We start from the raw sequence: 115,343 nt of genomic DNA on the forward strand, positions 1-115,343 counted from the left end.
TTTCTCAAAACGTTTGGTTGTTCATTGATTTCCTTAAGCATGTAGTATGGGTAGATTCCCTTATCAGCTTCTGAAGGATCAGTATCAACGTAGAATGGCTTTCTTTCAACATGGTTTCCTTCACTGTCTTCAATATCAATTGAATCCGGCTTAACAGTTACCACTTCACCATCTTTTAATTCCAAGAAGTTATGGGTAACGTTGAGCATTGCAACTGAATCGGAACAAACGACATTAAAGCCATCTGCTAACCCAATCAAGAGCGGACTCTTATTCTTAGCAACGTACAACGTATCTGGTTGTTCACGATCCATTAATAAGAAGGCGTATGAAGCTCCATCCTTAAGTAAGGAAATGGTCTTTAAAAATGCGTCGCGAGTATCCATTCCTTCAGTTACTACGAAGTGGTCCACTAATTGAACAACTACTTCAGTATCGGTTTGACTAGTAAACTTAACATCTGAAAGGTATTCCTTCTTTAATTCCTTGTAGTTTTCGATTACTCCGTTGTGAACCAAGTAAAAACGGTCATCTTGTGAAAATTGTGGGTGCGCATTTTCAACGGTCACGCCACCATGAGTAGCCCAACGAGTATGCCCAATCCCAGTACTACCGTGAACATCTGGGGTAATGGCTGCTTTTAAATTTGAAATGGCACCCTTCCGCTTTACAAGATAGTCATGACCATCTTGGTCATTAACGTAGATTCCAGCAGAGTCATAACCTCTATATTCTAGTTTTTCAAGTCCATGAATGAGAAGTTTAACGGCATTATCATTACCAGTTACTCCAACAATTCCACACATATTTTAAGCCCCTTTTATTTTTGTTTTATTTTAAATTGGTATAGACAATAATTAAGTTCATATTTAATCGTTCAAGTAGATACTTTACAACAGTTTATAAAACATGTCAATAATTAAATTCTTAAATTGGTATACCTTAAATTAGAGGAAAATGGCAAAATTAAAAAGCCCCGATAAAGGACTTTTTAATTTTAAATTTAGCTTAGATTCCACATTCTTTTTTCACTACGTCCGCAATTTGTTCGGCATATTTTTGACAAATTTCCTGGGTTTTAGCCTCAACCATGACCCGCAACAGTGGTTCGGTTCCACTTGGTCTAACGAGCACCCGACCGTCACCATTCATCTCTTGTTCAACGTCGGTAATGGCTTTTTGAACGTCTGAATTTTCATTCGCAGCATTCTTATCTGCTACTTCAACGTTAATTAAACTTTGGGGATAGGTCTTCATTTCAGCCGCTAATTCGGATAACTTCTTGCCAGTTGCTTTCATTACGTGCAAAAGTTGTAAACTAGTGAGCATTCCATCACCAGTAGTATTAAAGTCCAAGAAAACAATGTGCCCAGACTGCTCGCCACCCAAGTTATCGCCACTGGCGTTCATTTCTTCGACCACGTAACGATCACCCACTTTGGTCTGCTTGCTGTGCATGCCATTGGCTTCCATTGCTTTATACATCCCTAGGTTACTCATTACGGTCGTAACGATCGTATCGTGCTTTAATCGACCATGTTCAGACATGTACTTACCACAAATAAACATGATCTTATCACCATTAACTAGGTTTCCCTCTTCATCAACGGCAATACAACGATCGCCATCTCCATCAAAGGCAAACCCAACTTCGGCGCCCTTTTCAACCACCATCTTTTGCAGTTGTTCTGGGTGCGTGGAACCAACATGATCATTAATGTTAATCCCATTTGGTTGGGTGGCCATCGTGTCAAATTCGACTCCGGCATCGGCATATAACCGGGATACCAAGTTACTAGTGGAACCATTTGCAGCGTCCACACAGATGTGCATTCCAGCAATATCATCAGAAACGGTTTGATTTAAGAAGCGAATGTATTTTTGTGCTCCTTCTGAGAAATCATCTTCAGTCCCTAATCCAGCTGCTGATGGCCGTGGTAATTCATCCTTATCAGCTTCAAGAATGGTTTCAATCTCTGATTCCATTTCATCAGAAAGTTTATAACCATCCGATCCAAAAAACTTAATTCCATTATATTCAGCGGGGTTATGCGATGCGGTAATCATGACCCCCGCATCTGCTTCTTGAGTCCGCACTAAGTAAGCCACCCCGGGAGTGGTAATTACCCCTAGCCGCAACACTTCAATTCCAGTGGATAGTAATCCAGCAATCAACGCTTCTTCTAGCATTTGACCAGAAATGCGGGTATCCCGAGCAACTAGCACTTGGGGGATCTTATTATCAGAATGCTTAGTTAGGATGAAACCACCCGCACGACCACACTTAAAGGCCAATTCAGGGCTTAAATCACGATTTGCAACTCCTCTAACTCCATCGGTTCCAAAATACTTCATTTTTATTCCTCATTTCCTACTTATCTTTAACTTTAACATTTACTTTGATTTTATCTGGATTAAAGCCACTAACCTTATTTAATGACTTATCCAGTGAGATCGTCTTAGTTTGATTGTCCGTAATCCGACTAACGTCCATATTAACGATAACATGTTTAATGCTATCAAGCTCGCTCGAAGTGCCAAATACCTTTACCTTTTTGGTACTTGAAGTCACTTCATAGGTCTTATTAGAGGACTTATTATCGAGCCGGTATTTAATTGGCAGCTCCTTAAAATTCCCACTACTGATTGGTAGGGATACATTCGTAGTGGCCGGAGTTAAGATTACGTTAACCGTTTTACCATCACGATCCAAGGCCTCTAAGACCGCTTGAGAATTAACGGTGCTATTGGTATTTTGTGAAAGGCTTAATTTAGCAATGACCCTTACCGCCTTATTAATCTCACTGGAAGCCCCGGTCGCCTTTACCCTATTATTGGAGGCAATTGCCTTTCCTGCATGATAACCAGATGCAATCATGTTTTTATCATAATTAACGCTAACTGGTAATGATACGGTTTGTCTAGGTTGAATATTAATCGTAATATATGCCGGGTTAATTTTATAGTTTAATTCTGAATTAAGCCCATCTTGGGATAGTTTTACCCGATGCTTACCCACCCCTAGTTTACTTAAATCAGCATAAATATGAAAGTTTTGAGTATTAGTAGTCGTGGTCACTAACGCAGTAGGCCCACTTAACGATACGTTCACCTTATCAGGGTAGCCGGTAACGAAGTATTTACTGCTATTTACGTTTAGCTGAAGATTAGCAGACACGCTGGCCTTCTTATTTGAAGCTAATTTAGTAATGTCACTATTATTATTGCTAGTGAAAGTTAGCTTATCTTGATTAGCATAGGCATACAGTAAAATGGCAAAAATAAATGAAAGAACGAGGTAGAAAAAGGTACTATTAAAGAATTTTTTCAAAACTAGTTCCCCCTTCCGTTTTTGCTGATGTTACTAAGCCAACTCCCAATTAGCGTAAAAATATTATGGTTAATTTGTTGCTTTTCAATTAATTGATCACGTAAAAATTTCATGTAATCCGTTTGGGTCATTCCCCGCAGTAATTCGTTATCCTTAGTAATCGAAACCTCACCAGTTTCTTCAGAGATAACAATGGTTAGCGCATCAGTCACTTCAGAAATCCCCACAGCAGCCCGGTGTCTGGTCCCCAATTCCTTTGGAATCATCGTACTTTGTGAAAGTGGTAAGTATGCGGCAGCGACTGCAATCCGATGATCTCTAATAATCACGGCCCCATCGTGTAACGGCGTATTTGGAATGAACGTGTTGATTAGTAGGGCCCCCGAAACATGGGCATCCAATTCAATTCCGGTCTCAATGTAATCTTCAAGCCCGGTCTCCATTTGAATGGTAATCAAAGCCCCAATTCGCCGCTTGGACATGTATTGGATGGCCTGGTCCAAACCTTCAATCATTTGCTCGGTTTCTTCATTTTGGTTTTTAGTATGCCATAATAACGAACCACGGCCTAGGTGCTCTAATCCCCGTCTGATTTCAGGTTGAAAAATGACAATGATGGCAATGAATCCCCAGTTAATTACCTGGTCGACCATCCAAGAAACGGTCCCTAGGCCTAGTAAAACACTTAGGATTTTAATTACCGCAATTACAATAATCCCCCTGAATAATTGAACTGCCTTCGTCCCACGTAATAGGATGATCAATTCATATGTAATAAACCATACTACTAAAATATCAATCAAACTACTAAAGTGGTTAAGAGTAAAAACATTACTCCAAAAGTTACTCATTATAAAACCTCCAAATATTAACACTGGGTTTATTATATCACGTTATCAATAACTTATTTTTAAACATCATTCTAAAGTTAAAGCATTTTTGTTAAAATTAAGTAAAATCAATTTAAGGGGGTCTCCCATTGCGCCTTTCCAAAAGCTGGCAAGTCCGAATTTTTTTCATTATCTGGTTCGTAATTACCGGATTCTTCGCTAAACAACCATTTAATTTTCTATTATTAAATACGTTTCTAGCATACATCCCCATCGAAATTAGCATCGATATTAATTATAAAATCATTAATGAAAGTTTTCTATACTGGCCAATTCTTATCATCTGGCTGTTATTTTATCCCAATGCACCATACGTTTTAACTGACTTATTCCACCTATCATTACTAAACCCATATGATAGTCTCACAGGGCTATTAAAATTATCCAATCCAATTTGGATCAACTTCATGCTATTAGTCATTAGTGCCATCGTTTGTACATTCGTGGGTGCATGGTCACTATCGATAACGGTCCAATCACTTATGAATAAATTAAAGTTAAAATCACAGATCATTAGATGGCTTTTGGTGCTCATTTTTACATTTGCTGCTTCGGTCGGTATTTTTGTAGGCCGGTTCCTAAGGCTACATACATTGTACCTATTTCTTAGTCCCCGCTTATTCATTACCCCGTTGATTAAGATGTGGACACCGCAAATGTTAACCTTTACCGCCATTATGATGGTGATTCAAATCTTTGTTTATTGGGTGATTATGATCAATCAAAAGAACATTACAAAATAAGCGTTCGCATTTTGCGAACGCTTATTTTAGTCATCATCTGATAACGGGCTCATCAGAACGTTTTCTAAGTAGTTAACGTGTTGTCTCAAGTCGTTTGATATCGACCAATCAATTTGCTTATCATCCAATAGCTGCTGAACCTCTAGTCGTTGCGCACCAAATCCCTTAACCTGTAAATTATCATATTGTTGGTCGTAATCATCGCGATCCAGACTAGTGGAATTAACCCGATTCATCCGATTCCGGTAGAATACAATGATGTGGTCGACCATTTGATTTTCGAATGAACTAGAATCAATGTCATCCCGATTTAAGTAGTTTTTGACCTCTTCGATTGCTGATTGACTCAAACCATTAATAATCATTGCCCAGTGGCGCTGCAAGCGTTCTCCCCGGTGCTTAGTTTTTGAACTGGAAAAGAAGAATTTTTTCAACCCAGACAATAGGGTATTAAAATCAGTGCGAACGGTTGAACGCGAACTCCGCATTCCCACGGAATCAAACATTGCAGCTTCCCGACGATTAATAATTTGGCTTACCGCAACGTATTCGTCACGCTTAATCTCGCCATCTTCATACATCCTAAGGGCCGCTTTCCGCTCACCACTAAAGGCAATCCGACGCAAAGCTAGCTCGTTATTAAAGCTAAAGTCGTTAATCCGATTGGAGTGGAGGGAGTGATTGAGCTTTCGTAACATTAATTGGTATTGAAAAATTAAGTCGAAAGCAGCCTGTTGGTTATGTTCATTTTGACTTTTATGAATTTCTTTAATGGCACTTTGAATCATTTTAGCCTGTGCTTCATCCTCAGTTAAGTATTGATCATATTCGATTACCTCTGCTTTGTTATCAGTTAGTAACGGAATCAGGATAATTGCACTTAACAGGCTAAGGATAATCACACTTGCAGCAATGAATAGCACTAACGGACGTTCGGGAAACGCCCTTCCCGCTGGGGTGGCCAATGGAATCGAAAGCACCCCGACCATCGTAACTGCCCCCCGTACACCAGAGAGTCCTGATAATATGGATACGCGCCAATTAACTTGGTGATAATCCCACCGGTTAGCAACTAATTGATACCCAGCAATCCATAGGGTCCGAATTAATAGTAGGACCGCCCAGGTCACAATTGCATAAAAAATGGGTTGCACCGTACCTAACTGAATGGTCTGAATGCTGCCCCCCATTGCTTCGGGTAATGAAAAGCCAAGCAATAAGAAGATAATTCCATTTAAAATGTAAATGATGACGTTCCAGGTCTTCTCAGTTACTAATTTTAATTCAGGATTAACGATTGAAGTTCGACGACTCATTAAGTGAAACGTAATTCCAGCGCTAACCACTGAAATCACCCCAGAAGCATGTAACCAGTCTTCACTAATAAAATAAATTACGAACGGGGTCAGAATATAGGCCACGGTTAGAAAAATAATATTTTGCATTCCATGGTCGTATAAATACCTACGCAGTTTAACTAGTAAGTACATCAAAAAGATTCCGGCAACCAATCCAACTACGCTAATGTAGAAGAAGTCCCCAATGGCGTGACTTAACATAAATTGCCCAGTAATGGCAGCTGCCAATGCATATTTGAAACAAATTAGCCCACTCGCATCGTTGATTAAACTCTCCCCACTAACCAGGTGGAGAATGCTACCGGGTAAATTCGACCGCTTTGCAATTGATTGGACCGCAACTGGATCGGTCGGCGAAAGAATCGCTGCAAGCGCAAAGGCCACTGCGAATGGCATCTCAGGAATCATCCAATTAATGATGATGCCACCAAATAACATTGTAATGACCACTAACGCAATTGCATTAATAAAAATCGGTAGCTTTAACTGCCAGAGTTCTCGTTTCGGAAACCGTTTCCCATCGTTGAATAATAGTGGCGCAATAAACAATAGCAAGAACCACTCGGTTTCAAAATTAATTTTGAAATTAGTAAAAACAGAAAGTAATAGTCCCAACCCAATTTGAATTAAACTACCTGGAATCATGGGGAGGTAGTGATTAATTACGGTTGACACCAATAGTAAAACAACTAATAGCATGATTAATTCAATAATCACCATTGCTCTCATCACCTCAATTCAATCGTTATTTGTCACCAATAATTCGCACTTCAGTTTCTAATTTAATCCCGCTATCGTGGAATACCACTTCTTGAACGTGGTGAATAACGTTGAGATAATCGGTAGCAGTGGCTCCGCCGACGTTTACGATAAAGCCGGCGTGTTTAGTAGAAACCTCAGCGCCACCAAAGCGGTATCCCTGTAACCCTGCATCATGAATTAATTTCCCAGCAAAATGATTTTTAGGGCGTTTAAAGACGCTTCCACATGATGGTAGTTCTAATGGCTGCTTAGATGAGCGCAGTGCATTAAAATGGTCCATTTTGGCTAAAATTTGTTTCTGATTACCCGGCATTAATTCAAATTCAACTGATACAACCGCATCATAGCCATTTTGAATGATACTATGGCGATAATCAAAATCTAACTCCGCATTCGTTAACGTCTTTACTTCACCATCAAAATCAACAACGGTAGCTGAATTAACCACATCCGCGGTTTGCCCACCATAGGCCCCAGCGTTCATATAGATTGCACCACCGACACTTCCCGGAATGCCAGCGGCAAACTCGAGTCCGGATAGGCCGTGTTGTTGTGCAGCAATCGCAACGTCGATCAGGGCCGCACCGGCATCAGCAATAATCCGGTTTCCATTAATTGTAATATGGGTCATATTACTTAAAATGACCGTTAACCCACGAATCCCCTTATCGCTCACGATTAAATTGCTAGCGTTTCCTAAAATGGTAATTGGTAAGCCATCCGCATTAGCTAACGTCAATAGCTGGCTTAATTGTTCCTGATTAGCAGGAAGTGCCAAGTAATCGGCTTTCCCACCGGTTTTGGTAAACGTATACTTAGAAAGTGGTTCGGCGGTTTTAATTTTTAAATCTTTAATGTTTGGATTAAAATTATTCATTATAATCGTCCTTTTTAAATCGATATATTATAATTTTAACATGAATTTAGGAATTGATTATGAAAAAGCATTAATTCAACAACTAGAAAGGAAAATAAATATGAACTTTGTAGCAATCGACTTTGAAACCGCTGCTAGCAAACGGGCATCCGCTTGTTCACTAGCATTGACGGTGGTTCGTAACAATGAGGTGGTAAACGAATTTTACACCCTGATCAATCCCGAGGTCCCCTTCTTTTGGCGAAACGTTAAGATTCATGGGATTCATGAAAAAGACGTTCTCGATGCGCCCACCTTTCCAGAAGTTTGGGAAAAAATTAAAATGTTTTTCACCCCTAATCAGTTAATCATTGCACATAACGCCCGGTTTGATAATAGCGTTCTTAAAAAAAGCTTAGAACGATACGGATTAACACAGCCAAAGTATCTGACTCTAGATACCCTTGCAGTGACCCGCCATTTATTTCCTAAATTAGCGAACCATAAACTAAACACGGTCTGTGACAGCCTGGGCATTGAATTAAACCACCACCACAATGCCCTCGATGATAGTCTAGCGTGTGCCAACATTTTAAGGGCGGAGCAACAACGATTCGGTGATGATTCAATCAAACCATTTATTACGGTCGTCAAATAAAATAGATGCTAACGTGATGGTCTAATCAATCACATTGGCATCTATTTTTTAGTTTAAGTCGTAAGTCATTTCAGTGGTAGCAGTTTCATTTCCCGGCACTGCGATGATGCGTCGCTTTAAATTATCAACAAACCCAAGGCGGTGGTAAACGTGAATTGCGGCTTGATTTTGATTTTCAACCGTTAACACCATCCGAGTTAGGTTACTGAATGAAGTCCCCCAGTTAAGGGCTTCATCTACCAATGCCGTCCCAATCCCGTTATTCCAAAATTGTTTAAGCACCGCTACTCCTAACTCCCCGTCCATTGAATCATGTAGTTGTTGGACGGTAACCACGCCAATAATTTCATCACTAAAGTGCGCCACTAAGATGACGTTGCTCCGGGTCTGGTTGATTAACATAATCTGGCGTTGCTCTTGTTCAATTGAAAGTTGGGCAAGCCCCGGATCAACCGTAAAGGTATCAGATTCCGTAGTGAGCTGCTTCATCAATTTTAAAATTGCTGGCGCATCGGTTCCCGTGGCTAACTCAATTGAAACTGATTCATCATTATTTGCCATTGTTATCAATACTTTCCTTTAGAATCGCTTCAAAGTGGGCCCCATGGGGCTCAAAAGTGAGGGTCCGCGAATGATCCCCCTGGTCATCATTACGCTTAAAAATAATGCGCAGGTAGTTATCAGGAAGTTCGTTGGCCACAAATTTAGACCACTCAACGACGTTGACCCCGTCACCATTAAAGTACTCATCCAGCCCTAATTCATCCCCGCTACCATCATCTAGGCGGTAAGCATCCATATGGTATAGCGGTAACCTGCCGTCTTGATACTCCCGAATAATGGTGAAGGTCGGACTTTTAACGTTACGCTTAATGCCGAGTCCCGCAGCTAATCCCTTGGTAAAGGTCGTTTTACCAGCTCCGAGGTCCCCATCCAATAAAATCAGGTCCTCTGGCTTGAGATATGGTGCAATTGCTTGCCCTAGCTGCATTGTTGCTTCAGGTTTATCAACAGTGATTGTTTTCAAATCGATTACCCCTTATCAATTATTCCATTGCTTGTAAGGCGTTGATAATGGCCACCTTATAGACATCTTCAGCGTTACAACCCCGTGATAGATCCGAAACCGGTTTATTCAATCCTTGTAGGATGGGTCCCAAGGCTTCAAACCCACCTAACCGTTGGGCGATTTTATAACCAATATTTCCGGATTGTAGTTCTGGGAATACAAATACGTTCGCCTTCCCTGCGACCTTAGAATCAGGTGCCTTTTTCTGTCCAACGGCTGGAACAAAGGCTGCGTCAAATTGTAATTCACCATCGACAGCTAGGTCGGGTTGTTTTTCATGCACAAGGGCGGTTGCTGATTGAACCTTCTTGACCATTGGCCCGCGAGCAGACCCCTTAGTCGAAAAGCTTAACATTGCAACCTTTGGATCAATGCCAAATTGCTTGGCAGTGGCGGCACTTTCAATTGCAACATCAGCCATTCCATCTGCATCTAATTCTAGATTAATTGCACAATCAGCAAAGACATAGCGTTGGTCGCCCTTCATCATGATGAAACAACCACTCACCAACTTAATCCCGGGCTTAGTCTTAATAATTTGAAGCGCTGGGCGGACCGTATCGCCGGTTGGGTGGGCAGCTCCCGAAACCATGCCGTCAGCCTTGTCTAAATAAACCATCATCGTCGCAAAGTAGTTAGGATCAGCTAACCATTGTTTGGCAGTGGCTTCATCGGTCTTTCCGTTCCGCCGCTCCACTAGTGCGGTCACGTATTCGGCGGCCTCATCTTCAGCAAGGTTTTGATAGTCGAAAATCGTAACGTTGTTCAATTCAATTCCAGCTTCAGCAGCTACTTGCTTAATTTCAGTGGGGTTGCCTAATAAAATCGGCTGAACCACTCCATCAGTAGCTAAGCGACTAGTGGCTTCAACGATTCGGATATCTGACCCCTCTGGAAATACGATGGTCTTCTTATGTTGGCTTACCTTTTGCTTTAAACTTTCAAATAAATCCATTCTTAATTGCCTCCATTAAATTGATTTTAAATCGTGCTGTGCTTCTTTAACATCAACATGCTCAGGAAGTTGCCAATCAATTGGCTGCTCCCCCATTGCTACTAATGCTTCATTGGTCTTTGAAAACGGTTTGGATCCAAAGAAGCCCCGGTTAGCAGACAGCGGACTCGGATGCGCAGATTCCAATACAATATTGGTTTTGGTATTAATCAACTTAACCTTATCACGTGCAGCGCGTCCCCATAGAATAAAGATCACCGGTTGCGGACGTTCAGAAAGCTTCTTGATTGCAGCATCGGTTAGTTGTTCCCAACCCTTGCCCTTGTGTGAAAAAGCGGCTCCGTTACGAACGGTTAGGACTGAGTTGAGGAGTAACACACCCTGCTTGGCCCATTTTTCCAAAAAGCCATGATCAACCGGTTTAATTCCTAAATCATTGTATAGTTCCTTATAAATATTACGAAGCGATGGCGGAATTGGGACCCCCGGCATTACTGAAAAACTGAGTCCCACCGCTTGGTTGGGTTCATGGTAAGGATCTTGTCCTAAAATCACGACCTTAACCTTACTAAACGGGGTCCAATTGAACGCTTCAAAAATTTGGTGCATATCCGGATGGATTTGATGGTGGTTATATTCATCAACTAAGAACCGGCGTAAATTTTGGTAGTATGCCTTCTCAAATTCTGGTTTTAAGACTTCCCACCAGTCATTATGAATAAATGGTTGCATTTATTTTCCCTCCCTAAGTTGATGTAACCACAAAAAGCGGTTCTCAAAATTTAAGAATCGCTTTTAATAGTGCTTTAAGACGCGGTCAATTTGACGATTCTGATCACGTTTCTTCAAAGTTTCTCGCTTATCGTATTCATGTTTCCCCTTCGCTACTCCAATTAAAACCTTTGCAAAGCCGTTTTTAATGTAGAGCTTTAAGGGGACGATGGTAATTCCCTTGGCCTTGGTATCATTCAATAACCGGGTAATTTCCTTTTTATGCAATAATAACTTTCTGGTCCGAAGGGGATCGTGGTTGAACTGATTACCTTCAGCATATTCACTAATGTGAACGTTTTCCAAGTATGCCTCATGATTTCTAATTCGCACGAAGCCATCCTTTAAGTTCACCCGGCGTTCACGGATGGACTTAATTTCAGTTCCCCTTAGCGAGATTCCCGCCTCCATCGTCCCTTCAATCGTATAGTCATGACGGGCTTTACGGTTTTGGGCCATCAAGTTATCATTATTTTGTGGTTTCTTTTTAGCCATGCATTTTCACCTCACCTTAAATTAATTAGTGGGAGCGGTGACTATTATTTTGGCTCCGGCCATTCCGTTGGTGATTAGAGCCCGAACTATGGTTTCGATTACCCCCACCATTATGATTGCGCCGATGATTATTTCCGTTACCATTTCTGCGGTTCCGATTGCCGTTACCACGCCCGTGACTTTGTTTTGGTAATAAGTCACTAGTGGGCGTTTTTTCAGGGTCAACAATGTCAAAGTCCACCGTACTTTGTGCTGGATCAGCACCAACGACCTTGACCCGTACGCTTTGGCCAATTTTATAAGTCCGCTTCGTCCGCCGACCCACTAGGGCAAGGAATTTTTCAACATATTCGTAGTAGTCATCCTTCATCCGGCTAATGTGAACCAACCCTTCAACCGTATTTGGTAGTTCAATGAACATCCCAAATTTAAGGACTGAACTAACGGTCGCATCGAATTCTTCTCCGATATGATCAGCCATGTATTCGGCCTTCTTCATTGAGTCGGTATCCCGTTCGGCATCAACAGAACGGCGTTCACACTTCGAAGAATGGTCAGCAATTTCTTCAAGGAGGCCACCACCGAACTTGGCCTTACTTTCCTTATTGATGCCATTATCTTCATAATAATGAATTAAGCGATGCACCGTCGTATCTGGATACCGCCGGATTGGCGAAGTAAAGTGGGTATAAAATTCAGCCCCCAATCCAAAGTGACCAAGTGATTGATCAGCATACCGGGCTTGCTTTAAGCTCCGTAGCATCATCACTGAAACCACCGCTTCTTCAGGCTTACCAGCGACTTTCTTCAAAACATTTTGTAACATCTTAGGTTTTAACTTAGCGGGATCACCCTTTACATTGATTCCAAATGCCGTTAGAAATTCAAAAAACTTCTTTACTCGTTCAGCATCTGGGGTTTCATGAACCCGGTAGATAAACGGAGCATGTTTTTCACTGTAATGTTGGGCAACGGTTTCATTCGCTGCCAACATGAATGATTCAATCATCTTTTCAGCAGTTCCACGAACCCGTAATTTAATGTCGGTTGGGTGCCCCTTTTCATCAACGATGATTTCTGCTTCACGGTCATCAAAGTCAATTGCACCACGTTGTTTTCTATGCTTGTGTAAAATCTTGTGTAATTCACCCATCGTTTCAAACATTGGCACTAATTCTGAATATTCTGCCATGGTTTTAGGATCCTTAGCTTCCAAAATTTGGTTAACGGCCGTGTAGGTCATCCGCGCCTTAGAACGCATGAAACTAGGGTGAATCCGGTGTTTAACCACGTTTCCAGCGGGAGTAATTTCCATTTCACAGCTCATACAAAGCCGAATCACACCCTCATTTAACGAACAAATCCCATTCGATAACCGCCGTGGTAACATTGGAATGACCCGATCAGTTAAGTAAACGGAAGTTCCCCGTTTATAAGCTTCTTCATCCAAAAGGCTCCCCGGTTTAACGTAGTGACTAACGTCTGCGATGTGGACTCCCAAGTGGAAGTTCCCATTTGGAAGCTTCCAGGCGGTAACAGCATCATCTAAATCCTTAGATGCTTCCCCATCAATCGTTACTAAATTCTGATCAGTAACGTCTTCACGACCATTCAGTTCCGAATCCAAAACATGGTCTGGAATTGCATCAGCTTCCTGTAATACATCCTCTGGGAATTGTGCTGGAATGTCATGAGCGTAAACAATCTGGAGAATATCAATTCCCGGATCGTCAACACTTCCAATCACCTGTTTAGCAATTCCAACCATTGCTTCTGGATGATCATCATTAGGAAACTCGGTAATTTCAGCGGTCACCACTTCACCGGCAGTGGGCTTTAGCCCGACTTCGGTCACGTAGAACTTGTAGTTCAGCAGTTTTTTATCCTTAAGGTGGATTTGACCATAGTAACCATTATCATCACCGGTTTGGACGAATTCACCCACTACCTGGGAATAATTATGTTCCAAAATGTTAGTTACTTTTCCCTGTGGTCCACGGTCAGAGCCCGGTTCTGCTGGTTTGATGATTTCGATTTCAACGGTATCACCATTCATGGCATGCAAAGTGTAGTCAGGGGCAATAAAGGCGTCTGATTCATTTTCATCAAAATCAACGAATCCAAAGCCCTTTTGATTAGCATGAAACGTTCCCTGTGGTTTTAGTGATTTAGGATTAACGGTAAACTTACCGGATTCGGTAACGAGCGCTTTTTCCTCCCGTTCAAGTCGAGCAAGCTCTTGGACGATTAACTTAAAGGCTTCTGAACCATGGTAACCCAATTCATCGGATAGTTCGCTAACCTCAAACGCAGTCTTTGCGTTTTGCTTTAAGACGGCTTCAATTTCGTCTTTTAATTTATTATCTTCCAAATTAATTTCCTCATTATTTATAGATTTAGATATCAATCGATTTTATTTCGTGTTTTAACTACTTTATATTTTAACATTATTTAATTTTAAAGTAATTCAATAACCATAATATATACAAAAAACCTTCCGCCGTAAAACAGAAGGTTTCGTAAATTAATGTGATGAAATCCAAACTAATGCAAATGCAGTCAAGAAGAATAAAGCCCCAAGAATCGTTGTTACACGTTGCATAAAGGCTTCGAATCCCCGTGGCTTTGATTTAGAGAATAAATCGTCAGCACCACCAGTAAGTGATGATAATGCATCGTTAGTTTTAGCAGGTTGCATTAGTACCGCAATAATAATCAAAATACTAATGATCCAAAATATCGTCATTAAAAAGTTATACAAAATAATGCCTCCTAGTTTTCTTCAAGGCTAAATATACTACCATGTATTTTAACATATCTAACGAGTGGTTGCCAATTCGGCCTCCAAATTAGCGCCGTTTTTGTAATAGGTTGGTCAGCATTTGACTATAAATTGGCTTGCCGTTCAACAAATCAACCACTGCGTAAGCGATTAGGGAGGTAACCGCCAGTGACATTAAATGGGTCACCGTTCCCACCATTTCAGTAATTAGCAAAATAGCCGTAAACGGCGACTTAGTGATGCATGCAAAGTAGGCTGCCATCGCAATAATAATCAAGTTAATTACCAAGTTTGCAGGAATCAAATGTAACCCCACTAAGCATTGCCCATAAAGCGCTCCTAAAATCGCCCCCAGGGTCAAAATCGGTAAAAAGATCCCCCCTGGTACTCCGGAACCATACGAAATTGCCGAAAAGCAAAACCGTACGAATAGATAAATTAATAATAACCAGATTCCGGGAACCGTTCTTGCAATTGCAAGGATCAATCCATTCCCACCCCCAAGGGTCTCAGGCAAAAAGTAGCCAATCGGAATGACCAGCAGTAACGGTAGCACCACTAAGTATTGATTTGGAATTCCTTTAAAGTAACGATAAAATTTAGCAAGGTTCAACGTTGTTTGTTGATAGATAATTCCAGCAATTCCCAACAGAATCCCTAGCAAAATTAAGCTCCAGTATTGATTAATTGGAAATGGATGATCATAAATAATGTGTAGCACTGGGGTTTGACCAAATAGCTCAGTCGAAACTAGATTGGCAGCAATTGATGCACCAAGGGTAGTTGGCCAAACCTTTAATGGAAATTCATGGTAAATTTCTTCCAATACAAATAGCGAACTGGCAATGGGCGCATTAAACGCCGCAGCTAATCCAGCAGCGGCACCAGCAGCAATCGCAACCCTTCTGGGACTGCCATTCAACCCCTGCATTTTAGCAATCCCCTGTGCGGTCGTGGACCCTAATTGAATCGAAGGCCCCTCACGGCCTAAGAAGAGCCCACTCCCAATTGCTAATACCCCACCGATAAATTTTTTCCAAAGGACCGGCCAAAACGGATAATCCAACCGATTGGCTAATTGACCCTCTACCTGTGGAATTCCGGAACCCTTGATATCCGGGGTCGCTTTAATCAAGCTCCCGACAATTAAAACAATCAATAAATTAATCGCGATGATTAACCCTAACCACCAATGGTTAGAATGTGCCAATTGATAAATGGATTTGACCCACGCTAAGTCGGTTTCGATCAACCAACGAAAAAGACTTACAACCGCTCCAACCGCTAGGCCAATCAACACTCCATCCCATAAATACGCAATTTGTCGCCAATTTATTTTTTGCATTTTGCTACTCCGCCCCCAAGTCATAATACTAATTATCTTAACACACAAAAAAAGCTTTGGAAGCAAGTTCCAAAGCTTTTTGGATAACCAGTAATTAGATTACTTGTTAACGATGTTTTCACGAGCTTGTTCGCTCAAGTTGTAGAATGAGTGGATTCCCTTGTATTGAGAAACCTTACCTAATTGGTCTTCAATTCTCATTAATTGGTTGTACTTAGCAATCCGTTCGCCACGGCTCATTGAACCAGTCTTAATTTGACCAGCGTTCAATGCAACAACTAAGTCTGAGATAGTAGTGTCTTCAGTTTCACCAGAACGGTGGGAAATGATGGCAGTGTATCCAGCTTCCTTAGCCATTTCAACGGCACGAACAGTTTCAGTTAAGGTTCCGATTTGGTTAAGCTTGATTAAGATTGAGTTAGCAACGCCCATCTTGATCCCCTTAGCTAGGTAGTCAGTGTTAGTAACGAATAAATCATCACCAACGATTTGAACCTTCTTACCTAAGCGACGGGTAGCCATTTGCCAGTCTTCCCATTCGTTTTCATCCAATGGATCTTCGATTGAAACGATTGGGTACTTGTCAACTAAGCTTTCAAGTAAAGTTACAAATTCGTCAGCTGAGTATGACTTACCGTCACCAACTAAGTTGTACTTCTTAGTCTTTGGATCGTAGAATTCTGATGAAGCACAGTCAAAGGCAATTGAAATGTCCTTACCTGGCTTGTAACCAGCCTTAGTAATTGCTTCTACTAAGATTTCAAATGGTTCTTCGTTGTTTTGTAAGTCAGGAGCAAATCCACCTTCATCACCAACGGCAGTGGAGTACCCACGGTCATTTAAGATGCTCTTTAAGTTATGGAAAGTTTCTGAACCCATCCGGATAGCTTCCTTAACACTCTTAGCACCAACGGGCATAATCATGAATTCTTGGAAGTCAACCTTGTTATTAGCATGCTTTCCACCATTGATAACGTTCATCATTGGAGTAGGAAGTAGGTGAGCGTTAAAACCACCAAAGTAGTTGTATAATGGAACGCCTAATTCGTCAGCAGCAGCACGAGCAGCAGCTAATGAAACTCCTAAAATAGCGTTAGCACCTAACTTACCCTTATTAGGAGTACCGTCAAGCTTGATCATAGCTTCGTCAATAGCTAATTGGTCAGTTACATCGTAACCAACAATTTCCTTTGCGATGATGTTGTTAACATTGTCAACAGCTTTAAGAACACCCTTACCCATGTAACGGTTCTTGTCGCCATCACGTAATTCAACAGCTTCATGTTCACCAGTTGAGGCACCAGATGGAACGATTCCACGGCCAAATGCACCGGCTTCAGTATATAATTCTACTTCAACAGTAGGGTTACCACGTGAGTCTAAGACTTCGCGAGCAAAAATATCGGAAATAATTGACATTGTATTCTCTCCTTAAGTGAAAGTTAATTGTCCATCGATCAAGATGGGTGATAATGTGAACAAATTTAGTAAAATGGACTCCATTTTACCGGGGATTATTCACCATCCCGTTGAAATTGAATAAATTCTAACTTTATTCATTGTCTATACTGTTATGATACCATTTTTTGATTTTTAAAACCAATAATTAATAGCTAATTATTCAAAAAATTAATAATGAATTAAGTTTAGGAATTCATCCGGGTCCAGGCTTGCACTACCAACTAACACGCCATCGATATCAGGCTTGGCCATTAACGCCTTAACGTTTTTGGGCGTGACACTGCCACCGTATAATACCCGCACCGTTTCAGCAACTTCTGGTGAGTAGATGCGACTGATGGTCTGACGAATCAATGCACATCCTTCCTCAGCCTCATCGGCACTAGCGGTAATCCCGGTCCCAATTGCCCACCGTGGCTCATAGGCAATCATCATCTTTAGGGCATCCGTACTGCTAACGTTTTTAAACGCAGCAATGACTTGACTAACCACCCAATGAACCCCATCATTGGTTTCAGTCCGCACCAACGTCTCATCACAACAAACAATCGGATTAATTTGATTTCGTAACAGTGCGTGGACCTTTTTGTTTACAATTGTTGGATCCTCGTCAAAGTAGTGCCGCCGTTCAGAATGACCAGCAATTGAATATTGAATCCCAATCTCAGCCAATGCCTTTGGACTCACTTCTCCAGTATAGGCACCGGTATCATGGTAATCGCAGTTCTCAGCCCCAATGATCACATCGCTTCCAACGGCATGTTTCAGTAGTGGCCATAGGTATAGCGGTGAAGCAGCAATCATTACTTGGGTCTCGCTAGGCTTGGGAATTTGATTTTTAATCGTTTCAATGTACGGAATGACTTGATCAGGCATCAAATACATCTTCCAGTTCGCCCCAATGAATGGGACTCTTTTTTGGGCACTCATTAATTAAATCCCCCTTATCAGGATATTGACACAACCGAGTGTCTTAGTGCATTTTTTAATTCTACTATAAATTAACGGATTATCTCAAATTACAACCATAATTTAAATAAAAATATGTAAAAAAACAGCCACACTATTAAAGTGTGGCTGTTTTTAAAGTGCACATTATTTGTCAGAAATTGCAGCAATTCCAGGAAGGGTCTTACCTTCAAGGTAAGTAAGTGAAGCACCCCCACCAGTAGAAACGTGGGTTAACTTATCAGCAATTCCTAATTGCTTAACGGCTGCAGTGGAGTCACCACCACCAACGATGGTAGTAGCATCCTTCAAGTTAGCTAAGAAATCACCAACTGCTAAGGTTCCCTTAGCAAAGTTACTCATTTCGAATACACCCATTGGGCCATTCCAAACAACGGTCTTAGCATCAGCAAGCACGTTTTCAAATTCTTGAATAGACTTAGGTCCAATGTCAAGCGCCATCATGCCATCAGGAATGTCACCTTCAACGATTTGAGTATTAGCATCATTCGCAAACTTATCAGCAACAACGTTGTCAACTGGTAATACTAGCTTGTCGCCAGCCTTATCAAGGATTTGCTTAGCTAAATCAATCTTATCCTTTTCAACTAATGAGCTTCCAATCTTAATGCCCTTAGCAGCGTAGAAAGTATAAGTCATTCCACCACCGATAATGACCTTATCAGCTTTATCTAATAAGTTATCGATTACGGTAATCTTGTCAGATACCTTAGCACCACCTAGGATGGCAACGAATGGACGCTTAGGATCATTAACGGCGTTTCCAAGGTACTTAATTTCCTTTTCCATTAAGAATCCAACGGCAGCTGGCTTACCAGCAGCTTCCATTGCCTTAGCAATTCCAACGTTGGAAGCGTGGGAACGGTGCGCAGTTCCGAATGCATCGTTTACGAATGCATCACCAAGTGAAGCCCAGTATTCACCAAGCTTTGGATCATTACCGGATTCGCGCTTAACGTTTTCGCCATTAACAACATCTTCGAAACGAGTGTTTTCAACTAGTAAAACATCGCCATCATTCATCTTGTTAATTGCATCTTCTAATTGAGGACCTTCAGTAGCAGGAACAAACGTTACGGGCTTGTTCAATAGGTTTGAAAGCCGTTCTGCAACTGGACGTAAGGAAAGTTCCTTCTTGTCGTCTTCGGACTTGATTCTGCCAAGGTGAGAGAAGATGATTGCCTTGCCACCGTGATCAACTACGTAGTTGATGGTAGGAAGTGCAGCAACGATTCGGTTATCATCGCCAATCACACCGTTCTTAATTGGAACGTTGAAATCAAGACGCATTAATACTTTTTTATCTTTTAAATCTAAATCAGAAACAGTTAATTTAGCCAATTTAGATACCTCCTAAATAAAGATTAACTTAACAATTTAATAATACAGCATTTAAGGGCTAATCACAAAGCAAACGACTAGCCAAGATTATAATAAAAAGGTGAAAGAGTAACCTCCTCCACCTTTCTTAGTTTTAACTATTTAATTAAAACTGCTTTTTATAGTTGAGCGAACTTCAATAAAGTACGAACCATGTTACAAGTGAAGCCCCATTCGTTATCGTACCAAGTCCAAACCTTAACTAATTGGTCATCACCAACAGTAGTTACATCAGTTTGGGAAGGATCAAATACTGATCCGTGAGTATCACCAATGATATCACTTGAAACGATAGGATCTTCAGCGTAACCAAATGCATCGTTACCTTCAGTGTGCTTCTTCATTGCTGAGTTAATGTCTTCAGCAGTAACCTTCTTGTCCAAGATTGCAGTTAATTCAGTTAATGAACCATCCACAACTGGAACCCGTTGAGCAACACCGTTTAATTTACCTTGTAATTCAGGAATAACTAAACCAAGCGCCTTAGCAGCACCAGTTGAATGAGGAATCGTATTTGCGCTAGCAGTACGGTTATTTCTCATCTTCTTACCTCTAGGACCATCTAAGATAGCTTGAGTAGAAGTAAAGGCATGGATAGTAGTCATAGTACCAACCTTGATTCCGAAGTCTTTGTTCAAGAAGTAAGCTGATGGTGCAATACTACTAGTAGTACATGAACCAGCAGAAACAATCTTGTCATCGGAGTCAAGAGTATCCAAGTTAACACCAGGAACAACAGTCTTAATTTGACCAGCAGGAGCTGAAATCAAGACACGCTTTGCGCCAGCGTCCAAGTGAGCTTGTGACTTTTCAGCAGAAGTGTAGAATCCAGTACATTCAAGAACATAGTCAACACCATTGTTCTTTACCCAAGGAATTTGTGAAGCATCCTTTTCGGCATATACAGGGTATTCCTTACCATCAACCACGATACCAGTGTCAGTTGAAGAAACCTTACCTGGGAACTTACCATGAGTTGAGTCATACTTTAATAAGTAAGCTAACATTGATGGAGTAGTTAAATCATTGATTGCTACAACTTCGATGTCGCTTGAGTTAAGTTCGTGGATCCGCTTGAAAGCTAAACGTCCAATGCGTCCAAAACCATTAATACCAATTTTTACAGTCATACTGAATTTTCCTCCTTTAGGAAATAATAAGATAAATATTATTTTAAAGCAGTACAACATTATATTACCACTTTTGGCTGCTAGTGTCAGCCCCGTTGCTCAATAAATATTGATAAACCGGGCAACAATCAGCGAAGCACCAAGTAATAATATTATCTTTAAATGCAGTATATCAAGCGCTTTCATAAAATGCAAAAGATAGCGCTCATTAATTAAAATTATCCTAACCCACTTGAAATTAGAGATGATTTAAGGTATAGTTTTATATTGTTTGATTGAGTAATAAATAGCTGCGCCTGTAGTGTAATGGATAGCACGTAAGATTCCGGTTCTTGAGATGAGGGTTCGATTCCCCCCAGGCGCATAAATGAAATAAACGCCCGTTATCATTTAATGCTCTAAGCATTAATGTAACGGGCGTTTTTATATATTTAATATTTGATTAAAAATAGCAATTAAAAACTTAGTCAGCCTTAGTCATTAACTTAGTCAGTATAATTTAAAATAATAGTCCGTGTATGGTGGTAATGTGAGGTTGCTCAATTCATTTTGAGTAGCCTTTTCACTTTGCATTGAGTGTCTAAACGCAAAATTACGTTATGATCTATTATCAGAATAGAAGGCCTACCTAAAATTAGGCATATCTCAATTAATATCAATATCACTGTTAATCAGACGCTCTCAGTTCTTAAGTTCATCCACTAAGTGATTAACTTGTTTAAAATTAAGCCTACTTCATTTAATAATACATAATATCGTAACGATTCACTAAGGTATTCAGCGCGTCCCTTACGATTATCAAGTTCTGATAAACCAAACTTGTTTTTTCTAAATAACCTACGTGCCAATTCTGAAAACGTAAATTTTCTTTCTATAAAAATAACCTGCGTATCTGTTTTAGGTACGCAGACTAAGATGTACCCAATTTTGAGGATATATCTTACTATCATTACTTTGATAGAATTGCATTATATTAGGGATTAAAGAATGCTACTTTAGCAGGATTGCCTTATATTTGGGCAAGCTAGAATCTACCAAAAAATGCTATTGATATGGTTCAGTATGATTTTTTTATGTATGGCTTTGTCATGTTTTGACAAGTTTTCACTAAACCAAAATACACCATATAATGCTGTTTTAGCGGGCTTTACCTAAATTAAGGAAAGCCAAATGCAGAAAGTAGATTTGCTATCTTAAATGGATACTGTTTTATTCAGCTTTCAGTAAATTACAGAAAGCGATATCAATACTATTTAGATACTAAAAAAGAGACTGCAATTAAGCAATCTCTTTCTTAATATATGCTTGTAGTGCCTTTGAAAGCACAAGCAAGCTTAACATCGATTTAAATAATGAGTGGCTATCTCACTATTCTGGGAAGAGAAATCTTCCTTTATGAAATCAATAATTATAATATATTAATCCGGTTAACATGTCAAAAATAGTGAATAGCAATAAATAGGTTTTAATATTAATAAAATAACTGATATAATAACAACCAGTGTCGCATCAAACCCTAATGGCTAAGGGAATAGACGCTAGAAAGGAGAAATTTTCCTTTTATGAAATCATTAGTTTATAAAATCTTAACTAAAATTGTTTTACCTGTAACTTACGCAGTTATAAGTGGGTTAATTCTTCATTTATTAATCAAATAGCAATAGTTAAGTAATAGGACACGAGCTGACTAATAATCATGCTTGTGTTTTTATTTTAATATATTGTTTATGATATTCAAGGAATAACGTTTCGTTACCCCTATAAGATGAGGCACTGTTTTAGGATTCCATAAATAGATGAGGTCGTACTTCACGATCCCACAAGGGTTCTAACAAAACGTTAAAAGTCCCCCCTGCTTAAAAAGATATGCTCAATTTTGGGCATATGCTTTACCCATCCCTATAAGAATGCTTCGTGGTGGTATGATTTGATAAATGTTCAAATATAAATGTTTTACTGTATTATAATTATTAATTTTGCAACCTTGCATTATTATTTTATCAACGATCAATTAATCAATTCCTTGCTATTAATCTATCTTATATAATTTAATAAGTGATGAGTTGTTACGTTTTTTTACTATAACTATTAACAGATGAATATTCAATATTTCTTAGCAATTCTAGCAATTATCACCCTATATTTTATCTATGAATAACGGGATGAGCGTTTAATGACTCATTAAATAATTGCTCAATAATAATCCCTCTAGGCCCATCTAACTGTTCTTTTGGAATTGTCATTAAACGGTTCTTTCATTGAATAAACTAGCTTATTCAATTGATTATTATTAAACTTAGTTACGTGGTTAATGTTCAAGTTAAAATGATTAGCAATCATCTTACTATTAGGGCGTTTACTGTAATCATCATAATAATAAATATAAGCTAGGATTTCACGCTCCTCTTTAGTTAAGTAGGATAACCTATAAAGAATGATTTAATCACTAGTGCTCCTATGATTAAATCATTTCAGGGTTTAGTCATAGCAACTCCTATCATTCAAGTTAGTAAACTAACTCAACTGACTATATTTGGTTTTATTAACCTTATATTTATTTAGTACTTCTTTATAACGCTTATTCGCTGCTTTTAATTTCTTATTAAGAGCAACCCTGGCCTTACTACTTTTAGATTTTTTAACTGCCCTTCTAGCTTCTTGAACTTGCTTTTTAGACCGCTCGACACTTTTTTGGGACTTTTGGTAGGCCCGTTTAATTAACTTAGCTTGTGATTTAGCAGAATTAGATTTACTTGTGTCCGTCACTGAAGATGCGCCGCTAGAGCTCGATGTGTTTAATGATGAATCACTATTTGTAGCATTAGAAGACACAGTGTTCATAGCATTAGAAGTGTTATCAGAAGAAGTGGTAGAACCCAATGATGGATTTAATTGTAATAACTGCCCAATCTCTGTCGATTTACTAGATATAACCCCTTGACTAACGAGATCACGAGTCATTCTTGAAATTCCTGAAGTTTCATAACTAAATGTATCACTAATCGTACTTGCACTATCATCAGCAAAACCAACAATCACCTTGTTATAAGAACTAACTGTATTGGACGCTGCACTTGAAAATGAAGCATTTGAAGACCTTGATGGATCGGCATCATATACTGAATCAGCATAAGATGCCATATCTGAAAGAGAATCATAAGCTGAATTCAAGGATGATTTAATTTGACTATTTTCACTCATCATAGAAGTTTCTGCTGCTGATACTTGAAAGAAATTAGATACAGCAGCCGAATATTCGGAAGCAGTGATTGATCTAGGAGTATCATCTTCATATGATTGATAAATAACAGACCCCAGCTCTTTATCTAAACTCTGATATTTAGAATAATTAGAATCGGCGACTGAACTATAAGCTGACGCTAAACTATCTACGGCATTAGATGCACCACCATAAACACTATTAGCATAATACTGTGGGTACGTAGTTTCATCATCATAATAATCGCCATTAGCCATACTACCCGGATTTGCAGATAATTGTGCATAAGTAGGCAAAGTACTATCTGCATGGGCAATTGGAGTTGTGTAAGAATTAATCTCATAATTAGATATCCCGTATCCAACCGTTACCAAAGTCGCAGTTGTGATCAAAGCAACCACCCATCTCTTACCTGACTTATATAGACGGTAATGTTCTTTATTAGTCTTATTACTCATAGTTATCTCCCCCAAGGTTATTAGTATGAACATAATAACACTAATTAAGATAATTCAATAATTTTATAGATAAAAAATAAATCCACAATTGATAATTAATTATAAATATAGTTCAATTTCAAAACCAAATGCAATTTATGGAATAACAAACAATTAACTATCCTTAGGTATGATTAGCATCCCTATTCTTAATCATAGTTAATATGTTTTATGCAGATTTAAATCTATACCGATTCTCAGGTACTTTGTTTTTCACTTTCTTACTTCACGGGCAAATGTTTTGACCTTCACTGACTATTAAGATAGAATTTAAATAGTTAAATTAAACAAACCAATATTAGGGGGACAATTATAATGAACTTAATCCCAACTGTTATTGAGCAATCCGCCAATGGCGAAAGAGCTTATGACATTTATTCTCGTTTATTAAAAGACCGGATCATTATGTTATCAGGTCCAATCGAAGATAACATGGCAAACTCAATCATTGCCCAATTATTATTCTTGGATGCCCAAGATTCTGACAAGGATATTTACCTATACATTAACTCACCAGGTGGTGTGATTACTTCTGGAATGGCAATCTACGATACGATGCAATTTGTTAAGTCAGATATTCAAGTCATCGTTATGGGAATGGCTGCTTCAATGGCCAGTGTGCTTGCTTCATCCGGTACTAAGGGGAAGCGATTTGCATTACCACACGCCCAAGTTATGATTCACCAACCATCTGGTGGTGCCCAAGGGAAACAAAGTGATATTGAAATCGCTGCCGAATCCATCTTGAGTGCTAGAAAGATGTTAAACAAGATTTTAGCTGCAAATTCCGGTCAAACGGTTGCTAAGGTTAATCGTGATACCGATCGTGATAACTACTTAACTGCTGATGAAGCTGTTAAATACGGATTACTTGATGGCATCATGACTAACAAGAGCGAACAAGACAAGGATTCTAAAAAATAATTAACCTTCTCATTATGTTGGTTAATCAATTTAAAATCAGTAGTCATTTAGCTGGCTACTGATTTTTTTGTCCATAAAAAGTGGGCTTAAAAAATAAGCCCGGCTTAATCATTGGTTTATCAGTCTTTTAAGCCAATTTGTAACCTTAAATAAGCCAACAATCTAACGTTAAACTTCCCTTGGAAACTACCATTTATTTAAGGGGTTTGATATGATGCCAATAATAAATTGCACAATTTACTATCTTAATCAAAACGGATCAATTTATTTCAAACTAATTCAATCTTTAGAACGGGGCGTTAATAATGGAAACCATAATCAATAAAATTACCTTAAATCTAAAAGTGTCGCGCACTATTATCAAATGGTGGTCAATTGTAGCGATTTTATTATTCATAATTGCTATGATGGTGGGGTTATTCAATTCTGACAATGTAAATCATTTGATTACATTTCCAACAGCAGATTCATTAATCACGGCAATGAAGAATGGCCTAAGAATAATAATTATTTACCTAATCCTTTCATTCATTCCAGTTTCATGGCCAACCAAAACGGTGTGTTTCATTAGCACCGCAATCGTTTTCAGTGGCATCGGTTCAATCATTGCGGGATTTTCATTCAACCATACCGTTAATGCTCTAGTTAGTATTATTTTCAATATCAACTACCTAATACTAGTTTATACAATTGCTACTATCTCAATTCAAACCATTAATAACGTTAAATACCAGTCAAATCATCACTACATCTTGAAGTGGTTTAATTCACTTAAGCATTCATTGGGCAGTACGTGGTGCCCATTGATCGTTACGATGGTAATCTATTTTATATTAATGGCAATTACTCCCATTCCAGTAACGCCATTTTAACGTAATAGTTAATACTATCCATCAACTCATTTTTCATTTGAGTTTTTTAAATGTGAATATAATCAAAACCCCATAATCAAGAACAATCGCTCTAAACAGGGCTCCAACGTAAGTAAAAGCGGCGATTTCAAATCCCATTCGAGATATCTTTTCTATTTGTAAAGCAAAAAAGAGTGCGGTTATCACAAATAAGAATATAAATGAAAATGGAAGTGTATTTTTGATTGTGATTTTATTATTCGAATGATAAACATATATGGAAAAAAATAAAATGATGGAAATGATTTCTAAAAAGAACACAAACCTTAAAAGGCCAGTAAATAGATTAAACAAATTAAGGCCCATGATCACTAAATTAAAATACCAGGCCATTAAAGCATAATTTAGCTTACTCCTTTTATTTTCCTTCCGTTTTTGATTATCTAAAATATCGTTTAGGTTAATATCATATAGTGCTGAAAGTTCATTAATTTTGTAGATATCAGGAATACTGCGATCATTTTCCCATCCAGATACTGTTTTGCGGGATACATGCATCTGATTAGCAACGTCACTTTGCGTTAAGTTAGCATTATTTCTTGCTTGTTTTAACTTGTGGCCTATTTTCATTTAAATCCCTCGCTTACAATTAAAATTAACATGATAAAAAGCTGATTTTGATATTGTTCAAAATCAGCTTTTATTAATTACTTATTTTCAACCATTGCAATCCGCTCTTCAGTTTGGACCCGTAGCTTTTCAGCAAAATCATTAATTTTTTTCAACCGGTGGTTAATCCCAGATTTAGAAATCGGCCCCCCTGGAATTAGTTCACCCAGTTCCTTTAGGGTCACTTCCTTATTTGCTAGTCGAATTTCGGCAACTTCACGTAGTTTATCAGGAAGTTGATCCAACCCCACCGTATCAGCAATGAAGTTAATACTAGCAATTTGACGGGTCGCAGCGTTAGCAACCTTATTCATGTTCGCATTTTCACAGTTGACCAACCGGTTGACTGAATTTCGCATGTCACGAACAATTCGAATATCCTCAAAGTGTAGCATTGAATTGGTGGCCCCAATCAATTGCAGGAAATCTGCAATCTTTTCGGCCCCTTTCAAATAGGTGATAAAGCCACTTCTACGCCCCGTAGTCTTAGCTTCTAGATGGTAACGATTCATCATCTGTGTAATCATTTCGTTATGATCTTCGTATAAAGAATAGATTTCCAAATGATACCGTGAGGTCTCCGGATTATTAACGGACCCTCCGGCCAAGAATGCACCACGTAAGTAGGAGCGCACCTGTGAATCACTTGCAAGTAATTCATCAGGGACGGTCTCTACTAATTCAAATTCATGTAAAATTCCTAAATCATCCAAAATATTCTTGGTATTAGTAGTAATACGGACTACATACACGTTATTCTTTTTTAACTTCATTCGTTTTCGAACGATTAAATTACTTTCGACATCGTAAAATTCAAGTAATAAACGATAGATCCGTCTAGCAATTGCCGGGTTTTCGGTTTGAACGTTTAAAATCAAATCATGGTTAACGATCGTAAGCGACCCGTTCATTCTAATCAATGCCATCAATTCAGATTTAGCGTTTTCTTGATGGACCTCAAGCGTCGTTAACTCCTTCTTGACCTGACTAGCATAGGACATTTTTAACCCTTCCTTCGTTATCAGTTACTTAGTTTCGATTAATTTAATGAGCTCATTCGCCACAGCATCTCCGTTATGGTAAGCACCATGGTCATGCAATTTCAAAAAATCAGATGCAATGACTCGACAGCGCTGATTAACTAATCCAGCTTGATCATGAGCAACTTGATGGGAGGTTTCATCAGCATTCCTTCGGATATAGTTATCAGGAACCCGTTTATTATTGACCATTACCACGTCAATAATATTTTGGCCAAAATGACGGTTTAAAACAGCAACGTGCCCTGAATCGGTCAGACCATTCGTTTCGCCATTTTGGGTCATAATATTACAAATATAAACAATTTCAGCACTGGTGTGTAGGATTGCATCATGGACTTCCGGAATCATTAAATTGGGTAGGATGCTGGTGAATAAACTTCCGGGGCCTAAAACAATTTGATCTGCATTTAAAATTGCGTCGACTACTGGTTGGGCAGCCTTAGGGGCCCCCTTTTGATCATCACGATTCACCCAGACCCGTTCAATCATTTTATCAGCATTGGTAATTTCTGATTCACCCGCTAGCTGCGTTCCATCAGTAAATTCAGCGTGCAGCGTAATTAAATCATCACTCGCTGGATAAATATGCCCCTGAACCCGTAAGATTCTGGCCAGATCCTGAACCGCTTGAAAGATGTTTCCCTTCATTTCAGAGAGGGCCGTGATCAATAGGTTCCCAATCGCGTGGCCAGCTAAAAACTTATCGCTACCCTTAAACCGGTATTGAAATAGATCCAAAAATTCTGGGTCAGCATCCGATAGTGCGACCATCACATTTCGGATATCACCAGGTGGTACCACATTAATGTAATTTCTGAGAATGCCGGATGACCCACCATCATCAGCAACCGTAACGATCGCAGTGATATCAACATCCTTACCCTTTAACGCCCTTAAGATGACCGGCACACCAGTTCCGCCACCAATTACAACGATCCGGGGTTGATGCGACCTAATTTGTGACATTATAGACCCTCCCTATTAATTATTATTAAATCTTTAGGTGAGTTCAAAAACTCACAAACATAAGTATAACATACCTGGTGTTTCTTTTTGATTTAAAACTTAAAAAAAGACGAACATTCGTCTTTTTTAGTCTTGCTTTAACTTTTGGGTCCGTCGCGTATCGGTATCTAAGACCGGCTTCAGGTATTGACCGGTGTAACTATCCTTAACCGCACAGACTGCTTCAGGGGTTCCGGTCGCAACGATTTGGCCACCACCGTCACCACCTTCTGGCCCTAAGTCAATTAGGTAATCAGCAGTCTTAATTACATCTAGGCTATGTTCAATGATCAACACCGTATTGCCCTTATCCACTAATTCATGCAGAATTTTTAATAAGCGACCGATGTCATCAGTATGCAATCCAATCGTTGGTTCATCTAAAATATAGAAGTTCTTGCCATCTGATTTCTTGTACAACTCAGCAGAAAGCTTCATTCGCTGAGCTTCCCCACCGGAAAGCGTAGTAGCAGATTGGCCTAATTTAACGTACCCTAGTCCAACTTCATTGATGGTCCTTAACTTGCGGGTAATCTTTGGAATGGCCTTAAAGAACTGAAGAGCTTCACTGACCGTCATGTCCAAAACATCAGCGATGTTCTTGCCTTTGTATTCGACTTCTAGCGTTTCAGCATTATACCGTTTGCCATGACAGACTTCACATGGCACGTACACATCCGGTAGAAAGTTCATTTCAATTTTTAAGATTCCATCCCCATGACAGGTCTCACAACGCCCGCCCTTAACGTTAAAGCTAAACCGGCCCTTCTTATACCCCCGTAACTTAGCTTCATTCGTTTCAGCGAAGAGGTCCCGAATATCATCGAACACCCCGGTATAGGTTGCCGGATTACTCCGTGGGGTGCGACCGATCGGGCTTTGATCAATGCTAATGATCTTTTCAATATTTTTATATCCACGGATGGACTTATACTTCCCGGGCCGGGTCGAGTTATGATTTAACTTCTGGGCTAGTGCCCGTTTTAAAATCGTATTAACTAGCGTTGACTTTCCAGAACCAGAAACCCCGGTCACGACCACAAATTCACCCAGTGGAAAACTAACCGTAACATCCTTTAGGTTATTTTCTTGCGCTCCAGTCACGGTAATTTGCTTTCCATTGCCAGTCCGACGGGTTAATGGAACTGGAATAAACTTTTTTCCAGAAAGGTACTGACCGGTCAGCGACTTCGGGTTCTTAGCCACCTGTTTGGGTGTCCCAGCCGCCATGATGCGACCCCCGTTTTGACCAGCCCCCGGTCCAATATCAACAATGTAATCAGCATCTTCCATTGTATCCTTATCATGTTCAACCACTACTAGGGTGTTGCCCAAGTCACGCATCGCTTGAAGTGATTTGATCAGCCGGTTATTATCCCGCTGGTGCAATCCAATCGAAGGTTCATCCAAGACGTAGAGGACTCCTGAAAGGTTCGAACCAATTTGAGTAGCTAACCGAATCCGTTGCGATTCACCACCGGAAAGGGTCCCAGCCGTTCTAGATAACGTTAGATAATCCAGCCCCACGTTCTTTAAGAACGTTAGGCGATCAATAATTTCCTTAATGATTGGTTTAGCAATCACTGCGTCTTGTTCACCAAATTCAAGGGTGCTAAAATAGTTCAATTCCTTTTGCACATCAATGCTAGCAACCTGACTAATATTTTGGTCGGCCACCTTAACACAAAGGGCTCGTTCATTTAGTCGATAGCCATGACAGGTTTGACAGGTCAATTCGGTCATATACTCACGCATTGTCTTACGGGTAAATTCACTATTAGTGTTATGATAACGGCGATCGATATTAGTAATTACCCCTTCAAATGGCATGTCGAGGTCCCGAGAACCCCCAAAATTACTTTCAAAGTTGAAGTGGAATTGCTTTTTTCCGGAACCATAAAGAACAAGATCCCGCTGCTTTTTAGGCAACTTATTAAATGGCGTATTCATATCAATCCCAAAATGCTCACAGGCCTGTTTTAACATGTTGGGATAGTATTCAGAACTAATCGGGTTCCATGGTGCCAGTGCTCCCTGTGCCAACGTCTTGGTACGGTCGGGAATCACAAGGTCAGTATCCACCTCTAGCTTAATTCCCAGCCCATCACATTCTGGACAGGCACCTAATGGTGAGTTAAATGAAAAGAGCCGTGGTTCGAGCTTGCCCACCGTAAAGCCACAGTATGGACATGAATAGTGTTCTGAAAAGACCATCTTATCACGTTTTCCCATAAAATCAGCAATTGCATAGCCATCACTAAGCCTTAGTGCGGCTTCTAATGAGTCTGATAGCCGTGACTTAATGCCATCCTTAATGATAATTCGGTCGATGACGACGTTAATCGTGTGGTGTTTATTCTTATCCAGTTCAATCGAATCATCTAGGTCCATGGTTTGCCCATCAACTTGGATGCGAATGTACCCCTCCCGTTTAATCTTTTTAAGTAAATCCTTGTGTTGGCCCCTTTTATCACGGACCACCGGTGCCAAAATTTGTAACCGAGTCCGGTCAGGGAGCTTCAACAATTCACCCATCATTTGATCTACAGATTGACTAGTAATCTTAGTACCATCATTGGGACAAATTGGGGTCCCGACCCGGGCCCATAATAATCTAAAGTAGTCATTAATTTCAGTAACGGTCCCGACGGTTGACCGGGGGTTATGGGAAGTCGTTTTTTGATCAATTGAAATGGCTGGACTAAGGCCTTCGATTGAATCAACATCTGGTTTATCCATTTGCCCCAAAAATTGGCGAGCGTATGATGATAAACTCTCAACATAGCGTCGCTGCCCCTCAGCATAGAGGGTATCAAAGGCCAACGAACTTTTTCCAGAGCCCGATAGACCAGTCATAACAGTTAATTTATTTTTAGGAATCGTGACGTCAACATCTTTTAAATTATGTTCACGAGCGCCTCGAATAATGATTTTATCGTTCAACAAAAATATAATCCCCCTAAACCTTTGCTTGCAGTTCAATAATCGTGTCACGAAGATTAGCAGCATGTTCAAAGTCCAAGCGCTTAGATGCGGCTTGCATTTCATCTTCCAGCCTTCCAATCATCGCCTGCTTATCCTTTTTACTCATCTTCTTAAAATCAGATTCAATCACTTTATCATTAGTAGCGGCATTTTCTTCCGCAACCTGATCACCACTAACTGAAATGACCGGTGAAATTTCCTTTTTGATCGTATGCGGAGTAATCCCATGCTCATGGTTATACTGCTCTTGAATCGCCCGCCGGCGTTTTGTTTCATCGATTGCCCGCTTCATTGAATCGGTCATCGCATCGGCATACATAATTACTTCCCCGTTTTCGTTCCGGGCTGCCCGACCAATCGTTTGAATCAATGAACGTTCATTCCGCAAAAAGCCTTCCTTATCGGCATCTAAAATGGCAACGAGTGAAACTTCCGGGACATCAATTCCCTCCCGTAACAGGTTAATGCCAATTAAAACATCAAATTTACCAGCTCGAAGGTCATGAATAATTTTAGTACGTTCCAACGTTTTAATATCACTGTGCAGGTAGCGAACCTTAATCCCCAGATCCTTAAGATAGTCGGTTAAATCCTCCGCCATTTTCTTAGTCAAAGTGGTCACAAAGGTCCGCTCATTGCGCTCAATGCGTTGGTTAATTTCACCCACTAAGTCGTCCATTTGTCCCATAATTGGCCGAACCTTAACGATGGGGTCTAATAAGCCAGTGGGTCGAATAATTTGTTGAACCACTTGATCAGCGTGGTCTAGTTCATAGGGACCAGGAGTTGCTGACATGTAGATCACCTGATTAATGTGCTGCTCAAATTCAGGCATCTTTAGGGGCCGGTTGTCCAAAGCACTTGGTAACCGGAAACCATATTCAATTAACCGTTCCTTACGAGCTTTATCTCCATTATACATCCCACCAATTTGTGGAATCGTTTGGTGTGACTCATCAATGACCATTAAAAAGTCCTTTGGGAAAAAGTCCATCAACGTGTAAGGTGGCTCACCCGGCTTCCGTCCATCCATGAACCGTGAGTAATTTTCAATTCCGTTGGTGTAGCCCATCTCACGCATCATTTCAATATCATACGTGGTCCGTTGCTTAAGTCGTTGTGCTTCTATTAGCTTCCCTTCCCCTTCCAGTTTCGCTAATTGGGTTTTTAATTCAGATTGAATTCCATCCAAGGCATGGTCCATAATCTGGTCATCAGCTAAAAAGTGTGTCGCTGGAAAAATCACAATTTTATCCTGGTCACTGATCACTTCACCGGTCAACGTATCCACTTCACGAATCCGATCAATCTCATCACCAAAAAACTCGATTCGATATGCGTACTTACTGCCGGAAGCCGGGAAGACTTCAACTACATCGCCACGAACTCTAAACCGGCCCCGCTGAAAATCAATATCATTTCGGTCAAATTGAATGTTCACTAACTCACGTAATAGCGTGTTGCGATCGATTTCTTGACCCACCTTCAATGGAATCGTATGGTCAAAGTACTCCTTAGGACTCCCGAGTCCAAAGATCGCGGACACTGACGCCACGACGATCACATCGTTACGTTCTAACAGTGCACTGGTGGCGGCGTGCCGAAGTTGGTCAATTTCATCGTTAATCGAGGAATCCTTTTCAATATAGGTATCACTAGATGGAACGTAGGCTTCTGGTTGATAGTAATCGTAATAACTAACGAAGTACTCAACCGCGTTATGCGGAAAGAACCGCTTTAACTCACTGTATAGTTGTCCTGCTAACGTTTTATTATGGGATAGCACTAATGTCGGCTTATTTGCATTTTTAATTACGTTCGAAATGGTGAACGTTTTTCCAGTCCCGGTGGCTCCTAACAGGACTTGTTCCTTATCGCCCTGTTTTAAACCATCAGTTAGCTCCTGGATGGCCTTTGGCTGATCACCAGTCGGTTGGTATTTTGAAACCAGGTCAAAGTGATTAGTGGTAACCCGCTTAATTTCTGCCATTGGTATTTCCCCCTTTAATTTCAACTATAATTGGTTATTAATTAATTTATATTTAATCGCAATAAAAAGTGGGGAAGTCAGCCTCCCCCACTTTTTATAATCATTCTAACACTGTTTCAGCCGTTGCAAAGAATAACGACTTACATATTTTGAATATAATGAAATGCATTTTGACCAGCAATCCCACCGTCGCCAACGGCAGTAACGACCTGTCTTAGCTCTTTTGCTCTTACATCACCAATGGCAAATACACCGGGCATTGAAGTTTCCATACGATCATTTGTCTTGATCCAGCCCTTATCATCGGTAATCTTCAAATCGGTAAATGCATCGGTAATCGGTAGGTTCCCAACGTAAATAAAGACCCCACTAGCAGGAATTTCGCCGGTAGCATTAGTTTGGTTATTGACGGTTTTAACCCCCGTTACCTTTGCGCCATCACCGGTAATTTCAGTCACATTGGTGTTCCAAACAAAGTTAATTTTATCATTTGCGAACGCTTGGTCTTGCAACACCTTTTGTGCACGCAGTTGGTCACGACGATGGACAATGGTTACCTTTGACACTAACTGGGCTAAATAAAGGGCCTCTTGAATTGCGGAATCACCACCACCTACAACGACGACCTCCTTGTTTTTAAAGAAGGCTCCATCACAGACGGCACAATAGGAAACCCCACGGCCACCGTATTCATCTTCACCCGGTGCACCCAATTTCTTATACTGAGAACCAGTTCCAATGATGACCGCCTTAGCTTCGTAATCACCGTTATCAGTATGAACGACCTTGGTTGCACCGTTATCTTCAATGGATTCAACGGTTCCGTACCCATACTTGGCACCAAAGTTAATTGAACCTTCGTACATATTTTTGGCTAAATCTGGACCTAAAATAGATTTGAATCCTGGGTAGTTTTCGATTTCCGCAGTATTATTCATCTGCCCACCGTAAATTCCCCGATCAATCATCAAGACTGATAAGTTAGCCCTGGAAGCGTACAAAGCACTAGTCATCCCACTAGGCCCGGCGCCAATTACAATCACATCATAACTTTCCATGAATTTAACACCCCTCACCTAAAATTATCAATGTTCATAGCTTACTATTAATAAACATGGTTGTCTAATAGTTTGTACTCAAACCATTATTTTTGATCTTCTTCAGTTAGTTTTTGACCTAATTGCTTAATGTACTCGCGCAAATCGGCCTTCACTTCAGGGTGTTCTAAGCCATATTCAATGTTGGTCTTTAGCCAACCGAATTTATTTCCAGTATCGTATCTGGAACCCACTAACTCATGTGCATAAACCTTATGGGTTTTGTTTAAGGTATCAATGGCATCCGTTAATTGAATTTCGCCACCCTTACCAGGCTTGGTATCAGCTAGGATATCAAAGATATTCGGGGTTAATAGGTACCGACCAATGATGGCAAGGTCACTAGGGGCATCCTTTGGATCTGGCTTTTCAACAAAGCTATCCACATCATATAGGCCGGGCTTAATTTCCTTCGTTGGTGCAATTACTCCGTACTTCGCAGTGTCTTCATGGGGCACCCGCATTACAGCTAGGGTGGATTCACCAGTGGCTTCATAACAATTGATCAATTGCTTCGTTAGTGGTTCATCAGCCTTTGCAATATCATCACCTAGCATAATCACAAATGGTTCATCGCCAACAAAACTCTTAGCCGTTGAAACAGCATCGCCCAATCCATCCGGATGGTTTTGGCGAATAAAGTAGATATTCATTCCATTCGTTTCTTGAACCGCCTTTAGCATCTTATCCTTATGCTTCCGGGCCAAGTTAGCTTCCAATTCTGGATTGGAATCAAAGTGATCTTCGATGTTGCGCTTATTCCGGCCGATGATAATTAAAATATCGGTAATTCCAGAAGCCTTTGCTTCTTCTACGATCAATTGAATGGTTGGGGTATCAACAACTGGTAACATTTCCTTTGGGACCGCCTTGGTTTCTGGTAAAAATCTCGTTCCTAATCCAGCAGCGGGGATAATTGCTTTTCTAATTTTTTTCATTTTGACAACTCCTAGTTAATAGATAGATTCGAATTAAGCTAATTCCGAACGACCCTCACGTTGCATTAATTGAGCAATCGATTCTTTGATATCAGCATTATCATACAATACATGGTAAATCGCAGAGGTAATTGGCATCTCAACCCCACGCTGCTTAGCTAATTCATAAGCCGCCCTGGTCGTAGCAACTCCCTCAATGACCATTCCCATGTTATCAACAACTGCTTGTAGTGATTTACCATGGCCGAGTTGGTTTCCAGCCCGCCAGTTTCTAGAATCGGAACTAGTGGCAGTTACGATTAAATCACCAACTCCGGATAATCCGATAAACGTTAACGGATTGGCACCAAATGAAGTTCCTAACCGTGAAATTTCGGCTAATCCTCTGGTAATCAAGGATGCTTTCGCATTATCACCGTAGCCGAGCCCCACTAATGCTCCGGCACCCAATGCAATGATGTTTTTAAGGGCGGCCCCAATTTCGACTCCAATCACGTCGTCATTGGTGTAGACCCGAAAGGTGGGGTTCATAAATAGTGATTGAATGTGTTCAGCATCTTGAATGTTTTCGCTGGCAGCGGTCACTAACGTGATGTCCCCCCGAGCAACATCCTCAGCCTGACTGGGGCCTGAAATTACGGAAATCGAATGACGGTTTGCTGGGTCGATCTCATCGGCTAGCACTTCCGACATCCGCTGATATGTTTTCTCTTCAATTCCCTTGCTGGCGTGAATTAAGTTGGGTTTAATCCCCAATTGCGCTAGTAATGGATTTACCTTTTTAGCTACCGAGCGGGTCACTTGGGCTGGGACTACGAATAATACATCATCGACGTCCGCTAAAGCAGCCCGCATATCTGAATAAGCAACTAATGAGTCTGAGAATGTAAAATCTTTTAAGTATTTTGAATTCGTGTGGTCCGTATTTAGCTCATCTACTTGAGCTGTTTTATAGGACCATAGTCTAACGTCGTGGCCATTTGTAGCTAAAATATTGGCTAACATGCTCCCCCAAGAGCCAGCCCCTAATACTGCAATCTTTTCTGTCATTGTTTAATACATCCTTTATTTTAATAGTTTTTTAGTGCCATCTAGATACCAACTAGCATCCGGAATGGTCCGTCTACGGTAGATCAATAATCCCAATGCAAAGCCAAACAACACGATCGATAACCATTGTGATACTCGAACACTCCCAATCATTAGGCTGTCGGTTCGCATCCCTTCCACAAAGAAGCGGCCAAATGAATACCACATGATATAACTTAGAAACACCTCGCCGCGTTTAAAGAAGTGGGGAACGTGGCGTAATGAAAATAACACTGCCACCCCTAAGAAACTCCATAGCGATTCATATAGAAATGTCGGTTGACGGTACAACCCACTAATGAACATCTGATTAATAATGAACTGTGGTAGGTGGAGGTGGTGGAGAAAGGCGAGGCTAGTTACCTGACCAAATGCCTCTTGGTTCATGAAGTTTCCCCACCGGCCAATTCCTTGACTTAGTAATACGGTCGGTGAAATAACATCTAGCATTAACCATACTGGAATTAATCGACTACGACAAAAGATAATGATTACAATAGCAGCACCAATTAGCGAACCGTAAATTGCAATTCCACCGTCCCAAATTTTAATAATTTCATTGAGATGGTTTTGATAGTACCCCCATTGAAAGATAACGTAGTACAGGCGGGCACTAATAATGGAAAATGGTAATGCCCATAATAACATGTCATAGATATCATCAGGCTTAATGCCCCGTTTTTTCCCCTCACGGACCGATAAAAAAACCGCTAGGATCACAGCACTGGCAATAAAAATGCCGTACCAATGAACCAGAATTGGTCCCAAATGAAACGCGATGGGGTTCAATGCTAATTTAATTTGAATTCATTCCCTTCGATTATTTCTGATCATCAGGACGATCATGAAGCGCATGCTCGTTGTCTGATTCAATTTGTTTTTCCTTAGAACGTTCTTTTGAATCACGGATTGAATTTTCCTTGATCAAGCTTTTTAAGTTTTCATCGAAGACCTTAGTAGCATCGTAACCCATCGAACGGGCTCTGAAATTCATCGCAGCGGATTCAATCAAGACGGCTAGATTCCGACCGATTTTGACCGGAATTTTAATTTTAGGAACATCAACGTCAAAAATCCGTTGAAAATCCTTGTTATCACCCAACCGGTCAAACGGAGTCTCCTTAGACCAATTTGACAGGTGGACGATCAAATCAACCTTAGTGTTACTGCGGACTGCCCCGGCACCAAAGAGGTTCATCGCATCGATAATCCCAATTCCACGAATCTCCAATAGATGCCTAAGAATGCGGGGGGCTTGCCCGATCAACGTCTGCTCATCTTGTTGGTAGACTTCTACTCGATCATCTGCAATCAAGCGATGCCCCCGCTTAATCAATTCAAGCGCGGTTTCACTCTTCCCCACTCCAGAATCACCAGTAATTAAAACCCCAAGCCCGTAAATATCGACTAATTCACCATGCAATGACATTCGTTCAGCTAACTTTGCTTCCAAGTAATTAGTCATGTTACTAAGTACCCGTGAAGTGGTTAACTTAGAACACAGCACTGGAATTTGCTTCTGTTCAGCAGCTTCCAGTAGTTCCTCGGGTGGGTCCAACTGGGTCGAAATCACAAAGGCCGGCGTCTCGGGTTGACACATCTTCTCCATCACGTCATACAGATCAAAGCTAGCCATTCCCTTTGCAAAGGAAGTTTCAGTAATGCCCAAAAGCTGGATTCGCTTTGCCGGATAGTAATTAAAATAGCCGGTCAATTCCAATCCAGGTCGTGAAATATCGCTGGTGGTAATTAAGCGGTCCAAATAGTCTTCACCATAGGCAACGCTCAAGTGAGTATTATCAACGAGGTCCTTAACGGTTACTCGTTCAGCCATTTTCATCCTCCCCAATCATAAAAACAAATTACACGTTAATTTTATCACGATATCACATTTCAATACACTTTGTTTTACTGATTTTGTCGTTGATAGTGATCAGCAAAAATGGCATTGCATAGCGATAGAATAATCGCTACCAACATTGCACTACCAAATGATGAAAAGTGAAAGCTTTCGTTGCCGACTAACCAGGAGGTCATTTCTAACATCAAGCCATTAATAACGATACTGAACAACCCCAGGGTCAAGATATTAATCGGCAATGATAAAACGGTAATGAACGGCTTAACCAGCGCATTCAAAATTGATAGCACTAACGCAGCACCGAGGGCGGCCGTGATACTAGCAACGTAAAAAATCCCTGAACTTTGTAAAAAACCGGCCACTGCAATAAACACCAGCATGTTCAATAATATTTGTTTCAAAAAATGCATGTCACTTCTCCCTACTTATGATCATCCTTTTCCTCAACGTCATGGAGGATTTTACGGCCGCGTGGCTTTGCACCCATCTCGGAATTATTTTCCTGGTGATCATAACCACTAAAGCGGTCGTTAGCACCGTAGTCACTGGGCATCAAAACCATTAATGCAAGGTAAATTAACACCGGTAGCATGGTATGGATAAATAGAATCGTTAATACTAAATACGCAATTCTTAAATAGCGAGCGTTAATGCCAAAGTAATCGGCAATCCCGCCCAATACACCGGTTAAAACACGATTTTGGTGTGATTTCATTAGTTTTTTCTTCGTTTTCATTGGAATGTTCCTTTCATTGTAAACTAGTTCAAACTAATATTATCACATTCAAAAAAAGTGTCTATCTTTAAGCATAGACACTAATAATATCTTTAACTTTCCTGTTTAAATAGCACTACTCCCAATTCGTGGGGAGCGTTACTAAAGATAGCAGTTTCGGTAATTGCTAATTGGCCCTGCCGATTTTCGACCTTTAGGCGACAGTAAGTCGATTGGGTCAACAACGCTTGGTAGAATTCATCTTCATTGGTCACCGCAATGTTATTAACCTCTAGGATAACATCCCCGATCGATAGGTTCATCTTGGCAGCCGGCGTCTTTGGTTCAATTCCAACCACACGCACCCCGTTGATTACCTCTGAGTACCAATCACCCTGGGCCTTGTCATGCGCCTTGGCGCGCATTAAAAGCCACCAATAAATAACCAATAAGCTTCCCAAGGCCGGAACGGCTACAATTGCAAAGAAGTAACTAGCTACGCTCAACAATATTCCAAATAAGGCTAGTTTTGCAAAGCGCCCCGCTAATTTCTTAAATACCACCCGGGGGGCTTGTTTAAAGATCGTCATCCGAAAGCTAAACAGGATTGGCGCGATCAAAAACGCATATGATTGGCCGTTCAAAACAAACACTGGCCAAAATTGAAATAGATTATGAATCCAGTCGCCCGGGATAAACAGGAAAAGGGGAATCACATTAATGCTTTTGAACGGATACCCAGCAATTCGAACTTGGCGTTCGTTCCGCTCAATAATGGGAACGTTAAACTTACCACCGTCCTTAGCAACCATGATTGCTAGCCCGAATAAAAAGAGGCTGGCCAATAAAACGTAGTTAAAGTTGGCCGGTGCAGATCCCCACATGCCATAGTTCTGCAACGTTTGAAAATGGAAGAACTGTTCAGCGTATTGATTGAGGTTCAAGAGGGCTACAATCACCGTGGAAATAATTACAATTTCAAATGAAAAGATGACGCCCGGGATAAATAATAAATTAACCAATAGTAATAATTGGTAAACTAGTAGCCACGTAATCGTCATGACCGGCCCCACGATAATTGTAACCAGTGATCCCAAAATCCCCAATATTAATAGATTGAGCCAAAATTGCCGGAGTTCAAAATGTTGCGAATAAATGGCGGTTCGAAAGGTATTTCTGGTCCCTTGAATTCGTTTTTTGGATAATAAGTACGTTCGGATTAACGCCACCCAAAATACAGGTTGTAAAATAAAAATCAGTAAAGCAAGCAATATTTGCATAATTACATTCGTCCTTTATCAATTAATCAGGATTCTTTTGACTTAATTTCCACTGGAGATAGGCATTAATGAATGGATCTAAATCACCATCCATCACCGCCTGGCCGTTACCAGTTTCATAGTTAGTCCGGTGATCCTTAACCATCGTGTATGGATGGAAGACATAGGAACGAATCTGCGAACCCCAACCAATATCCTTTTGTTCACCCTCGATTTGAGCCTTCTTGGCGGCCTTTTTTTCCTCTTCACGTTCATACAACTTAGATTTTAACATATTCATTGCAGTTTCACGATTTTGCAATTGAGATCGCTGGGCCTGACTGGAAACAACGATTCCAGTCGGTTCATGGGTAATCCGCACTGCCGATGAGGTCTTATTAACGTGTTGGCCCCCGGCCCCACTAGCCCTAAAATAGTCAATTCGTAAGTCAGCGGGATTAATTTCAATGTTTACACTATCATCTAGTTCTGGCATTACATCAACGGAAGCAAATGAAGTATGCCGCCGCCCTGCAGAATCAAATGGTGAAATCCGGACCAATCGATGGACCCCCTTTTCAGATTGCAACAGCCCGTAAGCATTGGTCCCAATCACCATAAAGGTAACCGTATCAATTCCAGCAACGTCGCCAGCCTGGTAGTTTAACACCGCTACTTTAAATTGGTGCTGTTCGGCCCATCTGGTATACATTCTAAATAGCATTGAACCCCAATCCTGAGATTCTGTGCCCCCGGCCCCCGGGTGAATTTCAACAATGGCATTATTATGATCGTACGGACCGGATAATAATAGGTTTAAGCGATAATCAGTTAATTGTGCCTCAACTTTGGTTAAATTATTTTCAAATTCGGCCATTAAATCTGGATCAGCTTCTTCTTCCAATAACTCTAAATTAACGGATAGCTCATCGGCAGCATCCGCTAAATTATTGAATCGGTCATATTTTTGCTTCATTTGATTAGTTTCATCAATTACTTTTTTAGCAGCTTGTTGATCATTCCAAAAATCTGGTTCAGCCATGCGATGCTCATTTAAATGAATCCCTTCATTCAATGCATCTAAGTCAAAGTGACCCCCTAAAGCCATTAATGGCTTTTTGAATTGTTTCAATTTTATTTTTTGCTTCACTTAATTCCATTTTAATTTTCCCCAATCATTTAAAAGCAAAAAGCGAAGGGACCAATACAGTCACTTCGCTTCTTCCTAAGAATTATCTTTCAAGGTTTTGTCTAATTTCAGCCTTCATAAATAATCTAGTGGTATCGTAATCGATATCAGCAATCATTTCTTCAAACATCCGGTAACCTTCCCGTTGGTATTCAACCAATGGGTTTAATTGTCCATAACCACGAAGTCCAATTGATTGTCTTAATTGATCCATTGCATCAATGTGATCAGTCCAGTGTGAATCGACCACCCTTAGGATTACAACCTTTTCGAACTCAAGCAACTGTGCAGGATCAGATAATTCTGATTGCTTTTCCTTGTAGTTTTCCTTAGCAATGTTATTTAAGTAATCCTTAATTTCATCAGCTGATTTATTCTCTAAATCAGAAATGCTAATTTTGTCAGGATTAATTAAGGTACTGATTGCAAAATCTAAAATGGTATCTAGATCCCAATTATCAGTACTTCCCTGGGTGTGCAAGTCTACCACGTGGTTAATGGTTCTTTCGAACATTGGTAGTAGGACCCACCCGAGTGACTTATCTTCTTCGATGATTTCATAACGCTCTTTATACATCACGTCACGTTGTTGTCTCATCACATCATCGTATTGAAGAACGTTCTTCCGTGAATCGTAGTTATTCCCTTCAACCCGCTTTTGAGCTGATTCAACCTGCTTCGAAATCATCCGACTCTTAATTGCGGCACTATCACCATCAATTTTAAGGTGTTGGAGGAGGTTCTTGATTCTATCAGAACCAAACCGACGCATTAAGTCATCTTCAAGGGAAAGGTAGAATTGAGAAACACCAGGGTCCCCTTGCCGACCAGAACGACCACGGAGTTGGTTATCGATCCGCCGCGATTCATGCCGTTCAGTCCCTAAAACAGCTAGGCCACCTAGTTTAACCACACCGGGCCCTAATTTAATATCAGTTCCCCGTCCGGCCATATTAGTGGCAATCGTAACGGCGCCCTTTTGACCAGCATTTTTAACGATTTCAGCTTCTTTGGCGTGGTTTTTAGCATTTAAGACCACGTGTTCAATTCCTTCTTCATCCAAGCGTTGGGAAAGGTATTCAGAAGTTTCAACGGCAACCGTCCCCACTAGAATTGGTTGGCCTGCATGGTGCAACTTCTTAATTCTTTGAATTACGGCTTCGAACTTAGACTTTAAATCAGGATATAAAACATCTGGTTCATCTAAACGGACAACTGGCTTGTTGGTTGGAATTGAGATAACTTCCATATTATAAATTTCACGGAATTCTTCAATTTCAGTCCGTGCCGTACCAGTCATTCCTGATAGTTTTTTATACATCCGGAAGAGGTTTTGGTAAGTGATGTTGGCCATCGTCTTACTTTCTTGTTGGATTTCAACGCCTTCCTTAGCTTCAATAGCTTGATGCAGACCATCTGAGAAACGCCGTCCTTCCATGATCCGTCCAGTAAATGAATCAACGATTTGAACGGAATCATCTTGCACCACGTAGTCCTTATCACGAAGCATAATGTAATTAGCACGTAATGCTTCATCGATATGGTGGGTCAATGCAGTATTTTCAGTATCAAATAGGTTCTTTAGATTAAAGAACTTATCAGCCTTTTTAATTCCTTGATCAGTCAAAGCGATGGTCTTACTTTCAAGATCGATTTTGTAATCAGTATCCTTATTCAAGGTCTTTGCAAACTGATCAGCTGAATTGTAAAGTTCAGATGATGCAGTCGCTTGTCCTGAAATAATCAATGGCGTTCTAGCTTCATCAATTAAGATGGAGTCCACTTCGTCGACTACGGCAAAATTAAGTGGCCGTTGAACCATGTCTTCCTTATAAACCACCATGTTATCACGAAGATAATCGAATCCAATTTCACCATTAGTGGAGTAGGTAATGTCAGCAGCATAGGCCTGGCGCTTTTCTTCTGGTGATTTTTCCGAAGAGTTAACCCCTACCGATAGGCCTAACCAATTATATAATTCACCCATTTCGGTAGCATCACGTTCGGAGAGGTATTCGTTAACGGTAATAACGTGGACCCCGTCTCCAGAAATAGCATTTAAATAAACTGGCATCGTACAAGTAAGGGTCTTCCCTTCACCAGTCTTCATTTCTGAAATATTCCCTTCATGCAAAACAATTCCACCCATGATTTGAACGTGGAATGGATTTAATCCTAAGACCCGTCGAGCTGCTTCTCTAGCCACTCCGAATGCTTCTGGCAATAACTCATCTAGGGTTTCACCATCTTGGTAGCGCTTCTGAAATTCAGGAGTTTTAGCTTGTAATTCTTCATCACTTAATTTGCGGTATTGCTTTGACCATTCACCGACTTGATCAGCAAGCTTGCTAAGTCTCTTGATCTCACGCTTATCGCTTTCTACCCATTTTTTTAAAATATTAGGCATTAAAAATCAATTTCCTTTCTTAAAATAAATCATCGTTTTTAAATAGGGAATTTTACCCCAATTATTCATTATCTTTATCTAGTCTATTCTAACATTTTCAACGTAAATTTAAAACGATAAACATAAAATCAATTTAATTAGCGTGCTAGAGTAAGCCCCTGGACTGATTTAGCCCCATTTTCAATTAGTAACCGGGCCGCAAATCGAATCGTGGTCCCGGTAGTATAAACATCATCAACGATCAAAACATCCCGTTGGGCAATCCTTCCAATTAACTTAGGATCAACTATGAACGGTTGTTCCATCGCTTTTCGTTGATCCCGCCCCCGTTGTGATTGATCAATGTTTTTTTGGTGGTTCTTAGTCAATAAACACTCAATCGTTTGCACCTGCAATAACCCTAGCGTTTGATTAAAGCCCCGCCGTTGTAGAGTTATTGGTGTTAATGGAATTGGGACGATGACGCGGCCACTGGCAGTTGCACTTTCACTTAGTTCCGCGGCAAATACGGTTCGTAATTGATAATCCCCCACAAACTTATAGCGGTGCATAAATTCCTTCATCGCCACATTGTACTGATACAGCGAGTGGTTAACAAATTGGAAGTCAGTCTTTGCTTGCCATTCTAAGCAGTCTTCACAATCCTCAGACTCAATTCCTAGTTTATTACAACTAGTACAGGTCGGTTGGTCAGCTAACCGATTAAAACGGTTCTGACACTTATTGCATATAACTGAATTAACGGACGGTGCTAAGCTCAATAGCCAACCAATTGTTACCTGATTTGATAAGTAATTTTGACATAGTAAGCACTTATTCATGATTTAACTTTTGCGCGCCCAACCGGTTCATATGCGCAATTTGGCGAACGGCTCCCGCAACGTTTTTGGCATTACTGTGGATAAAGAAATCCACATCGCCGAACGGACGATCAGCCTTACGACCGACCCGCCCAGCGATTTGGACTAATGCCGGCGTAGAGAAAATATCCTCATCGGCACCTAATACGATTACGTCGATTCCAGGAAACGTCACCCCGCGTTCCAAAATGGTGGTCGTTATTAAAAAGACCAGGTGCAACTCCCGCATGGCAGTAACCTTGGTTAAGCGGTGCGGGTCTTCAGAATGAACGGTCATGAACTGAGCTGTATCTGGTAACACTTTCGCTAAAACCTCAGCCACCGGTTTTAAGTCCCGAACATGGGGAACGAATAATAAGAAGCGCTGGTTTGTACGCACCTTCATCCGCACCAGGTCAATTAACCGGCGGGGCAGCTTGCCCTTCGTTAACTTCTCACGCCAATATGGCACGTACCGCCGCTTAATCTGCGGTAATAAGTGCCGGTGGAACCGTAACGGTAAGTAACTGATCGAAAGTTGCTTTTGCCTCACTAATTTCAATAAATCTGCACTGGGGGTCGCAGTCAAAAATAACCGCGCGCCATCTGGTTTGATTGCGTTATCGACCGCATAGTGAAGCCCTGCATCTTGAGCGTATGGAAACGAGTCGACCTCATCAATAATTAAAATATCGAATGCCCGATAAAAACGGAGCAGTTGGTGAGTTGTACAAATCGTTAGTTGCGAGTATTGATACTTTTCACTTTGGCGTCCGTGTAATAAAATCATAGGTGTAGTAGCAAATGCCTCTTTAATTCTGGGAAAGAGCTCAATGCACACGTCGACCCGTGGCGAAGCAATTGCAATCCGCAGTCGATTTTGTAGCGCCCATTTAATCCCGGGAAATAACATTTCCGTCTTGCCAGCCCCAGTTACCGCCCATAGTAAGTGGGCCTTGCGACGCTGAAAATGATCGATAATGGTATTAGAACACTGTAATTGATCGGTAGTCAATCGTCCTTGCCAGGTCAACGGATTATTTGGTGGTTCAAATTGATTGGGTTCGTTAGCGTAAGCTAAATCACAATTACTAACCATTCGCCCCAGGTTAATGCATTCTGGACAGTAAAAATGATTCCCGGGCAGGGCACTGCTTTGACAGTCAGTCCTCATTCCACAGCGTTGACACTCAATTTGCCCATTCAATTTTTTAATGGCTGGCCGTGTTTTCAGACCCGTAGCATCTAAAACGGCGGCATCAATCTCAAATGTGTTAATTTGACGCCCATAAAGTTCATTAATTTTCGTAATCATAATTTATCACCCATTCATTAAATACGCATAAAATATTCAAAGGAGCTTCTAAAATGGAAAAAGAACAAACTTATTTAACGGTTAAAACTAGTGGTTCAAATGAAATTGACATTAAGAAATCCCGGTTCATCGGTAGTGTGAAGCGGGTCAAGACCGAAGCTGAAGCAAAGGAATTCGTTGCCCAGATCATCGAGGAAAATAAATCAGCGACCCATAATTGTTTTGCATACATGGTGGGGCAAGATGATCACATCCAACGTAAGAGTGACAATGGTGAACCATCCGGAACCGCCGGGCTCCCGATTTTAGACGCCATCAAGCTCAAACAACTCCATGATGTTGCGGTCGTGGTTACGAGGTACTTTGGTGGAATTAAGCTAGGGGCCGGTGGATTGATTAGAGCTTATAGCAATGCGACAACCGAAGCAATCAATAAGGTGGGCGTCGTGGAACGAATCCTCCAAACGAAAATCAATATCGAAATTGAATATTCATTGTTGGAACAATTGAAGTACTTTTTAGAACAATCAGATATCTATATTGACGATATTCAATATGGTGCAGATGTTACCGTGGTGGTAGCAGTGCCAGCAGATCAAATTGAAGGGTTTAAAAAGCAGGTCATTGAGCTATTAAATGACCGTGCAAAAATTTCAACTGGTGATCAAGAATACTTTGAAGTGGATTACCATCAAGGTAAGGATCGTTACAAAAAAGGATCAATTGACCTCAAATAACGGGGGCGATTGATCCTTTTTTAATGATTACTTTTACTGGTGGTGTTCTTTACCACCCGCTTAATCCATTTTAAAAGCGGCTGCCGATTCTTGCCAACCAATCCAATGGACTCCACAAATAATTCGAGCCCAATTAAAGTGGCAATCGTGAGTAAAATACTACCCCATAGATTGGAAATCGGATAAAGGAGTGAGATGAACGAAAAAATCATTGCAATTCCATAAATCACTAACACGGTCTGGCGGTGGGTCAATCCCATCTGCATTAACCGATGGTGTAGATGGTGCTTATCGGCATGTGAAATGGGTTGGCGGTTCAATACCCGCCTTAAGATAGCATAAACGGTATCGGTAATCGGGACTCCTAGAATAATTACTGGAATAATCACGGTAATGAAGGTTGCATTTTTTAGTCCATTTAGTGAAAAGACTGAAATCATGAACCCGATAAATAACGAACCCGTATCGCCTAAATAAATGCGCGCTGGGAAAAAATTGTACGGTAAGAATCCAACACATGCAACGACCAGTGTAAAAATCATGATGGATACATATGTATTTCCAACGTTCAAGAAAAACATCCCAGTAATTCCCATTGTGGTGAGGGCAATAATTGCAACTCCGGTAGCTAATCCATCCAAGCCGTCAATTAAATTAACCGCATTCGTGATCGCTAAGATCCAGATCCAAGTAATTGGTAAACTTAACCACCCTAAATGAAATGAGCCCAATAGAGGTAACGTGATGATGGTCATTCTGACATGCGCAAAGAAGTAAACGAACAATGCTGCTAGGGTAATTCCTAAAACCTTTTGCTTGGGATTTAGAGTATAAATATCGTCTAATACTCCGGTAATGATAATTAGGATTTCACCACCTAATATCCCCCATAGTTGGGGGCCTGGAATTAAGTTGTGCATTAATCCGGCCGTTGCGAACGTATAGGAAGCAAAGATGGCTAGTCCCCCAAGGGTGGGCATCGGCACCTTATTGACCCGCCGCTTATTCGGATCATCTTCGGCGCCAACTTTAAACGCTAGTTTCCGAATGAACGGAGTTAAAACCGCCGAAAGTAACATGGTCGCGAATAAGCAAACGATTATCTTTAATTTCAATCCTGCACCTCCCTATTCAATAATTGTATAAATCCAATTATACAAATCCACCAATCTAAAAACAACCCAATCAAAAAGAGTTATCACAATTGTAATATGCAATAACTCCTAATTAAAAGTTTATCTAAGGTGGTAGTTATAGGTACTAACCACAATATTTTGACGCGAATTCAATGCCGCCCGCAAGCGTAACCCACTCTGGTTGTGTAGAATTTGCTGCCAGTAATGCTTAGGGACGAATTGGGGAACCAACACCGTGGTGGTGTTGCCCTCATATTCAGCCCGCTTCGCAATTACGTCACAGAACCGTAACGTTGGATTAACAATTGAACGGTACGAAGAATGAATGTCCACAAATCGGACGCCTGGAAAGGCCGTTTTAAAATCACTAGCCACCTTTTGTTCCTTTTTAGGATTCGAATCAAACGAAACGTGCATCGCAATAATGTCATCACTGATCGATTTAGCATATGAAATCGCATTGGTAGTCATTGCTGTGACATCACTAATCAAGACGATTACAGTGGCGCCACTAAACGTTTCTGGAATTGCTTCCGCTTCATGACTAACTTCTAATTGTTCACTGACCCGCTTATAGTGCTCATTGATTCGGTAGAACATTAAAATTAGCAGTGGCATCACAATGAAGTATGGCCAAACGTTCACAAAGTGAAGCAGCAATAAGAAGACCACTAGAATCGCTGAAATCAGGGCCCCGATAAAGTTAATCGTAGCCTTTAGAATCCAAGCTCCCTCACGATGCTTCCGCCAGTGTAAAATCATCCCCGACTGTGAAAGGGTAAACGGAATAAAGACCCCAATCGAATAAAGTGGCACCAAGAGGTTCGTTTCACCATTAAACATGATGATTAAAACGAACGCCCCGATTGCCAGTGAAATAATCCCATTAGAATACCCTAGCCGGTCCCCCTTATCCAGGTAAGCATGTGGCAAGAACTTGTCCCGAGCAAGGTTATAAGCAAGAATGGGGAACGCCGAAAACCCGGTGTTCGCAGCAACCGCCAGAATCATTGCCGTTGAAAGTTGTAAAACATAAAATAAAATGCCACCATGCCCAAAAATGCCGCTACCAATTTGAGAAAGCACGGTAACATGCGCATTGGGCTTAATGCCCATGTAGTAACTCAAAAACGTAATGCCACCAAAGAAGAACGCCAAAATCAAGGCCATGATGGCTAACGTATGTGAAGCCATTTTCTCCTTGGGTTGCTTAAAGTTAGGCACGGAGTTACTGATGGCTTCCACCCCGGTTAATGAAGATGATCCAGACGAAAAAGCCTTGAAGAATAACAACAACGTCATTCCCTGAACGGGCGTTCCGACCGCACTAGCAGCACTGTATGTAATGTGCCCAGTGGCAATGTTATAGCCACCCCAGATAATCATTATAAAGATCATCAAGATAAATAGATACACCGGAACCGTTAAAATGGATGCTGATTCGCGCATTCCACGTAGGTTTAATAACATAATCAAAACCACAATTAAACACGAAATTAGGACCCGGTAGTTATATAGTGCAGGAATGGCTGACGTGATTGCTTCGGTCCCGGAAGTAGTTGATACCGCAACGGTCAGCATGTAGTCAACTAGCAATGATCCGCCAGCGACTAATCCTGCCGTTCGACCCCAGTTATCACTAGCAACTAAATAGGCCCCTCCACCAGATGGATAGGCATAGATAATTTGTTGATAGGATAACGTAATGCAAATAATAACACTAATACCAATGCTGCAATCCAAATTTGGTAAACCAATGCTGCAACCGAAAGCGTCAGGAGCACCGCAGTGATCTGTTCGGTTCCGTAAGCAACGGATGAAAGCGCATCGGATGATAACAATGCCAATCCTTTGAATTTATTAAGGGATTGGCCACCCTCATCGGTTGATTTCAATGGCTTTCCAATTAATAATCGTTTTAAATAACGCCACATGAAAATGACCTCACTTTATTGATGTACTTGTTAAGAAAATGTAAAACTGTTTATGCAATTCTTAATTTTACTACATTTTGTTAAATATTTCATAACTATTTTAAGCAAACAAAAAGAGAACCGCTTAACAGCAGCCCTCTCAGTTAAAACATTATTAAATTACATCATTCCGCCCATACCTGGTTGTGGAGGTAATGGGTTATTATTTTCTTCCTTTGGTTCGTTTGCAACCACTGCTTCAGTCGTAAGCAATAGTGCTGAAACGGAAGCGGCATTTTGTAATGCTGAACGACTAACCTTGGTTGGGTCAATCACACCAGCCTTGATCATATCTTCGTAGGTCCCGTCAGCAGCGTTGTAACCAACCCCTGGCTTTTGATCTCTGAGGTGGTCAACGATTACGGAACCATCAACCCCTGCATTGTGAGCAATTTGTCTAACTGGTGCTTCAAGCGCCCGCCGAACAATTTGCACCCCGGTGTTTTCATCACCATCAGCCTTAATGGCATCAATATCCTTAAGAATATTAATGTAGGCAGTTCCACCACCGGGAACGTAACCTTCTTCAACGGCGGCCCGGGTAGCGTTCAATGCATCTTCAATTCTGTACTTACGTTCCTTTAATTCGGTTTCGGTAGCAGCACCGACCCGGACTACGGCAACTCCACCGGCTAATTTAGCAAGGCGTTCCTTTAACTTATCACGGTCAAAGTCAGAAGTCGTCTTTTCGATTTGCGTCTTAATTTCGCTGACCCGATCGGCAATCTGGTCCTTATCACCAGCACCTTGGACGATGGTCGTACTATCCTTAGTAACGTTAACCTTTGATGATTGACCTAATTGGTCTAACGTAGCATCCTTTAAGTTTAAGCCTAAGTCGTCAGTGATCAAAGTCGCCCCAGTCAAAGTAGCAATATCTTGTAATTGGTCCTTCCGACGATCACCAAAACCAGGGGCCTTAACAGCAACTACGTTAAAGGTTCCACGCATCTTGTTCAATACAAGCGTTGGCAATGCTTCTCCACCAATATCATCAGCAATGATTAATAGTGAACGTCCTTGTTCAACCACTGATTGAAGCACTGGTAAGATGTCTTGAATGTTATTAATCTTCTTATCAGTAATCAAAATGTATGGGTTATCCAAGTTAGCTTCCATCTTATCGTTATCGGTCACCATGTATTGTGACATGTAACCACGATCAAATTGCATTCCTTCAACAACATCAAGGCTAGTATCAACCCCACGGGAATCTTCAATCGTAATTACTCCATCGTTACCCACTTTTTCCATGGCATCGGCAATTAATGAACCGACTTGCTTGTTAGCGGATGAAATTGAAGCAATTTGTGCAATATCATTCTTGTTCTTTACTTCGTGTGACATCTTGTGTAATGCCTTAACAGCTACCTTAGTAGCTTCTTCAATTCCGCGACGGACGCCCACAGGATTAGCACCGGCGGTAACGTTCTTCAAGCCTTCGTTAACGATTGCCTGGGTTAAAACGGTGGCAGTCGTGGTCCCATCACCAGCAATATCGTTAGTCTTGGATGCAACTTCAGCAACTAATTTAGCACCCATATTTTCAAAATGGTCTGGTAATTCAATTGCCTTTGCAATCGTAACCCCATCGTTAGTAATGTTTGGGTTTCCGGCACCTTCTTCAAGAACCACATTGCGCCCCTTAGGTCCCAATGTCGTTTTAACCGTATCAGCTAGTTTATCTACTCCATTAAGCAATGATCTTCTAGCACTTTCTGAAAATTTAACTTCCTTAGCCATTTATTCTCACCTCATAAATTAGATTTTATTTTGAATGGTTTAATTTTAAATTAATTAGTCAATCACTGCGACTAAATCTTTATCATGCAAAACTAAGTAGGATTGTCCTTCATAGTCAACTGAAGTTCCTGAGTACTTATCAAATAAAACAGTGTCACCCTTTTTAACGGATGGTGCAACTTGCTTGCCGTTATCAAGAACTCGACCATCCCCAACAGCAACAACCTTCCCGGTTTGTGGCTTTTCCTTAGCATTACTTGCTAATACAATTCCACCGACTGTTTTTTCCTTTGCTTCCTCAACTTCAACGATGACACGATCACCTAATGGCTTTAACACATTAATCCCTCCAAGTTCATTTACAACTTTATTTTAGCACTTGATGTCCATCAGTGCTAATCACTGTCTTAAATATATCTGTTTTTAATTTTAATTGCAACCATTTTGACTGAATTAAAAAATGTGCACGTAAATTAACTTACATGCACATTCTAAATGGTTAACTTTGATGCGTCGATGATTTTGATTTAAAACTAGTATTCATTAAACTTACTTAATATAATGTTCAATAAAATAAATTAACGTCTGTAATTCATTCGTTAAATCCACGTTTTGGACCGTCACGTTTTCCGGCGTGGATAGTCTGACCTGCGTAAAATTAAGGAACCCTTCCGCTCCGGCTTTAATTGCATTATCACAAACTTCCTGCGCCACTTTAGATGGAACGGTCAAAATGACCACCTTAATTTGTTGATCACGCAGTTGTTGAATCATTTCTTCATATGAGTAGATCGGCACGCCATTTTGAATCGTATTGATCATGCGTTCCTTGGTATCAAAGGCTGCTGAAATTCTAACGTTGCTATCACGGTGAAAGTTAAAATTAAGCAGGGCCTGGCCAAAGTTACCAACCCCCACTAACGCTACGTTAGTTAAGCGGTCTTCGTTCAAAATGCGCTTGAAAAAGTTTAAAAGATTATCAACGTCATATCCGTAGCCCCGCTTGCCAAGCGCCCCAAAGTATGAAAAATCTCTGCGGATGGTTGCGGAATCGACTTGAATTGCATCCGCAAATTTATTTGAGGAAATTCGTTCAACTTTAGAATCATGTAGAATGGTAAGGTATCGATAGTAAATCGGTAATCGTTTTGCGGTTGCTCGTGGAATTTTATTTTCAGCCATAATTAACGTTCCTCCTGGCATTTGCATTCAAAAAAACATTTTACAGATTATTCTATCACAAAAAGTAACTTTGTGAAATATCAATCAATTATATCAGATTCATAATTTCATATTATTCACAAATTATGATAAAATTATCCATAAATTACCATAAAACAAAGGGGTGAGGACTTGCAAATATTACAAGTAAATAACGTTACCAAAAGATTTGACGGTGTGCCAATTTTCACAAATGTTAGTATGAATGTTGAAAATCACGCCCGAATTGGACTAGTGGGCCGCAACGGGGCTGGTAAATCAACTCTCGTTAAGATGATCATTGGGGAGGAAAGCGTTGATGCCGGCACCATTACCGAAAAAAACGGTTTAACCGTTGGCTACCTTTCACAAAACACCGGTCTCCATTCTGAGCAAAATGTTTGGGACGAAATGCTCAGCGTTTTCGCCGAGTTAATTAAAACCGAACGAAAAATGCACGCCCTCGAACAACAAATGAGCGATCAACAAGTGAATCAAGATCCAAATAAGCTCGCCGAAGTTACTAAGTCATACGATACCATGCAGGCTAATTTTACTGCTAACCATGGTTACAGCTATCAAGCTGAAATTAAGGCAGTCTTAAATGGATTCGGGTTTGGTGAAGAGTACTACGATCAACCAGTTAACTCACTATCAGGTGGTCAACAAACTCAATTAGCACTGGCTAAGTTGCTCCTTGAAAAACGGGACCTATTGATCCTAGATGAACCTACTAACCATTTAGATGTTGAGACCATTACCTGGCTTGAGGGGTATGTCCAAAATTACCCTGGGGCACTATTGATCATCTCCCATGACCGGTACTTTATGGACAAGCTAGTCAATGAAGTGTATGACCTAGATAATGGCTCGATGACCTACTACAAGGGTGACTACACTAGCTTTGTAAAACAAAAACAAGCTCGTTATGCAGAACGGCTCCATGCCTATGAAAAGCAACAAGCCGAAATTAAAAAAATGAAGGATTTTATCGACAAAAACATCGTGCGGGCTTCGACCACTAATCGGGCCCAAGCCCGCCGGAAACAACTAGCTAAAATGCACAAGCTAGAAAAGCCATTCGACAATAATAAGGTTGCTCAGTTCCGGTTTACCGCAGCAAAGCCTAGCGGAAACATTGTGCTTACGGTTCGTGACTTAGCGGTCGGCTACGATGGCAATGTGATTGCTAGTCCCATCAATATTGATGAAAAAAAGCACCAATCAATTGCGATCATCGGTCCCAACGGGGTTGGTAAATCGACGCTCCTTAAAACCATCCTAGGGCAACAGCCCAAATTAGCTGGTACGGTAACCTTCGGGACCGGTGTTACGATTGGTTACTACGATCAAAAGCAGGAGTCGTTACACAGTGATAAAACCGTCCTCAATGAAATTTGGGACGATTATCCCACCACATCAGAGGGGCGCATTCGGACCATTTTAGGTAGTTTTTTGTTTTCCGGAAACGACGTTGAAAAGGTCGTGGGGAACCTTTCCGGTGGTGAAAAAGCACGGTTAATGCTTACCAAGTTAGCAATGGACCATGATAACTTCTTAATGTTGGATGAACCCACTAACCACTTGGATATCGAAAGTCGGGAAGTATTAGAAACCGCCTTAAAGTTATTTGATGGGACGATTCTATTCGTTTCTCATGATCGGTACTTCATTAACCAGGTGGCTAGTGAAATCATCGAAATTACGCCCGATGGATCACAAAGATACCTTGGTAATTACGATTACTACGTGGAAAAGAAGGAGGATGAAATTGCCCAAGCAAAACACGATGCCGAACAACTGGCAGAGCAACATCCCGAACAAAATCAACCCGTTCAATCCAAAGGCCGGGTCGATTATCAACAAAGCAAACAAGACCAAAAGCGGGCCCGCAAGCTAAAACGGCAAATTAGTGATATTGAAGCCCAAATGGGAATGCTTAGTAAGCGGCATACTGAAATCGAGGACCAAATGGCTCACCTAGCATCAGCCCAAAAGATTGGTGAATTAAATGACCTTCAAACGGAACTCGAACAAATTAACCAACAAAACGAGGAACTATCAAATCAGTGGACTGAACTTAGTCTGGAATTGGAAACCCTTGAATCATAATTAAATTAAAAGCACTTTTGACTTGTTTATTACATTGAGCCAAAAGTGCTTTTAATTTTCAATCCCTACTTAATTACGTCCGGAGCCCAGTCAAATTCTAGGCTGGGGTCAGCATTTAAATCTAACCCAGCGAAGTGCCCTTCTTTGAACAATACATAGGCAGCAGCACCGATCATTGCAGCATTATCACCACATAGTTTACGGGGCGCCATTAATAATTCAGTCGCTGGTAGTTGATCAATCGCTGATTGCAATTGCTTTCTCAGCCCGTTATTAGCAGCCACACCACCGGCTAGGATCAATTGCTTAACTGGATAATGTTTGAGTGCCCGAAGCGTCTTATCAACTAATACGTCCACAACTGCACTTTGGAAACTAGTGGCCAAATCATCATGATTCAGCTTTGCCCCCACCTGTTCAGCATGGTGGTAAGTATTAATAAAGGCACTCTTTAGTCCACTAAAACTAAAATCATAGTTGGGGTCCTTATCCATTGCCCGTGGAAAATGAAATGTATCATGCCCCTTCGCAGCCATCGCATCAACGGTGGGGCCCGCAGGATAGTTAATTCCTAAGACCCGTCCGACCTTATCATAGGCTTCGCCAGCGGCATCATCACGAGTTTCACCAATAATTTCAAAGGTCCCTGCTTCAGGCATGTAAACTAATTCGGTGTGCCCACCAGAAACCACTAGCGCTAATGCTGGAAATGCAATGGGTTCCACAAACCGGGCAGCATAGATGTGTCCCGCCAAGTGATTGACCGGAATTAATGGTAAGTGGTGCGCCCAGGCAACCATCTTAGCTGCCGTGACCCCAATTAACAATGCCCCCACTAACCCCGGGCCATAAGTAACGGCCACTGCTGAAAGATCATCGTAGGTTACGTGTGCCTCTTGCATTGCGTCACGAATACAGATGGTAATTTCTTCAATGTGATGGCGACTGGCAACTTCTGGAACCACCCCACCAAAGCGCTTATGGCTTTTAATTTGAGTGGCAACTACGTTCGAGCAAATTTTAGCGCCATCCTCAATAATCGCAACGCTAGTTTCATCACAACTAGATTCGAATGCCATGATTAAATTTCGTTTCAAGATAATTCCCCCAGACTATAACCCATAATTATTAGGACGACTGTCCATTTCGCTGATGTCTAATGCCATATCAATGGCATCCTCTTGGTTATCAACGTAGTAGTTATTCTTAATTCCCGTCCGGTAAAAGCCTAAATCAGAATACAGGTGTTGAGCCCGGTAATTACTACTGCGCACCTCTAGTGTAATCTGATCATAATTAATGAGGCGCGCCTTTTTAATAATTACCGTCATTAAGTAATAAGCTAGCCCCCGGTGCTGAAATTCTTTTTGGACGGCCAAATTTGTAATGTGGCACTCTCGTTTAGTATCAAACATGGCACAACCAATAAACGCTACTAATTGGTCGTGGTACCTAATTACCAAGTACAAACGATCTTGTTCACGCTTTAATTCCTTTAACATGGTGGTGTAGTTCCAAGGGGTCTGTCCATCATAAACCGATTTTTCAATCTTTAATAACTCTGGAATATCCGTTACCATGGCCTTCCCAATAAAATACTTAGCATCCTTAATTTCAACGATATGGTTTTTAACCGCGATTTGTTGTTCACGAAAAACCTGATTACTTTTCAAGAATAAATTGTGGTACCATTTTCTAAATTTTTTCAACATATGAATTGGAATCCTCTTCTGGGTGTAGTTTTTGCCAATCAGCTTCGGCCTTGGTCAACCGGAGATAATTAGGGACGAACGTATCAATATCCTGGACTGGTGGCAGTGTTTGTCCAAACAATCCTAAATTAGCAGCTTGTGGTAAATTATTGAGATTCTGAACTAGTGTAAAGTTGCTTGGGAGCTGCGCTTTAAAGTGGTTTGCATCTGCAACCCCAATGATGGATTCATTTTGATAGTCGGCAAGCTTAGCTAGCCACCGTTCTAATGAAACGTGTTGGTCGGGAATGACCACCATGGGTTTCCCATCCTGAATCCGATAAAGTCCGGTAAACAGGTTTTGATTTCTAGCATCGAAAATGGGGTTAACTAACTGTCCCTCACGAGTGAAGTTCAGCGCTAACGTTTGCAAGCTCGAAACCCCGACTAGTTTGATTCCTAACGTAAATGCCAATACCTTTGCAGTGGCGGTGGCAATTCGAATCCCAGTGTATGAGCCGGGTCCATAGGCGACTACCACCCGGTCTAAGTCATCCGGTGCCAGCCCACAATCATCCATTAATTGATCAATAATGGGTAGGAGATACTGGGCATGTTTTTGGTGGATGGTCGTGGTGGTGGTGGCTAATATTTGTTGGTCCTCTAATACTGCAATGCTTAAGGGCCGATTAGAAGCATCCAATGCTAAAACCTTCATAAAATATTCTCCCTATTATCATTTATTTTAATTAATTTTATTATATCTGCTTGCAATCAAAAAAGCGAACTAGATATTAATCTACCTCGCCATCAGGTTGCCAAGTAAAGTTGGCGACTGCCGCTAAATTACCGTTATTATAAATTTCGTGCCTGGTCACCGTCTGATCATCGATGGTCAAACGTTCATACTTGCTTTCAATCGTGTTTCCATAGCGCACTTCATTATCGTACTTTAAATTAATGTGTGCAGGCTGATGGCTAATTAAAAAATCATATGGCAACAGGTCAATCATCCAATCTAAATAACGGGTATTATTAACGTGGATGTTAGTATCAATATCACTATACCGAATCCGGTATTCACGACTTGCGGTTACTTGCTCAATTTTCTTAGGTTTTTTAAACCGGGGGGTTAACCGGACTGCCTCTGAATGATATGGAGCCACAATTTCAGGCGGAATCGGTGCCAACCGCCGTTGTTCCACGTTCATGGCGACCCATAGACTCTTAATTGAGATGCATTGGTTACCAGCCTCATCGAGCACCCAGTATTCACGGAATGCAAAGAATTTATTGTAAGAGCTGGGCTGAGTCTGTAAAGTAATGTGCTCATCAGTCTTTGGGAGATGATCAATTTCTAAATCATATTGAATCACAACCCATGTTACCCCAAAGGATAGAATGAATTGATCAGTTAATCCTAAATCAATATTTTGATCTTCGGATACCAAAATAATCATATTCAATAACATGGGTAGTGTCACACGATTTTGATTATCAGTCTCATAATAGGTAATCCGGTGGTCTTCACTATATTTATTAGCGATGGCTCAGCCCTCCCTTTCAATATGGTGGTAAAGGTTATAAACTTCCTGCTTTTTAATCTGGTGAAGCTTCGCCACCCGCTTAATTGCGGAATTGGGCTTATCACCTTGATTAATAAAGTGTTCGACTTGCTCAGGCATCGAAAGCTTTAGCAATTCATCATCAGCAGTGGAATTGACAGTACTGGCATTCTGATTTCCCGCCACAATGATGACAAATTCCCCCATCACCCGATTATTTTCAGCCCAGTCCAACAGTTCGGCCAAGTTCCCCCGATGAAAATCTTCGTACCGTTTAGTAATCTCACGGCATAAAACCGTCTGCCGATTACTTCCTAACACTTTATTCATATTCTTAAGCGTTTTTTTCAACCGGTGCGGAGCTTCATATAAAATAATGGTTTCTTGATGTTGATTGATTGCTTCTAATTCAGCAATCTGGTCACTGGGTTTGCGGTTTAAAAAGCCGTAGAAGTAAAACGGCTGGGGACTTAACCCAGATGCGATTAGCCCGGTCAACCCAGCATTGGCACCGGGCAGTGGAACCACCGGAATATTCTCCTTAATACAAGCAACCACTAGTTCATGCCCCGGATCACTAATCGACGGCATCCCCGCATCACTAGCTTGGGCAATGTTCATTCCCGCTTGCAGCTTTTGAACTAGCTCTGGAATCCGTTCCATGGTGTTATGCTCATGAAAACTAATTTCCCTAGTATCAATTTCAAAGTGGTTTAATAACTTTTGGGTGTTGCGGGTATCCTCGGCAGCAATCAAATCCACTTCACGAAGGACTTTGACCGCCCTAAACGTCATATCGTCTAAATTACCAATCGGGGTCGGAACTAAATACAAGGTCCCGGTGGGCTGATTGGCAAAACTATGTTGAACTTGCAAATTAATCCCTAACTTTCTAATTTTCGATTGATAATTTCATCACAGAACATGCAGACCTCACCATTTTCACGGGGTTTACCGTAAAACTGGTTACAAACATGAAAACCGGAATCAAATAATTTTTCCAAGGTCTTTCGCGAATCATTACGCTTATGCGCCTTTTGTGCTGGCGCTTTTTGCCCGTGCGCTTCCTTGGTTTGTGATTCCAGTAATTCACGTAAGTGTTGATTTTCAATTTCTAACTCGGAATTTTTTTCTAAAACTTCATTCATTGCTTCACGCAAGTCTGAAAAACGGGCTACCATTAGCTTGGTTTGTGACTCCATGTTCTTCAACCCGTTGTATAATTCTTTATTATTCAATGTCCATTTCACCCTTATCAATTGTTATTCCAATTTCTCAAGCACCCGCAATGTCGTTGTTTCCAAAATGGTTTGAAAGTTTAAGTTAGCAGCTAACGCACCATTATTTTTCAGTACTAATTCAATGATTTCAAGTAATTGCATTTTCGGAATTTTAAATGCAATTTGGTGAATTTGATCCTTAATTTGTGGAAAACTTAACTCCGCATCAGCGACTGCATTAAATTTTACATCTAATACGTCCCGCCATACTTCAATTAGCATGTCGATCGTAATCGCTTTGGCAGCTTGATTATTAATTAATGGGACGATATCGGTCTGCACCATCGTAAATGCAACTGGACTGTGTTTATTAAGTTGTAAAAACCATTGACTAATGGCGGTTTGAAGCTTAGCGAACCAATCATTTTCAAACCATTCGTGCACCGTCTGGAGGTTATTAGTCAGCATTGTGATCAAATGAAAGTAATTCCGATCAATTCCCATTTGAGCTAATTCTTTACTAAATACAGCTGGTGCAATTGCTGGAAAATCAACCAGCTGGGTTCGTGAAACGATCGTTGGTAATACCAATGATTTATTGTTGGTTAATAAAAACGAAACCACGTTGCCAACTGGTTCTTCAATGAACTTTAGGAGACTATTGGCGGCTTCGGTCGTCATTTTATCAGCACCATTAATGATGAAGGCCTTTTGATTCCCCTCAACCGCACTCTTCGAAAATTCAGCCTTTAGCATCCGCACTTGGTCAATTTTAATGCTAGCACCATCCGGCTGGACGATTAAAACATCTGGATGTTGACGATTAGCAATCCGAATGCACTCATTACACTGTCCACAGGGACGGCCGTTAACTGGATGTTCACAAAACAACGCCATCGTTACCTGAAGGGCAACTGCTAACTTTCCGGACCCTGATTCACCATTAAATAAGTACGCATGCGTTAAATCATGGTTGGTAACGACCCGTGCAAAATGCTCAACCAGCTGTGGTTGCTTAAATTCAGCATCACTAACGACTGTTTTGGCAACTGATTGTTCAGTAGACATTAGAATTGGTAGAACTGATCCATTGGTAGGATCATTACCGTTGCGCCACCGACTTGAATCTTAACTGGGTATGAACCCTCGTTAGCACCACCATCTAAGTTTACGGGTGGCGTCATGTATTTCTTTCTAGTCCGTGAAATATTTTTGATAATGTCCAAGACCCGTTCGACCTTTTCATCTTCAATTCCAATCATATAGGTCGTATTTCCTGATTTTAAAAACCCTCCGGTCGTGGATAACTTAGTCGCCCGAATGTTATTTTTAATAAATGACTCTTGTAACTCGCTAGTGTCCTTGTCCTGAATCACTGCAATTAATAATTTCATTATCTATCACTCCTATTTAGGTAATTTCGTAAAATCGTCATTACTGATTCATAAACTTGTTCAACCGGTTGGGTGGCATCGACCCTCACCATCCGGTCCGGATATTTTTGCACTAATTGTTCATAGGTGTCATGAACCCGTTGGTGAAAAGCACGGGTCTCCACGTCCAATCGGTCAGTATCAGCAACGCTACGGTGCTCCGCAATTCGTTGTAATCCCACCGCAACTGGAACGTCAAAGTAAATTGTAAGCCCAGGCATTAGGCCATCGGTAGCAAATTGATTCATCTCATAAACCGCCTGGCATCCAATCTGCCGACCCCCACCCTGGTAGGCTAACGAGCTATCCAAATACCGATCACTCAATACCATTTTACCATCAGCTAGGGCTGGTAAAATGGTTTCCACTAGGTGTTGGCGACGTGCAGCAGCGTATAATAATGCTTCGGTCTTGGCATCCATTTCCCGATTATTCCGGTCTAAAATCACGTTTCTAATCATTTCAGAAATTCGATTGCCACCCGGTTCACGGGTTAAAATGCTAGGCTGTTCTGTAATCGTATCTAGCGTTTCAAAAACTCGCTTTAATACGGTGGTTTTCCCGGCACCATCGGAACCCTCAAACGTAATAAAATTATTATTCATTAGTTAACTATCCTTTTTATTTACTATCTATAATTGTACTGTATTCAATCATAGTTATCAAAATAAAAAAGAGTTAAAATCACCACCGTGATTTCAACTCCCTTAGCATTAATAATCAAATACCGATGATTGAATCCGATTATTATGCACTTTTCGGAATCTAGCTTCACGGTATAAATACAAGTACCTGCAACGGGCTAACTGGGTCTGAGCAATAATTTCATCGTCCACTTCTGAAATGGCATTTTGGGTTTCCTGTGCTCGTAACCAATCTGACTTAGCCTCATCAATTGAATCTAACAAATCTTGATCATATTGTAACTTACTTTTTTGAGCGGTATTCTTTCTCCCGAACATAAATAATATCTCCTAAATTTCAGTGCGGCCCTGAACAGCCTTGAACAAGGTCATTTCATCTGCATATTCAATATCACTACCAACGGATAAGCCATGGGCTAGTCGCGTTACCTTGATGCCAGCTGGTTTAATCAACTTGGACAGATACATTGCGGTAGCTTCCCCCTCAGGAGTGGCATTGGTGGCAATGATAACTTCATTCACCGCCTCATTGGCTTGCAAGCGCTTAATTAGAGAACGCACATTCAATTCATCTGGCCCCTTACCATCAATTGGGGATAAGACCCCACCTAAAACGTGGTAGAGACCATGGTAATCCTTCATTCGTTCCATTACCATGATGTCCTTAGGCTGTTCAACGACCAGAATTTTAGATTGGTCCCGCGTTGGATCCTGACAAATTTCACAGGGATCCTCATCGGTTAAATTACCGCAAATTGAACAGTAACGTAACTTATCCTTCGTTTCCGTCAACGCCTCAGCGAAATTTGCGATGTCGGTCTTATCCATATTCACCGTAAAGTAAGCCAACCGAACGGCAGTCTTCCGACCGATTCCTGGGAGGTGCATATAACTATCAATCAGCTTTGCAATTGGTTCTGGATACTGCATTTTAATTCCCTCTTTAATTACATTCCTGGCATGCCCTTAGTGTATTTACCAAGGGTACTTTGAGTGGCATCTTCGACCTTGCCAAGGGCTTCGTTTACAGCGGTCAATACTAGATCAGAAAGCATATCTGGATCATCTGGATCAATTGCCTCTGGCTTGATTTGCATGTCCGTCATTTTGCGATCACCGGTAAAGGTCACCTTAACCATATCATCTGGAGCGGTCCCAGTGAATTCTTGTTTATTTAATTCAGCTTGCTCTTCGCCCATTTGCTTTTGCATTTGCTTAACTTGCTTTAACATCTTGTTCATGTTCATTCCGTTCATCATATTATCAACATCCTTTTATTATTAATCATTTTTTACATCTAAAATGTCCTTACCAAATAACTCCTCAGCCTTTGTAACCACATCTGGTTCCGCACTAGCTTGTTCATGCACACCCTGATCATCAATCGGCAATGGTGGCTCGTCGCTATTATCATTACCAGCAGCATTCGAATGCTGCTTGGGTGCTGATGACTGTTCAGCTGAAGGAGCGGGCTGATTAGCATTGCCCCGCATTCGTTTGTGATTATAGTAATCCTTACGAATTTGTTGCCATTGTTCTTCCGGGACAAAGCTTAGATCAGGAGCATACCCAATGATGCGGTCAAACCCATTTCCAATCGCATCGATCAATGACCGATCGTTAACTGCCTTTTGGTAAAAAATATCATAACTAAATGATAACACAACCCCACTACTGCTGGCAGCAACTGGGTTCGCAATGTTCATCAATGACCTTTGAACCACATCTAAATTTTGAACCAATTCAGCCCAAGAACTCTTGATGCGGTTAAGATCTGAGCGGGTCGCATGATCCAAGATCGGGTAAATCTTTTCCAAATTAACGCGATGGCTTGGTGCCGATTGCTTTTTAACAGGTGCCGGCTGGGGGGTTGCTGACTGTTTAGGCGTCGATTGAGCTTGTGGTTTGGAATCAGTCGTTATAACGGATTGTTTCAGGGCGCTAAGTTGTTGTTTTAAGTCGTTGATTTCACCCGTAAGTTGTTCAATTTGTTTACTATCGGCAGCTGAACCCTCAACGCCGCCACGATTCAACGTGGCAATTTTAACCGTTAATACCTCCAGATAAACATCTGGATGGAGCGTGTAACGCATTTGTTGTTGAATGTCATTCAAAATTTCAATGATTTGATAGATTACATTGGCGTTTGCATCGGTCGCGATTTGCTTGAACTGGTCGTCAACGATGCCCAATTCTTGTTCCAAGACCATTTCAGGAGCTTGCTTATAAAGTAAGGTGTTTTGGTAATAACTAATCAAGTCCTCAATAAACTGATTGGCATCCTTACCAGCATCAACTATTTTGCGCACTGACACTAGGGCAGCTTTCACGTCTTGATGGGCCACTTCGCTAACGAATTCAGTCAAGAGCGAAGTGGTCACGCTTCCGGTAACTTGAAGTGCGTTTTCATAGGTTACTACATCATCCCCATACGACATGGTTTGATCCAAAATGCTAAGTGCATCCCGCATCCCACCTTCAGCAGCCCTAGCAATTACCCGCAGCGCTTTGTCATCGTACTTAACATCCTTTTGCTTTAGAATGTATTCCATTCGTTCCAGAATATCCTTGGGTTGAATTCGCTTAAAATCAAAGCGTTGGGTCCGTGAAATGATCGTGGCTGGTAACTTGTGGGGTTCGGTCGTAGCTAGAATAAAAATCACATTTGTGGGAGGTTCTTCCAATGTCTTTAACAATGCATTGAATGCCCCCGTTGATAGCATGTGCACTTCATCGATGATGTAGACCTTATAAGTCGCTTCGGTCGGTGCGTACTTCGCCTTATCGCGAATATCACGAATCTCATCGACCCCGTTATTGGAAGCCGCATCAATTTCGATTACATCATTGAGGGTGCCATTGGTAATCGCCTTACAAATGCTACATTCATTACATGGTTCCCCATCCTTTGCATTTGGACAGTTAACTGCCTTAGCAAAGATTTTAGCAGCTGATGTTTTCCCAGTTCCGCGGGGGCCTGCAAATAGGTAAGCATGACTAATTTGATTGGTAATAATGGTGTTCTTCAACGTTTCAGTAATTACCGGTTGGCCCACTAGATCAGCAAATCGTTGGGGTCGCCAGACCCGATATAATGCTTGATAACTCAATAGTTTTCCCCCTCATCATAGTCAAAAACAACGAACCTAATTCAATTTATTATAGCACGCGCAACTCCAATGCCACTCCGCCACTCTAAAAATTAATAATAAAATAAAAAAGCCCCCAGTCATAAACGACTAAGAGATTAATTGCTATGTACAAGAAGCACAGAACGTAGGAAACTTAGTGCTGCTTCCTCTCGGACCTGACACGGTTCGTTAGCACGTCCTTGCTCCAAGGCCTAACGGCAAATATTATCTTAACTTATTTTACCTAACTTGTCCAGAACGACGAGCTAGTTTTTTACGCTTGCGAGCAGCCTTGAAAAACGCCTTCATAATTGCCGCAGATTCATTAGCCAAAACCCCACCAGTCACGTTCACCTGGTGGTTAAAACGGGGGTCGTTCAAAACCTGATAGAGGCTATCGACCACGCCGCCCTTGGGGTTTGGGGACCCATAATATAGGTTTTTGATCCGTGAATTTAGGATTGCACCAGCACACATTAAGCATGGCTCAACGGTAACGTAGAGGTCACAATCCTCCAATCGCCAACTATTTAAAACGGCACAGGCCTCTTGGATCGCATAAATCTCCGCATGCCCAGTGGCATCTTCCGCTAGTTCACGTAGGTTATGACCGGTCCCAATTACCCGTCCGTCGTGAACGACCACGGCACCAATCGGAACTTCATGAATGGAATTGGCCGCCCGCGCCTGTATTAATGCCCGTTGCATAAAGGCTTCAATCCGTTGATCGTTCATTAGACGCATTCCTCCCTAGTGCTTGGTACTTTCCAAAATATAGTAACCCTTGTCGCGTTTAATGACCTTACAGTTACCAAACGTATTGGCCATTAATTTTTTAGCGGATGGCGCCCCCTGCTTTTTTTGAAGCACCACGGTCAACCGCCCTCCACTGATCAGGTGTTCTAATGCCCCGGTAATCATATTATCGACCACCGTTTTACCTGCTCGTACTGGTGGGTTAGTGATTACCGCAGCAAAGGTAGCGTCAATTGCCTGATAGCCATCGGAATTTTGAATCGTAACGTTAGCAATGTGGTTTTGCTGGGCGTTTTCCTTCGCCAAGCCGAGGGCCCGGTTATTCACATCGCTCATCAAGAAGTGTCGATCTGAATAGCGCTTTGCAAGGGCGAGGCCAATTGGGCCATATCCACAACCAAGGTCTAGGATGTCTCCATCCGGCAACTCAGCAATTTCAACGCTATTAATTAAAACGCGTGACCCATAATCCACCGTTCGTTTGGAAAAAACACCATTATCAGTAGCAAAGGTCAGCTGATTGCCCAATAATTCAAAATTCCAATTCTGTTTTGCGTGTTCAACATCGGGATTTGGTGTATAATAATATTCGGTCATTTTTATCATCCATTTCTATTTCATAATCTTAATTAGTTACCAAAATTAAATTAAAAATTGTTTCACGTATTATCACATGATACCACATCTAGTGTTACACGAATTTTGCAAACACTACTTGTGGTATTTTACGTTGAAATTATTCAACAAGGGTGTAGAATAAAATACATATTATTTACTAGTTCCTAGCAATTAGCTAGCTAATTGCTAGGATGCGAAAACAACTGGAGGCCGCGATTATGACACAAATTACTGTATTTTCAAAAAATAACTGCATGCAATGCAAAATGACCAAACGATTCCTGGAAGAACACGGTGTTGATTTTAAAGAAATTAATATCGATGAACAGCCAGAATACATTGACACTTTGAAAGAAGCGGGCTTTATGGCTACCCCAGTTATTAAGGCTGATGGAATCGAACCCTTTAGTGGCTTTAGACCCGATCAGTTAAACAAACTAGCGGTAATGGCATAAACTGCAATTATTCTACTGAAGTTGGCGATGTCTTTTAAAGACCTCGCCACTTTTATTTTAGCAAATTTTTAGAGAAAGCGTGGAGAAATAATGGGACTATCAGATTTAAAGGACGTTACCTATTACGACTTGAATAATGAAATCAACATCCCAGTTGATGGTCAAATCCAGTTGGATAAGGATAAGGAGGCCCTTGCTGCATTCCTAAGGGAAAACGTCGAACCAAACACTAAGCACTTTGCCTCACTGAAGGAACGCTACCAATACTTAATCGACAATGATTACCTGGAAAAAAAATTTATCAATAAGTATAACTTTAGCTTTATTGAAAAGGTATACGACTATCTTAAATCACAATCATTTCACTTTAAGACCTTTATGGCTGCGTATAAATTTTATGCTCAATACGCATTGAAGACCGACGATAATGAATACTACCTTGAAAACTTTATTGACCGTGCTGCCGTAAACGCCCTTTATTTCGCTGATGGTAATGAAGAACTCGCAATGAGCTTAGCCGATGAAATTATTAACCAACGCTATCAACCAGCGACCCCTAGTTTCTTGAATGCGGGGCGGAAACGCCGTGGTGAACTTGTTTCTTGTTTCCTAATTCAAACGACTGATGACATGAATACAATCGGTCGGACCATTAATTCTGCCCTTCAGCTTTCTCGAATCGGTGGTGGGGTTGGAATCAACCTCTCCAACCTACGAGCTGCTGGCGATCCCATCAAACACATTGAAGGGGCTGCTAGCGGGGTCGTTCCAGTAATGAAGTTATTAGAAGATAGCTTTTCATACTCCAACCAATTGGGGCAACGCCAAGGAGCCGGTGTGGTGTACCTAAGCCTCTTTCATCCCGATATCATTTCCTTCTTATCAGCCAAGAAGGAAAATGCCGATGAAAAGATTCGGGTAAAGACCCTTTCACTTGGGGTTACGGTTCCTGATAAGTTTTACGAACTAGTTAGAAACGATGATGATATGTATCTATTCAGTCCATATGATGTTGAAAGAATTTACGGAAAACCATTCTCATACGTTGACATCACTAAGGAATATGACAACATGGTTAACAATCCCGAAATTAAGAAGACTAAGATCAAAGCGCGGGAATTAGAAACTGAGATCAGTAAGCTCCAACAAGAATCTGGTTACCCATACATCATTAATATCGATACTGCCAACCGGGCAAACCCAATTGACGGTAAGATCGTAATGAGTAACCTCTGTTCAGAAATTATGCAGGTTCAAACGCCTTCCACGGTTAATAATAAGCAGGAATACGTTAAACTAGGGACCGATATTTCATGTAACTTAGGATCCACTAACATGGTCAACATGATGGCAGCACCTAATTTTGGGCACTCGATTGAATCAATGGTCAGAGCATTAACGTTCGTTACCGACCATTCCGATATTGACGTAGTTCCATCAATTCAAAGGGGCAACCACCTTGCCCACACCATTGGATTAGGGGCCATGGGCTTACACAGTTTTCTCGCTAAGAACCAAATTGAATACGGTTCTGATGAATCAATCGAATTTACCAGTGTCTACTTTATGCTCTTAAACTACTGGACATTAAAAGCCTCAAACCAAATTGCCAAGGAACGGAATCAAACTTTCCATCAATTTGAAAAGAGCCAATACGCAGACGGCAGTTACTTTGACAAATACGTTACGAAAGACTGGGGACCAAAATCAGAAAAGGTCAAGGCCCTCTTCGATGGGATTGAAGTGCCATCAACTAAGGACTGGGCGGAACTTAAAGCGGCAGTTATGAAGGATGGGCTTTACCACCAAAACCGTTTGGCAGTTGCTCCGAATGGATCAATTTCATACATTAATGATACAACTGCTAGTTTGCACCCCATCATTAGTCGAATTGAAGAGCGTTACGAATCTAAGATTGGTAAAATTTACTACCCCGCACCATACCTTTCCAATGACACCATTAAGTACTACAAGTCAGCTTATGATATTGATATGCGCAAAGTCATTGATGTGTACGCAGCTGCACAGGAGCATGTCGACCAAAGCCTTAGTTTGACCCTCTTCATGCGTTCAACAATTCCAGAAGGGCTCTATGAATGGAAGAATGGCCGTACTAATAAGATGTCGACGCGTGATTTGAACATCCTTCGTAACTACGCTTACTATAAGGGCATCAAGTCATTATACTACGTTCGGACCTTCACCGATGACCAACAAGAAGTTGGTGCAAGCCAATGTGAAAGTTGTGTTATTTAAGATTTTTTAACAGCTTATTGAGTAAATATCTAATATTAGTTATAGTATTAATATTAGATATCAAAAAGTAAGTTGAATATGAATGGAGAATCGCATGAAAAATTATAAAGCAATTAACTGGAATGCAATCAATGATGAAATTGATAAGGCGACTTGGGAAAAGTTGACCGAACAATTTTGGTTGGACACGCGGGTGCCACTATCAAATGATTTGCATGACTGGCGGAGCCTAGATGATGATCATAAATGGGTCGTTAGCCACGTCTTCGGGGGCTTAACACTGTTAGATACCCTTCAATCACAAGATGGAATGGCAGCCCTTCGAAAGGACGTTCGGACTCCTCATGAAACAGCCGTATTGAACAACATTCAGTTTATGGAATCGGTCCATGCCAAAAGTTATTCATCCATTTTTTCAACGTTAAACACGAATGAAGAAATCAAGGAAATTTTTGAGTGGAGCGACAGTGAAGAATTTCTACAAACTAAAACTAAGAAAATTTATACCCTCTATCATGATGATAGCAGTCCCCTTAAGAAGAAGATTTCTAGCGTCTTTTTGGAAACGTTCCTCTTCTACTCTGGCTTTTTCACGCCACTATGGTATTTAGGAAATAATAAGTTACCAAACGTCGCAGAAATCATTAAGTTAATTCTGCGTGATGAGTCCGTCCATGGGACCTACATTGGTTATAAATTTCAATTAGCATTCAACCAACTATCAGATGCTGAGCAGGAATCCATTAAGGGATGGATGTATGATTTTCTGTATGATTTATACGCAAACGAGGAAAAATACGTTCACACCCTTTATGATCAAGTTGGCTGGTCAGATGAGGTCTTGACATTCACCCGTTACAATGCAAATAAGGCATTAATGAACCTAGGCCAAGATCCACTCTTTCCAGATACTGCTGATGATGTGAATCCAATCGTAATGAACGGAATTTCCACCTCAACGGCTAACCACGACTTCTTCTCCCAAGTGGGGAACGGTTATCGATTAGGTCAAGTGGAGGCCATGAATAATGATGATTACAACATTGGTCGTCCTAAAAAATAAAAATATTTCCATTCTAAACCAGCGGTGAACTAATTCATCGCTGGTTTCGTTTTAAAAAAACAGTGCCGAAATCGAAAAATGATTTCAACACTGCTTTTTAATTACTTAGATGAAAATTGAGAAATTAACTTAAATGGCCCCCGTGGCTTATCTCCACCAATCCGTTCGTTCACAATCAATAGAATTTGGAGCATCGTAAAGATTAATGAACTCTTTCGGCGATAAACAATGTAACGTGGAACCCATACATTAACATATTTTTCCTTATACGAGCGTAAGCCCTGGAAACTATAGAATGATTGGCCATACTTATAAACCAAGTTAGCAATCTTTTCATCAATAAAACTAAACCGGGAGCGGCCCACATTAGATAGCGGGGCCATTCCTAAGTTAAAGTATTGGTACTTATTATCCAATGAATATTGGAATAAATTAATGAAAATCCCATCCATAATTCCTGATGGTGCATCATCACTGGAACGCATTAAATCAATTGAAGTAATGGCATGTTCACCCGTCGGCATAATGTTAGCAAATGCAACGACCTTCCCATCCTTGTCCTTCATAATTGCAATGGGAGCCTGATTTAAATAGTAAGCATCGAAGTAGCCCAATGAAAATCCCTTTTCAGAATTACCATTTAGCCACTGGTCAGAAATCGCCTTTAACTCCGCCATGAATGCATTATCAAACGGTGGATTAACAATTGAGAATTGATACCCTTCCCGTTCAAATTTATGCATCAAAGCCCGTTCACCACGGTGTTTCTTCCCCACCAACGTAAACTTACTTAGTTCAACCATTCCTTCTTCACCGGCCTTTGTAAAATCAAACCCCTTTTCATGAAGAATCATGGTAAACTTTTCACCCACTTCGTAGAAGACAAGTGATAGCCCAATTTGATCGGCATCGATCATAAATTGATCAATCGCATTGGAGAACTGCTCAGCATTCCCGACCGGTTCACCCATAATCACTAGTTTATTTGCCCGGCGCTTAAACATAAAAAAGACCTGGTCTTCATCATCAATAGTGTAGAAATAGATTTGTTTATCCCGAACAAATGCCAGGTGACTAACTTCATTACCACCATATTCATCAATCACATGGCGAACCCGCTCTGCATCAAACGGTTGGTCGAGCCAATTAGTTTCCTTTGAAGAGAAGTAGCGATAAATGATTACTAAAATCAATGAAGCCGCCAGTAACCCTAGAAAACCAGCAAACCAAACCTGTTGTGATGGGAAGAGGTAAGCATTCGGTTGTTTAAACAACCCCTTAAACGGGCCGTTATGGAAATTATGGTGGAAGTGGTTATAAATTCCCAGGAACGTATACGCCGTGAACGTGAACGCAAAAATAATTGTGTCCATAATGCGCTGGCCCCATGAATATGATAACCGTTTCCGGTACAATGATCCCTTTGAAAGCCAAAGTAGTAAAATCAAAATGATCGATAAAATCGACATATTAATGGGAAAACTTTCCTTCCAAAGGGTATTTGCGATCGCAATTAAGAGGACCACGACGGTGGGCCAAAACGAACGTTGAACCCGTGAACCGTAACCACGTGCCAGTCCAATTAAAATAAAGGCCACGATAATGGTAGTCAACTGATTTAAAAAGTAGAACGTATACGGTTCAAATGAAAGATAGAAACTGTTGACTAACACCACATTCGGTAATGTAATTGATAGTAACAACATAATTCCTGAAAAGTATAGAAAAATCGTCAAAATAATTTGAGCGGTTCTTTGGAATAACGTTTTAGGAATATCATCTAAAAATTCATTAATTCGCTTCCCGTAATCATGAATGAACAGGATTAAAGCAATGATGAATGGAACCACGTAATAAAAAATCCGGTAAAATGCTAGCCATACTAATACTTGGGGCTTATCAACGCCCAACATGATCAAACCAGTCGTGATGGTTACGTCAAAACCACCCAATCCACCGGGAGTCATTCCAATGACCCCCATGATATTCGCAATAATAAATAATGGGAAAACCGAAATCAAACTAATGTTAACATGCATCAATGATCCAATTATTAAGAACAATGCTGCACAACTACCCCATTCCAAGCAGGAACCTAGAATCAACGTTAATTCACGCTTAAGCGTTAAATCTTGAAAGAACGTTGAATTATTTAACCTAGTCACGATGAAGACAATTGGAAAGTAAAGTGCACCGGCAAATAAAAACGGCCAGTAATTAACCAGGGTCCCATCCGTATCAAATCCAAAAATCATGATTAGGGCAATCCAACAGTAAGTAGACAGTCCCGCTAATAGAAACATCGCAATTTTTGAAATGGCATACATAATTTGCTTCGGACTAGCGTCTTCATTGTAAAAGTTAGCCCGTAAACTAGCCCCAATCAGTCCACCGAATCCCAAAATATTAGTAAATGCATTGGTAATCCAACCGGTTTTTACAATGTATAACGGCTTAAACTTACCAGGTAGAAATTTAACAATTGTAAAATCGTAAACCAACATTGGTAACACCGCAATTAATCCTAATATTAACATCAATCCTAATGAAGTCGGTGATTGACTATCAAAGCTAGTCCTTACTTGATGACCATTCACTTCTGAAATAATCTTGGCAAATTCACGAAGTGAAAAAATCAATACTGAAAAAATAAACAGGGTTTTAATCACTTTAAGGTGTTTAACAAAGAAGTCGCTAGTTTTTTGATATAAAGATTTCAAAGGAAGTGCCCTCCGTATCTAAATCGATTCCAATAAAAAAACGCATGGCATCAATAATGCCACACGCTTTAAGCTTGATCCTAAAATTACTTAAGGGTAACAGTAGCACCAGCTGCTTCAAGTTGTTCCTTGAGCTTGTTAGCTTCTTCTTCTGAAGCGCCTTCTTTGATAACAGTAGGAGCGCCATCAACCATGTCTTTGGCTTCCTTCAAACCTGCACCAGTGATTTCACGAACAGCCTTGATAGCCTTGATCTTAGCACTACCACCTGAAGTTAATTCAACGTCAAATGAATCCTTAGCAGCACCGTCGCCACCAGCAGCACCTGCAGCTGCAACTGGAGCAGCAGCTGAAACACCAAATTCATCTTCGATTGCCTTAACTAGGTCGTTTAAATCAGTAATTGAAGCGTCTTTAATTTGTTCAATAATATTGTCTTTATCAAAAGCCATTTTATTTTCCTCCATTTTGGATAAATTTTAATTTTTAAGCGGCACTATCGTCGTCCTTGTCTGCAACAGCCTTAACAGCGTATGCAACGTTCCGTACAGGAGCTTGTAATACGTTAGCAAGCGTAGCAAGCAATTCATCACGACTTGGTAATGAAGCAAATTCCTCAATTTCATCTAATGAAGCAACCTTGTCTTCAATCATTCCACCCTTAAGGACAAGGGCATCGTTATTGTCAGCAAACTTCTTCAAGATCTTAGCAGGAGCAATTGGGTCTTCGTCAGAGAAGGCAACTGCAGTAGGTCCTACAAAAACATCGTTTAATTCTTCATAACCAGCTTTTTCAGCAGCACGTCTAACTACGTTGTTCTTAATAACGTGTAATGAAACACCAGCATCACGTAATTGCTTACGTAAATCGGTAACATCAGCAACGTCTAATCCACGATAGTTAACAACGACTGCAGTATTAGCATTCTGGAATAACTTAGTAAATTTTTCAACTTGTTCTTCCTTAGCAGCTAAAACATCTTTACGCATCTATTTTCACCTCCCAAAGTATTTGGGATTTAAATAAAAAAATCCCCACGCCTACCCAGACATAGAGAGAATTGATTTAATTCCTCGGCAGGATATTTAAGGCAAATGCCACCTGAGTCTTAGGTAGATTTATATAACAAGGTAACTATACCATATGGAATGGTTACCGTCAATATGAGGATTTTTTATTTTGATCCTAAATCAGTAACATTAGAATGAATCAACACTAACATTAACACCAGGGCCAAATGTTGAAGAAACTGAAATGTTCTTAATGTAAGTTCCACGCACTGAAGCAGGGCGGTTCTTAGCAATGATGTTTTCAACTTCCTTTAAGTTACCAACTAATTTATCAGCATCGAATGATACCTTTCCAACAAGAACGGCAACGTTACCATCACGATCAGTCCGGTAAGTAACTTGACCTGCTTTGGCATCGCTAACAGCTTTAGCAACGTCCATTGTAACAGTTCCAGTCTTAGGGTTTGGCATCAAACCTTTAGGTCCAAGTACCCGACCAAGACGACCAACTTGAGCCATCATGTCAGGAGTAGCAATTGCTACGTCAAAGTCTAACCAACCACCTTGGATTTTTTCAGCTAAATCAGCATCTCCAACAAAATCAGCACCGGCTTCTTTAGCAGCAGCAGCCTTGTCACCCTTAGCAAATACAACAACCGTTTGGTCCTTACCAGAACCATTTGGTAGCACCGTAGCACCACGTAGTTGTTGATCAGCTTGCTTAGTATCAACGTTTAAGTTAAATACAACTTCAACACTTGCGTCAAAGTTTGCGAAATCAATTTTTTTAACCAAGTTAACTGCATCTTCAACAGAATAAGCCTTTTCACGGTCTACTTGCTTAAGTGCATCTTGGTATTTTTTACCTCTATTACGAGCCATGTGTATTTTCCTCCTTGCAATTGTGGTTATAACGGATAAACCTCCCACTTGACACCCTAAAACAATTTAGAGTATCGGGGCCTACCCACAGTATGAATGAAATTACTTAACAGTGATCCCCATACTGCGTGCAGTACCTTCGACCATACGCATTGCGGCTTCTACATCAGCTGCGTTAAGATCTTTCATCTTAGTTTCGGCAATTTCCTTCACTTGATCCTTGGTAACTTCAGCTACCTTCTTAGTGTTAGGTTCACCGGAACCCTTTTGAATTCCAGCAGCTTTCTTTAATAGAACTGCGGCTGGTGGAGTCTTTGTGATGAATTCGAATGAACGATCATCAAAGACAGTAATAACAACTGGGATAATCATACCAGCTTGGTCTGCGGTACGGGCATTGAAGTCCTTAGTGAATCCCATGATGTTAATTCCAGCTTGACCCAAAGCAGGTCCAACTGGAGGAGCGGGTGTTGCTTTACCCGCAGGAATTTGTAATTTAACTACATTAGCTACTTTTTTAGCCACGAGACATACCTCCTTAAGTCCGTGTGTGGTAAATGGAGATCAAAATTTCTCCTCCCACTTTCAAACATATGCAAAAACATACAAAGGTTAATATAACACAAAATAGTTTTCGTTTCAAACTTTTATTCGACTGGTTTAACCTGTTTGAAATCTAGTTCGGCGCTAGTTTCACGACCAAACATATCAATATCAACCTTTAATTTTGCTTTTTCATTATCCATTTCAACAATTTTACCTGATAATCCAGAGAAGGCCCCATCAATAATGGTAACGGTATCGCCCACCTTAGCATCAATTTCCTTAGTTTCAGGAGTTTGATCCAAGCGGCTGAGAATTAATTCCACTTCTTCAGGCAGGAGTGGCGTTGGCTTACTACCTTGCCCATGAGAACCGATAAAACCAGTAACCCCAGGTGTATTTCGAACGATATACCAAGACTCATCAGTCATCACCATTTGAATTAGTACGTATCCAGGGAAGGTCTTATCCATCTTAATCTTATCTTTCCCATTTTTAACTTCGTGTTCTTCTTGCTCAGGAACAACAACTCTAAAAATATAGTTAGACATTCCCATTGATTCTTTCCGTGATTCGATGTTTGCTTTGACACGATTCTCATAACCAGAGTAAGTATGTAACACATACCATTGCTTTTCAGCTGATTCTACCATTCCGAATTGCTCCTTTTTTATTCATTCGACAATTGTTAAGAACATTATAGCATACTAACCGCTAAGAATTAATTATGCCAAAAAATTCCAAAATAAAAAAACCTCACGTCCGTAGGTTTTAGTATTTTATAACAGTTTTAGGAATACTTGAACTAAACTATCAACAACCGCAAAGAAGATTGCAAATAAAATCGTAACCCCTAAAACAGTTGAAGTATCTTCTCTTGTTTGTTTAGCGTTTGGCCAAAACACAATTTTCATTTCTTGAATGACACTTTTTAAAAAATTAATAAATCGCATAAGATCCTCCTACTAGCGCGTCTCTCGATGTAACGTATGCTTCCCACAATGCTTACAGAACTTTTTAACTTCTAATCGTTGCGTTCGGTTAGGGTTATCATCAGTAACATAGTTTCGCGATCCACAGACCGAACATGCTAATACTAACTTGTTTTTTGACATAGGAATCCTCCCTACGTAAACTCTTAAATACTAGCATGTTAACCCCGTCATAGTCAAACTTAGCTAGCCATTCATTTGTTTGCGATAATTATTAAATTTACGCTTACACCGTTCAAAAGCATTCACAACTTTATTTTCAGAACAATGATACTTAGTAGCAATTTCTTTTAAACTAGCATTTCGAAACGTCTCAATCAAAATTGACCGTTCTAAAAACGATAGACGACTTAAAATTAATTCAATTTGTTCATTTTGGAGGATTCGCTTCTCGGGACAAAACGAACTAAAATCAACGAGCGTATCAGAATAAAAGCTTTCAAATGCATCAAAAGAACTTAACATTTTGTCCGGCATCCGTTTTTGTGCATTTTTACGCCTAATTAAGTCAAAGAACCGGTTTTTTAATGCTTGCCGATAAAAGCTCCCAAAACTAACACCACGCTCACAATCGTATTGGTCGATAATTCGAACTAATACGATTAAAGCCTCTTGGTTCCAATCATCAATTTCCATCCCGTTGATAAAGTACTGCCGCCAAATTTTATTCACTACCGGACGATACTTAGAAAATAGAGCCTTAATTGCACTTTCATCTCCGGATTGAATGGCTTGAATTAATTGTGTTTCCTGATTGATATGATCATGATTAATAATGGTCACTTTCGACAACTCCTTTTGAAACTAATTTAGCAAATCAGTCTCATAGCAGCAAGCGAACAACTATTCTTAATAGATATACCAATTCTCAAATATTAATTAACTAATAACAACTTCTTAGCGTTTACGGTTCGAAAGCTCATCACGAAAGTGAGCTAATTTCTTTAACTGTTGATCAGAAAAGGGTAAGTTTCTCCCACTTCCCACGTTTTTATAACTATGCACGTGTAAATGAATTTCTCTTTTAGCTCGTTTGACATCCCGTAATAAGTCACGAGAAGTCTCACGGAGCGCCCCCGCAGAGAATACCGTCCACTGTTCAGCCTGATCACTTGTGACGACGATTACTTGGGTAAAGCGGGATTGCTTTTGCCGAGCAAGCGATTCGATATAGCTGTCGGCGGTTTCATCCTTTCCGGTCCAAACGACGTCCAAATTATAATGCTTGTCCTTTTTTGCCAGCCCCGGGACATACATCGCATCAAAAATTATTACCATATTAATTTTACGGTACTTCTTATATTCTGATAAAATGCGCAATAATTCATCCCGTGCCTCTGACATTCGATTCTCTAATTTTAACTGATTTAACTCTGGCCAACTGCCAATTACGTTATAGGCGTCGACCAATAATAACTGCTCTTTCATAATTAATTCAACCCCATCGTTTATGCTAATGGATTTCTAGAGTTGAAACATTGATACATTAATAGTCCGGCAGCCACACTAGCATTTAAACTTTGTAGTTCCCCCACCATTGGAATCGTCAACATCTCATCCACTTGCTTCTTTAATAGTGGTGAAATGCCCTTTCCTTCGTTTCCAATGATCAAAGCAACCGCTCCGTTTCCATTCCATTTACGGTAGTCAGTTCCATTAACATCGGTTCCAAAAACCCACACGTTTCGCTCTTTTAATTCCTTTACAGTCTGCACTAAGTTCGTAACCCGTGCAACTGGCACTCGTTCAATTGCACCGGCAGAGGTCTTAGCCACGGTCGAAGTGAGCCCAACCGCCCGGTGCTTTGGAATGATAATCCCAGAAACACCGGATGCATCTGCAGTTCTCATGATTGATCCTAAATTATGGGGATCTTCAATGCTGTCTAATATCATGAAGAACGGCGCCGTCCCCTTTTGCTGCGCATTTGCAAACAGGTCATCAAGCGTTGCATAGCGGTATGCAGCAATCGCAAGGATTACTCCCTGATGGTTTTGGTGGTCAGATAGCAAATCTAACTTCGCCTTTGGGACCATCGAAACAATCAAATGCCTTCCCTTAGCTAACTTTATAATTTCACTTACGACCGGTTCAGTTTTCTTAATCCCATCCTGTAAAAACACCTTGTTAATTTCCTGCTTACTTCTTAACGCCGCAACCGCAGGATGGCGGCCAATTACAAAATCATCATTACTTTTCATGAACTGTTCTCCCGTTATCAACTTGTTCAATACACCAGTTTGCAAGGAAATCAAGGCGACTGGACTGGTCACTTAATGATAAGTACCCCATCAACGCCTCAAATCCAGTGGAAATTCGATAAGTTACCACGCTAGTGTTTTTAGCATGCGTATAACTTTTCGCATTGCGCCCCCGTTTAAAGACTAATTCTTCCTCATCAGATAAAATTCCGTCAGTATGCATTAAATCAATCAATGCAGCCTGAGCCTTTGCAGACACGTATTTGGTTGCTACCTTCTGGAGCCGGTTTGGTTTGGTAATGCCAAGTGTCAATAGGTGCTTTCTGATGTATACCTCATACACTGCGTCCCCTAAATAAGCGAGAACAATTCCGTTTAACTGTTGATAATCAACGTCGTTTGCTGCCATTATGATTCCCTTCTAAAGCGCGTACCCTGGGCTGTATCTTCTAAGATAATTCCCTGGGCCTTCAGTGCTTCTCTAATTTGATCACTTTTTTCAAAATCATGATCCTTACGGGCTTGAATCCGTTCTTGGATTAATTCCTCAATCCGATGATCATCTAGTTTTTCAGCCTTTAAGCTAACCCCAAAAATGCCAGCCAACGTGGTCAGTCGTTGTAAAATCAACTTCACTGTATCACGAAATACGACTGGTCGTTCAGCATACACGTTCCCTAATTTGGCTAATTCATATACCTTTGCAATTCCATTTTGAGCGTTAAAGTCATCATCCATTGCATCTTGAAAATCAGCTTGAATCTGCCTAATTTCTTGATCGACCTTTGGATCGTTATAATCGTCTGCATCCTTTAGGCGGTAAGTTAGATTATTGTAAGCGGTTTGAATTTTCTTTAGGTTCGCAGCCGCCGTTTCTAAACTGGTGGCATTATAACTAATCGGTCTCCGGTATTGGGTGGTGGACATTAAGAACCGAATGACCTGTGGGTCAGTGGTTTTAACGAGGTCATGAACCATCACAAAGTTGCCCAATGATTTACTCATTTTTTCATTATCTTCACCCACGGTTACAAATCCATTGTGCATCCAATAATTTACAAATTGCTTGCCCGTTTTAGCCTGGCTTTGTGCCCGTTCATTTTCATGGTGGGGAAATTCTAAGTCAATCCCACCGCCATGGATATCAATGGTATCACCGAGATACTTTGTTGACATTACTGAACATTCAATGTGCCAACCGGGACGGCCCTTCCCCCATGGCGAATCCCAGGCAATTTCATCACCCTTTTGGGTCTTCCAAAGTGCAAAATCAATGGGATCTTCCTTTTGACTAGTCTCTTCGTCATTGACGTGTTCACTAGCCCCCGCTTCCAAGTCATCAATACTTTCATGGGCAAGTAGCCCGTAGGTATCAAACTTACGAGCGCGATAGTAGACGTTTCCATCCACTACGTAGGCGTAACCCTTATCGATCAATTCATTCACAAAATCAATAATTTCAGGAATGTTTTCCGTTGCACGTGGATTTTTAGTGGCTGGTTCGACGTTTAAGGCCTTAGTGTCCTCCTTAAATGCTGCAATAAATTTATCAGCTAATTGTGGAACCGTAATGCCCTCTTTTTTAGCTTCATTAATCATCTTATCATCAACATCAGTGAAGTTTGAGACGTAATTAACCTTGTAACCGCCGTACTCTAAGTATCTTCGAATCGTATCGAATGCAACCACACTACGGGCGTTTCCAATATGAATATAATTGTAGACTGTGGGTCCACAGACGTACATGTTCACTACTCCCGGATGAATTGGTTCAAATGATTCCTTCTTTTGAGTTAACGTATTGTAAATTTTTAGCACATCCTACACCCCAATCTAAATTGTTTAATAATGGTTTCATTTTAGCATAAACCCAACCCCAATTAACAACAAAAAAGGGTTCCTTAACGCTAAATTATCGTTAAGAAAGCCCCGTTTAAGTTAATCAATTTGTTTTAAGGTTTGGTCAATGTGTTCAAGTGCCTTTTCACGACCGATCAATTCAATTGATTCTGGTAGTTCTGGACCACTCATTTCATGGGTAACGGCAATTCGGATTGGCATCCATAATTTCCGGCCCTTAATCTTAGTATCCTTTTGAACTGCCTTAATGGTCCTTAGAATTTCAACCTTATCAAAGATTGGTAATTCCTTAGCACGCTTAGCAAATTCCTTTAGGACCACCGGTGCAGTGTCATTACTAATTTCTTCAAGTGCATCGCCAGTAATTTGGTCTGGTTCGTGGAAAAAGACATCTGCCATTTCATTAATTTGAGCCATGTAACTCATTTGTTGTTTATAGACGTTAATCAACTTCCGAGCCCATTCAACGGTCTTTGCATCAGGACTTTCAGGAAGGTTGCCCTTTGCAATCAATTGACGCAAAGCTAGGTCCATTACAACGTCTTCGTCACTGGATTTAACGTATTGGTTGTTAATCCATTCCAACTTCTTATTATCAAATTTAGCTGGTGATTTACTCAACCGAGTGTAATCATACATCTTGATAAATTGTTGTTTGGAAAAGATTTCGTCCTCACCAACTGGTGACCATCCCAATAGGGTAATAAAGTTAAACATTGCATCGGGAAGGTAGCCCAAATCCCGGTATTGTTCGATAAACTGGATGATGGATTCATCCCGCTTACTTAACTTTTTACCTGAGTCAGCACTAGTGATTAGACTCATGTGCCCAAACTTAGGCGCATCCCAACCAAAAGCATCGTAAATCATTAGTTGCTTAGGGGTGTTTGAAACGTGGTCATCACCTCTAAAGACGTGGCTAATTTCCATCAAATGATCATCGACCACCACTGCAAAATTGTAAGTAGGCATTCCATCCCGCTTAGCAATCACAAAGTCGCCACCAACACTGTCGGAATTAAATGATAATGGTCCCTTGACCATGTCATCCCATTTGTAATCATGGTTTTTAGGAACTCTAAATCTAATGACCGGCTTTAGACCCTTAGCCTTAGCATCAGCAACTGCTTGGCTAATCTCTTCATCGGTCATCCCCTCGAATTCATATTCGTAGTGGGGCATTACTCCACGAGCCTTTTGTTCTTCCCGATCAGCTGCTAATTCTTCTTCGGTCCGGTATGATTCGTAGGCCTTTCCTTCATCTAGCAGTTGTTGGATCAATGGTTCGTAGATTGCACGCCGTTCTGATTGACGGTACGGACCAAAATCGCCAGGATTATCAGGACCTTCATCCCAATCCAATCCTAACCACTTTAAGTTATTTAATTGGCTGCTTTCACCATCAGCAACGTTTCTTTTTGTATCAGTATCTTCAATTCTGATGATAAACTTACCCTTATTATGGCGGGCAAAAAGATAATTAAAAATTGCCGTTCTGGCATTTCCAATGTGTAAATGTCCAGTCGGACTTGGTGCGTATCTAACTCGAATCGAATTCTTAGCCAATGCTAATCCCCTCTTTTACTAAAATCGTAACTAATTATAACATATTCTTATTTGTTTGCCCGGTGATTACCTTAATTTTTCAATGCGATTGAAAGGGCTTCCCGCAAAGTAGCCACTCCAATTACCTGCATTCCAGTCGGCGGTGTCCAACCACTAAGGTTATTTTTCGGAATCAAGACCCGTTCAAATCCCAGCTTCTGGGCTTCTGCTACCCGTTGTTCGATTCTTGTGACCCGCCTAATTTCACCGGTCAACCCAATTTCACCAATGTAACATTCTGATGGACGGGTGCCCCGGTCCTTATAGCTGGAAGCGATGCTAACCGCCATTGCCAAATCGATTGCCGGTTCGTTTAACTTAACGCCCCCAGCTGCCTTTAGGTAGGCGTCTTGATTTTGGAGCATTAGACCAGCCCGTTTTTCAAGGACCGCCATAATTAATGAGACCCGGTTACGATCTAATCCAGATGCAGTTCGTTGGGCATTCCCAAATATCGACGGAGTAATTAAAGCCTGAATTTCTACTAAAATCGGTCGGGTCCCTTCCATCGAAACCACAATGGCCGAACCAGTGGCATCCTTTAGGCGTTCCTCCAAGAAAATTTCAGATGGATTCCGAACTTCCTTTAAGCCGCCCTCGCGCATTTCGAAGACTCCCAATTCATTGGTCGAGCCAAACCGATTCTTAACCGCCCGTAGTAGCCGGTATGAATGGTGCATATCTCCCTCAAAGTATAAAACCGTATCAACCATGTGTTCAAGCGTCTTAGGACCAGCCAATGTTCCGCCCTTAGTCACGTGCCCCACTAGGAAAATCGTGATGCCCTTTGACTTAGCGATATTCATTAAATCAGAAGTAATTCCGCGAACCTGGGCAACCGAACCAATTGCGGATTGAATTGCTGGCTCTTCAACCGTTTGAACCGAATCAATTACAACAAAGTCTGGTTTTAATTCCTCAATTGAGTGGCGAATTGCATCCATGTCGGTCTCAGGATAAATGTAGAGTTGATCGCTAGCCACGCCTAACCGATCAGCACGTAATTTAATTTGATTGGCACTTTCTTCACCGGAAACATACAACATTTTATGGCCCCGGTTACTTAGTTCTCCCGAAATTTGAAGTAGGAGCGTCGATTTCCCAATCCCAGGATCACCACCAATTAAAATCAATGATCCAGGAACCACTCCGCCCCCCAAAACGCGATTGAACTCTTCTGAATCGGTTTGGACCCGCATTTCAGTGTGCGCCTTAATTTGGCCCACCAACTCTGGCTTCGTGGAACTGCCGTTAAAGTCAGTCCGGGTCGGAGAGATTTTTTTAGCGGTACTAGTGGTCCCCCCCTGGGGTTTCACAATTTCTTCTACTAGTGTATTCCACTTCCCACAGTTAGGACAACGCCCCAAAAACCGTGGTGAAATATACCCACAGTTATCACAAACGTATTGGGTCTTTACTTTTGCCACATCATCAGCCCCCTTTACTTTCCAGAAGAACCAAAACCACCAGTGCGATGCTTAGTTTGGCTAAGGTCCTCATCATCAACCGCCAAAAAGGGCATAAAAATCCCCTGAGCAATCCGCTCCCCCTTTTTGATTTTACGGTCGGTAAGTCCAAAGTTAATCATCTGCACGAAAATTTCGCCTTCGTTATTAGGGTTACCGTAATAATCAGCGTCAATCACGCCAATTCCGTTCGGTAAGTACATCCCACGTTTGAGGGGGTTACTCGACCGATTCGCAATGATCAACACCTCATTTGCTTGCATGTAGGCCTTAATTCCAGTGGGAACTAAAAATGGCTTTAACGTTTTTTGGGCAGTCGCTAAATCAGCTTCTGAGACTTGTTTTTGGTTTCTGATCGCCCATAACACCTTTAAAAAATTAACCTTCCAAATCGATGGAAGCACAAAGTCTTCGGCACAAGCAAAGTCATACCCAGCGGCTTGCTTGGTAGCCCGAAATGGTAAGCTAAGTCCCTGATCCTGATATTTTGAAACAATTTTAAATCCTCGATTCATCCTTTTCACGTCCTTAAATTCTAATCATATTTAAAATTATACTATGTATTGATCATTTTAATTAGTCTTCTCTCTTTATTTACGAAAAAACTACTCAATTAATTAGATTTCACTAAAAATTTAAATTATTAACGATAAATATTAAATCTTGAATTGCTTATTCATTCAAATTTTGAGACAATTATTAATAATAAATAAATGTGTTGAATTTTAATTAGCTAACCAAATAGGACTAAGTTTGCAGTGCACTTATTAATTGCTAGAGGGGCAGAAAAAATGAACCAAGACGATTTAAAGAAGATAGTTGGGATTGAAGCTGTAAAATACATTCAAGATGGAATGACGGTGGGCCTTGGAACCGGATCAACAGTTAAGTACCTGGTCGAAGCATTAGGACAACGAATCAAGGATGAGCACTTAACCATCATTGGGGTCCCTACTTCTAATCGGACTGCACGCCGGGCCGAACAACTTGGCATTACGGTTAAGGACATTGATGAAGTTGACCATATTGATTTAACCATTGATGGTGCCGATCAAATTGATGAGCACTATCAGGGAATCAAGGGTGGTGGAATTGCGCACCTGCGTGAAAAAATCGTAGCGATTAACTCCCGTAAAAACATTTGGATTGTTGATGAATCAAAGTTAACCAAACAATTAGGGTCGTTTCCACTTCCGGTTGAGGTCATCCCGTACGGTAGTCAACAACTATTCAAAAAATTTAAAAAGCGTGGTTATAATCCTAAGTTTAGAATGGACGGAAACCGATTCATTTTGACCCACTCTAAAAACTATATTATTGATTTAGGATTAGGCAAAATGGGTGATCCACACAAGCTAGCTAAAAACCTAAAGGATATGACAGGTGTCGTTGAACATGGGTTATTCTTAGACCTAGTTAATACAATTATCGTGGGGCATGAAGATGGTCCCGAAATCATTCAAGCCCGATAATTTTAAATTTAGCAAAGCCCACGTGGTTTTGCTTTTTATTTAGACTTTGTTTGTTGTACAATACGATTAGTGTCTGATATAAAAACTAAGGAGTGAATTTAATGAGTAAGAGTATTAAGTTTGATGATATCAAAAATTACCAATCTGATTTAGATAAGCGCAGCGACGCAAAGCTCGTTGGCCGTGCTGTTTCACACCAAGGCGTAAATGCAGTTAGCGCAAACTACAGTTCCGAAATTGCAAACAAACCCGTTTTTTCAATTGAACTAGAAACTGGTGACGTTGCAAATCAAAAGCGCAGTGGCCGTTGTTGGACATTCGCTGCACTGAACACTTTACGGCACCGGGTCGCTAACGAATTTAACCTAAAGGGTAACTTCGAATTATCCCAAAACTACATTAACTTTTGGGACAAATTCGAAAAATCAAATTTCTTCTTAGAAAACATTCTAAATACTGCTAACAAAAAGCGGACTTCCAGAAAGGTAGCATTCCTACTTGCTACTCCCCAACAAGATGGTGGCCAATGGGACATGCTCTGTGCATTGGTTGAAAAATACGGAGTCGTTCCTCAATCAGCAATGGCTGAAACTTACAATAGTAATAACTCCGCTGATTTAAACAGCGTTTTGAACCTAAAGCTCAGACGGGACGCAGTTATCTTAAGAAACCTTGTTAACGACGGCGCTGACAAGGATAAGATTGCGGCTCAAAAGGATCAAATGTTAAATGAAATCTACAGAATCTTAGTTTATGCATTGGGCGAACCTGCTAAGCATTTTGATTTTGAATACCGTGATAAGGACAATAAATATCACATTGCAAAGGACCTTACTCCTAAGAAATTCTACGAAAAATATATTCAATTAGACCTCGAAGACTACGTTTCATTAATTAACTCCCCTACTGATGACAAGCCTTACAAGAAGACTTACACCGTTGAATTGTTAGGAAACGTGGTTGGTGGTCGTCAAGTTAAGCATTTAAACCTATCAATTGATGATTTTGAAAAACTAGCCATCAAGCAACTTAAGAATGGCGAAACCGTTTGGTTCGGTAGTGATGTTGGTCAAGCATCAGATCGTCAAAAGGGAATCATGGATGACAAGCTTTATTCCCGTGCTGAATTATTCGACACTGATCTTGACTTAACTAAGGCTGAACAATTGGACTACAGTGAAAGCATGATGGACCACGCAATGGTAATTACCGGAGTTGACATCGTTGATGGTAAACCCACTAAGTGGAAGGTCGAAAATAGTTGGGGCAACAAGGTTGGAAACAATGGGTACTTTGTCATGAGTGAATCATGGTTCAGAAAGTATGTCTACCAAATTGTTATCAACAAGAAATACCTCTCAGATGACTTAAAGAAGGCTCAGGCTCAAGACCCAATCTTATTAGATCCTTGGGATCCAATGGGAACCTTAGCTAAGTTTTAATTAATTATCTTTAAAAGTAAAAAAATGCTGATTTCTGAAGAAATCAGCATTTTTTTAATTATAAAGTAATTTTATCAACAATCCGTAACTGTGCATCTAATTGATATTGAATCGGTGCCCCATTAGGGACCTCGACTTGATCAATTACATCATCGTCAATTCGTTCTAAATATTTAATCAAGGCACGAATGGTACTGCCGTGGGCGACCACTAATTGATTATGGTGGTCTAATAACCGGGGGGCAATTGAATCGACCCAATACGGCATAATCCGGTCATAAGCCATCCTTAGACTTTCCCCTAACGGCTCCGTGACCCCGATGCTTGTGTAACGTTCATCGTGATCATGGGCACTTAACAATGGTGGAACGGTATTAAAACTACGTCGCCATTGATTAAACCGTTCTACGCCAACCCGTTGCTTTACGGCTTGTTTATTTTGCCCCCTTAGGGCTCCGTAATGTCGTTCATTTAACCGCCAGGACTTGTGTTCCATGATGTAGGCCTGCTCAATCTCGTCCAAAACAATGTTAGCAGTATCAATTGCACGAATCAAAAAGGAAGTGTGAACATCACTAAATCGGATGCCAGTTGCTCTAATTTTTTGACCAGCAGCATGGGCCTGCCCAATTCCAGCGGTAGTTAATGGAACATCGTTCCACCCGGTAAAAACATTATTAGCATTTGCCAAACTTTCACCATGACGCATTAACGTTAAAAATACCATTAATCCCACACTTTCTTAATCATAAACTACTTAACAGCATCTTTCATTTCAGAACTATCAGTCTTCGTCCGGTTCCCCATAAAGGTAATAATCGAACTAACTAAAATTACCAAGATTCCTACGATGGTATTGATCGAGAGCGTTTCATGTAAAATCAATAGTGCTAATACCGGTGCCAAGCCGGGCTTGATGAAAAACACCAACGAAGCCATTGAAACCCCGCCCCGATCCATTGCCAAGAAGTAAAACGCAAAACCACCGCCGGTAACACAAACACAGATAAAAAATAAAATCCAGAAATAATGCAATCCGACGTTTTGTAAAATCGGCACGTTAACAAACGATTTCATCCAACTGACCGACTTTAACCCGTTAGCAATTGCAGGAATCCTAAAGAATAAAATCAGTGCCAATAACTCAATGGATCCGGCGATAAAGGTGTAACTAGTCATTGTAATCCCATCAAAGCCACTGACCACAGAGGACCACCGGGAAACGATACTATAAAGACCAAAGGTCACTGCAGAACCCACCGCTAACGAAATGCCAAGCGGATTTGTCAGCTTAGCGGGATTAACAATGATTAATAGTCCTGCTATTGATAATAGCATTGAAATCAAATTCAAGCGACCAATTCGCTCCCTTAATATTAAGTACGCAAATAACAGTGAAAAAACCGGATTACAACTAAATAATACTGCTACGGTAGCTGCCTCATCATACTCAATTGCAATTTGATATAGGGTCATACTAACGATGACACATAGAAATCCAGTCAGGGCAAATATCAAAATATCACGAAGGTTAAACTGTTGCTCAGCGTCACGGCGATGTTTTAAAGCAATTGGTAGCAACACTAATCCCCCGATTAAAAATCGAATTAAATTTAATTGTAGGGGCGCAAACACTCCCTGAACACTCTTTAGAGCAATCTCCATTAAACTGAACATGAAAGTTGAAATAATCACATATAACAAGGTTCTTCGCAAAATAAATCCGCTTCCTTATCTAAAATTTTTGAACCAGGGTCATCAAGATTGGAATAACGAGCAAACTCATTAAGGTAGTCTCAGTTACCATTAAGGATGCATATTCATCATCAGCATCATATAGTTTAGAAACCACCGGTGCATTAGTCATTACTGGCATCGCTGATTGTAAAATAAAAACTTGTTTCATTAATACCGGCATTCCGGTAAAGGCCACTAATAGGGTCATTAATAATGGCGCCATAATGAAACGGCCCAAAAGGATTCCCCAGTTAAGTCGGTTAAACTTGACCTTTTTAATGTTGATTTTAGAAACCGCAATCCCGATAAAAATCATTGATAGTGGCGTGGTTAAACCACCCACGTATTCACAACTCTTAAAAACCGGTTTTAATACCGGCTTTAACCATTCAATATTTGGAATATTTAATAGGACCAGAATAACGGCAACGATAAATCCTAACAATGGTGGTGAAAATACCTTTTGGAGGGTTTGCTTTAGATTAAACTTACTGTCGGCATCACCATCGCGTTGAATCAAATAGACCCCAAGCGTCCAAAAAAAGGTCGTATTTGCCATATAGTACACTAATACATACGGCAAACTGCGGGCTCCAAATAATGCCAAATTAACGGGGAGTCCAACAAAAACGGTATTCGAATTAAAAAACATGGATTCGAACAACCCACGGTGAAATTTAGCCACCCCTAATGCACGAGCAACTGCTACTGAAGCACCAAACAAAATTAGCATTGAAACAACCGGAAATCTCAAATCAGGTAAAGTATGTAAAAGCTTACTTGCTGTAAATTTACCAGTAATGGTACTAATCATGTAAGCTGGTAGTGCTACCTGGGTAACCAGTTTTGCAATTAATTTTGCGGTCTTATCATCGAACCAACCCCGTTTTGCCAGGAAAAAGCCAAGTAAGATCATCAGTAAAATTACAACAATTCCAGAAATACTATCAATAAAAACTGCCAATCCACATCACTTCCTAATCAATAATTAATTTTAATCACAAACTGAATTATAGCATAAATTAACTAGCCATTTTCGGTAGTCAGCAAATGTTAAATATTAAATTGATATTAAATATTAACGACTAAAGTTGTGATTTATCCTGATTTTTTTTATAATTGCATACATATTGTTTAAAATTTAAAGTAAAAATTAAAAGAATATCAGTAATGGAGCAATTAATATGAATAACTCAAATCAAAATAGTGACTCTCAACGACGTGAAAATCGGACTCACTTTAAGAAGAAGACCCACAAGAAATTATGGACATTTGTTATTATCGTGTTAATTATCTTGACTGCTGGGCTAATTTATCTTTACAACGCTTATAACAGCGCTCAAAAAACATTTAACCAAACCTTTGAAGCTGGTGACACCAATAAATTAAGAAATGTATCATCAGTCATTAGCCAGGATAAGCCATTTTCTGTCCTATTATTAGGGACCGATACTGGTGCATTAGGTCGTGACGATACCGGGCGAACTGATACGATGATCGTTGCCACGATTAATCCCAAAAAAGAAAACATTTCATTGACCAGTATTCCACGTGATACTAAAGTCACCGTCCCTGGTGATTCACAACCATACGAAAAAATCAATGCTGCTTATACGATTGGTGGCCCATCAACGGCAGTGCAAACCGTCCAAAATCTACTAAATGTCCCCATTGATTTTTATGCCATCATCAACATGGGTGGCCTTGAAAAGATGGTGAATGCGGTTGGTGGCGTTGAAGTCAATCCGCCACTAACGTTTAAATATGGAGCCGCCAACGTAGTCAAGGGCCAAAAGGTTACATTAAACGGTAAACAAGCCCTTGATTATTCTAGAATGCGACATGAAGACCCCACTGGTGATTATGGTCGTCAAAAACGGCAACGTGAGGTTCTTCAAAAATTAGTATTAAAAGCAATGCAAATTTCATCATTACCACGTTATAAGACCATTTTAAGTTCATTAAAGGGGAATCTTAAAACCGATATTACATTTGATGATATGGTATCAATGCGGGCTCGTTATGGAGATGCAACCCATCATATTAAATCCGATACTCTTCAGGGTGAGGATGCAATGATTGATGGCATTGATTACCAGGTCGCACCAGAATCAGAATTATTAAGGGTTTCAAATTACATTCGTAAGAATCTAAACCTAAGCTCTATCAACAGTATTTCAGCAACCCAAAGTCAGACTGACGATGATGGTAGTGGTACCGACACTAATAGTTCCACCACTGACGGTACCTCAACTAATTCATCAACTGCTTATTAATTAAAAATAGTGCTAATCAAAAATGATTAGCACTATTTTTTAGTTAATATTAATTACTTAGTAATTTCGTCCATATCTAAGCCCAGCGCATCAGCAACCCGTTGTCCATATTCATGGTCCGCATTGTAAAACTGCCGAGTTTCTAAAACCTTATTTTCATGACTCTTAACACTCCCTAAGGTGCCCTTAATCGTGTCAATTAAACGGTCACGCTCTTCAGGGGTCATAACCCGGTATAACGCACCAGCATCAGAATAATAGTCAACATCGTAGGTTTTATAGGTATCAGCATTCCCCTCAACCGCAAATGGTTTGATATTTGCATGGGGATCTTCAACTGGCCCATTTTCGCCATTTGGTTCATAGTTTACAGCATTATCTTGATCCTGTGCCATAAAGCCATCCCGTTCATAGTTCTTAGGACGCCCATTTTTAGGCCGGTTTATTGGTAGTTGTTCGTAATTAGCACCTAACCGATACCGTTCAGCATCCTTATATGCAAATAACCGGCCCTGAAGTAATTTATCAGGTGAAGCTTCAATACCTGGAACCAAGTTTGCTGGTGAAAAGGCAGCTTCTTCAACGTCATCAAAATAGTTCGTTGGATTTTCATTTAATGTAAATTCCCCAACTTCTTGAAGCGGATAGTCAGAATGGTTAACCACCTTGGTAACGTCAAATAAGTCCTTCTTGTAGTTCAAGCCTTCTTCATAAGGAATAATTTGAACCATTACTCGCCACTTAGGAAAATCATTATTAGCGATGGCATCATAAAGATCATGCAATAAGAAGTCAGTATCCTTTGAAGCCGTCTTAGCAGCGGTTTCATTCGACATATTTTTAACCCCTTGTTCGCTAATAAAGTGGTATTTAACCCAGTAAGCCTCCCCCTTAGCGTTGACCCACTTATAGGTATGACTACCATAACCATTCATTTCACGGTAACTAGCAGGATTTCCACGATCACCCATTAAGTAGGTAACCTGGTGGACTGATTCTGGTGAATGAGCCCAAAAATCCCATTGCATATCCTGACTTCTTAAGTGGGTATCTGGTTCCCGCTTTTGAGAATGGATAAAATCAGGAAACTTTAGGGGATCATTAACAAAGAACACCGGAGTGTTATTCCCTACAATGTCATAGTTTCCGTCATTAGTGTAAAACTTCAACGCAAAGCCACGGACATCACGCTCAGTATCTGGATAACCAGATTCTCCAGCAACCTGTGAGAACCGAATAATCATTGGAGTTTCCTTCCCAGGTTGCCCAGTAAATAGGTCCGCCTTAGTATACTTACTCATATCGTGAGTTAGTTTAAAGAACCCCTTAGCACCAGCACCCTTAGCGTGAACGACTCGTTCTGGAATTCTTTCACGATTAAAGTGAGCTAATTTTTCAAGTAATTGATAGTCCTGTAATAAAACTGGACCCCGGTTACCAGCTGTTTGCGAATGATTATTGTCAGCCCAAGGTTGCCCTTCAGCAGTTTTAATTTTATCAGTCAAATAAACCACTCCTTTGGAATTAAACATATCTTACAAGTTATATTTACAAAGTAAATGGTAACACCGTGTCACTTTATTCACAAGTAAAAAGCATAAAAAAAGCTAGAGTATAAAAATACTCTAGCTTTTTTTATGATGCGGCCAAGAGGACTCGAACCTCCACCGGGAAAACTCCCGACAAGATCCTTAATCTTGCGCGTCTGCCAATTCCGCCATGGCCGCATGTGAAAATCAACATATATTAATATATCAAATATTCACGAAATAATCAACTATTTTTTATTATTCACCGCGAACGGTAGCCCCATCACGGTCTAAATCCATTACTCGCACCCGACCATCTAATCGTTCATCAGTCCGTAATTGATCACGTAATTTTAACAGCAGTTCCCGCTTCCCTAGCGATACAATTACTGGGCCGGTACCACTAATAAACGTTCCATAAATCCCTAATTGATGTGCAGCGGTCTTAATTAAATTTAAATTATCCTGATCCCGCTTTAGGTTTCGTTCGCCAAAGTAAGTGCCATCAATTAACTTCGCAGCAACTGGCCAATTATCATTTAATAATGCTGCTACTAATAAATTAGCATCATTACTAGAATCCAATGCAGATTGACCATCGATTTGTTTAGGCAGTTCGATTTTACCCACTTTACCCCGTGGCATCACAAACATCATTGCGGCAACATCCGGCATCTGTGACTTAATTGCAATTAGTTTACCGTCAATTACCTTCGATACCGTTAAATCACCCAAAAAGCCAGCTGCAACGTTTTCAGAATGTGCTTCAATCTGATTTCCAATTTGCATTTGTTCATCAATCGAAAGGTCTAAATTACCCAAAGCATTCGCAATCTTAATTCCAACGATTACAGCAGTCGTACTAGAACCTAAACCGTGTTCTACGGGAATATCGGACATTACTGTTAGCTGATGGGGGTGAATTTTAGGATCCAATCGAAGGATGGTTTGGACAATTAAGTTATGCTCATCATGGGGAATATTTTCACCCAACGCATGGTTAACCCGCCAATGGTCAGTTTCTTCCTCAACAATTACAGTATAGTAAAGGTGGAGGGCTAACCCAAGTGAATCAATTCCAGGTCCTAAGTTGGATACGGTTGCTGGTACTCGAATGATAATTTTACCCATTATAAATTCGCTCCTTTATGATGCCTTGTGATTAATCTTAACTTACCCCGACACTTACCACAAACAAATTTACTTGTATCCACGAATCGATTTCGTTGGTATTGTTGATGGCATTTTTGACACTCGTAGGTGTATCTAGGGTGATCGATTCGTGGTGCATAGCGCAATCCCCCAACGGCTTTAAGAAGTTGTTTAAACTCCTTCGTTTGGTGTTGACCACTAAAGCCAGCCATGTGCAAATGGTAGTGACATAATTCATGCTTAATTACCCCAATTAACGTTTCTTTTGAAAATGCACTTAGCATTTTGGGGTTGATTTCAATGTTGTGAGTTTGCAAATAGTAGCGACCCCCGGTAGTTCTTAGGCGACGATTAAAATAAATCCGGTGCTTAAACGGCCGCGCAAAATTTCTTTGCGAAATTTGTTCACAGAGTCGTTGTAATTCTTGATCGGACAATAATAAAATCCCCTCTTTGATTGATAGTATTAAATACGCGGTTATTTTATTATCCGACTATCAAAAAAACGGGTTTCCCCGTTTTTTATATTAACCCACTAAAATTTTTTGAGTGTATTTAATCACCCGTGCCACACTATCACCTTGTGCTGACTCAGAATCCTTAAATGCACCCTTATCAACGGTGTTTTCATCAACATTAATGCTATCGACCATTTCTTGACAAGCATCAGCATAGTCTGAATAAGCACCGACTAATAACTTATGCTTACCAATAACTCTTGCTGGCACCCCTAACACCTTTAATTTACGGAGCGTTTCCTTATAAAAAGTCGTCCCGTTTTGAAATTTATCCTTGGTTTCAGCTAGGTTAATTTTAGATAAGTCATCCTTATCTAATGCCTTCTTCAACGGTTCGTAATATTTAGCTAATTTTTCACCTGTTTTATCAGTTTCGGTAATTAGCTGTGAAACCGTTGGGACATAGTTACTCATTTTTGCACCCTTCATATTAGGATCTCCTTTATTTCCAGAATGTGGAATAGATATTTACGGGCAACTCCCGTTTATGTTCAGTCTTAATATACCAGTTTTCGATGATTTCTGCAGCCTTGGGGTCAATATCTTGCCCCTCAAGATAAGCGTCAATATCAGAATAGCGAACCCCAAGGGCGACTTCATCAGGCAATGCAGGCCGATCATCTTCCAAATCAGCAGTGGGCACCTTTTCATACAGGTGCTTAGGAGCATCTAATGCCGCTAGCAACATCTTGCCCTGCCGTTTATCTAACCGCCATAATGGTGTGATATCAGCAGCACCATCACCAAACTTAGTATAAAAACCAGTCACGGCTTCCGCAGCATGATCGGTTCCAACAACCGCACCGGAAGTTTCACCGGCAATTGCATATTGAGCAATCATGCGTTCACGGGCCTTAATGTTCCCCTTGTTAAAATCATCAATTTTAGGTCCAGCCTCCTCTACTGCAGTCACTGCAGCATCAGCCATGGGCTTGATATTAACTCGAATCGTCCGGTCAGCCTGCATGTATTTAATTGCTTCCATCGCATCTGCCTCGTCAGCTTGATTACCGTATGGCAACCGAACAGCAATGAATTGATATTCATTGTTACCGGTCTCAGCACGCAGTTCACTAACCGCCATTTGTGATAATTTACCAGCTAGCGTTGAGTCCTGACCGCCAGAAATTCCCAAAACCAATGTCTTTAAAAATGAATTTTTCTGCATGTAGGCCTTTAAAAATTCAACACTGTTCCTGATTTCCTGTTCTGGATCAATCGTTGGTTTTACCTTTAATGCATCAATAATTTTTCTTTGTAATGGTCTCATTGACATGCCCTCCAAAGTCTAAATGATTAATAATTTAGGTGCTGAACGTAATTATGAACCGATTCAATTAAGTTCATTTTATTATCCCAACACTTCTTAGATAAGTCGACTGGATAATCCTGTGGATTCATTTGACGCTTATACTCAGGCCATAGTGATGCTAAAGCTTGATTGGCATGGGCTTGAATTTCAACTAAGCTAGGCATTTTATAAACTAGCTTTCCGTTTTCAATAATGGTTCTTAGTAGTGGGGTAGCTTCGAAATCAGTTAAGGTCTTGTTAATATAGGTAAATTGAGGATGGAACATATATAAACTATCTTGGTGCCGTGGATCTTCATCACTCAGTGCAATGTAATCACCCTCAGATTTACCATCTGATTGCTTATTAATTCGCCATACCTGTTTCTTACCAGGAGTCGAAACCTTAGCCGCATTGTTAGAAATTTTAATCGTATCACGCATTTGACCATCGGATTGTTCAACGGAAACCATTTTATAAACGGCTCCTAATGCTGGTTGATCAAATGCAGTAATTAACTTCGTACCAACTCCCCAAACATCAATCTTAGCATCCTGCATCTTTAAACTAGTAATTGTGTTTTCATCTAAATCGTTAGAGGCAATAATTTTAGTATCCGTGAAGCCTGCATCATCCAACATTTCACGAATCCGTTTTGAAAGATATGCCATATCACCGGAGTCAATTCTAACCCCCGCAAAATGAATTTGATCGCCCATTTGTTTAGCGACCTTAATCGCATTGGGAACCCCACTCTTGATCGTATCGTAGGTATCAACCAAAAAGACACAATCATGGTGGGTCTGCGCATATGCCATAAATGCATCGTAATCATGACCGAATGTTTCAACTAGCGAATGGGCATGCGTTCCACTAACCGGAATCCCAAATGATTTACCAGCCAACACATTGGACGTCGAATTAAAACCACCAATAAATGCAGCTCGCGTCCCCCAAAGTGCCGCAGCAGTTTCTTGGGCTCGCCTAGTTCCGAATTCCATTAGTTGATCATCACCAGCAGCCTGTCTAATCCGAGAGGCCTTAGTAGCAATTAAGGTTTGATAGTTAACAATGTTTAAAATTGCAGTTTCCACTAACTGACATTCTGCTAAACTACCCTCAACCTGCATAATTGGCTCGTTATTAAAAACTAAGTCCCCCTCCTGAGCGGATCTAATCGTTCCCTTGAATTTAAAATGGCTTAAAAAATCTAAAAACTCGGGGGTATATTCACCATGCTCAGCTAGGTACTTAATATCATCATCTGTGAAATGAAGATTATTAATATAGTCAATTACATGCTCTAAGCCAGCGAAAACAGCGTAACCATTTTCAAACGGCATTGTTCTAAAAAATACTTCAAAGACAGCCCGGCGGTTCTCCATTTTTTTGGAAAAGTAGGTCTGCATCATATTGATTTCATAGTCATCAGTATGGAGTGTTAAATTCGTATAGTCCTTAAGTGACATTTCTATCTACACCTCAAAATAATCTTTGATAAAGTTGATTCATCAATTATAATTAACATTATACATTGAAAGGATGGTTTTCTTGAACGATAAGTTAAAAAGAACCACAATTTTAAATATTTCATATATTAATACTAACTTTACCCATTTTCTAAAGATTATTCAAGCTAGAATTAACAATCGGGAAAATACGTTTATCGCAACCGTTAATCCCGAGATTGCTTATTATGCGCACCAAAATCCAAAATATCAATCGATCATCAACGATGCTGATTTTGTAACGCCAGATGGCATCGGGATCATTAAAGCGGCCCAAATCATTCATCAACCCATTCAATCAAGAATTACGGGATTTGACGTTTTTAAGGCCATCTTAGCATGGGGAAGTCAAAATCATAAATCAGCATACTTTGCGGGTGCTAAACCCAACGTAATTGCTGATTTAAAAGCAGTGCTAAAGGATGAGTATCCTGGTATCAAAATCAGTGGCATTCGTGACGGTTATTTTCAGGATAATCAAGTGGTTGCCGATGAGATTAACGCCACTCATCCTGACATGGTCTTTTTAGCCCTTGGTTCACCTAAACAAGAGGAGTTCATTCATCAATACCGTCATATTAATAACGGGCTATGGATTGGATTAGGGGGCAGCTTTGACGTCCTTTCAGGAAATACCCAACGTGCTCCGCAGTTTTGGATTAATCACCACTTAGAATGGTTATACCGATTATTAAAGGAGCCCAGTCGCCTTCCCCGAATCATGGTAATTCCTAAGTATTTAAAATTAGTGCGAAAATCAAAATAAAGTCGTTGTTGAATTGAAATCAACAACGACTTTATTTTTCGAGATAAAATTCAAAGCGACTACCAACGTATTGGGTCCGAACATATTCGAACGGCTGCCCGTTTTGTAAGTAGGTTAATTGCCGCAATCTTAAAATGGAGTCACCTTTTTTTATATCTAAATAATTCGCAATCCGTTCAGATGCTAGCATTGCGGAGACCGTTTGGTGAGCCTTTCTAGGAAAGAGTTCCTTCTTTTCTTCTAAGGCACGATAAAGCGAGCTAGTAACGTCCGACTTACTTAATCCATCAACCACGGCTTCTGGAACGGTAGCGACCTCAAAGCAAATTGGAATGCCATCGCCGTATCGAATGCGTTCCATTCTAAGGACACGCTCATTTTGACCAATTTTTAAGCGTTCCATTTCACTTAACGATGGTGCCATTACATGGTATGAAATCGTTTTACTGGATGGCCTTTTCCCCTGTGATTCCATAATATCAGTAAAACTAGTAACCCCAGACATTTTTTCTTGCACCTTGGAATTAGCCACGAAGGTGCCGGAGCCAACCCGTTGCTCTAAGATCCCTTCATCTACCAAAGTTTGGACCGCTTGGCGAAGTGTCATCCGACTAACGTTAAAAAAACCAGCTAATTCACGCTCGGAAGGAATCCGATCACCAATTAACCATTCTTTATCTTCAATTTTACGTTTAATGACATTATGAATTTGAATATAAATTGGTGAACTCAACTTATTGATCCCCTCCGCGTATTAATACCTTAATTATAGAACAATTAAATCATAAAGTATCCATTGAAATTAAAAAAGCTGATTAACATATTAGTTAATCAGCTTGGGATTGGGCTAGCTGGGTTCGAACCAGCGCATCACGGGATCAAAACCCGTTGCCTTACCACTTGGCTATAGCCCAATAATATGGAGGGGAGTGGATTCGAACCACCGAACCCGAAGGAGCGGATTTACAGTCCGCCGCGTTTAGCCAGACTTCGCTACCCCTCCGTAATGTAGAAGTATCGTCTTAAACGACAATTAATATAATACCTAAATACAGCTCAATAGTCAATAGTAAAATTCAATTTTTTGAATTATTGTTGATTAATCAACTGTATTATGCCGGCTGCAGGACTTGAACCTGTGACCCTCGGTTTACGATACCGATGCTCTACCAACTGAGCTAAGCCGGCATGTGATAATAACAGAAAAGTGCTAACAAAATCGTTAGCACTCTATCAAACTGTGGCATAACTCCGGCAGGCGGGCTCGAACCGTCGACAACCTGATTAACAGTCAGGTGCTCTACCAACTGAGCTATGCCGGAATAATTGCGTGGCAACGTCCTATCCTCGCAGGGGGCGATCCCCCAACTACTTTTGGCGTGCGAAAGCTTAACTACTGTGTTCGGCATGGGAACAGGTGTATCCTTTCGGCCATCATCACCACACAAGTTTAATTGTGAAGAACTTCGTTCTCTCAAAACTAGATAATATTTTATTCTTCCGTGAGAACAACCTTACTTGGTTAAGTCCTCGACCAATTAGTACTAGTCCGCTCCATGCATCACTGCACTTCCACTTCTAGCCTATCTACCTGATCATCTTTCAGGGGTCTTACTTCCATAAAGGAATGGGAAATCTCATCTCGAGGTGGGTTTCACACTTAGATGCTTTCAGCGTTTATCTCATCCATACATAGCTACCCAGCGATGCGCCTGGCGGCACAACTGGTACACCAGCGGTATGTCCACTCCGGTCCTCTCGTACTAAGAGCAGCTCCTCTCAAATTTCCTACGCCCGCGACGGATAGGGACCGAACTGTCTCACGACGTTCTGAACCCAGCTCGCGTACCGCTTTAATGGGCGAACAGCCCAACCCTTGGGACCAACTACAGCCCCAGGATGCGATGAGCCGACATCGAGGTGCCAAACCTCCCCGTCGATGTGAACTCTTGGGGGAGATAAGCCTGTTATCCCCAGGGTAGCTTTTATCCGTTGAGCGATGGCCCTTCCATACGGTACCACCGGATCACTAAGCCCGACTTTCGTCCCTGCTCGACCTGTAGGTCTCGCAGTCAAGCTCCCTTCTGCCTTTACACTCGTCGAATGATTTCCAACCATTCTGAGGGAACCTTTGGGCGCCTCCGTTACTGTTTGGGAGGCGACCGCCCCAGTCAAACTGCCAACCAGACACTGTCTCCCACCACGATCAGTGGTGCGGGTTAGAGTGTTCATACAGCGAGGGTAGTATCCCACCAATGCCTCCATCGAGACTAGCGTCCCGACTTCTATGGCTCCTACCTATCCTGTACAAGCTATACAAACACCCAATATCAAGTTACAGTAAAGCTCCATGGGGTCTTTCCGTCCTGTCGCGGGTAACCTGCTTCTTCACAGGTATCTCAATTTCACCGAGTCTCTCGTTGAGACAGTGCTCAGATCGTTACGCCTTTCGTGCGGGTCGGAACTTACCCGACAAGGAATTTCGCTACCTTAGGACCGTTATAGTTACGGCCGCCGTTTACTGGGGCTTCGTTTCTGGGCTTCGCCGAAGCTAACTCATCCACTTAACCTTCCAGCACCGGGCAGGCGTCAGCCCCTATACTTCATCTTACGATTTTGCAGAAACCTGTGTTTTTGATAAACAGTCGCCTGAGCTTTTTCACTGCGGCTGCACATAGTGCAGCACCCCTTCTCCCGAAGTTACGGGGTCATTTTGCCGAGTTCCTTAACGAGAGTTCACTCGCTCACCTTAGGATACTCTCCTCGACTACCTGTGTCGGTTTGCGGTACGGGTAGTTAACTACTAACTAGAAACTTTTCTCGGTAGTGTGACGTCAACGACTTCCCTACTAAATTTCGGTCCTCATCACACCTTGTCAACCCGGAATTAAGCATTTGACTCAATCCCTGACTTAGTGCTTGAACATTCATATCCAACAGAATGCTTCGTTTAGCCTCCTACGTCCTTCCATCGGTCAAACATAGTTAACTAGTACAGGAATCTCAACCTGTTATCCATCGCCTACGCCTCTCGGCCTCGGCTTAGGTCCCGACTAACCCTGGGAGGACGAGCCTTCCCCAGGAAACCTTAGTCATATGGTGGATCAGATTCTCACTGATCTTTCGCTACTCATACCGGCATTCTCACTTCTAAGCGCTCCACCAGTCCTTACGGTCTGACTTCATTGCCCTTAGAACGCTCTCCTATCACGTAACAAAGTTACGTCCACAATCTCGGTAATATGCTTAGCCCCGGTAAATTTTCGGCGCAGGATCACTCGACTAGTGAGCTATTACGCACTCTTTAAATGGTGGCTGCTTCTGAGCCAACATCCTAGTTGTCTATGCAACTCCACATCCTTTTCCACTCAGCATATATTTAGGGACCTTAATTGGTGGTCTGGGCTGTTCCCCTTTCGACGGTGGATCTTATCACTCATCGTCTGACTCCTGGATATAAATCAATGGCATTCGGAGTTTATCTGAATTCAGTAACCCAAGACGGGCCCCTCATCCAAACAGTGCTCTACCTCCATGATTCTAAACTCCAAGGCTAACCCTAAAGCTATTTCGGAGAGAACCAGCTATCTCCAAGTTCGTTTGGAATTTCACCGCTACCCACACCTCATCCCAGCACTTTTCAACGTACACGGGTTCGGCCCTCCGGTGTGTTTTACCACACTTTCAGCCTGGACATGGGTAGATCACCTGGTTTCGGGTCTATCACAACATACTCGAACGCCCTATTCAGACTCGCTTTCGCTACGGCTCCGATTTTTCATCTTAACCTTGCATGTTATCATAACTCGCCGGTTCATTCTGCAAGAGGCACGCTATCACCCATTAACGGGCTCTAACTGCTTGTAGGCACATGGTTTCAGGAACTATTTCACTCCCCTTCCGGGGTGCTTTTCACCTTTCCCTCACGGTACTGGTTCACTATCGGTCACTAGGGAGTATTTAGCCTTGGGAGATGGTCCTCCCGGATTCCGGCAATGTTTCACGTGTATTGCCGTACTCAGGATCCTGAACTGAGGGAATTAGATTTCGTCTACAGGGCTATCACCTTGTGTCGCAGAACTTCCCAGATCTTTCGACTATCTAATTCTTTGGTAACTCAAATGTTCAGTCCTACAACCCCACCGAGTAAACTCGATGGTTTGGGCTGTTCCCCGTTCGCTCGCCGCTACTGAGGGAATCGAATTTTCTTTCTCTTCCTGTGGGTACTTAGATGTTTCAGTTCCCCACGTCTGCCTTTTGATGAGTATGAATTCGTCATCAAATAATAATCGATCAAGATTATTGGGTTTCCCCATTCGGAAATCTCCGGATCAAAGCTTACGTACAGCTCCCCGAAGCATATCGGCGTTAGTCCCGTCCTTCATCGGCTCCTAGTACCAAGGCATCCACCATGCGCCCTTAATAACTTAACCTATTACCACGAAGTGGTATTTGGTTAATTGAGTAAATACGAATAAACTATTTAAAAAACTCAAAATAACGCGGTGTTCTCGGTTGAAATTGTATTTAATACAATTCAATAATTTGGAAAAATTAAAATATTATCTAGTTTTCAAAGAACCAAGTTTGAGAGTAGACCTCTCAAAACTAAACAAAACTATGACTGTGCAAGGTTCCGAATTATTCCTTAGAAAGGAGGTGATCCAGCCGCAGGTTCTCCTACGGCTACCTTGTTACGACTTCACCCTAATCATCAGTCCTACCTTAGGCGGCTTGCTCCTCAAAAGAGGTTACTGCACCGACTTTGGGTATTACTAACTCTCATGGTGTGACGGGCGGTGTGTACAAGACCCGGGAACGTATTCACCGTGGCATGCTGATCCACGATTACTAGTGATTCCAACTTCATGCAGGCGAGTTGCAGCCTGCAATCCGAACTGAGAACGGCTTTAAGAGATTAGCTTGACCTCGCGGTTTCGCGACTCGTTGTACCGTCCATTGTAGCACGTGTGTAGCCCAGGCCATAAGGGGCATGATGATTTGACGTCGTCCCCACCTTCCTCCGGTTTGTCACCGGCAGTCTCACTAGAGTGCCCAACTGAATGCTGGCAACTAATAATAGGGGTTGCGCTCGTTGCGGGACTTAACCCAACATCTCACGACACGAGCTGACGACAACCATGCACCACCTGTCATCCTGTCCCCGAAGGGAACGGCTAATCTCTTAGCTTTGCAGGAGATGTCAAGGCCTGGTAAGGTTCTTCGCGTAGCATCGAATTAAACCACATGCTCCACCACTTGTGCGGGTCCCCGTCAATTCCTTTGAGTTTCAACCTTGCGGTCGTACTCCCCAGGCGGAATGCTTAATGCGTTAGCTGCGGCACTAAAGGGCGGAAACCCTCTAACACCTAGCATTCATCGTTTACGGCATGGACTACCAGGGTATCTAATCCTGTTTGCTACCCATGCTTTCGAGCCTCAGCGTCAGTTACAGACCAGACAGCCGCCTTCGCCACTGGTGTTCTTCCATATATCTACGCATTTCACCGCTACACATGGAGTTCCACTGTCCTCTTCTGCACTCAAGTTTCCCAGTTTCCGATGCACTTCTTCGGTTAAGCCGAAGGCTTTCACATCAGACTTAAGAAACCGCCTGCGCTCGCTTTACGCCCAATAAATCCGGACAACGTTTGCCACCTACGTATTACCGCGGCTGCTGGCACGTAGTTAGCCGTGACTTTCTGGTTAAATACCGTCACGATGTGATCATTTCCTATCACACCCGTTCTTCTTTAACAACAGAGTTTTACGAGCCGAAACCCTTCTTCACTCACGCGGCGTTGCTCCATCAGACTTGCGTCCATTGTGGAAGATTCCCTACTGCTGCCTCCCGTAGGAGTATGGGCCGTGTCTCAGTCCCATTGTGGCCGATTACCCTCTCAGGTCGGCTACGTATCATTGCCTTGGTAGGCCATTACCCCACCAACAAGCTAATACGCCGCAGGTCCATCCTAAAGTGATGCAAACGCATCTTTTAAACAAAAGCCATGCGGCTTTTGTTGTTATGCGGTATTAGCACTTGTTTCCAAATGTTATCCCCCACTTTAGGGCAAGTTACCTACGTGTTACTCACCAGTTCGCCACTCACTTCGATGTTAAGTCAAGTCAATGCAAGCATCAACTATAATTAACGGAAGTTCGTTCGACTTGCATGTATTAGGCACGCCGCCAACGTTCGTCCTGAGCCAGGATCAAACTCTCATCTTATGATGAAAAGCTTAACGTTAGCTCTTCTTAGTTTTGTTACTTTAAAGCGAATTGACTTCGCATAAGTTTTTGTACCTCATATTAAATATGAAGTTCCTTACACATTTTTGTCATAATTTTGTTCAGTTTTCAAAGATCTACTTTAACGTGTCGCTCTTAACGACAACTATTTAATAATATCAAATTGCCAACTGAATGTCAACAACTTTTTAAAATTAATTGTTAACTAACTTAAATCCAGCAGCCAATTGGTTGCTATCAATTTGTTAGCATTAACTACTATACAAGTCTTAACTATAAAAGTCAACACATAAAACAAAAAAAGATGAGATTTTTTCAATCTCATCTTTTTTAAAGAACTAATTATTATTTTCTGGTTGTGAATTGTCCTCTGGACGCATCGTTGGGAATAAAATCACATCCCGAATCGATTCAGCATCGGTCAATAACATTACTAACCGATCAATTCCAATTCCTAGCCCCCCAGTTGGTGGCATCCCGTATGATAATGCTTCAACAAAATCTTCATCAATTCCCTGGGCTTCATCATTTCCGGCAGCCTTTTCAGCAGCTTGAGCCTCAAACCGTTGTCTTTGATCGATTGGATCGTTCAACTCAGTAAAGGCATTTCCATATTCAGTTCCGGCAATGTAAAGTTCGAAACGGTCAGTAAAACGAGGATCGTCAGCATTTTTCTTCGCCAATGGTGAGATTTCAACTGGATGTCCATAAATAAAAGTTGGTTGTTTAATGGTATCTTCAACAAATTGTTCGAAGAACGCATTAATAATGTGTCCTACCTTCCAGTAATCTTCATATTTAACATCATGTTCATCAGCAATCTTGCGGGCATCTTCAACGCTCATTTCCTTCCAGAAATCAACACCGGTAACTTCCTTAATTGCATCGACCATGTGTTTACGTGCAAAGGGCTTACTAAAGTCAAGTTCTTGGCCCTTGTAAGTAACCTTTCCATCATCAGTAACTGCATTTGCAGCAGCTTTAAAGATTCCTTCGGTTTCATCCATTACATCCTTAAAATCAAAATATGCAATGTATGATTCTAATTCAGTAAACTCAGGGTTATGGTTAGGATCCATCCCTTCATTTCTAAAGACCCGACCAATTTCATAAACCCGTTCCATTCCACCAACGATTAAACGCTTTAATGGTAATTCTAGGGCAATTCTAAGGTAGAGATCAATATCCAAAGCATTGTGGTGTGTAATAAATGGACGTGCGTTCGCACCCCCAGCTTGGGCATGCAGAACTGGCGTTTCAACTTCAGTACAGTCCATTTCATTATCAAGATAACTTCTAACTGCAGAAATAATCTTAGTCCGCTTTTGGAAGCGGTCAAAACTTTCCTGGTTAGAGATTAAATCCAGGTACCGTTGACGATACTTTTGTTCCTTATTTTGTAATCCATGGAACTTATCTGGTAATGGCCGTAATGCCTTCGATAAGAACGTAATGTGAGTAGCTCGAATGGTCAATTCACCCATGTCGGTCTTAATGATGTCACCCTCCACTCCAAGGTGGTCACCAATATCAGAACGTTTAAAAATGTGGTAGTTTTCCTCACCAACAACGTCCTTCCGTACGTAAATTTGAATCCGGCCGGTCCGGTCCTTAATATCTGCGAACCCAACCTTCCCCTTACCACGCTTAGCAACCATTCGACCAGCAATTACTGCTGTTTTACCTAATTCTTCAATGGCCTCTTTGCTTAAATCATTAAATTCATCATGAAGTTGCTTTGCTAAGTAAGTTCTTTTGAACGCATGACCAAAGGGATCAATACCCTCTTGGCGAAGCTCGTTCATCTTATCAAAACGAACGCGCATTTGATCATTCATTTCTTTTGCCACAATAAAACCTCCGTTTATTTGTTAGAACGGGTAAATTTCCCACTCATAACCTATCTAATCAATAGTATTATATCATTTTTTAAAATTGCTTGCGATTGTAAACCAAATTAAGCCATTCTAGTTACCCGCCGTGCTTGTTTTTCAACAAATCGATCAAAAATAGCATTCATTTCAGCTTCGGTATTAGCATTGTTCAAGGCAGCGCGGGCACGGGCTGAGTGTGAAATTCCCTTTAGGTAATATGCAGCTTGCCCACGGAATTCACGTGGTGCCACATTATCACCCTTTAGCTCAACTAACCGGTGTAAGTGTTCCTTTGCAGTTTGGATTTTTTCTTCAACGGTCGGTTCAGGTAATAATTCACCAGTATCCAAATAGTGGGTCGTTTGTTTTAAGATCCATGGATTCCCTTCAACTGCTCTCCCCATCATTACAGCATCTGCACCCACTTCTTCAAGCATTTGCTTAGCTTCTTGCGGAGTTCTAACATCACCATTGCCCATAAATGGAATCGAGATGTGGTTTGCTACTTCGTGTAACACATCCCAATCAGAATGCCCTTGATACATTTGCGCACGGGTCCGACCGTGCATAGCAAGTGCAGAGATCCCAGCTTCTTGAGCAGCAAGTGCATTTTCAACCGCATAGATGTGATCACGATCCCAACCAGTCCGCATCTTAAGGGTAACTGGCTTATCGACCGCACTAGTAACTGCTTTCGCCATTTCATAAATTTTATCTGGATCCAAGAGCCACTTAGAACCAGCATCGGTTCTAACCACCTTATTGACGGGACAACCCATATTAATATCGATAATATCAGCGTCAGTTTGTTGATCGATAAATTCAGCAGCTTGAACTAACGTTTCCTTACTACCACCAAAAATTTGAATACTCATTGGGTGTTCCATTGGGTCGACACCAATCATGGTCATCGTCTTTTTGTTCCGATACATTAATCCACGATCAGAAATCATTTCACAAACTACTAATCCAGCCCCGAATTTTTTACAAATAATTCTGAATGCCGAATTAGTAACTCCTGCCATTGGAGCGACTACGACCCGGTTAGGAATCTCAATGTTACCAATTTTCCAACTATCATTTTTCATAAAAAGTTCTCCTTATTTTTTTGCTTCATTATCATCTTTTTGTGCATCTAATTCCACCCGTTTTTCACTAACGGCTAAAATTGATTTTAATTCTTCTTCATCATAATTATAACGGGCTCCACAAAAATGGCAAATTAATTCCGCACCATGGTCTTCAGCAATGATTGCCCGCAGTTCGTCCGGACTGACCCGTGATAATGACTTTGCAAACCGCTTTTTAGAGCAGTTGCAGGTAAATTCAACCGGTGTATCAGTTAGGTATTCCAAATTATCTTCACCAAAAATTAAATTTAAAATATCATTAGGTGATTGTTGAGATAACAATAGTTCAGAAACCATTGGAATCTGCTTAAGCCGTTTTTCAAGCCGATCAATTGCAGCATCATCTGCATCTGGAAGGGTTTGAATTAAATATCCACCGGCCACCTTAATTGAATTATCGTCATTGACGAAGACGGATACCCCAACTGCAGATGGAATTTGCTCCGATTGCGCAAGGTAGTAAGTGAAATCATCACCAATTTCACCAGATGCAAGGGGCACACTACTAGAATAAGGTTCGTCGCCACCCATACTCTTCATTACCTGCATAAAGCCGTTGACCCCCACTGCTTTTCCAACGTCAATTTTATGAACCCGATTAAGTGGTAGATGGACATGCGGATGCTGAACGTAGCCCTTGACATGCCCATTTGCATCGGCATCGACCATAATCGTCCCCACGGGGCCGCCACCGTTAATTTGAATCGTCATTGTTTCTTGACCCTTCAAAACGGAAGCAGATAATAACAAGCCCCCCACTAACGTTCGCCCTAGCGCAGCAGATGATGCGCTCCAGGTTGCTTGCCGTTTTTGTGCCTCGGCCACTACCCCCGTAGCGTCAATGGCATAGGCCCTAAACATTCCATCCTTAGTAATGCTTTTGACTAAATGATCATTTTGCATATTAAAAATCGTCCTTTCATTTTAAATCTATTATATATAAAAATATATATAAAAAACGTGAGTGTAAACCATAACCCACGTTTTTTAATTTCATATTAAGCTTTATCGTTATCGTCATGATCAGCATCATGATTAGAATCATCTTGTTGCTTTGCTTGTTGATCAGCTTCTGATTCAAACTGTTGATCACGAGCCCGTTCTTGCTTATCCTTTTCTTCCTTCGTTTGTTCGAAGGTAGCAGCTTCACTAGGGTACTCGCTATCCTCTGTTGGCATCTTACCAGTCTTATAAAGGCTGATAATTTGCTTTTCATCAAGGGTTTCGTACTTCAACAATGCGTCAGCAATGACCTTATGTTGTTCACGGTGTTCCTCAATGATCTTTCTAGCGGTTGCATGCCCCTCGTTAATAATGCGCCGTACTTCTGAATCGATTAAAGCAGCGGTTGCATCAGAATAACGTGGCTGAGCGTAAGGCTCTTGGGTCGGACTTTCGAGTTGAACCGTTCCCAGTTTATCACTCATTCCGTACTGTGTAACCATTGCCCGGGCGATGTTAGTTGCTTGTTCAAAATCATTTGAAGCTCCAGATGACTCGGAGTTAAAGATAATTTCTTCAGCAGTCCGACCACCCATTAATCCAGCAATTTGTTCCATTGCATTTTTCTTAGATAGTAACTGTTGGTCTTCCTTCGGTAACATAATTGCATATCCACCAGCACGGCCCCGTGGAACGATGGTTACCTTATGAACGACCCGTGCATCATTTAATACTAACCCAACAATTGTATGCCCGGCTTCGTGATTAGCGACCGTTCGTTGTTCTTGTTGGTTAACAACGTGGTTCTTCTTAGCAGGACCGGCAATTACCCGGTCTTCTGCTTCGTCTAATTCAGCGGGCCCGATTAACTTCTTATCACGTCGAGCAGCTAGTAAAGCAGCTTCGTTTAATAAGTTAGCCAAATCGGCCCCCACAAACCCAGGGGTTTGTTGAGCAATTGCATGTAAATCAACGTTATCGGCCAATGGTTTGCCCTTGGCGTGCACCTTAAGGATGGCTTCACGGCCCTTAATATCTGGACGACCCACTAATACCTTCCGGTCAAATCGACCCGGTCTAGTCAAAGCGTTATCCAAGACATCAGCACGGTTAGTCGCTGCGATCACAATTACCCCTTCATTACCACTGAACCCATCCATTTCAACTAGCAATTGGTTAAGGGTTTGTTCACGTTCATCATGACCACCACCGGTGCCTGACCCCCGCTTTCGACCAACGGCATCAATTTCATCAATAAAGATGATGGCAGGAGCAGCTTTCTTAGCCTGTTCAAACAGGTCACGAACCCGGCTGGCTCCGACCCCTACGAACATTTCTACGAAGTCAGAACCAGAAATTGAGAAGAATGGTACGTTTGCCTCACCGGCAACCGCCTTCGCTAATAACGTTTTTCCAGTTCCTGGAGGCCCTTCCAAAAGGACCCCATGTGGAATCGTAGCGCCAAGCGATGAATACTTCTTTGGGTTCTTTAAGAATTCAACCACTTCAACTAATTCTTGTTTTTCTTCATCTTCACCAGCAACGTCTGAAAAACGAACTTTGTTTTCCTTACTATCAGTTGGTTTAGCCTTACTCTTGCTAAACTTCATGATGCCGCCACCACCACCACGACCGGCTTGGTTCATCATCGTGTAGAAGAAAAATACCAACAGGATCATTGGTAGGATGTATACAATTATATTTAACCAAATACTATTTGATTCGGCAGGCTTCACGCTCATTTTAGTATCAGAGCGATTAGCTGCCTTATTAACTTCTGAAACAGAAGCATTATTCTTTAAAATCGTAGTTGAAAAATTAGTTACCTTGGTACTCTTGGGCGCCCCTAGAGTAAAGGTGCTCTTGTTAGAATTACTTGCGGATTGAGCGGTGCGATATTCACCAGTAATCTTATAAACACCACCAGAAGGCTGTACAGAGAAATTCTTAACTTTTTCCGATTTTAATGAACTTATGAATTGACTCGATTGGATTTGTTGAGTCTGACCGCTATTGCCATTACCACTGACGAAGTAGAGAACCCCGATCAATAACATGGCAATAACAATATAGAACAGACTACTTCGGAATAGTCCGTTTTTATTGTTTTTCATTAAATGCCTCCTAATTTGCTGATCACGATTATGGGTTAAAACAACATAATCGTAAACTTATTTTACAAAAAATAATAATACCATGATTTTTTAAAATCAACTAATTTTTTGTTTGATAAACTTCGGGCTTTAATACCCCAATGTATGGTAGGTTCCGATACTTGCCTTGATAATCAAGTCCATAGCCCACTAAAAATTCGTTTGGAACATCGATTCCAACGTAATCCACCGGAAGCGGCTCAATTCGTGCTTCTGGTTTATCGACCAGCGTACACATCTTAATGGAATTAGCACCACGATCATTTAATAAATCCTTGATGTAGTTTAATGTCCGGCCGGTTTCGATGATGTCTTCAACAATGATTACATCCCGCCCCTTAACATCACTATCTAAGTCCTTAATTAACTTAACCGTTCCTGAAGATTGAGTGCCACCATTATAACTAGACACATCGATAAAATCGATTGATAAGTACAAGTCCATATAACGAACAACATCGGTCATAAAGAAAATGGCACCGTTCAATACCCCTACCACCAATGGTTCCTTACCTTGGTAATCCTTAGTAATTTCCTCACCAAGTCGCTTACAAACTTGCTGAATGTGCTTTTGATCACAGACAGTTTTCAATATGTCGTTATTCATGGAATTCTCCTCTCAAATTAAGTCCGCACTAATAATCGATATGAATGCCCGTCCTCAAATCGCTTTGGGAAAACCGAGTCCTTATAACCCAGCAACGATAGAACGGTGCCCTTTTGATCAACCAACACCATTGCCAGACGCCGGTCGACAACGGCTATTTTTTGATCAATGAAGATTCGCTTGATTTTTTGATGCCCACCAGATTTTAAAACAATTCGGTCACTACTTCGCCATGGTCTAATTAAAAGTGGCAATTGATCATCATTTAGCTGAAAATCAGTGGTCCGTACGCTCGGGTAGTTGGTGGTCTGACTGGGGGCAAACACTCCCACACTCATTCGGTCATTAACTTGGTACCAGTGGTTTAATCTTACCATAATTTGCTGAATTTTGATTGTATTTTTCTTAACATTTTTATTAAATTCTAATTTAAAGCAATCGTAATTTTTATGCAGTATTATCCGCGAATTAATTTTATAATCACCCTGGGGTTTTTGCTGATTATTTAAAATCGTCACCATCATCTGGAGGTGCTTTTCAGATAGTGGTCGTTCGCCCAACTCGCTACTAATTATCGCCATGCATTGCACTTGTAGCTCTAATGGCATTTGTAGAAATGGCGCCAATTGGTATTCGGTTTGTAGCTTCAATTTCGTAACGACGCGTTTAACTAGGAACTGATTGACCGCTACCGTTGCTGATAGTTGGTCTGCAAAGCGGCTGAGAGCTGGTACAATTCGTGGATTTTCCCGCTCCATCATGGGTAACAAGTGATGGCGAATTCGATTTCTAGTCACGTCGTCATTATGGTTAGTGGAATCCTCATACCATTTCACGCCATCTTCACGTGCATAATCAAGTACCGTTTGCTTATCAAATGGTAATAGTGGTCTTACCAACTGGCCATTGCCAAACGGACGATTGGGTTGTATTCCGCGAATTTGAGTAAGATTATCACCACGCATTAATTTCATTAGTACCGTTTCAGCCTGATCATTTTGGTGGTGAGCAGTTAATAACCATTTAGCATTGAATTGCTTCATGACCCGTTCAAAGAAGGCATATCGAAATTTACGGGCTGCCTCCTCGATGCCACTTTGTGGATGGTCAGCGAGTGGCCACCGCCCAATTACCAACTCGATGTTTCGGGCATGACAATAGTTGGTAATAAACTGTTGTTCAGTATTACTAGCGTTTCTTAATTCGTGATTCACGTGAGCAACAATGATGCGGGGCCGCTCGTTTCGTAAGTGTTGTAATAGATCCAATAGCACCATTGAATCCACCCCGGTGGAAACTGCCACCACGACTGGTTGATCGCTCTGCCACCATTGATGATGAAAAACATTACTAGCAAAGCGCTTTCTAAGTTCCAAATCCATTTTAATTCCACCCCATCACAAATAAAAAAAGACTAAGGGAAAAGCCCCCTAATCTTTTTTAGTTATCATTAATGATTAACTCCAGCGACCGCCACGGCCACCGCGTTTACCTTCAGTATTCTTTTTAATCGTCGCTAAACGACTATCGCTTTGTTTGAGGAATTTAGACATCATGTCATCAAAATCATCAGTCTTATTATTTTGATGGTCGTTGTTGCTTTCACCATGATGGTTATTAAAGTGGTTATTACCACCGCGACCATGAAAGTTTTGGCGGTCGTTATGGTCACCACGACTATGGTGGTCATTATGGTTATTAAAGTGACCATTGCCATGATGTTCGTTATTGTGACTATGCTCATCGTTTGCTTGTTTCATTGAAAGAGCAATCTTTCCATCATCACCAATTTTTAAGACCTTAACATTTACCTGGTCGCCAACCTTAAGTACATCGTGAATATCCTTAACGAAACCATCAGAAACCTCACTAATGTGTACTAATCCAGTCTTGTGATCACCTAAATCAACGAAAGCCCCAAAATTAGTAATTCCAGAAACTTTACCGGGAATTTTTGCTCCAACTTCAATTGCCATAAAAACGTGTTTCCTCCTAATAATTAAGTGCTTTTAGTATAGCACCAAAATCAGCAATATTACATATTAAAAAACGATTAATTTTGCGTAACGTCCTTAGCAACATCATTCGGTAAACTATAGACGGTTTCACCTGACTTGGTGTAGTAATATTTATCACGAATTAGTTGTTGAACGTATTCAGAATTATTTAACTGCTTAACATCTAACTTTAATTCCTGATTATGCGCCCTAGCAGTAGCTAATGTTTTTTTACTAACTGCGGTTTGTTTTTGAATCATCGTCCTCTGTGCATTAGATTGGTGGATGCCGATCAATAGCGGGATTGAAAATGCTAATAGAATGGTAATTACCACAAAAATCCTTCTAAACTTAGGCCGATTAACGAATGACCATTTAATCTTACGATAGTGCCGCTTGGTATAGGCATTATTAAGCCACTTCACATTACTATTCTTCATCAAAAATAATTCCCCCAAAAATTATTCAACTAATTTAAGTATAGCAATAAGTGGGGGAATTGTCTATCACACTAGGGATGAAAGCGTTTAAAATGTTTTAAAATTGCTCATTTTGATAATCATGTTCGTAGTCTTCACTTAATACCTTGTACATCTTATCAGCATCGGCCTTTTTAGTGGTTTCAGTAAGTTGAACCACTTCGATCGTTAACGTCTTATTCCCAAACTTAATTACTAGCTGATCACGGGGGCTAACGTTAGTGGATGACTTAGCGACCCGTCCATTAATTTCGATGCGGCCCTGGTCGGAAATGCTCTTAGCGACCGTTCTTCTTTTAATAATTCTAGAAATTTTCAAAAATTTATCTAACCTCATAAGAATCCGTCCCTTCTTAAACTTATCAATTATTATCGTTTCATAAACCGGCTAATGACTGGCAAACTCATTAGTTCAGCCCTGGTAAATATTTTCAATCCTAATACAGCAATGACAGCAGTAATTACACCACCCATCGTACTGACTAGTACAATTAATAACGTCATCATGCGGCCCCTTGGAAATGGGAAGATTGAATTGAGCATCCCCTGAATTAAGCCTACAATGCACAGCATCGTGACCGTAGCTACAATCAATTTCCCCACTAATTCGAATGAATATGGCTTAATTTTAATCCGGTTTTTTAACCCTATCTCATTAACTAACAACCCCGCTAATAGTGCGATGAGCGTTGAAACGCTCCCACCGATAATTCCACTGCTTGCAACCATTCGTTCGGTAATCAACGCCTTCACCACGATGCTTACTAATACCGCGTAAAAACCAATTCGGAAGTTACCAACACCCTGTAGGATACTATTGTTAGTTGTAATTAAGGTCACGATTACAATGCTAACGCAGTAAACGGCCAACGTAAAACTCCCCGCTACACTACCGAACAAAATGAAATTAATCGAAGGCATCAATATGATCATCCCTGCCGTCAGCAAAACCGTAATTACCAGACTACTCTTCACCATTAATTGAGCAGTGGTTTCAAACGCACGGTTCTGGCGGTCTTGAATCGACTTTGAAAGCGATGGCAATGCGGCAGAGGCGAACGAGGTCCCAATCACCAGTCCGACTTGCACCAATGGTTGAGCCCGGTCGTAGACCCCCTTAATGTCTTGGGACATCAATCCAGTTACCCCAGACTGTAGCAGCCCCCTTCTAATCGTGAATGAATCAACTAGTTGCATCATGATCATTAACGATGATAGCAGACAAATCGTTCCTCCCTCGTTAAATAACTTTCGAACTAACGAGCTGGTCTTAATCCGCGGCTTTTGCCCCGCTTGAATTAATAGCGGCCAACTAAATCCCAATAACACCAGGCTAGAAAAGAGCGCAGCAATGGGGGATGAAAACATTGCGTCGCGCCCCATTAGGTATAAATCCCAATGGTGGCGATGGGCTGACCAAGCGACCACGATGATGATCGATATTCGGACCAGCTGCTCGACTACCTGTGAGACTGCCGTTGGCACCATGTTCAAAGTTCCTTGAAACAATCCCCGACTGGTCGAAAGAAATGGCATTAATAAAAACATCCAACTAACCGCCCTGATGACGGGTGCCAGTCGTACGTCACCCATTTGATCAGCAATTGGGACCGCTCCCAATTGTAACCCCAAAAAGATTAGCAAAGCCGCACCACACAGGATTAGATGAATCCGCTTTGCTAGACCGATTCGCCGTGGCAAGTCCGGTTCTTCTGCAATTAATTTAGAAATCATTACCGGCAGTCCGGAAAGGGCAAAGGTCATCCCGATTCCGTAGATGGGATAGACCTGTTGATAAATATAAAACCCCACGTTGCCCACTAAGTTTTGCAGTGGAATCCGATAGGCGGCGCTTAACACCTTAGCAATCAGTGAGGACAGCGTTAAAATGCCGGCCCCACTCATCACTAATTTAACTTGCGAGTTACTTTTCATCTTCAATCTCCATCCGACGGTGGACCAACGAATCAATTAGTTGCATTAATTCATTTAACCAGACCGCTTGTTGCATGGTTGGTTGAATGATCAACTTAATTTGGATTCGATCATTCACCACTTCTAACGTCGATCTAAACTTGGTTTGCGCAATTGCCCTTAAAATATCCTTGGAATCAAAAACAGTTGTTCCTAATTTAGACATCGTAATGATAATGGCCTTAGCATCGTTACTAATTTTTTTAATCAACGCCTGGTCAGCTAACATCTTCATCCGTCCGATTAACAATAAGTTCGCCACTGCGACTGGATAGTCACCAAAGCGGTCGATCAAATCACCCTGAATCTCAGTGTATTGATCTTCATTTTCCAATTGCCGAATCCGTTTATAAATTTCAATTTTTTGTTGATGGTCACTAATGTAA

At 41.0% G+C, this 115,343-nt stretch carries 105 protein-coding genes, 6 tRNA genes, 3 rRNA genes, 1 other RNA gene, 1 pseudogene and 1 other annotated feature (2 of these 117 cut by a window edge); of the genes and pseudogenes, 14 read left to right on the plus strand and 102 right to left on the minus strand.

Going from position 1 to position 115,343, the window contains the following annotated elements:
• The 4 genes from glmS to cdaA form a co-directional block, all read right to left on the minus strand.
• Positions 1-806, minus strand: the 5' portion of a protein-coding gene (gene glmS, locus MOO44_RS01880) for a glutamine--fructose-6-phosphate transaminase (isomerizing) (protein WP_260116752.1). It extends 1,015 nt beyond the left edge of the window; the window shows 806 of its 1,821 coding nt (coding positions 1-806); its start codon is at positions 804-806; the stop codon falls past the left edge of the window.
• A 202-nt stretch (positions 807-1,008) separates the two neighbouring features.
• Positions 1,009-2,355: a phosphoglucosamine mutase gene (gene glmM / locus MOO44_RS01885; protein ID WP_260116753.1), complete on the minus strand. Its 1,347-nt coding sequence runs from the start codon at positions 2,353-2,355 to the stop codon at positions 1,009-1,011.
• A gap of 16 nt (positions 2,356-2,371) precedes the next feature.
• Positions 2,372-3,331 carry a CdaR family protein gene (locus MOO44_RS01890; RefSeq protein WP_260116754.1) on the minus strand — a complete coding sequence of 320 codons (960 nt, stop codon included), beginning with the start codon at positions 3,329-3,331 and terminating at the stop codon, positions 2,372-2,374.
• A 2-nt stretch (positions 3,332-3,333) separates the two neighbouring features.
• Positions 3,334-4,182, minus strand: a complete 849-nt coding sequence (cdaA, locus tag MOO44_RS01895) for a diadenylate cyclase CdaA (RefSeq protein WP_260116755.1) — start codon at positions 4,180-4,182, stop codon at positions 3,334-3,336.
• A gap of 128 nt (positions 4,183-4,310) precedes the next feature.
• Here cdaA and MOO44_RS01900 point away from each other — a divergent pair, with 128 nt between their 5' ends.
• A complete protein-coding gene (locus tag MOO44_RS01900) occupies positions 4,311-4,964 on the plus strand; it encodes a DUF1361 domain-containing protein (RefSeq protein WP_260116756.1) in 654 nt (217 codons plus the stop codon).
• Between the two features lie 26 nt (positions 4,965-4,990).
• Here the strand turns inward: MOO44_RS01900 and MOO44_RS01905 are convergent, their stop codons facing one another.
• Both MOO44_RS01905 and murB read right to left on the minus strand, forming a co-directional pair.
• Positions 4,991-7,051, minus strand: a complete 2,061-nt coding sequence (locus MOO44_RS01905; RefSeq protein ID WP_260116757.1) for a cation:proton antiporter — start codon at positions 7,049-7,051, stop codon at positions 4,991-4,993.
• 16 nt (positions 7,052-7,067) lie between these two features.
• Complete coding sequence (gene murB, locus MOO44_RS01910; protein ID WP_260116758.1) at positions 7,068-7,961, minus strand: UDP-N-acetylmuramate dehydrogenase; 894 nt, start codon at positions 7,959-7,961, stop codon at positions 7,068-7,070.
• 100 nt (positions 7,962-8,061) lie between these two features.
• Between murB and MOO44_RS01915 the strand changes: the two genes are divergently transcribed.
• Entirely contained in the window at positions 8,062-8,598 is a 537-nt protein-coding gene (locus tag MOO44_RS01915) for a 3'-5' exonuclease (protein ID WP_260116759.1), read from the plus strand.
• A 48-nt stretch (positions 8,599-8,646) separates the two neighbouring features.
• Here the strand turns inward: MOO44_RS01915 and MOO44_RS01920 are convergent, their stop codons facing one another.
• From MOO44_RS01920 to gap, 12 genes are all read right to left on the minus strand, one after another.
• Positions 8,647-9,159 carry a GNAT family N-acetyltransferase gene (locus MOO44_RS01920; protein WP_260116760.1) on the minus strand — a complete coding sequence of 171 codons (513 nt, stop codon included), beginning with the start codon at positions 9,157-9,159 and terminating at the stop codon, positions 8,647-8,649.
• Positions 9,149-9,625, minus strand: a complete 477-nt coding sequence (gene tsaE, locus MOO44_RS01925) for a tRNA (adenosine(37)-N6)-threonylcarbamoyltransferase complex ATPase subunit type 1 TsaE (protein WP_260116761.1) — start codon at positions 9,623-9,625, stop codon at positions 9,149-9,151. Before tsaE ends, MOO44_RS01920 begins: the two co-directional genes overlap by 11 nt.
• Before the next feature lie 19 nt (positions 9,626-9,644).
• The gene (pta, locus tag MOO44_RS01930; protein WP_260116762.1) at positions 9,645-10,622 is read right to left on the minus strand and encodes a phosphate acetyltransferase; all 978 of its coding nucleotides are present in this window, start codon (positions 10,620-10,622) and stop codon (positions 9,645-9,647) included.
• Between the two features lie 15 nt (positions 10,623-10,637).
• Positions 10,638-11,354, minus strand: coding sequence for a uracil-DNA glycosylase (locus MOO44_RS01935; protein WP_260116763.1), 717 nt, complete (start codon positions 11,352-11,354; stop codon positions 10,638-10,640).
• Positions 11,355-11,417: 63 nt separating this feature from the next.
• The gene (gene smpB / locus MOO44_RS01940) at positions 11,418-11,888 is read right to left on the minus strand and encodes an SsrA-binding protein SmpB (protein WP_260116764.1); all 471 of its coding nucleotides are present in this window, start codon (positions 11,886-11,888) and stop codon (positions 11,418-11,420) included.
• 25 nt (positions 11,889-11,913) lie between these two features.
• Positions 11,914-14,259 (minus strand): ribonuclease R, encoded by a 2,346-nt coding sequence (rnr, locus tag MOO44_RS01945; protein ID WP_260116765.1) that lies wholly within the window; start codon positions 14,257-14,259, stop codon positions 11,914-11,916.
• Between the two features lie 153 nt (positions 14,260-14,412).
• On the minus strand, positions 14,413-14,649 hold the full coding sequence (secG, locus tag MOO44_RS01950) for a preprotein translocase subunit SecG (RefSeq protein ID WP_260116766.1): 237 nt from the start codon (positions 14,647-14,649) through the stop codon (positions 14,413-14,415).
• Positions 14,650-14,737: 88 nt separating this feature from the next.
• Positions 14,738-16,015 (minus strand): ClC family H(+)/Cl(-) exchange transporter, encoded by a 1,278-nt coding sequence (locus MOO44_RS01955; protein ID WP_260116767.1) that lies wholly within the window; start codon positions 16,013-16,015, stop codon positions 14,738-14,740.
• Between the two features lie 99 nt (positions 16,016-16,114).
• The gene (eno, locus tag MOO44_RS01960) at positions 16,115-17,434 is read right to left on the minus strand and encodes a phosphopyruvate hydratase (protein ID WP_260116768.1); all 1,320 of its coding nucleotides are present in this window, start codon (positions 17,432-17,434) and stop codon (positions 16,115-16,117) included.
• A 210-nt stretch (positions 17,435-17,644) separates the two neighbouring features.
• A complete protein-coding gene (gene tpiA, locus MOO44_RS01965) occupies positions 17,645-18,406 on the minus strand; it encodes a triose-phosphate isomerase (RefSeq protein WP_260116769.1) in 762 nt (253 codons plus the stop codon).
• 165 nt (positions 18,407-18,571) lie between these two features.
• Positions 18,572-19,786 (minus strand): phosphoglycerate kinase, encoded by a 1,215-nt coding sequence (locus MOO44_RS01970; protein ID WP_260116770.1) that lies wholly within the window; start codon positions 19,784-19,786, stop codon positions 18,572-18,574.
• A 158-nt stretch (positions 19,787-19,944) separates the two neighbouring features.
• The gene (gap, locus tag MOO44_RS01975; RefSeq protein ID WP_260116771.1) at positions 19,945-20,955 is read right to left on the minus strand and encodes a type I glyceraldehyde-3-phosphate dehydrogenase; all 1,011 of its coding nucleotides are present in this window, start codon (positions 20,953-20,955) and stop codon (positions 19,945-19,947) included.
• Positions 20,956-21,247: 292 nt separating this feature from the next.
• Between gap and MOO44_RS01980 the strand changes: the two genes are divergently transcribed.
• Positions 21,248-21,319 (plus strand) — tRNA-Arg (locus MOO44_RS01980).
• Between the two features lie 2,150 nt (positions 21,320-23,469).
• Here the strand turns inward: MOO44_RS01980 and MOO44_RS01985 are convergent.
• Positions 23,470-24,633, minus strand: coding sequence for a KxYKxGKxW signal peptide domain-containing protein (locus MOO44_RS01985; RefSeq protein ID WP_260116772.1), 1,164 nt, complete (start codon positions 24,631-24,633; stop codon positions 23,470-23,472).
• 354 nt (positions 24,634-24,987) lie between these two features.
• Here MOO44_RS01985 and MOO44_RS01990 point away from each other — a divergent pair, with 354 nt between their 5' ends.
• Both MOO44_RS01990 and MOO44_RS01995 read left to right on the plus strand, forming a co-directional pair.
• Positions 24,988-25,596, plus strand: a complete 609-nt coding sequence (locus tag MOO44_RS01990) for an ATP-dependent Clp protease proteolytic subunit (protein WP_260116773.1) — start codon at positions 24,988-24,990, stop codon at positions 25,594-25,596.
• 305 nt (positions 25,597-25,901) lie between these two features.
• A complete protein-coding gene (locus MOO44_RS01995; protein WP_260116774.1) occupies positions 25,902-26,468 on the plus strand; it encodes a hypothetical protein in 567 nt (188 codons plus the stop codon).
• Between the two features lie 33 nt (positions 26,469-26,501).
• On the opposite strand, the gene MOO44_RS02000 is transcribed toward MOO44_RS01995, so the two are convergent.
• The 17 genes from MOO44_RS02000 to MOO44_RS02080 form a co-directional block, all read right to left on the minus strand.
• Positions 26,502-27,077, minus strand: coding sequence for a helix-turn-helix transcriptional regulator (locus MOO44_RS02000; RefSeq protein WP_260116775.1), 576 nt, complete (start codon positions 27,075-27,077; stop codon positions 26,502-26,504).
• 77 nt (positions 27,078-27,154) lie between these two features.
• Positions 27,155-28,117 (minus strand): DNA-binding protein WhiA, encoded by a 963-nt coding sequence (whiA, locus tag MOO44_RS02005; RefSeq protein WP_260116776.1) that lies wholly within the window; start codon positions 28,115-28,117, stop codon positions 27,155-27,157.
• A gap of 24 nt (positions 28,118-28,141) precedes the next feature.
• The gene (locus MOO44_RS02010) at positions 28,142-29,128 is read right to left on the minus strand and encodes a gluconeogenesis factor YvcK family protein (RefSeq protein ID WP_260117277.1); all 987 of its coding nucleotides are present in this window, start codon (positions 29,126-29,128) and stop codon (positions 28,142-28,144) included.
• 123 nt (positions 29,129-29,251) lie between these two features.
• A complete protein-coding gene (gene uvrA / locus MOO44_RS02015) occupies positions 29,252-32,110 on the minus strand; it encodes an excinuclease ABC subunit UvrA (RefSeq protein WP_260116777.1) in 2,859 nt (952 codons plus the stop codon).
• Between the two features lie 13 nt (positions 32,111-32,123).
• Positions 32,124-34,139, minus strand: a complete 2,016-nt coding sequence (gene uvrB, locus MOO44_RS02020) for an excinuclease ABC subunit UvrB (RefSeq protein WP_260116778.1) — start codon at positions 34,137-34,139, stop codon at positions 32,124-32,126.
• A gap of 140 nt (positions 34,140-34,279) precedes the next feature.
• Complete coding sequence (gene trxB / locus MOO44_RS02025; protein WP_260116779.1) at positions 34,280-35,197, minus strand: thioredoxin-disulfide reductase; 918 nt, start codon at positions 35,195-35,197, stop codon at positions 34,280-34,282.
• Between the two features lie 86 nt (positions 35,198-35,283).
• Complete coding sequence (gene galU / locus MOO44_RS02030) at positions 35,284-36,174, minus strand: UTP--glucose-1-phosphate uridylyltransferase GalU (RefSeq protein ID WP_260116780.1); 891 nt, start codon at positions 36,172-36,174, stop codon at positions 35,284-35,286.
• 33 nt (positions 36,175-36,207) lie between these two features.
• Positions 36,208-37,224, minus strand: a complete 1,017-nt coding sequence (locus MOO44_RS02035) for an NAD(P)H-dependent glycerol-3-phosphate dehydrogenase (protein ID WP_260116781.1) — start codon at positions 37,222-37,224, stop codon at positions 36,208-36,210.
• Positions 37,225-37,239: 15 nt separating this feature from the next.
• Positions 37,240-38,070 (minus strand): prolipoprotein diacylglyceryl transferase, encoded by an 831-nt coding sequence (gene lgt / locus MOO44_RS02040; protein WP_260117278.1) that lies wholly within the window; start codon positions 38,068-38,070, stop codon positions 37,240-37,242.
• Between the two features lie 13 nt (positions 38,071-38,083).
• Positions 38,084-39,097 carry an HPr(Ser) kinase/phosphatase gene (gene hprK / locus MOO44_RS02045; protein ID WP_260116782.1) on the minus strand — a complete coding sequence of 338 codons (1,014 nt, stop codon included), beginning with the start codon at positions 39,095-39,097 and terminating at the stop codon, positions 38,084-38,086.
• A gap of 74 nt (positions 39,098-39,171) precedes the next feature.
• Positions 39,172-39,534, minus strand: coding sequence for a phage holin family protein (locus tag MOO44_RS02050; protein ID WP_260116783.1), 363 nt, complete (start codon positions 39,532-39,534; stop codon positions 39,172-39,174).
• Positions 39,535-39,545: 11 nt separating this feature from the next.
• A complete protein-coding gene (locus MOO44_RS02055; RefSeq protein ID WP_260116784.1) occupies positions 39,546-39,860 on the minus strand; it encodes a PspC domain-containing protein in 315 nt (104 codons plus the stop codon).
• A gap of 92 nt (positions 39,861-39,952) precedes the next feature.
• The gene (locus tag MOO44_RS02060; protein ID WP_260116785.1) at positions 39,953-40,900 is read right to left on the minus strand and encodes a PDZ domain-containing protein; all 948 of its coding nucleotides are present in this window, start codon (positions 40,898-40,900) and stop codon (positions 39,953-39,955) included.
• A 241-nt stretch (positions 40,901-41,141) separates the two neighbouring features.
• Positions 41,142-42,258, minus strand: a protein-coding gene (gene prfB, locus MOO44_RS02065) for a peptide chain release factor 2 (RefSeq protein WP_260116786.1) whose coding sequence is annotated in 2 segments (ribosomal slippage) — positions 41,142-42,185 and positions 42,187-42,258 — 1,116 coding nt in all. Because the reading frame shifts where the segments join, the coding sequence is not laid out codon by codon here.
• A gap of 72 nt (positions 42,259-42,330) precedes the next feature.
• Positions 42,331-44,694 carry a preprotein translocase subunit SecA gene (gene secA / locus MOO44_RS02070; protein WP_260116787.1) on the minus strand — a complete coding sequence of 788 codons (2,364 nt, stop codon included), beginning with the start codon at positions 44,692-44,694 and terminating at the stop codon, positions 42,331-42,333.
• A gap of 137 nt (positions 44,695-44,831) precedes the next feature.
• Complete coding sequence (locus tag MOO44_RS02075) at positions 44,832-45,515, minus strand: ComF family protein (RefSeq protein ID WP_260116788.1); 684 nt, start codon at positions 45,513-45,515, stop codon at positions 44,832-44,834.
• Entirely contained in the window at positions 45,508-46,848 is a 1,341-nt protein-coding gene (locus MOO44_RS02080; RefSeq protein ID WP_260116789.1) for an ATP-dependent helicase ComFA, read from the minus strand. The genes MOO44_RS02075 and MOO44_RS02080 overlap by 8 nt, the downstream gene beginning before the upstream one ends.
• A gap of 53 nt (positions 46,849-46,901) precedes the next feature.
• Here MOO44_RS02080 and MOO44_RS02085 point away from each other — a divergent pair, with 53 nt between their 5' ends.
• The gene (locus tag MOO44_RS02085; RefSeq protein WP_260116790.1) at positions 46,902-47,585 is read left to right on the plus strand and encodes a YigZ family protein; all 684 of its coding nucleotides are present in this window, start codon (positions 46,902-46,904) and stop codon (positions 47,583-47,585) included.
• Between the two features lie 20 nt (positions 47,586-47,605).
• On the opposite strand, the gene MOO44_RS02090 is transcribed toward MOO44_RS02085, so the two are convergent.
• The 5 genes and pseudogenes from MOO44_RS02090 to MOO44_RS02110 all read right to left on the minus strand — a co-directional run bounded on the left by MOO44_RS02090 (position 47,606) and on the right by MOO44_RS02110 (position 53,619).
• Positions 47,606-48,664: a glycosyltransferase family 4 protein gene (locus MOO44_RS02090; RefSeq protein ID WP_423802924.1), complete on the minus strand. Its 1,059-nt coding sequence runs from the start codon at positions 48,662-48,664 to the stop codon at positions 47,606-47,608.
• Between the two features lie 156 nt (positions 48,665-48,820).
• A pseudogene (locus tag MOO44_RS02095) lies at positions 48,821-50,655 on the minus strand (APC family permease).
• A gap of 159 nt (positions 50,656-50,814) precedes the next feature.
• Positions 50,815-52,437: a chaperonin GroEL gene (groL, locus tag MOO44_RS02100; protein WP_260116792.1), complete on the minus strand. Its 1,623-nt coding sequence runs from the start codon at positions 52,435-52,437 to the stop codon at positions 50,815-50,817.
• Positions 52,438-52,491: 54 nt separating this feature from the next.
• Positions 52,492-52,776 (minus strand): co-chaperone GroES, encoded by a 285-nt coding sequence (groES, locus tag MOO44_RS02105; protein WP_260116793.1) that lies wholly within the window; start codon positions 52,774-52,776, stop codon positions 52,492-52,494.
• Between the two features lie 210 nt (positions 52,777-52,986).
• Positions 52,987-53,619 (minus strand): redox-sensing transcriptional repressor Rex, encoded by a 633-nt coding sequence (locus tag MOO44_RS02110; RefSeq protein ID WP_260116794.1) that lies wholly within the window; start codon positions 53,617-53,619, stop codon positions 52,987-52,989.
• A gap of 171 nt (positions 53,620-53,790) precedes the next feature.
• Between MOO44_RS02110 and MOO44_RS02115 the strand changes: the two genes are divergently transcribed.
• Positions 53,791-55,749: an ABC-F family ATP-binding cassette domain-containing protein gene (locus MOO44_RS02115; protein ID WP_260116795.1), complete on the plus strand. Its 1,959-nt coding sequence runs from the start codon at positions 53,791-53,793 to the stop codon at positions 55,747-55,749.
• A 65-nt stretch (positions 55,750-55,814) separates the two neighbouring features.
• On the opposite strand, the gene tsaD is transcribed toward MOO44_RS02115, so the two are convergent.
• From tsaD to MOO44_RS02195, 16 genes are all read right to left on the minus strand, one after another.
• Positions 55,815-56,828 (minus strand): tRNA (adenosine(37)-N6)-threonylcarbamoyltransferase complex transferase subunit TsaD, encoded by a 1,014-nt coding sequence (tsaD, locus tag MOO44_RS02120; RefSeq protein WP_260117279.1) that lies wholly within the window; start codon positions 56,826-56,828, stop codon positions 55,815-55,817.
• A 33-nt stretch (positions 56,829-56,861) separates the two neighbouring features.
• Entirely contained in the window at positions 56,862-57,461 is a 600-nt protein-coding gene (gene rimI, locus MOO44_RS02125) for a ribosomal protein S18-alanine N-acetyltransferase (RefSeq protein ID WP_260116796.1), read from the minus strand.
• Positions 57,445-58,158: a tRNA (adenosine(37)-N6)-threonylcarbamoyltransferase complex dimerization subunit type 1 TsaB gene (tsaB, locus tag MOO44_RS02130; RefSeq protein WP_260116797.1), complete on the minus strand. Its 714-nt coding sequence runs from the start codon at positions 58,156-58,158 to the stop codon at positions 57,445-57,447. The genes rimI and tsaB overlap by 17 nt, the downstream gene beginning before the upstream one ends.
• A 76-nt stretch (positions 58,159-58,234) precedes the next feature.
• Positions 58,235-58,987, minus strand: coding sequence for an acyl-[acyl-carrier-protein] thioesterase (locus MOO44_RS02135; RefSeq protein ID WP_260117280.1), 753 nt, complete (start codon positions 58,985-58,987; stop codon positions 58,235-58,237).
• 3 nt (positions 58,988-58,990) lie between these two features.
• A complete protein-coding gene (gene rsmI / locus MOO44_RS02140; RefSeq protein ID WP_260117281.1) occupies positions 58,991-59,887 on the minus strand; it encodes a 16S rRNA (cytidine(1402)-2'-O)-methyltransferase in 897 nt (298 codons plus the stop codon).
• 2 nt (positions 59,888-59,889) lie between these two features.
• Positions 59,890-60,243, minus strand: coding sequence for a DNA replication initiation control protein YabA (locus tag MOO44_RS02145; protein ID WP_260116798.1), 354 nt, complete (start codon positions 60,241-60,243; stop codon positions 59,890-59,892).
• Positions 60,244-60,267: 24 nt separating this feature from the next.
• Positions 60,268-61,293 (minus strand): DNA polymerase III subunit delta', encoded by a 1,026-nt coding sequence (holB, locus tag MOO44_RS02150; protein ID WP_260116799.1) that lies wholly within the window; start codon positions 61,291-61,293, stop codon positions 60,268-60,270.
• Positions 61,293-61,619, minus strand: coding sequence for a cyclic-di-AMP receptor (locus MOO44_RS02155; protein ID WP_260116800.1), 327 nt, complete (start codon positions 61,617-61,619; stop codon positions 61,293-61,295). The genes holB and MOO44_RS02155 overlap by 1 nt, the downstream gene beginning before the upstream one ends.
• A complete protein-coding gene (gene tmk, locus MOO44_RS02160; RefSeq protein WP_260116801.1) occupies positions 61,619-62,263 on the minus strand; it encodes a dTMP kinase in 645 nt (214 codons plus the stop codon). Before tmk ends, MOO44_RS02155 begins: the two co-directional genes overlap by 1 nt.
• Positions 62,264-62,371: 108 nt before the next feature.
• Positions 62,372-62,620 carry a YaaL family protein gene (locus tag MOO44_RS02165; RefSeq protein WP_260116802.1) on the minus strand — a complete coding sequence of 83 codons (249 nt, stop codon included), beginning with the start codon at positions 62,618-62,620 and terminating at the stop codon, positions 62,372-62,374.
• Between the two features lie 12 nt (positions 62,621-62,632).
• Positions 62,633-63,232, minus strand: a complete 600-nt coding sequence (recR, locus tag MOO44_RS02170) for a recombination mediator RecR (RefSeq protein WP_260116803.1) — start codon at positions 63,230-63,232, stop codon at positions 62,633-62,635.
• 17 nt (positions 63,233-63,249) lie between these two features.
• The gene (locus MOO44_RS02175; RefSeq protein ID WP_260116804.1) at positions 63,250-63,561 is read right to left on the minus strand and encodes a YbaB/EbfC family nucleoid-associated protein; all 312 of its coding nucleotides are present in this window, start codon (positions 63,559-63,561) and stop codon (positions 63,250-63,252) included.
• Positions 63,562-63,582: 21 nt separating this feature from the next.
• On the minus strand, positions 63,583-65,412 hold the full coding sequence (gene dnaX, locus MOO44_RS02180) for a DNA polymerase III subunit gamma/tau (protein WP_260116805.1): 1,830 nt from the start codon (positions 65,410-65,412) through the stop codon (positions 63,583-63,585).
• A gap of 139 nt (positions 65,413-65,551) precedes the next feature.
• Positions 65,552-65,651: signal recognition particle sRNA small type (gene ffs / locus MOO44_RS02185), an RNA gene on the minus strand.
• Positions 65,652-65,673: 22 nt separating this feature from the next.
• A complete protein-coding gene (gene tadA / locus MOO44_RS02190; protein WP_423802910.1) occupies positions 65,674-66,168 on the minus strand; it encodes a tRNA adenosine(34) deaminase TadA in 495 nt (164 codons plus the stop codon).
• A 15-nt stretch (positions 66,169-66,183) separates the two neighbouring features.
• Positions 66,184-66,786 carry a class I SAM-dependent methyltransferase gene (locus MOO44_RS02195; RefSeq protein ID WP_260116807.1) on the minus strand — a complete coding sequence of 201 codons (603 nt, stop codon included), beginning with the start codon at positions 66,784-66,786 and terminating at the stop codon, positions 66,184-66,186.
• Positions 66,787-67,025: 239 nt separating this feature from the next.
• On the opposite strand from MOO44_RS02195, the gene MOO44_RS02200 reads away from it, so the two are divergent.
• From MOO44_RS02200 to nrdF, 3 genes are all read left to right on the plus strand, one after another.
• A complete protein-coding gene (locus MOO44_RS02200; protein ID WP_260116808.1) occupies positions 67,026-67,262 on the plus strand; it encodes a redoxin NrdH in 237 nt (78 codons plus the stop codon).
• 90 nt (positions 67,263-67,352) lie between these two features.
• The gene (nrdE, locus tag MOO44_RS02205) at positions 67,353-69,518 is read left to right on the plus strand and encodes a class 1b ribonucleoside-diphosphate reductase subunit alpha (protein WP_260116809.1); all 2,166 of its coding nucleotides are present in this window, start codon (positions 67,353-67,355) and stop codon (positions 69,516-69,518) included.
• 94 nt (positions 69,519-69,612) lie between these two features.
• The gene (gene nrdF / locus MOO44_RS02210; protein ID WP_260116810.1) at positions 69,613-70,581 is read left to right on the plus strand and encodes a class 1b ribonucleoside-diphosphate reductase subunit beta; all 969 of its coding nucleotides are present in this window, start codon (positions 69,613-69,615) and stop codon (positions 70,579-70,581) included.
• Positions 70,582-70,682: 101 nt separating this feature from the next.
• Here nrdF and mprF read toward each other — a convergent pair whose 3' ends face one another.
• The 16 genes from mprF to MOO44_RS02290 all read right to left on the minus strand — a co-directional run bounded on the left by mprF (position 70,683) and on the right by MOO44_RS02290 (position 84,376).
• Positions 70,683-73,301 carry a bifunctional lysylphosphatidylglycerol flippase/synthetase MprF gene (gene mprF, locus MOO44_RS02215; RefSeq protein ID WP_260116811.1) on the minus strand — a complete coding sequence of 873 codons (2,619 nt, stop codon included), beginning with the start codon at positions 73,299-73,301 and terminating at the stop codon, positions 70,683-70,685.
• An 86-nt stretch (positions 73,302-73,387) separates the two neighbouring features.
• The gene (gene rplL / locus MOO44_RS02220; protein WP_260116812.1) at positions 73,388-73,753 is read right to left on the minus strand and encodes a 50S ribosomal protein L7/L12; all 366 of its coding nucleotides are present in this window, start codon (positions 73,751-73,753) and stop codon (positions 73,388-73,390) included.
• A 34-nt stretch (positions 73,754-73,787) separates the two neighbouring features.
• On the minus strand, positions 73,788-74,291 hold the full coding sequence (gene rplJ, locus MOO44_RS02225; RefSeq protein ID WP_260116813.1) for a 50S ribosomal protein L10: 504 nt from the start codon (positions 74,289-74,291) through the stop codon (positions 73,788-73,790).
• Between the two features lie 27 nt (positions 74,292-74,318).
• Positions 74,319-74,433: a sequence feature (ribosomal protein L10 leader region), on the minus strand.
• Positions 74,434-74,501: 68 nt separating this feature from the next.
• Complete coding sequence (rplA, locus tag MOO44_RS02230; protein ID WP_260116814.1) at positions 74,502-75,194, minus strand: 50S ribosomal protein L1; 693 nt, start codon at positions 75,192-75,194, stop codon at positions 74,502-74,504.
• Positions 75,195-75,296: 102 nt separating this feature from the next.
• On the minus strand, positions 75,297-75,719 hold the full coding sequence (rplK, locus tag MOO44_RS02235) for a 50S ribosomal protein L11 (protein WP_260116815.1): 423 nt from the start codon (positions 75,717-75,719) through the stop codon (positions 75,297-75,299).
• 122 nt (positions 75,720-75,841) lie between these two features.
• Positions 75,842-76,390 (minus strand): transcription termination/antitermination protein NusG, encoded by a 549-nt coding sequence (gene nusG, locus MOO44_RS02240; RefSeq protein ID WP_260116816.1) that lies wholly within the window; start codon positions 76,388-76,390, stop codon positions 75,842-75,844.
• A gap of 126 nt (positions 76,391-76,516) precedes the next feature.
• Positions 76,517-76,690, minus strand: a complete 174-nt coding sequence (gene secE / locus MOO44_RS02245) for a preprotein translocase subunit SecE (protein WP_260116817.1) — start codon at positions 76,688-76,690, stop codon at positions 76,517-76,519.
• A gap of 12 nt (positions 76,691-76,702) precedes the next feature.
• Complete coding sequence (rpmG, locus tag MOO44_RS02250; protein WP_260116818.1) at positions 76,703-76,852, minus strand: 50S ribosomal protein L33; 150 nt, start codon at positions 76,850-76,852, stop codon at positions 76,703-76,705.
• 63 nt (positions 76,853-76,915) lie between these two features.
• Positions 76,916-77,512, minus strand: coding sequence for a sigma-70 family RNA polymerase sigma factor (locus MOO44_RS02255; protein WP_260116819.1), 597 nt, complete (start codon positions 77,510-77,512; stop codon positions 76,916-76,918).
• Between the two features lie 114 nt (positions 77,513-77,626).
• Entirely contained in the window at positions 77,627-78,157 is a 531-nt protein-coding gene (locus MOO44_RS02260) for an NYN domain-containing protein (protein ID WP_260116820.1), read from the minus strand.
• Positions 78,158-78,177: 20 nt separating this feature from the next.
• Positions 78,178-78,930: a 23S rRNA (guanosine(2251)-2'-O)-methyltransferase RlmB gene (gene rlmB / locus MOO44_RS02265; RefSeq protein WP_260116821.1), complete on the minus strand. Its 753-nt coding sequence runs from the start codon at positions 78,928-78,930 to the stop codon at positions 78,178-78,180.
• The gene (locus tag MOO44_RS02270; RefSeq protein ID WP_260116822.1) at positions 78,920-79,339 is read right to left on the minus strand and encodes a Mini-ribonuclease 3; all 420 of its coding nucleotides are present in this window, start codon (positions 79,337-79,339) and stop codon (positions 78,920-78,922) included. Before MOO44_RS02270 ends, rlmB begins: the two co-directional genes overlap by 11 nt.
• Positions 79,339-80,748: a cysteine--tRNA ligase gene (cysS, locus tag MOO44_RS02275; RefSeq protein WP_260116823.1), complete on the minus strand. Its 1,410-nt coding sequence runs from the start codon at positions 80,746-80,748 to the stop codon at positions 79,339-79,341. The genes MOO44_RS02270 and cysS overlap by 1 nt, the downstream gene beginning before the upstream one ends.
• A 120-nt stretch (positions 80,749-80,868) precedes the next feature.
• Positions 80,869-82,356 (minus strand): glutamate--tRNA ligase, encoded by a 1,488-nt coding sequence (gene gltX, locus MOO44_RS02280; protein WP_260116824.1) that lies wholly within the window; start codon positions 82,354-82,356, stop codon positions 80,869-80,871.
• A gap of 71 nt (positions 82,357-82,427) precedes the next feature.
• The gene (gene radA / locus MOO44_RS02285) at positions 82,428-83,822 is read right to left on the minus strand and encodes a DNA repair protein RadA (RefSeq protein ID WP_260116825.1); all 1,395 of its coding nucleotides are present in this window, start codon (positions 83,820-83,822) and stop codon (positions 82,428-82,430) included.
• A 14-nt stretch (positions 83,823-83,836) separates the two neighbouring features.
• Positions 83,837-84,376 carry a dCTP deaminase/dUTPase family protein gene (locus MOO44_RS02290; RefSeq protein WP_260116826.1) on the minus strand — a complete coding sequence of 180 codons (540 nt, stop codon included), beginning with the start codon at positions 84,374-84,376 and terminating at the stop codon, positions 83,837-83,839.
• A 276-nt stretch (positions 84,377-84,652) separates the two neighbouring features.
• Here MOO44_RS02290 and rpiA point away from each other — a divergent pair, with 276 nt between their 5' ends.
• Together rpiA and MOO44_RS02300 are read left to right on the plus strand one after the other, a co-directional pair.
• On the plus strand, positions 84,653-85,333 hold the full coding sequence (gene rpiA / locus MOO44_RS02295; protein ID WP_260116827.1) for a ribose-5-phosphate isomerase RpiA: 681 nt from the start codon (positions 84,653-84,655) through the stop codon (positions 85,331-85,333).
• A 101-nt stretch (positions 85,334-85,434) separates the two neighbouring features.
• The gene (locus MOO44_RS02300) at positions 85,435-86,775 is read left to right on the plus strand and encodes a C1 family peptidase (protein ID WP_260116828.1); all 1,341 of its coding nucleotides are present in this window, start codon (positions 85,435-85,437) and stop codon (positions 86,773-86,775) included.
• A gap of 58 nt (positions 86,776-86,833) precedes the next feature.
• On the opposite strand, the gene MOO44_RS02305 is transcribed toward MOO44_RS02300, so the two are convergent.
• From MOO44_RS02305 to MOO44_RS02315, 3 genes are read right to left on the minus strand one after another with little or no spacing between them, the layout of a single operon-like run.
• Positions 86,834-87,502, minus strand: coding sequence for a 2,3-bisphosphoglycerate-dependent phosphoglycerate mutase (locus MOO44_RS02305; protein ID WP_260116829.1), 669 nt, complete (start codon positions 87,500-87,502; stop codon positions 86,834-86,836).
• A 26-nt stretch (positions 87,503-87,528) separates the two neighbouring features.
• Positions 87,529-88,491, minus strand: a complete 963-nt coding sequence (locus tag MOO44_RS02310) for a DMT family transporter (protein ID WP_260116830.1) — start codon at positions 88,489-88,491, stop codon at positions 87,529-87,531.
• Positions 88,492-88,510: 19 nt separating this feature from the next.
• Positions 88,511-89,476, minus strand: a complete 966-nt coding sequence (locus MOO44_RS02315) for an AEC family transporter (RefSeq protein WP_260116831.1) — start codon at positions 89,474-89,476, stop codon at positions 88,511-88,513.
• 220 nt (positions 89,477-89,696) lie between these two features.
• Here MOO44_RS02315 and MOO44_RS02320 point away from each other — a divergent pair, with 220 nt between their 5' ends.
• On the plus strand, positions 89,697-90,788 hold the full coding sequence (locus MOO44_RS02320) for an LCP family glycopolymer transferase (RefSeq protein WP_260116832.1): 1,092 nt from the start codon (positions 89,697-89,699) through the stop codon (positions 90,786-90,788).
• A gap of 53 nt (positions 90,789-90,841) precedes the next feature.
• Here MOO44_RS02320 and MOO44_RS02325 read toward each other — a convergent pair whose 3' ends face one another.
• From MOO44_RS02325 to MOO44_RS02355, 7 genes are all read right to left on the minus strand, one after another.
• Positions 90,842-92,293 (minus strand): catalase, encoded by a 1,452-nt coding sequence (locus MOO44_RS02325; protein WP_260116833.1) that lies wholly within the window; start codon positions 92,291-92,293, stop codon positions 90,842-90,844.
• Between the two features lie 136 nt (positions 92,294-92,429).
• Positions 92,430-92,515 (minus strand) — tRNA-Leu (locus MOO44_RS02330).
• 60 nt (positions 92,516-92,575) lie between these two features.
• The gene (locus tag MOO44_RS02335; RefSeq protein WP_260116834.1) at positions 92,576-93,448 is read right to left on the minus strand and encodes a homoserine kinase; all 873 of its coding nucleotides are present in this window, start codon (positions 93,446-93,448) and stop codon (positions 92,576-92,578) included.
• Positions 93,448-93,906 carry a SprT family protein gene (locus tag MOO44_RS02340; RefSeq protein ID WP_260116835.1) on the minus strand — a complete coding sequence of 153 codons (459 nt, stop codon included), beginning with the start codon at positions 93,904-93,906 and terminating at the stop codon, positions 93,448-93,450. The genes MOO44_RS02335 and MOO44_RS02340 overlap by 1 nt, the downstream gene beginning before the upstream one ends.
• A 90-nt stretch (positions 93,907-93,996) precedes the next feature.
• The gene (locus tag MOO44_RS02345) at positions 93,997-94,401 is read right to left on the minus strand and encodes a hypothetical protein (RefSeq protein WP_260116836.1); all 405 of its coding nucleotides are present in this window, start codon (positions 94,399-94,401) and stop codon (positions 93,997-93,999) included.
• A 28-nt stretch (positions 94,402-94,429) separates the two neighbouring features.
• On the minus strand, positions 94,430-95,257 hold the full coding sequence (nadE, locus tag MOO44_RS02350) for an ammonia-dependent NAD(+) synthetase (protein ID WP_279306813.1): 828 nt from the start codon (positions 95,255-95,257) through the stop codon (positions 94,430-94,432).
• Positions 95,258-95,283: 26 nt separating this feature from the next.
• The gene (locus MOO44_RS02355; protein WP_260116838.1) at positions 95,284-96,747 is read right to left on the minus strand and encodes a nicotinate phosphoribosyltransferase; all 1,464 of its coding nucleotides are present in this window, start codon (positions 96,745-96,747) and stop codon (positions 95,284-95,286) included.
• Between the two features lie 82 nt (positions 96,748-96,829).
• Here MOO44_RS02355 and MOO44_RS02360 point away from each other — a divergent pair, with 82 nt between their 5' ends.
• Positions 96,830-97,552, plus strand: coding sequence for a WecB/TagA/CpsF family glycosyltransferase (locus tag MOO44_RS02360; protein ID WP_260116839.1), 723 nt, complete (start codon positions 96,830-96,832; stop codon positions 97,550-97,552).
• Positions 97,553-97,583: 31 nt separating this feature from the next.
• Here MOO44_RS02360 and MOO44_RS02365 read toward each other — a convergent pair whose 3' ends face one another.
• The 19 genes from MOO44_RS02365 to mfd form a co-directional block, all read right to left on the minus strand.
• Entirely contained in the window at positions 97,584-98,285 is a 702-nt protein-coding gene (locus MOO44_RS02365; RefSeq protein WP_260116840.1) for a GntR family transcriptional regulator, read from the minus strand.
• A gap of 109 nt (positions 98,286-98,394) precedes the next feature.
• A tRNA-Gln gene (locus MOO44_RS02370) sits at positions 98,395-98,466 on the minus strand.
• A 6-nt stretch (positions 98,467-98,472) separates the two neighbouring features.
• Positions 98,473-98,555, minus strand: a tRNA-Tyr gene (locus MOO44_RS02375).
• A 112-nt stretch (positions 98,556-98,667) separates the two neighbouring features.
• Positions 98,668-98,740 (minus strand) — tRNA-Thr (locus tag MOO44_RS02380).
• A 61-nt stretch (positions 98,741-98,801) separates the two neighbouring features.
• Positions 98,802-98,874: transfer RNA gene (locus tag MOO44_RS02385), tRNA-Asn, on the minus strand.
• A 6-nt stretch (positions 98,875-98,880) separates the two neighbouring features.
• Positions 98,881-98,997 (minus strand): 5S ribosomal RNA (rrf, locus tag MOO44_RS02390).
• Between the two features lie 73 nt (positions 98,998-99,070).
• Positions 99,071-101,985, minus strand: a 23S ribosomal RNA gene (locus MOO44_RS02395).
• A 219-nt stretch (positions 101,986-102,204) separates the two neighbouring features.
• Positions 102,205-103,780 (minus strand): 16S ribosomal RNA (locus tag MOO44_RS02400).
• The 16S, 23S and 5S rRNA genes sit together here with 4 tRNA genes alongside, the layout of an rRNA operon.
• A gap of 359 nt (positions 103,781-104,139) precedes the next feature.
• Positions 104,140-105,639, minus strand: a complete 1,500-nt coding sequence (gene lysS, locus MOO44_RS02405; RefSeq protein WP_260117282.1) for a lysine--tRNA ligase — start codon at positions 105,637-105,639, stop codon at positions 104,140-104,142.
• Positions 105,640-105,758: 119 nt separating this feature from the next.
• The gene (gene dusB, locus MOO44_RS02410) at positions 105,759-106,763 is read right to left on the minus strand and encodes a tRNA dihydrouridine synthase DusB (RefSeq protein ID WP_260116841.1); all 1,005 of its coding nucleotides are present in this window, start codon (positions 106,761-106,763) and stop codon (positions 105,759-105,761) included.
• A gap of 12 nt (positions 106,764-106,775) precedes the next feature.
• Entirely contained in the window at positions 106,776-107,708 is a 933-nt protein-coding gene (gene hslO, locus MOO44_RS02415; protein ID WP_260116842.1) for an Hsp33 family molecular chaperone HslO, read from the minus strand.
• Between the two features lie 95 nt (positions 107,709-107,803).
• Positions 107,804-109,861: an ATP-dependent zinc metalloprotease FtsH gene (gene ftsH, locus MOO44_RS02420; protein ID WP_260116843.1), complete on the minus strand. Its 2,058-nt coding sequence runs from the start codon at positions 109,859-109,861 to the stop codon at positions 107,804-107,806.
• A gap of 100 nt (positions 109,862-109,961) precedes the next feature.
• The gene (hpt, locus tag MOO44_RS02425; RefSeq protein WP_260116844.1) at positions 109,962-110,507 is read right to left on the minus strand and encodes a hypoxanthine phosphoribosyltransferase; all 546 of its coding nucleotides are present in this window, start codon (positions 110,505-110,507) and stop codon (positions 109,962-109,964) included.
• Positions 110,508-110,524: 17 nt separating this feature from the next.
• Complete coding sequence (gene tilS / locus MOO44_RS02430; RefSeq protein ID WP_260116845.1) at positions 110,525-111,889, minus strand: tRNA lysidine(34) synthetase TilS; 1,365 nt, start codon at positions 111,887-111,889, stop codon at positions 110,525-110,527.
• Positions 111,890-111,964: 75 nt separating this feature from the next.
• Entirely contained in the window at positions 111,965-112,483 is a 519-nt protein-coding gene (locus tag MOO44_RS02435) for a S1 domain-containing RNA-binding protein (RefSeq protein ID WP_260116846.1), read from the minus strand.
• Between the two features lie 77 nt (positions 112,484-112,560).
• Complete coding sequence (locus MOO44_RS02440; RefSeq protein ID WP_260117283.1) at positions 112,561-112,944, minus strand: FtsB family cell division protein; 384 nt, start codon at positions 112,942-112,944, stop codon at positions 112,561-112,563.
• A gap of 97 nt (positions 112,945-113,041) precedes the next feature.
• Positions 113,042-113,320, minus strand: coding sequence for an RNA-binding S4 domain-containing protein (locus MOO44_RS02445; protein ID WP_260116847.1), 279 nt, complete (start codon positions 113,318-113,320; stop codon positions 113,042-113,044).
• A gap of 32 nt (positions 113,321-113,352) precedes the next feature.
• The gene (locus MOO44_RS02450) at positions 113,353-114,918 is read right to left on the minus strand and encodes a putative polysaccharide biosynthesis protein (RefSeq protein WP_260116848.1); all 1,566 of its coding nucleotides are present in this window, start codon (positions 114,916-114,918) and stop codon (positions 113,353-113,355) included.
• Positions 114,908-115,343, minus strand: the end of a protein-coding gene (gene mfd / locus MOO44_RS02455) for a transcription-repair coupling factor (RefSeq protein WP_260116849.1). 3,089 nt of this gene lie beyond the right edge of the window; the window shows 436 of its 3,525 coding nt (coding positions 3,090-3,525); its start codon lies beyond the right edge, outside the window; the stop codon is at positions 114,908-114,910. Before mfd ends, MOO44_RS02450 begins: the two co-directional genes overlap by 11 nt.

The sequence above is a fragment of the Nicoliella spurrieriana genome (genome assembly GCF_023380205.1).
GTDB lineage: Bacteria > Bacillota > Bacilli > Lactobacillales > Lactobacillaceae > Nicoliella > Nicoliella spurrieriana.

What these genes read in the sequence shown, in the direction of transcription:
- glmM (WP_260116753.1), bottom strand. Translation starts at nt 2,355, where the DNA reads ATGAAGTATTTTGGAACCGATGGAGTTAGAGGAGTTGCAAATCGTGAT.
- cdaA (WP_260116755.1), bottom strand. Translation starts at nt 4,182, where the DNA reads ATGAGTAACTTTTGGAGTAATGTTTTTACTCTTAACCACTTTAGTAGT.
- MOO44_RS01905 (WP_260116757.1), bottom strand. Translation starts at nt 7,051, where the DNA reads ATGAGAGCAATGGTGATTATTGAATTAATCATGCTATTAGTTGTTTTA.
- murB (WP_260116758.1), bottom strand. Translation starts at nt 7,961, where the DNA reads ATGAATAATTTTAATCCAAACATTAAAGATTTAAAAATTAAAACCGCC.
- MOO44_RS01915 (WP_260116759.1), top strand. Translation starts at nt 8,062, where the DNA reads ATGAACTTTGTAGCAATCGACTTTGAAACCGCTGCTAGCAAACGGGCA.
- MOO44_RS01920 (WP_260116760.1), bottom strand. Translation starts at nt 9,159, where the DNA reads ATGGCAAATAATGATGAATCAGTTTCAATTGAGTTAGCCACGGGAACC.
- pta (WP_260116762.1), bottom strand. Translation starts at nt 10,622, where the DNA reads ATGGATTTATTTGAAAGTTTAAAGCAAAAGGTAAGCCAACATAAGAAG.
- MOO44_RS01935 (WP_260116763.1), bottom strand. Translation starts at nt 11,354, where the DNA reads ATGCAACCATTTATTCATAATGACTGGTGGGAAGTCTTAAAACCAGAA.
- smpB (WP_260116764.1), bottom strand. Translation starts at nt 11,888, where the DNA reads ATGGCTAAAAAGAAACCACAAAATAATGATAACTTGATGGCCCAAAAC.
- MOO44_RS01955 (WP_260116767.1), bottom strand. Translation starts at nt 16,015, where the DNA reads ATGCAAAAAATAAATTGGCGACAAATTGCGTATTTATGGGATGGAGTG.
- eno (WP_260116768.1), bottom strand. Translation starts at nt 17,434, where the DNA reads ATGTCAATTATTTCCGATATTTTTGCTCGCGAAGTCTTAGACTCACGT.
- tpiA (WP_260116769.1), bottom strand. Translation starts at nt 18,406, where the DNA reads ATGAGTGCCCAAAAAAGAGTCCCATTCATTGGGGCGAACTGGAAGATG.
- gap (WP_260116771.1), bottom strand. Translation starts at nt 20,955, where the DNA reads ATGACTGTAAAAATTGGTATTAATGGTTTTGGACGCATTGGACGTTTA.
- MOO44_RS01985 (WP_260116772.1), bottom strand. Translation starts at nt 24,633, where the DNA reads ATGAGTAATAAGACTAATAAAGAACATTACCGTCTATATAAGTCAGGT.
- MOO44_RS01990 (WP_260116773.1), top strand. Translation starts at nt 24,988, where the DNA reads ATGAACTTAATCCCAACTGTTATTGAGCAATCCGCCAATGGCGAAAGA.
- MOO44_RS01995 (WP_260116774.1), top strand. Translation starts at nt 25,902, where the DNA reads ATGGAAACCATAATCAATAAAATTACCTTAAATCTAAAAGTGTCGCGC.
- MOO44_RS02000 (WP_260116775.1), bottom strand. Translation starts at nt 27,077, where the DNA reads ATGAAAATAGGCCACAAGTTAAAACAAGCAAGAAATAATGCTAACTTA.
- whiA (WP_260116776.1), bottom strand. Translation starts at nt 28,117, where the DNA reads ATGTCCTATGCTAGTCAGGTCAAGAAGGAGTTAACGACGCTTGAGGTC.
- uvrB (WP_260116778.1), bottom strand. Translation starts at nt 34,139, where the DNA reads ATGGCAGAAATTAAGCGGGTTACCACTAATCACTTTGACCTGGTTTCA.
- trxB (WP_260116779.1), bottom strand. Translation starts at nt 35,197, where the DNA reads ATGGAAAGTTATGATGTGATTGTAATTGGCGCCGGGCCTAGTGGGATG.
- galU (WP_260116780.1), bottom strand. Translation starts at nt 36,174, where the DNA reads ATGAAAAAAATTAGAAAAGCAATTATCCCCGCTGCTGGATTAGGAACG.
- MOO44_RS02035 (WP_260116781.1), bottom strand. Translation starts at nt 37,224, where the DNA reads ATGACAGAAAAGATTGCAGTATTAGGGGCTGGCTCTTGGGGGAGCATG.
- hprK (WP_260116782.1), bottom strand. Translation starts at nt 39,097, where the DNA reads ATGGCTGAACGAGTAACCGTTAAGGACCTCGTTGATAATACTCACTTG.
- MOO44_RS02050 (WP_260116783.1), bottom strand. Translation starts at nt 39,534, where the DNA reads ATGCATTTTTTGAAACAAATATTATTGAACATGCTGGTGTTTATTGCA.
- MOO44_RS02055 (WP_260116784.1), bottom strand. Translation starts at nt 39,860, where the DNA reads ATGAAAACGAAGAAAAAACTAATGAAATCACACCAAAATCGTGTTTTA.
- MOO44_RS02060 (WP_260116785.1), bottom strand. Translation starts at nt 40,900, where the DNA reads ATGACGATTACGTGGCTACTAGTTTACCAATTATTACTATTGGTTAAT.
- secA (WP_260116787.1), bottom strand. Translation starts at nt 44,694, where the DNA reads ATGCCTAATATTTTAAAAAAATGGGTAGAAAGCGATAAGCGTGAGATC.
- MOO44_RS02075 (WP_260116788.1), bottom strand. Translation starts at nt 45,515, where the DNA reads ATGAATAAGTGCTTACTATGTCAAAATTACTTATCAAATCAGGTAACA.
- MOO44_RS02080 (WP_260116789.1), bottom strand. Translation starts at nt 46,848, where the DNA reads ATGATTACGAAAATTAATGAACTTTATGGGCGTCAAATTAACACATTT.
- MOO44_RS02085 (WP_260116790.1), top strand. Translation starts at nt 46,902, where the DNA reads ATGGAAAAAGAACAAACTTATTTAACGGTTAAAACTAGTGGTTCAAAT.
- MOO44_RS02090 (WP_423802924.1), bottom strand. Translation starts at nt 48,664, where the DNA reads ATGTTACTTTCGGCGGTTTTAACTCCGTTCATTCGGAAACTAGCGTTT.
- groL (WP_260116792.1), bottom strand. Translation starts at nt 52,437, where the DNA reads ATGGCTAAGGAAGTTAAATTTTCAGAAAGTGCTAGAAGATCATTGCTT.
- MOO44_RS02110 (WP_260116794.1), bottom strand. Translation starts at nt 53,619, where the DNA reads ATGGCTGAAAATAAAATTCCACGAGCAACCGCAAAACGATTACCGATT.
- tsaD (WP_260117279.1), bottom strand. Translation starts at nt 56,828, where the DNA reads ATGGCATTCGAATCTAGTTGTGATGAAACTAGCGTTGCGATTATTGAG.
- rimI (WP_260116796.1), bottom strand. Translation starts at nt 57,461, where the DNA reads ATGTTGAAAAAATTTAGAAAATGGTACCACAATTTATTCTTGAAAAGT.
- tsaB (WP_260116797.1), bottom strand. Translation starts at nt 58,158, where the DNA reads ATGAAGGTTTTAGCATTGGATGCTTCTAATCGGCCCTTAAGCATTGCA.
- holB (WP_260116799.1), bottom strand. Translation starts at nt 61,293, where the DNA reads ATGTCTACTGAACAATCAGTTGCCAAAACAGTCGTTAGTGATGCTGAA.
- MOO44_RS02155 (WP_260116800.1), bottom strand. Translation starts at nt 61,619, where the DNA reads ATGAAATTATTAATTGCAGTGATTCAGGACAAGGACACTAGCGAGTTA.
- tmk (WP_260116801.1), bottom strand. Translation starts at nt 62,263, where the DNA reads ATGAATAATAATTTTATTACGTTTGAGGGTTCCGATGGTGCCGGGAAA.
- MOO44_RS02165 (WP_260116802.1), bottom strand. Translation starts at nt 62,620, where the DNA reads ATGTTCGGGAGAAAGAATACCGCTCAAAAAAGTAAGTTACAATATGAT.
- recR (WP_260116803.1), bottom strand. Translation starts at nt 63,232, where the DNA reads ATGCAGTATCCAGAACCAATTGCAAAGCTGATTGATAGTTATATGCAC.
- MOO44_RS02175 (WP_260116804.1), bottom strand. Translation starts at nt 63,561, where the DNA reads ATGATGAACGGAATGAACATGAACAAGATGTTAAAGCAAGTTAAGCAA.
- tadA (WP_423802910.1), bottom strand. Translation starts at nt 66,168, where the DNA reads ATGAACGATCAACGGATTGAAGCCTTTATGCAACGGGCATTAATACAG.
- MOO44_RS02195 (WP_260116807.1), bottom strand. Translation starts at nt 66,786, where the DNA reads ATGACCGAATATTATTATACACCAAATCCCGATGTTGAACACGCAAAA.
- MOO44_RS02200 (WP_260116808.1), top strand. Translation starts at nt 67,026, where the DNA reads ATGACACAAATTACTGTATTTTCAAAAAATAACTGCATGCAATGCAAA.
- nrdE (WP_260116809.1), top strand. Translation starts at nt 67,353, where the DNA reads ATGGGACTATCAGATTTAAAGGACGTTACCTATTACGACTTGAATAAT.
- nrdF (WP_260116810.1), top strand. Translation starts at nt 69,613, where the DNA reads ATGAAAAATTATAAAGCAATTAACTGGAATGCAATCAATGATGAAATT.
- rplL (WP_260116812.1), bottom strand. Translation starts at nt 73,753, where the DNA reads ATGGCTTTTGATAAAGACAATATTATTGAACAAATTAAAGACGCTTCA.
- rplJ (WP_260116813.1), bottom strand. Translation starts at nt 74,291, where the DNA reads ATGCGTAAAGATGTTTTAGCTGCTAAGGAAGAACAAGTTGAAAAATTT.
- rplA (WP_260116814.1), bottom strand. Translation starts at nt 75,194, where the DNA reads ATGGCTCGTAATAGAGGTAAAAAATACCAAGATGCACTTAAGCAAGTA.
- nusG (WP_260116816.1), bottom strand. Translation starts at nt 76,390, where the DNA reads ATGGTAGAATCAGCTGAAAAGCAATGGTATGTGTTACATACTTACTCT.
- secE (WP_260116817.1), bottom strand. Translation starts at nt 76,690, where the DNA reads ATGCGATTTATTAATTTTTTAAAAAGTGTCATTCAAGAAATGAAAATT.
- rpmG (WP_260116818.1), bottom strand. Translation starts at nt 76,852, where the DNA reads ATGTCAAAAAACAAGTTAGTATTAGCATGTTCGGTCTGTGGATCGCGA.
- MOO44_RS02260 (WP_260116820.1), bottom strand. Translation starts at nt 78,157, where the DNA reads ATGAAAGAGCAGTTATTATTGGTCGACGCCTATAACGTAATTGGCAGT.
- rlmB (WP_260116821.1), bottom strand. Translation starts at nt 78,930, where the DNA reads ATGAAAAGTAATGATGATTTTGTAATTGGCCGCCATCCTGCGGTTGCG.
- MOO44_RS02270 (WP_260116822.1), bottom strand. Translation starts at nt 79,339, where the DNA reads ATGGCAGCAAACGACGTTGATTATCAACAGTTAAACGGAATTGTTCTC.
- MOO44_RS02290 (WP_260116826.1), bottom strand. Translation starts at nt 84,376, where the DNA reads ATGAATCGAGGATTTAAAATTGTTTCAAAATATCAGGATCAGGGACTT.
- rpiA (WP_260116827.1), top strand. Translation starts at nt 84,653, where the DNA reads ATGAACCAAGACGATTTAAAGAAGATAGTTGGGATTGAAGCTGTAAAA.
- MOO44_RS02300 (WP_260116828.1), top strand. Translation starts at nt 85,435, where the DNA reads ATGAGTAAGAGTATTAAGTTTGATGATATCAAAAATTACCAATCTGAT.
- MOO44_RS02305 (WP_260116829.1), bottom strand. Translation starts at nt 87,502, where the DNA reads ATGGTATTTTTAACGTTAATGCGTCATGGTGAAAGTTTGGCAAATGCT.
- MOO44_RS02320 (WP_260116832.1), top strand. Translation starts at nt 89,697, where the DNA reads ATGAATAACTCAAATCAAAATAGTGACTCTCAACGACGTGAAAATCGG.
- MOO44_RS02335 (WP_260116834.1), bottom strand. Translation starts at nt 93,448, where the DNA reads ATGGGTAAAATTATCATTCGAGTACCAGCAACCGTATCCAACTTAGGA.
- MOO44_RS02345 (WP_260116836.1), bottom strand. Translation starts at nt 94,401, where the DNA reads ATGAGTAACTATGTCCCAACGGTTTCACAGCTAATTACCGAAACTGAT.
- nadE (WP_279306813.1), bottom strand. Translation starts at nt 95,257, where the DNA reads ATGAGACCATTACAAAGAAAAATTATTGATGCATTAAAGGTAAAACCA.
- MOO44_RS02355 (WP_260116838.1), bottom strand. Translation starts at nt 96,747, where the DNA reads ATGTCACTTAAGGACTATACGAATTTAACACTCCATACTGATGACTAT.
- lysS (WP_260117282.1), bottom strand. Translation starts at nt 105,639, where the DNA reads ATGAATGATCAAATGCGCGTTCGTTTTGATAAGATGAACGAGCTTCGC.
- dusB (WP_260116841.1), bottom strand. Translation starts at nt 106,763, where the DNA reads ATGAAAAATGATAGTTGGAAAATTGGTAACATTGAGATTCCTAACCGG.
- hslO (WP_260116842.1), bottom strand. Translation starts at nt 107,708, where the DNA reads ATGCAAAATGATCATTTAGTCAAAAGCATTACTAAGGATGGAATGTTT.
- ftsH (WP_260116843.1), bottom strand. Translation starts at nt 109,861, where the DNA reads ATGAAAAACAATAAAAACGGACTATTCCGAAGTAGTCTGTTCTATATT.
- hpt (WP_260116844.1), bottom strand. Translation starts at nt 110,507, where the DNA reads ATGAATAACGACATATTGAAAACTGTCTGTGATCAAAAGCACATTCAG.
- tilS (WP_260116845.1), bottom strand. Translation starts at nt 111,889, where the DNA reads ATGGATTTGGAACTTAGAAAGCGCTTTGCTAGTAATGTTTTTCATCAT.
- MOO44_RS02435 (WP_260116846.1), bottom strand. Translation starts at nt 112,483, where the DNA reads ATGGCAATTGAAGTTGGAGCAAAAATTCCCGGTAAAGTTTCTGGAATT.
- MOO44_RS02440 (WP_260117283.1), bottom strand. Translation starts at nt 112,944, where the DNA reads ATGAAGAATAGTAATGTGAAGTGGCTTAATAATGCCTATACCAAGCGG.
- MOO44_RS02445 (WP_260116847.1), bottom strand. Translation starts at nt 113,320, where the DNA reads ATGAGGTTAGATAAATTTTTGAAAATTTCTAGAATTATTAAAAGAAGA.
- MOO44_RS02450 (WP_260116848.1), bottom strand. Translation starts at nt 114,918, where the DNA reads ATGAAAAGTAACTCGCAAGTTAAATTAGTGATGAGTGGGGCCGGCATT.